Raw genomic sequence first — 115,343 nt, 5'->3', positions numbered from 1 at the left:
GCGCTGTGGCTCGCCGGTGTCGCCGGCCTGGCCGCGCAGTGGCTGGGCGTCGAACAGCCGTGGCTGCGCACGCCGTTACCGGTCGGCCGGTAGCGACCCGCGCCCGCCGCCCCATACGGTGGTGGCGTGGTGGAGGGAAGCGTCGACGACGTCCGGGGACGACTGAAGGGCTGGCGGGACCGGCTGCGCGCACGGCCGACCGCGAACCTGGTGTACCGCTGCGCCGTCGGGATCGTGGGCACCGCGGTGCTGGTGCTGGGTGTGGCGCTCATCCCGTACCCCGGGCCCGGGTGGGCGGTCGTCTTCCTCGGGCTGGGCATCCTCGCGACCGAGTTCGAGTGGGCGCAGCGCGCGCTCGGCTGGGTTCGGGAACGCTACGACCGGTTCATGGCCTGGTTCCACCGCCAGCCCGCCTGGGTGCAGATCACCGGCGGTGTGCTCACCGCGCTGGTGGTGGTGGCGACCCTGTGGCTGCTCGGCGCGCTCGACTGGACCGCGGAACGGCTGGGCATCCACGAGGACTGGCTGAACAGCCCGATCGGCATCGGGAGTTGACGACCCGCCCCGATAGCATGGTCCGCGTTCCGACCGCCCTCGTCGACCGGGAGATTCCGCGATGACCACCGCCGCCAGCACCGCACCCGCAGCACCTTTGAAGGTGCCTGCCGGGACGACCGCGGGCGCGGCGGTCCGCGACGCGGGGCTCCCGTCGCGGGGTGAGGTCGACGCGGTCGTGGTGGTCCGCGACCCGGACGGCCGGCTGCGGGACCTGAGCTGGACACCCGACACCGACGTCGAGGTGGAGCCGGTGGCGGCCAACACCGAGGAGGGCCGCAGCGTCATCCGGCACTCGTGCGCGCACGTGCTCGCCCAGGCGGTGCAGGACCTGTTCCCGGCCGCAAAGCTCGGCATCGGCCCGCCGATCACCGACGGCTTCTACTACGACTTCGACGTCCCGGAGGCCTTCACGCCCGAGGATCTGGAGCGCCTCGAGAAGCGGATGCGCCAGATCGTCAAGGACGGGCAGCTGTTCGCCCGGCGCGTGTACGCGTCGAAGGACGAGGCGCGCCGCGAGCTCGCGACCGAGCCCTACAAGCTGGAGCTGGTCGACGACAAGTCCGGGGATCCCGAGGTGATGGAGGTGGGTGGTGACGAGCTCACCGCCTACGACAATCTCAATCCCCGCACCCGCGAACGGGTCTGGGGAGATCTGTGCCGCGGCCCGCACGTCCCGACCACCCGCCACATCCCGGCGTTCAAGCTGACCCGCAGCTCCGCGGCCTACTGGCGCGGCAATCAGGACAATGCCAGCCTGCAGCGCATCTACGGCACGGCGTGGGAGTCGCAGGAGGCGCTGGACCGCCACCTCGAGCTCATCGCCGAGGCGCAGCGCCGCGACCACCGCAAGCTCGGCGTCGAGCTCGACCTGTTCAGCTTCCCCGACGAGCTCGGCTCCGGGCTGCCGGTCTTCCATCCCAAGGGCGGCATCGTCCGCAACGAGATGGAGGACTACTCGCGGCGCAAGCACATCGAGGCCGGCTACCAGTTCGTCAACACCCCGCACCTGACCAAGGAGCAGCTCTACGTCACCTCCGGCCACCTCGAGTGGTACGCCGAGGGCATGTTCCCGCCGATGCACGTCGACGCCGAACTCGACGAGACCGGCGCGGTGCGCAAGCCGGGGCAGGACTACTACCTCAAGCCGATGAACTGCCCGATGCACCACCTGATCTACCGGTCGCGGGGCCGGTCGTACCGCGAGCTTCCGTTGCGGCTCTTCGAGTTCGGCACGGTGTACCGCTACGAGAAGTCTGGCGTGATCCACGGCCTGACCCGGGCCCGCGGCTTCACGCAGGACGACGCCCACATCTACACCACGCGCGAGCAGCTGCGCGACGAGCTGGCCTCGCTCCTGCGGTTCGTGCTCGACCTGCTCGCCGACTACGGGTTGCACGACTTCTTCCTGGAGCTGTCGACGAAGGACCCGCAGAAGTCGGTGGGCTCCGACGAGCTGTGGGACGAGGCCACCGCCACGCTCGCCGAGGTGGCCGAGGCGTCGGGGCTGGAACTGGTGCCGGACCCGGGCGGCGCGGCGTTCTACGGTCCGAAGATCTCGGTGCAGGTGCGCGACGCGCTGGGCCGCAGCTGGCAGATGTCGACCATTCAGCTGGACTTCAACATGCCCGACCGGTTCGAGCTGGAGTACACGGCCGCCGACGGCACCCGCAAGCGCCCGGTGTTGATCCACCGTGCGCTGTTCGGCTCGATCGAGCGGTTCTTCGGCGTGCTCACCGAGCACTATGCGGGGGCGTTCCCGGCGTGGCTGGCGCCGGTGCAGGCCGTCGGGATCCCGGTGGCCGACGGGCACATCGACCACCTGAACTCCGTTGCCGCGCAACTGCGTTCGCGTGGCGTGCGGGTGGAGGTCGACACCAGCGACGACCGGATGGCGAAGAAGATCGTCAACCACACGAACCAGCGCGTGCCGTTCATGCTGGTCGCCGGCGACCGCGACGTCGAGGCCGGGGCGGTGTCGTTCCGGTTCGGCGACCGCAGCCAGCGCAACGGCGTGCCGGCCGCCGACGCGGTCGCCGCGATCGTCGACTGGGTGCAGCGTCGGGAGAACGCCGCGCCGACCGCCGACCTCGTCGTGCCCGGCGGCGCCCGTTGACCGCGGGGGACACCGGCGACGCCGTCGTCGACCGAGGCGTGGGGCAGGCCGACCACCTGCAGCGGCTGTGGACGCCGTACCGGATGTCCTACATCGTCGAGGGGCCCGGCAAGGGCGACGCGCTGCCGTCGGCCGAATCGGAGCAGCCGTTCACCGACATCCCGACGATGTCCGACGAGGACGGGCTGGTGGTCGCCCGCGGCGAACTGGTCTACGCCGTGCTGAACCTGTACCCGTACAACCCCGGTCACCTGATGGTGGTGCCGTACCGGCGGGTGTCGGAGCTGGAGGACCTCAGCGCCGACGAGGCCGCCGAGCTCATGGCGTTCACCCAGCAGGCGATCCGCGTCATCAAGACGGTGTCGCGGCCGCACGGCTTCAACGTGGGACTCAACCTGGGCAAGTCGGCGGGCGGTTCGCTGGCCGAACACCTGCACATGCACGTCGTTCCGCGCTGGGGCGGCGACGCGAACTTCATCACGATCATCGGCGGGTCGAAGATCATCCCGCAGCTGCTGCGCGACACCCGCGCGCTGCTGGCGGCGGAGTGGGCGCGGCAAGCGGAGGGGGGCGCGCCCGGGCGAGCGGAGCGACGGGGGGATGTGGCCGGGCGAGCGGAGCGACGGGGGAGCAGCGAGTGAGCGACTTCTACCTGATGACGCGGGCGGCGTACGTCAAGCTCTCGACGCCCGTCGCGAGGGCCGCGCTGCGGGCCGGCTTCACCCCCGACAGCATCACGATCATCGGCACGGCGGCGTCGGTGGTCGCGGCGTTGACCCTGTTCCCGGTCGGCGAACTGTGGTGGGGCGCGGTCGCGGTGTTCGTCTTCGTGCTCGCCGACATGCTCGACGGCGCGATGGCGCGGCTGCGGGGCGGCGGGACCAGGTTCGGCGCGGTGCTCGACGCGACCTGTGACCGGGTCAGCGACGGCGCGGTGTTCGCCGGCCTGCTGTGGTGGGCGGCGTTCGGGCTGCAGCAGGCGTCGCTGGTGGTGGCCACGCTGATCTGCCTCATCACCAGCCAGGTGATCTCCTACATCAAGGCCCGCGCCGAGGCGAGCGGCCTGCGCGGCGACGGCGGGCTGATCGAGCGGCCCGAGCGACTCGTCATCGTGCTAGTGGGCGCCGGGTTCTCCGACTTCCCGCCGTTTCCGCTGCCGTGGGCGCTGCCCGTCGCGATGTGGGTGCTCGCGGTGGCGAGCATCGTGACCCTGGGGCAGCGTGTGCACACGGTCCGCAGCTCGCCGGGGGCGGTGGACCGCATCGAGCAGGCGGGGGAGCCGGCGGCGGGCGAGCAGTGACGTCGCTCGTCGGACGGCTCCCGGTCACCGATCAGCTCACCGACTGGGGGTATGCGGCCGGCTGGCGGCTGGTACGCGCGGTCCCGGACGCCGTGGCGCGCAGCGCGTTCGACGCCGGTGCGCGGTTCTCGGCGCGCGGCGGCGGGCCCGAGCAGCTGCGCAAGAACCTGGCGCGGGTGGTCGGCGTCGCGCCGGCCGAGGTGCCGGACGGCTTGCTGCGGGCTTCGCTGGCCTCCTACGCCCGCTACTGGCGGGAGGCGTTCCGGCTGCCGTCGATGGACCACGAGCGGCTCGGGCGCGAGCTGGAGGTCGACCACATCGACCGGCTGTGGGCGGCGCTGGCCGCCGGCCGGGGCGCCGTGCTGGCGCTGCCGCACAGCGGCAACTGGGACATGGCCGGGGTGTGGCTGGTGCAGAACCACGGCCCGTTCACCACGGTCGCGGAGCGGTTGAAGCCGGAGTCGCTGTTCCGCCGGTTCGTGGCCTACCGGGAGAGCCTGGGCTTCGAGGTGATCCCGCTCTCCGGCGGCGAGCGGCCACCGTATGCGTTGCTGCGGGAACGGTTGCGCGACAACGGCGTCGTCTGCCTGCTGGCCGAACGCGACCTCACGCGCCACGGCGTGCAGGTCGACTTCTTCGGCGAGCCCACGCGCATGCCCGCCGGCCCGGCGAAGCTGGCGATCGACACCGGGGCGGCGCTGCTGCCGGTGCACCTGTGGTTCGAGGGCGACGGCTGGGGCATGCGGGTCGACGAGCCGATCGATGTGTCGTCGGGTGATGTCGGCACCGTCACGCAGGCGCTCGCCGACCGGTTCGCCGGCAACATCGCCCAGTACCCGCAGGACTGGCACATGCTGCAGCCGCAGTGGCTGGCCGACCTGTCCGACGCGCGGCGGGCGCGGCTGGCCGGCGGGCAGGAGCCGTCCTGATGCGCATCGGGATGGTGTGCCCGTATTCGTTCGACGTGCCGGGCGGCGTGCAGATCCACGTGCTGCAGCTGGCCGAGGTGATGCGGGCACGCGGCCACGACGTCAGCGTGCTGGCGCCGGCCTCGCCGGGCGCACACCTGCCCGACTATGTCGTCTCGGGCGGTAAAGCCGTGCCGATCCCGTACAACGGGTCGGTGGCGCGGCTGCGCTTCGGGCCGGCGACGCACCGCCTGGTGAAGCGGTGGCTGCAGCAGGGCGACTTCGACGTGCTCCACCTGCACGAACCGAACGCGCCCAGCCTGTCGATGCTGGCGCTGCAGGCCGCCGAGGGGCCGATCGTCGCCACCTTCCACACCTCGACCACCAAGTCGCTGACCCTGAGCGTGTTCCAGGGCATCCTGCGCCCCTACCACGAGAAGATCGTCGGCCGCATCGCCGTCTCCGACCTGGCGCGCCGCTGGCAGATGGAGGCGCTGGGCAGCGACGCCGTCGAGATCCCGAACGGGGTGGACGTCGACGCGATCGCCTCGGCGCCGCTGCTCGACGGCTACCCGCGACCGGGCCGGTCGGTGCTGTTCCTGGGCCGCTACACCGAGCCGCGCAAGGGCATGGCGGTGCTGCTGCGGGCGTTGCCGGCCATCGCCGAGCGGTTCGACGACGTCGAGCTCTTGATCGTCGGGCGCGGCGACCCCGACGAGCTGCGGGAGACCGCCGGCCCGCACGCGCGCCACCTGCGGTTCCTCGGCCAGGTCGACGACACGACCAAGGCGTCGGCGCTGCGCAGCGCCGACGTGTACTGCGCCCCCAACACCGGCGGCGAGAGCTTCGGCATCGTGCTGGTCGAGGCGATGGCGGCGGGGACGGCCGTGGTGGCCAGCGACCTGAGCGCGTTTCGCCGCGTGCTCGAACACGGCGAGGCGGGCCGGCTGGTGCCCGTCGACGACGCCGACGCGCTGGCCGCCGCCGTGGTCGAGCTGCTCGAGGACGACGCCGCGCGGGCCCGCTACGTCGAACGGGCCCGCATCGCGGTGCGCCGCTACGACTGGTCGGTGGTGGCCGAGCAGATCATGCGGGTCTACGAGACGGTCGCCGGCGCGGGCGTGCGGGTGCGGGTGGCCGGCTGATGCTGCTGCTGTGGGTGGCGGTCGCGCTGCTGCTCGTCGTGGTGGCCGCCGTGGCGCTGTGGGCGTACCAGACCGCGCACCGGCTCGACCGGCTGCACGTGCGCTACGACCTGTCGTGGCAGGTGCTCGACGGCGCGCTGGCGCGACGCGCGGTGGTGGCGCGGGCGGTGGCCGGCGAGGCCTACGGCACCGGACCCGAGTGCCGCCGGCTGATCGCGCTGGCCGATGCCGCCGAACGGGCGCCCCGCTCGACCCGGGAGGCCGCCGAGAACGAGCTGTCGGCGGCGCTGGCGACGGTGGACACCGACGGGCTGCGGCCCGCGCTGATCGCCGAGCTGGCCGACGCCGAGGCGCGGGTGATGCTGGCCCGGCGGTTCCACAACGACGCGGTGCGCGACACGCTGGCCCTGCGCGACCGGCGGCCCGTGCGATGGCTGCGACTCGGCGGCACCGCGGCCCGCCCCACCTACTTCGAGATCGCCGAGCGGGGCGAGTCCGCGCCGCTGCCCGCCGCCGCGAGCGTCGTCGACGTGCGCACCTCCGCGCGGGTGGTCCTGCTCGACGAGGCCGGCTGCGTGCTGCTGTTCTGCGGATCGGACCCCGGCCGACCGGCGGGCGAGCCGGCCCCGCGATGGTGGTTCACCGTCGGCGGCGCGGTGCGTCCCGGCGAGGACCTCGCCGAGGCGGCCGCCCGGGAGCTGCGGGAGGAGACCGGGCTCGTCGTCGACGCCGCCGCGCTGATCGGGCCGGTGTGGCAGCGCGACGCCATCTTCGAGTTCAACGGTTCGGTGATCCGCAGCCGCGAACTGTTCTTCGTCCACCGCACGACCCGCTTCGAGCCGTCGACCGCCGGCCACACCGCACTCGAACGCCGCTACCTGCACACGTCCCGCTGGTGTGACGCGGCGACGTTGGCGGCACTGGTCGCCGGCGGGGAGGCCGTCTACCCCGAACAGCTCGCCGAGCTGCTGCCCGAGGCGGCCCGCATCGCCGATGCGCCCGGTGAGCGGTATCACCCGTCGCCGATCCGTTGACGGCGAAAAGCGCTGTTGGCCCACCTCTAGACTGGATCGGTCGAGGAGCAAAGGGACGAGTGATGGCAGTGGACACGGCGGCTAGCAACGGGGCCAGCGGGCAGACCGGGACGGCGCGCGTCAAGCGCGGGATGGCGGAGATGCTCAAGGGCGGCGTCATCATGGACGTCGTCACCCCGGAGCAGGCCCGCATCGCCGAGGGCGCGGGCGCCGTGGCGGTCATGGCGCTGGAACGCGTGCCCGCCGACATCCGGGCGCAAGGCGGGGTCTCGCGGATGAGCGACCCCGACATGATCGAGAGCATCATCTCCGCGGTCACCATCCCGGTGATGGCGAAGGTGCGCATCGGGCACTTCGTCGAGGCGCAGATCCTGCAGAGCCTCGGGGTCGACTACATCGACGAGTCGGAGGTGCTCACACCCGCCGACTACACCCACCACATCGACAAGTGGCGCTTCACCGTGCCGTTCGTGTGCGGCGCCACCAACCTCGGCGAGGCGCTGCGGCGCATCACCGAGGGCGCGGCGATGATCCGGTCGAAGGGCGAGGCCGGCACCGGCGACGTCTCCAACGCCACCACCCACATGCGCGCGATCGGCGGCGAGATCCGCCGGCTCACCTCGCTGTCGGAGGACGAGCTCTACGTCGCCGCCAAGGAGCTGCAGGCGCCGTACGAGCTGGTCGCCGAGGTGGCGCGGGCGGGCAAGCTGCCGGTCACGCTGTTCACCGCGGGCGGCATCGCCACCCCGGCCGACGCGGCGATGATGATGCAGCTCGGCGCCGAGGGAGTGTTCGTCGGCTCGGGCATCTTCAAGTCCGGCAATCCGGCGCAGCGCGCCGCCGCCATCGTCAAGGCCACCACGTTCTACGACGATCCCGACGTACTCGCCAAGGTGTCCCGCGGGCTCGGTGAGGCGATGGTCGGCATCAACGTCGAGGAGATCGCGCAGCCTCACCGGCTCGCCGAGCGCGGCTGGTAGCCGGGGCGACGGGAGACACAGGCGTCCATGGCGATCGAAGAGATCCTCGACCTCGAGCAGCTCGAGGTCAACATCTACCGCGGCCGGGTGTTCTCCGCCGAGTCCAGCGACTGGCAGCGCACGTTCGGCGGTCATGTGGCGGGGCAGTCGCTGGTGTCGGCGGTCCGCACCGTCGACAGCAGGTTCGAGGTGCACTCACTGCACGGCTACTTCCTGCGGCCGGGCGACGCGAAGAACCCCACCATCTACACCGTCGAACGCATCCGTGACGGCGGGTCCTTCGTCACCCGGCGGGTGAGCGCCATCCAGCACGGCGAGACGATCTTCTCGATGTCGGCGTCGTTCCAGACCGACCAGAGCGGCATCGAGCACCAGGACGCGATGCCCGCCGCGCCGCCGCCCGACGACATCCCCGACTTCAGATCCAGCAGCCGGGTCTTCGACGACGCCAGCTTCGCGCAGTTCGCGGAGTGGGACGTGCGGATCGTCCCGCAGGACCGGATCGAGCGGCTGCCCGGCAAGGCGTCGCAGCAGCAGGTGTGGTTCCGCCACCGCGATCCGCTGCCCGACGACCGGGTGCTGCACATCTGCGCGCTGGCCTACATGAGCGACCTGACGCTGCTCGGCTCGGCGCAGGTGCACCACCGCGAGGAACGCAAGCACCTGCAGGTCGCGTCGCTCGACCACGCCATGTGGTTCATGCGCCCGTTCCGTGCCGACGAGTGGCTGCTCTACGACCAGTCGTCGCCGTCGGCGTGCGGCGGGCGCGCACTGACCCAAGGCAAGATCTTCAACCGGTACGGCGAGATGGTGGCCGCGGTCATGCAGGAGGGGCTGACCCGCTACCAGCGGCCGTCGCGGTCGTGACCGTCCGCGTCGGCGTGCTCGCGCTGCAGGGCGACACCCGCGAGCACTGCGCCGCGCTCGAGGCCGCCGGCGCCGAGCCGGTGACCGTGCGCCGGCGCCGCGAGCTCGACAGCGTCGACGGGCTCGTCATCCCCGGCGGCGAATCCACCGCCATGAGCCTGCTGCTGCGCGAATTCGAGCTGGCCGAACCGCTGCGCGCCCGGCTCGCCGACGGCATGCCCGCCTACGGTTCCTGCGCGGGCATGATCCTGCTGGCCTCGGAGATCCTCGACGCCGGCGCCGCCGGCCGGCAGGCCACGCCGCTGCGCGCGATCGACATGACGGTGCGGCGCAACGCCTTCGGGCGCCAGGTCGACTCGTTCGAAGGCGACATCGACTTCGCCGGGCTCGACGAGCCGGTGCACGCGGTGTTCATCCGGGCGCCGTGGGTGGAGCGCGCCGGCCCGGGCGTCGAGGTGCTGGCGAGCGCCCACGACCATGCGGTCGCCGTGCGGCAGGGCGCGCTGCTCGCCACCGCCTTCCACCCGGAGGTGACCGGCGACCGGCGGGTGCACGCCCTGTTCGTCGACATGGTCCGCGAGGCGGGGGAGCGCGGGTAGCAGCGGGCGGCCACCGACCGGTTGCGGCGCCGACGCCGGCCGGAGTTCGCCACGTAGAATCGCCGGGTTGCCACCGAACCGACAGCGACCGACCAGAGCGAGGTAGTGCCCGATGAGCGGCCATTCCAAGTGGGCGACCACGAAGCACAAGAAGGCGATCATCGATGCCCGCCGCGGCAAGAACTTCGCCAAGCTGATCAAGAACGTGGAGGTCGCCGCGCGCGTCGGCGGGGGCGATCCGGCCGGCAACCCGACGCTCTACGACGCCATCCAAAAGGCGAAGAAGAACTCGGTGCCCAACGACAACATCGAGCGGGCGCGCAAGCGCGGCGCCGGTGAGGAGGCCGGCGGCGCCGATTGGCAGACCATCACCTACGAGGGCTATGGCCCCAACGGGGTCGCGGTGCTCATCGAATGCCTCACCGACAACCGCAACCGGGCCGCGGGCGAGGTCCGTGTCGCGATGACCCGCAACGGCGGCAACATGGCCGATCCCGGCTCGGTGTCCTACCTGTTCTCCCGCAAGGGCGTCATCACGCTCGACAAGAACGGCCTCACCGAGGACGACGTGCTCGCCGCGGTGCTCGACGCCGGCGCGGAGGACGTCACCGATCTCGGTGACAGCTTCGAAATCCTCTGCGAGCCCGGCGATCTGGTGGCCGTGCGCACCGCACTGCAGGACGCCGGCATCGACTACGAATCGGCGGAGGCGGGCTTCCAGCCGTCGGTCACCGTGCCGCTCGACGCCGACGGCGCCCGCAAGATCATGAAGCTCGTCGACGCGCTGGAGGACAGCGACGACGTGCAGGACGTCTACACCAACGCCGACATCCCCGACGACGTCCTGGCGCAGCTCGACGCCTGAACCGCGAGACGTCCCGGCGTGTCCGACGGTCCCGGGCGCCCACTGCCGCTAGGCTCTCGAACTGTTGTTCTAGCGCAAAGGAGCTGGGCGTGCGGGTGATGGGCGTCGACCCCGGCTTGACGCGATGCGGTCTCTCCGTCGTCGAGGGCGGCTCCGGCCGCACGGTCGTCGCGCTGGACGTCGACGTGGTGCGCACGCCCGCCGACACCCCGCTCGCGGAGCGGCTGCTGGCCATCAGCGACACCGTCGAGCACTGGCTCGACACCCACGTGCCCGACGTGCTGGCGATCGAGCGGGTGTTCTCCAACCACAACGCGTCCACCGCGATGGGCACCGCGCAGGCCGGCGGCGTGATCGCGCTCGCGGCGGCCCGGCGGCGCATCGACGTCCACTTCCACACGCCCAGCGAGGTCAAGGCGGCGGTGACCGGCAACGGCCGCGCCGGTAAGGCGCAGGTCACCGAGATGGTCACGCGGATCCTCGCGCTGCAGGCCAAGCCGACGCCCGCCGACGCCGCCGACGCGCTGGCGCTGGCGATCTGCCACTGCTGGCGCGCCCCGATGCTGGCCCGCATGGCGGCCGCCGAGGCGCTCGCGGCCGAGCAGCGCCGCACGTTCGCCGCGCGGGTGAGGGCCGCCAGGTGATCGCGGCGGTCCGCGGCGAGGTGATCGACATCGCGCTCGACCACGCCGTCATCGAGGCGGCCGGCGTCGGCTACAAGGTGATGGCCACGCCGGCGACGCTCGCCACACTGAAGCGGGGGAGCGAGGCGCGGCTGATCACCGCGATGATCGTGCGTGAGGACTCGATGACGCTCTACGGCTTCGGCGACGGCGAGGCGCGCGACCTGTTCACCACGCTGCTGTCGGTGTCGGGCATCGGCCCGAAGATCGCACTCGCCACGCTGGCGGTGCACGACGCGCCGACGCTTCGCCAGGCGCTGGCCGACGGTGACGTGACCGCGCTGACACGGGTGCCCGGCATCGGCAAGCGCGGCGCCGAACGGCTGGTGCTGGAGCTGCGCGACAAGATCGGCGCGGTCGCCGCCGCGTCGGGGACACCGGTGACGGGAGCGCCCGCGGTGCGGGGGCCGGTGGTGGAAGCGCTGGTGGGGCTGGGCTTCCCGGTCAAGCAGGCCGAGGAGGCCTGCGACAAGGTGCTGGCCGACGACCCGGCCGCCACCACGTCGACGGCGCTGCGCGCGGCGCTCTCGCTGCTGGGGAAGCGCTAGATGGGGCGCTTCGCCGCCGACGGCGCCGACGAGCCCGACGACCGGGAGATGTCACCCGCGCTCACCGTCGGCGAGGGCGACATCGACGCCAGCCTGCGCCCCCGCTCGCTGGGCGAGTTCATCGGGCAGGCCCGCGTCCGCGAACAGCTCCAACTCGTCATCGAGGGCGCCAAGAACCGCGGCGGCACACCCGATCACATCCTGCTGTCGGGACCGCCCGGGCTGGGCAAGACGTCGCTCGCCATGATCATCGCCGCGGAGCTCGGCTCGTCGCTGCGGTTGACGTCGGGGCCCGCGCTCGAGCGCGCCGGCGACCTGGCCGCGATGCTGTCGAACCTCGTCGAGGGCGACGTGCTGTTCATCGACGAGATCCACCGCATCGCCCGGCCGGCCGAGGAGATGCTCTACCTGGCGATGGAGGACTTCCGCGTCGACGTGGTGGTCGGGAAGGGACCCGGCGCCACCTCGATCCCGCTGGAGGTCGCGCCGTTCACGCTGGTCGGAGCGACGACGCGGTCCGGGGCGCTGACCGGCCCGCTGCGCGACCGCTTCGGGTTCACCGCCCACATGGACTTCTACGAACCCGCCGACCTGGAACGCGTGCTCACCCGCTCGGCGGGCATCCTCGGCATCGCGCTGGGCAGTGACGCGGCCGCGGAGATCGCCCGTCGCTCGCGGGGCACGCCGCGCATCGCGAACCGGCTGCTACGGCGGGTCCGCGACTACGCCGAGGTGCGCGCCGACGGCGTGATCACCCGCGACGTCGCGAAGGCGGCGCTCGAGGTCTACGACGTCGACGAACTCGGCCTGGACCGGCTCGACCGGGCGGTGCTCGGCGCGCTCACCCGCAGCTTCGGCGGCGGACCGGTCGGGGTGTCGACGCTGGCGGTCGCGGTGGGCGAGGAGGCGGCCACCGTGGAGGAGGTCTGCGAGCCGTTCCTGGTGCGCGCCGGCATGATCGCGCGCACACCGCGCGGCCGAGTGGCCACCGCAGCGGCCTGGACGCATCTGGGTATGACGCCGCCCACCGGCATCGGCCAACCCGGGCTGTTCGACTGACGAGACGCGCAGGCCGGGCGTCCCGACGCGTCTAACTGGTTCGGACCCGGGCCGCCCCGGCGTGGCGGATCCGGTTGCCGCCGGCCCGCTTCGCCTCGTACATCGACGCGTCCGCGGCCTCGATGAGCCCGCCGACGAGCGCCTCCCGCTCGCGGAGGCCGGCGGCGGGCAGCGCCGCGGCGGCCACGCCCAGGCTGGCGGTCACCGGCCACACGGCGGCGGCGATCGCGGTGCGCAGCCCCTCGGCCGTGGCGAGCGACGAATCGGTCTCCGACAGCGAGGCGATGCAGAACTCCTCGCCGCCGAACCGCGCGACCACCGCCCGATGGCGGACGTGACGGCGCAGCGTGTCCGCGACCGCGGTCAGCGTGCGATCGCCGCGGGCGTGGCCGTGGGTGTCGTTGACGGTCTTGAAGTCGTCGATGTCGACCATGACCACCGTCAGGTGCGCGGCCGCAGCGGGCGGATCGGCCAAGAGCCGCCGCAGTTCGCGGGTGAACCCGCGCCGGTTGTGCAGCCCGGTCAGCGCGTCGGTGTCCGAGCGCGACGCGTCACGGGTCAGCAGGTGGACGAGCACTTGACCGGCCCAGGGGATGACCAGGACGGCGATGAGTACCACGACCAGCTCGGCGACCGCCGCCACCGCTCCGATCCGGTCGGCGAGCCGTACCGCGCACCCGATGGCCGTCGTCAGGGCCGTCGTCAGCGTCAGCGTCAGCCATGCGCCGGTGTGGAAGAAGCCGACGTAGCCGCACAGCGCCGCGAACGCCGCGCAACCCGCCAAGGCCACCGACGGATCGGGCTGGGCGCAGACCGCCGCGACGATGCACGCGTTCGCGATCAGCAGGTACTGCACCGATTGCCGGTGCGTCGGCCAATAGCGCCACCACAGCAGCGCCATCACCACGCAGGCGCCGGTCACCGCGACCGAGACCACGCGGGCGGCTGGCCCGTGCGGACCGACCGGGCTGAACAGCAGCGCGAACGGCACGACGCCAAGCAGCACGGTCAGCAGGGCGACCGTCCGGCGGGTGAGACGCTGCGCGCCACGGGCGGTCAGGAAGTCGGACAGCCAGCGGTAATGGTCCGGGCGTCGCCACCATCGGCCGATCCACTCCACCCGGCGTTCCTCTCGCGATCGAGTTCGTCGACTCGGCGAAAACCCGGCCGACCACCGGATGCTAACCGCTCGAGGCGTTTGCTGCGATCCTTGGTCTGCGCGATATTGCCCGACCGCGGCGTTACTCGGCCGTCAAATCGGGTATTCCGCGCCACACGTCGACGACAGGAGCGGTCATGGTGAAGACGGATCGGGCAACACCCAGCGGCGGGCGGCTCCGCATCCCCCGCAGCCGGGGCGCCACCAGCGGGCTCCTGCTGATCGTGCTCGGCGTCATCGGCGCACTCGTTCCGTTCGTCGGGCCGTACTTCGACTTCGCGTGGGGCACCGAGGACGCCTGGCGCTGGACGACGGCGCGGGGGTGGCTGGAAGTGCTGCCCGGAGTCGTCACGGTCATCGGTGGGCTGTTGCTGGTCATGTCGCGCAACCGCGCGACGGCCATCCTCGGCGGCTGGCTGGCGGTTGCGGCGGGCGCCTGGTTCGTGATCGGCCGGGATCTGGCCGGCCTGGTCGACATCGGCGATGTCGGCCGCCCGCTGGCCGACTCGAACACCGAGTACGCCGCACTCGACCTCGTCTACTTCTCCGGGCTCGGCGCGCTGATCATCTATCTCGGCGCCACCGCGGTCGGGCGGCTGTCGGTGCGCTCGGTGCGCGACGTGCGCTACGCCGAGCGGCTGGCCGCCGACCAGGCGGTGGACGCCCGCGACCACCAGGACGGCGACCGGCACCTCGGCGATCGGCAAGCCGACCGCCTCGACCGCCCGGTCGGCTCGCCGGAGCCGGTGTCGCAGCCCGTCGCCCACCAGCCCGTCGCCCCCCAGCCCGTCGCGCACCAGCCCGTCGGGCAACCGCCCCAGCAGCCGATCGGACAGCAGCCGCCGGTCGCGCAGCAGCCGATCGGACAGCAGCAGCCGCTCACCCAGCAGCCGGCGGCGACTCAGCCGCGCAAACCCGGCCTGCTCAGCCGCCTGCGCGGCAACCGGTAGGAGGCTGCTGAATCCAAGGCGCCTCGCAGTGGGGTGTGCCATGCGGCGGTCTCAGTGGCGTGGTGCCACGCTGCCCGGTGCCGCGCAACGCGGCAGTGGCACACTGGGGTGCTGACGAAGCCGGGCACCGACGGCTGGCGCCGGTGAGGCGACGGCGTGCCGGCACACCACACACGGAAGACTCACCACCATGGAAATCGTGACCTTTCTGCCGCTGCTGATCATCCTGGCGGCGTTCATGTTCTTCGCGTCGCGCCGCCAGAAGAAGGCCATGCAGGCGACCATCGACCTGCACGAATCGCTGCGCGTGGGCGACCGCGTGCACACCACGTCCGGCCTGGAGGCGACCATCGTCGGGATCACCGACGACAACGTGGACCTGGAGATCGCGCCCGGGGTGGTGACCACCTGGATGAAGCTGGCCGTCCGCGACAAGATCGCACCGGCGGAGCCGGAGGTCGAGGAGTCGGCCGGCACGGAGCTAACCGACACCGACAGCACCCCCGACACGGGCCGCTGACCGCGAGCGTCGCGACCACCCGCGGCACGTACCCTCTGCCGGTGTAGGCGGACAACCCAAGGAGAGATCTCGACCGTGGCATCGTCTTCGGCGCCGGTGCGCCCTGCCCTGAACCTCGCGATCTTCTTGATCCTGCTGATCGTCTCCTACGTGCTGGTCTTCTTCACCGGCGATCACAAGCCCGATCCGAAGCTCGGCATCGACCTGCAGGGCGGCACCCGCGTCACCTTGACCGCGCGCACGCCCGACGGGTCGCCGCCCACCAAAGAGGCGCTCAACCAGGCGCAGCAGATCATCTCCGCCCGTGTCGACGGCCTCGGCGTCTCCGGCTCCGAGGTGGTCGTGGACGGCGACAACCTGGTGATCACCGTGCCGGGCAGCGACGGGAACGAAGCGCGGAACCTCGGCCAGACCGCACGGCTGTACATCAGGCCGGTCGTCTTCGTCGAGACCGTCGACAACATCCTGGCCGCCGCGGCGCAGTTCGGCGGGGCGGGTGCCGGCGCCACGCCGGGGCAGCCCGCGCCCGGCGCCACGCCCGGGCAGCCGCCGGTGGCCGGCGCCGCACCGACCCCGGCCGCGCCCGCCGAGCAACCCGCTCCGCAGCCGCGGCCCTATCCGGCTGAGCCGCCGTCACCGGCACCGCCGTCGCCCCCACCGCCGTCTCCCGCGCCGCAACCGGGAGGCCAGCAGCCCAGCGAGCCGCAGCAACCGACGGGTCCGCCGCCGGTGCCGGGTTCCAAAGAGGCGCAGGCCGCCGAGATCGCCTACGCGAAGGAATGGCGCCAGAACCCCGGTGTCGAGCAGCTCGCGCAGCTGCCGCCGGTCCTCCAGCTCGCCGTGCTGAGCAAGATGGCCGAGGAGTGCAAGTCCGGCAACGACATCCTCGCCGGCAACGACGACCCCAAACTGCCGCTGTTGACCTGCTCGCAGGACCGCACCCAGGTGTATGCGCTCGCCCCGTCGATCATCAGCGGTGAGGACATCGGCGACGCCACCAGCGGTACCAACCAGCAGACCGGCGAGAACATCGTCAGCGTCGAGTTCAAAGGCGCCGCCCGCGACACCTGGAGCGACTTCACCGCCGCCAACGTCGGCACGGCGACGGCGTTCACACTCGACTCGCAGGTGGTCAGCGCCCCGCAGATCGAGGAGCCGATCCCCGGCGGCCAGACCCAGATCAGCGGTAAGTTCACCGCCGGCGAGGCCCGTGAGCTCGCCAACGTGCTGAAGTACGGCTCGCTGCCGTTGTCCTTCGAGTCGTCGGAGGCCGAAACGGTGTCGGCCACCCTGGGGCTGGCGTCCCTCAAGGCCGGCCTGATCGCCGGCGCGGTGGGCCTGGCGCTCGTCTTGGTCTACGCGCTGCTGTACTACCGGGTGCTCGGGATCCTCACCGCGTTGTCGCTGGTGGCGTCCGGGGCGATGGTGTACGCCATCCTGATCCTGCTCGGCCGCTGGATCGGCTACACCCTCGATCTCGCGGGCATCGCGGGCCTCATCATCGGCATCGGCACCACGGCGGACTCGTTCGTGGTGTTCTTCGAGCGCATCAAGGACGAGATTCGCGAGGGCCGGTCGTTCCGGTCGGCCGTGCCCCGCGGCTGGGCGCGGGCCCGCAAGACGATCATGTCGGGCAACGCGGTGAGCTTCCTGGCCGCGGCGGTGCTCTACGTGCTGGCCGTCGGACAGGTGAAGGGTTTCGCGTTCACGCTCGGCCTCACCACCATCCTCGACGTCGTCGTGGTGTTCCTGGTGACCTGGCCGCTGGTGTACCTGGCGTCGAAGTCCGCGCGGATGGCCAAGCCGGCCTTCAACGGTCTGGGTGCGGTGCAGCAGATCGCCCGGGAACGACGCGCCGCCGCCCACGCGACAGGACGGGGATAGCCCATGGCCATCGAGAAGGACACCGCCACCGAGGCGACGACCGACACCAGCGCCGTGGAGCTGGGCGCGGCCGGTCAGCTGCCGAAGCACAGCTTCTTCACCCGGCTCTACACCGGCACCGGCGCGTTCGAGGTCGTCGGCAAGCGGAAGCTGTGGTTCGGCATCAGCGGCCTGATCGTCGCCGTCGCCATCGGCGCCATCCTCATCCGCGGCTTCACGTTCGGCATCGACTTCGAGGGCGGCACCAAGGTGTCGTTCCCGCGCGGGGACGCGTCGACCGCCCAAGTCGAGGAGGTGTTCCGCGACACGCTCGGCAAGGACCCGAGTTCGGTGGTCACCGTCGGCAACGGGCCGTCGGCCACCGTGCAGATCCGGTCCGAGACGCTCGACAACGACCAGATGGCCAAGCTGCGCGACGCGCTCTTCCAGAAGTTCCAGCCCCGCGGCAACGACGGCCGGCCCAGCCCGCAGGCCATCAGCGACTCCGCGGTGTCGTCGACCTGGGGCGACCAGATCACCAAGAAGGCGCTGATCGCCCTCGGTTTCTTCCTGCTGCTGGTCGCGATCTACATCACGATCCGCTACGAGCGGTACATGGCGCTCGCGGCGCTGGCCGCCCTGGTGTTCGACCTCGCCGTCACCGCCGGGGTCTATGCGCTCGTGGGGTTCGAGGTGACCCCCGCGACCGTCATCGGGCTGCTCACCATCCTCGGGTTCTCGCTCTACGACACGGTCATCGTGTTCGACAAGGTGGAGGAGAACATCCACGGGTTCCAGCACACCACCCGGCGCACCTTCGCCGAACAGGCGAACCTGGCGATCAACCAGACCTTCATGCGCTCCATCAACACCAGCCTGATCTCGGTCATCCCGGTGATCTCGCTGATCGTGGTGGCCGTCTGGCTGCTGGGCGTGGGGACGCTGCAGGACCTGGCGCTGGTGCAGCTCGTCGGCATCATCGTCGGCACCTACTCGTCGATCTACTTCGCCACACCGCTGTTGGTGACGCTGCGCGAGCGCACCGAGCTGGTGCGCACCCACACCCGCCGGGTGCAGAAGCGGCGCGAATCGGCCGGCGCCGCCACCGTCGAGGAGGTCGAGGAGCCGGCTACCGAGGAGCAGGCGCCGCAGCCGGAGCCGGTGGCAGCGGCCGCGGGGCCCGCCCCGGGTGCCCGCCCGGCGCGGCCGTCCCCGGCGCGACCCGCCCGACCGTCGGGCAAGCGGAAGCGCTAGCCGTTGACCGGCCGGCGCGGGCCCGGCGCCGTCGCGGCGCTCGTCGCGGCGCTGGCGCTGGTGGCCGGTGGCGTGACCGGGTGCTCGGACACCGCGGCCGAGGCGATCGACTACGCGGTCGACGGCACGCTGGTCACCTACAACACCAACACCGTCGCCGGCGCCGCCTCCGCGGCACCGCAGGCGTTCGGCCGGGTGCTGACGGGCTTCGGCTACCGCGGCCCGGACGGCCAGATCGTCGGCGACTCGGACTTCGGCACGGTGTCGGTGGTCGGCCGGGCGCCGCTGGTGCTGGACTACCAGATCGCCGACCAGGCCGTGTACTCCGACGGCAAGCCGGTGACCTGCGACGACATGGTGCTGGCGTGGGCCGCGCAGGCCGGTCGGCTGCCCGGGTTCGACGCCGCCAGCCGCGCCGGCTACGCCGACATCGCGGCGGTGGACTGCCAGCCCGGTCAGAAGCGGGCGCGGGTGTCGTTTCTGCCCGACCGGGCGGTCACCGACCACGCGCACCTGTTCACCGCCACGTCGCTGATGCCCGCCCACGTGCTGTCCGACCTGCTGGGCTTCGACGTCACGGCGGCCCTGCAGCGCGGTGACCCGGCGCAGGTCCCGCAGATCGCCGAGGCGTGGAACACCGCCTGGAACCTGACCCCCGGCATCGACCTCGCCCGCTTCCCGTCGTCGGGGCCCTACCGCATCGCCTCGGTCACCGACACCGGCGCCGTCCGGCTCGTCGCGAACGACAAGTGGTGGGGTACCGCGCCGGTGACCCGCGAGATCACGGTGTGGCCGCGGGGAATCGACATCCAGGACCGCGTGAACGACGGCTCGTTCGACGTCGTCGACGTGGCCGCCGGCTCGTCGGGGACGCTGACGATTCCCGACGAGTACACCCGCGCGGATTCGCCGTCGGCCGGTGTCCAGCAGCTCATCTTCTCCGGTCAGGGGCCGCTGGCGGCGCCGCCGGCCCGCCGGGCGCTGGCCCTGTGCATCCCGCGGGACGTGATCGCCCGCAACGCGGGGGTGCCGATCGCCGACGCCCGCCTCAACCCCGTCGGCGACGACGCCTTCGGGGCCGCGGAGACACCGCCGGGCCCCGAACGGTTCGCCGTCGCCAACCCGGAGGCGGCCCGCGCCGCGCTCGGCGGTGCGCCGCTGACCGTGCGGATCGGCTACCAGTCGCCCAATCCGCGGCTCGCCGCCGCGGTCGGCGCGATCCGCCAGGCGTGCGCCCCGGCGGGCATCTCGGTGCAGGAGGTGCCCGCCGACACCATCGGGCCGCTGGCGTTGCGCGGCAACGAGATCGACGCCCTGCTGGCCAGCACGGGCGGCGCCACCGGCAGCGGCTCGTCCGGATCGTCGGCCATCGACGCCTACGACCTGCACAGCGGCAACGGCAACAACCTGTCGGGCTACGCCAACCCGCGCGTGGACGCCATCATCGACGCGCTGGCCGCCACCGCCGACGCCAAGGAGCAGGCCCGCCTGCTCACCGAGGGCGCGGCGATCCTGTGGGGTGATCTTCCGACGCTGCCGCTGTACCGCCAGCAGCGGATGCTCATCACCAGTAAGAAGATGTATGCGGTGAGCAGCAATCCGACGCGCTGGGGCGCCGGGTGGAACATGGACCGCTGGGTGCTGGTGCAGTGAGTGGAGCTTGCGGAACGAACCGACAGGCAGTGAGTGGAGCTTGGGTGGGCATGACGGACATCGGGGACATCATCGCGGCGCTGACCCGCGAGGTCGCGGACTTCCCGGAGCCGGGCGTGCAGTTCAAGGACCTCACCCCGGTGCTGGCGGACCCGGTGGGCCTGGCCGTCATCACCGATGCGCTGGCGGAGGCGGCGGCGGGCAGCGACCTGATCGCCGGCATCGACGCGCGGGGCTTCCTGTTGGGCGCAGCGGTCGCCGTGCGCAGGGGCACCGGCGTGCTCGCGGTCCGCAAGGGCGGCAAGCTGCCGCCGCCGGTTCACAGCCGGACCTACGACCTGGAGTACGGCTCCGCCACCCTGGAGATCCCGGCCGACGGAATCGATCTGACCCGCAGCAGCGTTTTCCTGATCGACGACGTGCTCGCCACCGGCGGAACCATGGCCGCCGCCACCGAGCTGCTGCAGGCCGCGGGCGCCACGGTGCTGGGCGCGGGCGTGGTGCTCGAGCTCGGCGCCCTGACCGGGCGCGAGATGGTCGCACCGCTGCCCGTCACCAGCCTGCGCGTCGTGTGAGCGATACTGTCGACATACCGCGCGCGATCAAGGAGGTGACCGTCATGGCCTCCCGGAGCAACACCGACGCCGACGCCGCCGTGCCCGCCGAACCCGAGGCGGCGGCGCCCGAGCCGAAGCCGGCGGACGCGCAGCCCAAGACCAGCAGCAGCGCCTCGCGGCGGGTGCGCGCGCGGTTGGCGCGCCGCATGACGTCGCAGCGCGGCGCCGTGAACCCGGTGCTGGAGCCGCTGGTGGCGGTGCACCGCGAGGTCTACCCGAAGGCCGATCTCACGTTGCTCCAGCGCGCCTTCGAGGTCGCCGAGCAGCGTCACGCCGCCCAGCTGCGCCGCTCCGGCGACCCGTACATCACCCATCCGCTGGCGGTCGCCAACATCCTCGCCGAGCTGGGCATGGACACCACCACGCTCGTCGCCGCGCTGCTGCACGACACCGTCGAGGATACCGGCTACACCTTGGAGGCGCTCACCGCCGAGTTCGGCGAGGAGGTCGGGCACCTGGTCGACGGCGTCACCAAGCTCGACCGCGTGGTGCTCGGCAGCGCCGCGGAGGGCGAGACCATCCGCAAGATGATCATCGCGATGGCGCGCGACCCGCGGGTGCTGGTGATCAAGGTGGCCGACCGGCTGCACAACATGCGGACCATGCGTTTCCTGCCGCCGGAGAAGCAGGCGCGCAAGGCCCGCGAGACGCTGGAGGTCATCGCGCCGCTGGCGCATCGGCTCGGCATGGCCACGGTCAAGTGGGAGCTGGAGGATCTGTCTTTTGCGATCCTGCACCCGAAAAAGTACGAGGAGATCGTGCGGCTGGTCGCCGACCGGGCGCCCTCGCGCGACACCTACCTGGCGAAGGTGCGCGGCGAGATCGCCGCCACGCTCGCGAAGTCGAAGATCGACGCCGTGGTGGAGGGCCGGCCGAAGCACTACTGGTCGATCTACCAGAAGATGATCGTCAAGGGCCGCGACTTCGACGACATTCACGACCTGGTCGGCGTCCGCATCCTGTGCGACGAGATCCGCGACTGCTACGCCGCGGTGGGCGTCGTGCACTCGCTGTGGCAGCCGATGGCGGGCCGGTTCAAGGACTACATCGCCCAGCCCCGCTACGGCGTGTACCAGTCGCTGCACACCACCGTCGTCGGGCCGGAGGGCAAACCGCTGGAGGTGCAGATCCGCACCCGCGAGATGCACCGCACCGCCGAGTACGGCATTGCCGCGCACTGGCGGTACAAGGAGGCCAAGGGCCGCAACGGCGTGCCGGCGGGCCACACCAGCGCCGAGATCGACGACATGGCCTGGATGCGCCAGCTGCTCGACTGGCAGCGGGAAGCCGCGGACCCCGGCGAGTTCCTGGAGTCCCTGCGCTACGACCTGGCCGTGCAGGAGATCTTCGTGTTCACCCCGAAGGGCGATGTGATCACGCTGCCCGCCGGGTCGACGCCGGTCGACTTCGCCTACGCGGTGCACACCGAGGTGGGACACCGTTGTATCGGCGCGCGGGTGAACGGGCGGCTGGTGGCGCTGGAACGCAAGCTCGACAACGGCGAGGTCGTCGAGATCTTCACCTCCAAGGCCCAAGGCGCCGGGCCGTCGCGGGACTGGCAGAGCTTCGTGGTGTCGCCGCGGGCCAAGGCGAAGATCCGGCAGTGGTTCGCCAAGGAGCGCCGCGAGGAAGCGCTCGAAGCCGGCAAGGACGCGATCGCCCGCGAGGTCCGTCGCGGCGGGCTGCCGCTGCAGCGGCTGATGAACGGCGAGTCGATGACCGCGCTGGCCCGCGAGCTGCGCTACACCGACGTGTCGGCGCTCTACACGGCGGTGGGCGAGGGGCACGTGTCGGCACGCCACGTGGTGCAGCGCCTGGTGACGATGCTGGGCGGCACCGAGGACGCCGAGGACGAGCTCGCCGAACGCTCCACCCCGTCCACGGTCCCCAGCCGGCAGCGCAACAACGACGACGTGGGGATCTCGGTGCCGGGCGCGCCGGGCATCCTGACCAAGCTGGCGAAGTGCTGTACGCCGGTGCCGGGCGACAAGATCATGGGCTTCGTCACCCGCGGCGGCGGCGTCAGCGTCCACCGCACCGACTGCACCAACGCCGCATCGCTGCAGCAGCAGTCCGAGCGGCTCATCGACGTGCAGTGGGCACCGTCGCCGAGTTCGGTGTTCCTGGTCGCGATCCAGGTCGAGGCGCTCGACCGGCACCGCCTGCTCTCCGACGTCACGCGGGTGCTCGCCGACGAGAAGGTCAACATCTTGTCCGCGTCGGTGACCACCTCCAACGACCGGGTGGCCGTCAGCCGGTTCACGTTCGAGATGGGCGACCCGAAGCACCTCGGTCACGTGCTGAACGTGGTGCGCAACGTCGAGGGCGTCTACGACGTCTACCGGGTGACGTCCGCGGCCTGACGAGGTTCAGGTCAGCAGCAGCGTCAGACCGATCGTCACCGCCACCAGCCCGAGCGCCACGGTGGTGATCGCGAGCCCGAGCCCGCGGATGGTCAGCACCGCATCGGTGGGGTCGGCGGGGTTGACGTAGACGGTCACGGTGTCGGGGATGGTTGCCAGCGCTTCCTCGGCCGCGGCGCGGGTGTGGGCCTCGGAGGTCACCGCGATCCGGTTGCCGGTGTGCTGCGCTCCCGCCACCGCGTACTCGTAGGTGACGCGCGCTTCGTACCGCCGGCCGCCGGCCTTGTCGGCCGCCGCCACCGGGTCGATGCCGCGCTCCACCACCCGGCCCTTCACCTTGGCGAAGCCGCGGGCCCGCCAGCCGGCGCGACCCAGCACGACGCCCGACGCCACCGCGCAGCCACCGATCAGCAGCACGAAGATCGCCGCAACGAGGTCGGTCATCGATCACTCCAGCCGAATCGACTCGATGGTCACGGGTGCGGCGGGCCGGACGTCATGTCAGTCGAGGCGCACGTTCTCGATCGTCACCGGCTGCGCCGGCGCGCCGTCGGGTCCGCCGCCCTTGATGCCCTGGCCGGCGATCTTGTCCAGCGTCTTCAGGCCGGTCTCGTCGATGGTGCCGAACACCGTGTAGTCGGGCGGCAGCGTCGAGTCCTTGTACACCAGGAAGAACTGGCTGCCGTTGCTGTTGGGCTCCCGGCTGTGGGCCATCGCCAGCGTGCCGCGGGGGTAGGTCACCGGCTGCGTCAGCGCCGGATCGTCGGGGCGGTACTGGTTGGTGGGGTACTCGTTGGCGAACGAGTAGCCGGGTCCACCGGTGCCGTCGCCCTTCGGGTCGCCGCACTGCAGCACGTTGAGTTCGCCGCTGGTCAGCCGGTGGCAGGTGGTCTTGTCGAAGTAGCCGGCCTGCGCCAGGTTGCTGAAGCTGTTGACGGTGCACGGCGCCCGGTCGTTGTTGAGCATCAGCCCGATGTTGCCCTGGTTGGTCGTCATGCTCGCGCTGACCTGTGCGGGCTCCCGGGGCACGGCGCCCTCGCGGGGCTTGCCGACGGGCTTGGCCGGCTGACCGCTGGTGGGGTAGGTGCAGTTCGCGCCGAGGCCGGCCGGCGGCGCGAAGGCGGGCAGCGTGCCGTTTCCGCCGGCGGGGGCCGAAGACGTCTCCGACGACGCCGTTTCCGACGACGCCGTATCCGACGACGCGGTGCTTTGCGTGTCGTCGTCGCGGCGCAGCACCACCACGAGCACGATCGCGACGACGACGGCCACCGCCAGCGCGGACACGCCGCCGATGGTCAGCAGCCGGCGGCGGCGCGCCCGGGCCGCGCGCCGCTCCAGCTGCCGCTCGAGCTTGCGCTTCGCCGTCTCTCGCCGTTGTTTGTTGCTCGGCACTCCCCGCAACCTCCGTGATGTGGGCACTGGTCGGCACCGAGTGTGCCATGCGCCCATCGGCGGACCCGGCGGGCAATGGGAAACTGGAGCCCATGTTGCTCACCGGTTTCCCGGCCGGCGTGCTCGCGTGCAACTGCTACGTGCTCGCCGCGCACCCCGGGGCGGACGCGATCGTCGTCGACCCCGGGCAGCGGGCCTTTGGTCCGCTGCGCCGCATCCTCGACGAGCACCGGCTCACCCCGGCGGCGGTGCTGCTGACCCACGGGCACATCGACCACATGTGGTCGGCGCAGCAGGTCTCCGACACCTACGGCTGCCCGGCGTTCATCCATCCCGAGGACCGGTTCATGCTCACCGACCCCATCAGCGGCATCGGCCCACGACTGGCACAGCGGATGGCCGGCGCCTTCTTCCGAGAACCGCGGCAGGTCGAGGAGTTCGAGCGCACGGGCGGCACGCTCGATTTCACCGACTTCGGGGTGGCCGTCGACCACACCCCCGGGCACACCCGCGGCTCGGTGACGCTGCGGGTCGACGGCGACGACCGCAGCGTCGTGTTCACCGGCGATACGCTGTTCCGCCGGTCGGTCGGCCGGACCGATCTGCCCGGCGGCAGCGGCCGGGACCTGCTGAACTCGATCGTGACCAAGCTGCTGGTGCTCGACGACGACACCGTGGTGCTGCCGGGCCACGGCGAGGCCAGCACCATCGGTGCCGAGCGCCGCTCAAACCCATTCCTCGAAGGGCTCTAGTTCGTGACTGTCTTCCAGGCGCCCAAGGGCGTGCCGGACTACCTTCCGCCGGACTCCGCCGGGTTCGTCGCGGTGCGTGACGGCCTGCTGGCGGCCGCGCGCCGCGCCGGATACGGCCACATCGAGCTGCCGGTGTTCGAGGACACCGCGCTGTTCGCCCGCGGCGTCGGCGAGTCCACCGACGTGGTGTCGAAGGAGATGTACACCTTCGCCGACCGCGGCGCCCGGTCGGTGACGCTGCGGCCCGAGGGCACGGCCGGCGTCATCCGGGCGGTGATCGAGCACGGGCTGGACCGCGGGGCGCTGCCGGTCAAGTTGGCCTACGCCGGACCGTTCTTCCGCTACGAGCGACCGCAGGCCGGGCGCTACCGGCAGTTGCAGCAGGTGGGCGTCGAAGCGGTCGGGGTCGACGACCCGGCGCTGGACGCCGAGGTGATCGCTGTCGCCGACGCCGGCTTCCGGGCACTGGGACTGGCGGACTTCCGGCTGGAGATCACCTCGCTGGGCGACGACACGTGCCGCCCGCAATACCGGGAGTTGTTGCAGGACTTCCTGTTCCGGTTGGACCTGGACGAAGAAACACAGCAGCGCGCCCGCATCAACCCGCTGCGGGTGCTCGACGACAAGCGGCCGCACGTGCGGGAGATGACCGCCGACGCGCCGGTGATGCTCGACCACCTGTCCGAGGCCGCCAGGGCGCACTTTCACACGGTGCTCGCGCACCTCGACGCGCTCGGGGTGCCGTACGTGATCAATCCGCGGATGGTGCGCGGCCTGGACTACTACACCAAGACCACGTTCGAGTTCGTGCACTCTCGCCTCGGCGCCCAATCGGGTATCGGCGGCGGCGGGCGTTACGACGGCCTGATGGCGCAGCTGGGCGGAAAAGACCTGTCCGGCATCGGGTTCGGGCTCGGCGTCGACCGCACGCTGCTGGCGCTGCGCGCCGAGGGCCGGCCGGTGGGCGACACGGCGCGCTGCGACGTCTACTGCGTGCCGCTCGGTGACGCCGCGAAGCTCTCGCTGGCGGTGCTCGCGGCCCGGCTGCGGGCGACCGGCGTCCGGGTGGACGTCTCCTACGGCGACCGGGGCCTCAAGGGCGCCATGCGGGCCGCGGACCGGTCGGGCGCGTCGTTGGCGCTCGTCGCCGGTGACCGCGACATCGAGGCCGGCACCGTCGGCGTCAAGGATCTCGCCACCGGCGAGCAGGTCGACGTGGCCGCTGACGACGTGGCCGCCGAGGTGGTCGCGAGGCTCGCGCGTCGGGCTTGACACCGCTCTCGAACAGGCGTTCGATGGCCGCATGCGGTGGGGCGGCCAGGGCGTCGAGGTCGACGACGGAGCGCTGCCGGGCCTGCAACGCATCGGGCTGGTCCGCAGTGTGCGGACGCCGCAGTTCGAGGGCATCACGTTCCACGAGGTGTTCGCCAAGAGTGCGCTGAACCGGGTGCCGAACGCGGCGATGCTCCCGTTCGGCTGGACGGTGAACGGCTATCGCGGCTGTTCGCATGCCTGCCGGTACTGCTTCGCGCGGCCCACCCACGAGTACCTCGACCTCGACATCGGCGCCGGCTTCGACCGCGAGATCGTCGTCAAGACCAACGTCGCCGACGTGCTGCGACGCGAGCTGCGCCGGCCGTCGTGGCGGCGGGAGACCGTGGCGCTGGGCACCAACACCGATCCGTATCAGCGCGCCGAGGGCCGCTACGCGCTGATGCCCGGCGTCCTCGGCGCGCTCGCCGACGCCGGGACGCCGTTCTCGATCCTCACCAAGGGCACGCTGCTGCGCCGGGACCTGCCGCTCATCGCCGCCGCCGCGGCCGCGCTGCCGGTGTCGGTCGCGGTGTCGCTGGCCGTCGCGGACGACGACCTGCACCGCGACGTCGAGCCCGGCACGCCGTCGCCGCAGGCCCGGCTGGCGCTCATCACCGCAATCCGCGACGCCGGCCTGGACTGCCACGTCATGGTGGCGCCCGTTCTGCCCCACCTCACCGACTCGCCCGAACAGCTCGACGACCTGCTCGGGGCCATCGCAGCGGCCGGCGCCACCAGCGTGACGGTGTTCGGGCTGCACCTGCGCGGCGCCACCCGCGGCTGGTTCATGTCGTGGCTGGCCCGCGCCCACCCGGAGCTGGTGGGACCGTACCGGGAGCTGTACCGCCGAGGCGCCTATCTCCCGCAGGCCTACCGCGACGCGCTGCGCGAGCGGGCGGCGCCGCTGGTGGCCCGCCACGGGCTGGTCCGCGACCACCGCAGCTTCAGCATGTCCTCCGCGGCGCCGGCCGAACCGGCGCCGCCGCTGCAGCCGACGCTGTTCTGACGGAGCTCAGGCCGGCGTGAAGGCACGCGCGGGCGTGGACGCGTCCGTCATCGGCGGGCTCATCCTCCGGGGTGCAGCGCATCGGCGAGGGTGTCCAGGCCGAGGCCGCCGAGGTCGAGCGCCCGGCGGTGGAATTCCTTGAGGTCGGTGCCGCGCGCCAGCGCCTCGTCGCGCAGCCGCTGCCAGATCCGCTGGCCGATCGCGTACGACGGCGCCTGCCCGGGCCAGCCGAGGTAGCGGTCGAGCTCGAAGTGCAGCGTCTCGTCGGACTGCGCGCAGTGGAAGCGGAGGAACTCCCACGCCCGCGCCGGATCCCACGGCCGGCCGTCGGGCGCGTCGAGCTCGCAGTGCAGGCCGATGTCGAGCACCACCCGCGCCGCGCGGAACCGCTGGGCGTCGAGCATGCCCATCCGGTCGCCGGGGTCGTCGAGCCAGCCGAACTCCGCCATCAGCCGCTCGGCGTAGAGCGCCCAGCCCTCGCCGTGCCCGGACACCCAGCACGCCAGCCGGCGCCAGCGGTTCAGCTCGCCGGCCAGCGCGACCGCCCGGCCGATCTGCAGGTGGTGTCCCGGCACGCCCTCGTGGAAGACGGTGGTCGTCTCCCGCCAGGTGTGGAAGACGTCGATCCCGGCCGGCACCGACCACCACATCCGGCCCGGGCGGCTGAAGTCCTCGGACGGCCCGGTGTAGTAGATGCCGCCGGTCTGCGTGGGCGCGATGCAGCACTCCAGCCGCCGCAGCGGATCGGCGATCTCGAAGTGCCGCCCGGCAAGCCAGTCGACCGCCCGGTCGGAGAGCTCCTGCATCCAGCCGGCCAGGGCGTCGGTGCCGTGCACCTGGTAGCGGGGATCGCGGTCGAGCCGTTCGATGGCCTCGCTCACCGACGCGCCCGGATACCGCCGCTGCGCGATCGACTCCTGCTCGGCGACGATGCCGCGAAGCAGGTCGACGCCCCATGCGTAGGTTTCGTCGAGGTCGACGGCCGCGCCCAGGAACGACCGGGAGAACAGCCGGTAGGCGTCGCGGCCGCAGGCGTCGCGGTCGCGGGCGAGCGGCGCGACCTCGTCCCGCAGCACCCCGGCGAGCTCGCGGTAGGCGGCGGCGGCGGACTGTCCGTGCCGGGCGACGTCGCTGCGCAGCGCCGGCGGGGCGTCGGCCGGCATCCGGTCGGCCGTCGCCGCGAACCAGTCCGCGATCCGGCCCGCCTGCTCGATGCCGCGGGCGACCTGGCGGCCGGCGGGCGGTGTCGCCGACGCGGCCGCGACCCGCAGCGCCTCGGCATACCCGGCGGCGGACCCGGGGATCCGCGACAGCCGCCGCGAGATCACCGCCCAGTCGTCGGCGGAGTCGGCGGGCATCAGGTCGAACACGTCGCGCATGGCCTGCAGCGGCGAGTCGAGCACGTTGAGCACCCCGACGTCGAAACCGGCGTCGGCGATCTCGACGGTGACGCCGAGCCGTTCCTGCATCGCGGCCACGGTCACGCGGTCGACGTCGTCGGCCGGATCGGCCGATCCCAGCTCGCGCAGCGCGGCCCGCGCGGCGTCGGCCCGCTCCGCCACGGCGGCGGGGGAGTAGTCGGTGACCTCGTCGTCGTGCCCGGCGATGCCGAAAGCCGTTGCGGCGCAGGGATCGAGGCGGGCGAGCGTGTCGAGGTAGCGGTCGGCGATCTCGTCGACCGCGGTGACCGACCTACCCAAGGTCGCGCGCGGAGAAGGTGTCGCAGCTGTTCGGGTCGCCGGTGCGGTAGCCCTCGGTGAACCAATGCTGCCGCTGTTCGGAGCTGCCGTGCGTCCACGCCTCGGGGTTGACCCGGCCGGTGGCCTGCTGCTGGATGTGGTCGTCGCCGACGGCGGCGGCGGCCGACAGCGCGTCGGCGATGTCGGCGTCGCTCAGCGGCTTGAGGTAGGTGACGTCGGTGCCGGGCTGGGTGGTGACCGCGGCGTGGTGCGCCCACACCCCGGCGTAGCAGTCGGCCTGCAGCTCGGTGCGCACGCCGTTGCCCTGCGCGCCCTGGGCGCCCTGCTGCGCGCGGCCCAGATCGCCGACCAGGTTCTGCACGTGGTGGCCGTACTCGTGGGCCACGACGTACTCCTGCGCCAGCGGGCCGCCGCTGGATCCGAACCTGCTGGTGAGCTCGTCGTAGAAGGCGGTGTCGATGTAGACGGTCTGGTCGACCGGGCAGTAGAACGGGCCGACGCTGGTGTCGGCTGCGCCGCAGCCGGTGTTCACCGCGTTCGTGAACAGGTTCAGGCGGGGCCGGCTGTAGTTCGGCAGCAGCGTCGGCCAGATCCCGTCGAGTGAGTTGCCGGTCGCGATGACCCGGCACTCGAGGATGCGGTTGGCGTCGGCGCCGGTGCGGCACTGGCTGGTGTCGAAACCCGGCTGCTGTTGCTGCGGCGCCTGCTGGGCGCCCGTCACGTCGTCGGGGTTGACGCCGAACAGCAGCGCCACCACCAGCACCAACAGCCCGCCGGCACCGCCGCCGATGGCGAGCCGGCGACCTCCGCCGCCACCGCCGGTCGACGTGGTGCTGGTATCGATCTGCATGCCTTCGTTGAAGGTCACCGCACCATCTCCGCACGTTCGCCGCGGCCGAGGAGTCGGCCGACGTCTGCAGCTTCCCACACTACGAATTCGCCGTGCCGTCGTATGTCGGGGATCCGGCGTCGGTGCGCACCCGGAACTCCGAGGCGCTTCGGGCGGGCCGGCGCCGCCGAACGCCCCTCTAGACTTCATGGGTCCAATCCCCGCATCCCGTCAGGAGCTTTCGTGCTGCGCAGTCACACCGCCGGGTCGTTGCGGTCCACCGACGCCGGCCGGCAGGTCACGCTGGCGGGCTGGGTGGCGCGCCGGCGCGACCACGGCGGTGTCATCTTCATCGACCTGCGTGACGCCTCCGGGGTGGCGCAGGTGGTGTTCCGCGACGCGGGCGTGCTCCAGCAGGCGCACCGGCTGCGCGCGGAGTTCTGCATCGCCGTCACCGGCGTGGTCGAGATCCGGCCCGAAGGCAACGCCAACCCCGACATCCCCACCGGCGAGGTCGAGGTGAACGCGACCTCGCTGACGGTCCTGGGGGAGAGCGCACCGCTGCCCTTCCAGCTCGACGAGGTCGCCGGCGAAGAGGCCCGGCTGAAGTACCGCTACCTCGACCTGCGCCGGGAGGGACCCGGCGCGGCGCTGCGGCTGCGTTCCAAGGTCAACGCCGCCGCGCGCGGCGTGCTGGCCGAACACGAGTTCGTCGAGGTCGAGACGCCGACGATGACGCGCTCGACGCCCGAGGGCGCCCGCGATTTCCTGGTGCCGGCCCGCCTGCAGCCCGGCTCGTTCTACGCGCTGCCGCAGAGCCCGCAGCTGTTCAAGCAGCTGCTCATGGTCGCCGGGATGGAGCGCTACTACCAGATCGCCCGCTGCTACCGCGACGAGGACTTCCGCGCCGACCGCCAGCCGGAGTTCACCCAGCTCGACCTGGAGATGAGCTTCGTCGACGCCGACGACGTCATCGCGGTCTCCGAGCAGGTCCTCGCCGCGGTGTGGGCGCTCGTCGGCCACGACCTGCCGACGCCGCTGCCGCGGATCGGCTACGCCGAGGCGATGCGCCGGTTCGGCTCCGACAAACCGGACCTGCGCTTCGGCGTCGAACTGGTCGAGTGCACCGACTACTTCGCGAACACCCCGTTCCGGGTCTTCCAGGCGCCCTACGTCGGCGCGGTCGTCATGCCCGGCGGCGCGTCGCAGCCCCGGCGCACCCTCGACGGCTGGCAGGAGTGGGCCAAGCAGCGCGGCGCCAGAGGGCTGGCGTACGTGCTCGTCGCCGAGGACGGCACGCTTGCCGGACCCGTCGCCAAGAACCTCACCGACGACGAGCGCGCCGGTCTCGCCGCCCACGTGGGCGCGAGCCCGGGCGACTGCATCTTCTTCGCCGCGGGTGCGGTGAAGTCGTCACGGGCACTGCTCGGGGCGGCCCGCATCGAGATCGCCCGGCGCCTGGACCTGATCGACCCGGCCGCGTGGGCGTTCACCTGGGTGGTGGACTGGCCGCTGTTCGAGCCCGCCGAGGAGGCCACCGCGTCCGGTGACGTGGCCGTGGGGTCGGGGTCGTGGACGGCGGTGCATCATGCGTTCACCGCGCCGCAGCCCGCCTCGGAGGACACCTTCGACACCGATCCGGGCGCCGCGCTGGCCGACGCCTACGACATCGTCTGCAACGGCAACGAGATCGGCGGCGGCTCGATCCGCATCCACCGCCGCGACGTGCAGGAGCGGGTGTTCGCGATGATGGGCATCGACCGCGACCAGGCGCAGGAGAAGTTCGGGTTCCTGTTGGACGCGTTCACCTTCGGCGCGCCGCCGCACGGCGGTATCGCGTTCGGCTGGGACCGCATCGTCGCGCTGCTCGCCGGGGCCGACTCGATCCGCGAGGTCATCGCGTTCCCCAAGTCCGGTGGCGGCGCCGACCCGCTGACCGGCGCTCCCGCGCCGATCACCGCGCAGCAGCGCAAGGAATCGGGAATAGACGTGCAGCCCAAACGGTCGGAGTCGGCATGACGAACGTAGACGACCTCGCGGGGGACGCCGCCGCACTCGACGACTTCAACAGCCGCGTCATCGAGGAGTTCCGCGCCAACGGCGGCAAGGTCGGTGGCCCGTTCGCCGGCGCCGACCTGCTGCTGCTGACGACCGTCGGTGCGAAATCCGGCAAGCCCCGGACCTCGCCGCTGGTCCACTTCGAGATCGACGGCAGGCTGCTCATCGTCGGGTCCTACGCGGGCGCGCCGAAATCGCCGGCGTGGGTGCACAACCTGCGGGCCCATCCCGAGGCGACGGTCGAACTGGGCGCCGACACGTTCCGCGTCACCACCCGCGAGCTGCCCCGCGACGAGCGGGACCGGCTGTATCCGGTGATCGCGCAGCGCTTTCCGGCGTTCGGCGAGTACCAGGCGAAGACGACGCGGGTCATCCCGATCTTCGAGCTGACGCGCGGCTAACGGTCCACCCAGTCGCAGCCGGTCAGCTCCGCCGACAGCGCCCAGAGCCGCCGCGCGGCCTGCGGATCGCGCGCCTTGGGCCGCGGCGTGGTGAGCTTCGGGCGGCCGAACTGGTTGAACCGCGGCGCGAGGTAGCTGCCGCTGGGTGCGTCGGTGGTGACGGCCTGCAGGCTGGCGCGGGCGCCCTGGGCCGGTGTGTGCAGCAGGCGTCGCACGACGGTGTGGTCGCGCTGGGAGTAGGACCGCGTGATCTGCGTGTCGGTGGCGCCCGGGTCGGTGGCGTACGCCCGCCCGCCGCGGCGCGCCAGCTCGGCGACGAACAGCAGGTTGGCGAGCTTCGACTCGCCGTAGGCGGTCATCGCCCGGTAGGGCCGGGTGTGCCAGTTCAGGTCGTCGAGGTGCAGCCGCGCGATCAGGTAGGTGGCGCTGGCGACGCTGATCACGCGGTCGCGGATCTTCCCGCCGAGCAGGCAGGTGAGCGCGAAGTGGCCGAGATGGTTGACGCCCATATGCATCTCGAAGCCGTCGGCGGTGCGCGTCAGCGGCAGCCCCATGACGCCCGCGTTGTTGATGAGCACGTCGACGTCGTCGGTGGCGGCGGCGAACCGGCGCACGCTCGCCAGGTCCGCCAGGTCGAGTTCACCGACCGAGACGTCGCCCGTCATGCGGGCCGCCGCCGCCTCGCCCTTCGCCGTGTCCCGGCAGGCGATGACGACCGAATGCCCCTGCTGCGCCAGCGCCGCCGCCGTCGCCTCGCCGACCCCGCTGTTGGCTCCGGTGACGATGATCCGCACGCCGGCAGACGCTACCCCGCACCCGACAGCGGTTAGTCTCACCGCCGTGCTGCATCTGCGCGTCATCGCGCCCGAGGACCGGCGCGACGACGTGCTCGCGGTGCTGCGCGCCGAGCCCGGCGTGACGCACCTGGTGGTGCACCGCACCGCGGCGCTGGCGCCGGCGGGCGACGAGATCACCGCCGACATCGCCCGCGAGAGCGCCGACGCCGTCGTGGGTGCGCTGAAGGCCCTCGACCTGCAGCGCGACGGGGCCATCACGCTCGATCTGGTCGACACCGTGCTGTCCACGGCCGCGCACCGCGCCGAGCAGGCGGCCGAGGGCGACCCGGCCGACGCGATCGTCTGGGACGAACTCGCCGAACGCACGCGCGAGGAGTCACGGCTCAACATCACCTTCGTGACGTTCCTGTGCCTGGCGTGCCTGCTGTCGGCGGTCGGGGTGGCGACCGACTCGATGGTGACGGTGGTCGGGGCCATGGTGCTCGGCCCGGAGTTCGGGCCGCTGGCGGCACTGGCCGTGGCGGTCGTGCGGCGGCGGCGGAACCTGGCGTGGCGGGCGGCGATCGCGCTCGCGGTCGGATTCCCGATCGCCATGGCGGTGACCGCCGTGGCGACGGTGACGTTCGAGGCGATCGGCTGGATGACGCTGGAGACCGTCGACCAGCTCGAACAGGTCGACTTCATCTTCCAGGTCGGCCCGCTGTCGTTCGTCGTCGCGCTGCTCGCCGGCGCGGCGGGCATGCTGTCGCTGGTGTCCGCCAAGTCGTCGGCGCTGGTGGGGGTCTTCATCTCGGTGACGACGGTGCCCGCGGCCGGTTTCGCGGTGGTCGCCGCGACGGTCGGCGACTGGTCCGTCGCCGCGGAGTCGTCGCTGCAGCTGGTGATCAACCTGGTCGGCATCGTGACCGCGGGTGTGCTGGTGCTGTGGCTGCACACGCGGGGACACCGGTCGCGATCTGCACGCCGCCACCCCGTGTGATGAGATCGGCGCATGGGAGTCGACGGGGCGCTGGGCGTCCCGGCTGACCGACCGGACGAGGCGCTGGTGGCACCGGCGGACGGCGTCGCCCACTCCGACGGGGACCGGCTGCTCGCGGGCTACCGGGCCGCCCGGGCGCAGGAACCGCTCTTCCCGCCCCGCGGCCAGCAAGCCCACACCGGCCACGACGAGTTCATCGACGCCGCCGGTCGCGTGCGGCCGCCCTGGCAGGACTTCGTGGGGTTCGTCGACGACCGCGGCGGCGACGGCCTGCAGCGGTTGCGGGCGGTCGTCGCGGCGCTCGTGGACAACGACGGCATCACCTACACCGACACCGCGGGCGCGGCCGTCCCCGAACCGTGGCGGCTCGACGGGCTGCCGCTGCTGCTGTCGGCGGCGGACTGGGAGACGCTCGAAGCGGGTCTGCTGCAGCGCTCCCGGATTCTCGACGCGGTGCTCGGCGACCTCTACGGCCCGCGCCGGGCCCTCACCAGCGGCGTGCTGCCGCCCGAACTGCTCTTCGGCCATCCCGGCTACCTGCCCGCCGCCCGCGGCATCGCCGTGCCCGGCCGACACCAGTTGCTGCTGCACGGCTGCGACGTCAGCCGGGCCGCCGACGGGCAATTCCTGGCCAACGCCGACTGGACACAAGCCCCGTCCGGCGCTGGATACGCGCTCGCGGGCCGCCGCGTCGTGGCGCACGCCGGCCCCGATCTGTACGAGGAGGTCGCGCCCCGGCCGGTGTCGCCGTTCGCCGCGGCGCTGCGGCTCGCGCTCGTCGACGCCGCCCCGGAGACCGCCGAGGACCCGCTGGTCGTGGTGCTCAGCCCCGGCACGCACTCCGAAACCGCGTTCGACCAGGCCTACCTGGCGAGCCAGCTCGGCTTCCCGCTCGTCGAGAGCGCCGACCTCGTGGTGCGCGACGGCGCGCTGTTCATGCGGTCGCTGGGTGGCGTCACCCGCGTCGACGTGGTGCTCCGCCGGGTGGACGCGGCCTACTGCGACCCGCTGGACCTGCGCCCCGACTCGCGGCTGGGCGTCGCCGGGCTGGTCGAGGCGGCGCGGCGCGGCGCGGTCACGGTGGTCAACACCCTCGGCGCCGGCATCCTCGAGAGCCCCGGGCTGCGCCGCTTCCTGCCCGAGCTGGCGCGCCTGCTGCTCGACGAGGAACCGGAGCTGGCGCAGCCGCCGGCGTACTGGGCGGGCGCGGCGACCGAGCGCCGCCAGCTGCTGAGCCGGCTCGACTCGCTGATCGTGCGCTCGACCGTCGGCGGCCCGACCTTCGTGGGACCGGCGCTCACCGCCGCGCAGCGGGCGACGCTGCGAGCGCGCATCGAGTCAACCCCCGGCCAGTGGGTGGGCCAGGAGCTGCCCCGCTTCTCGACGGCGCCCACCGACCAGCGCGGCGGCACGCTGACGTCCGCGCCCGTCGGGATGCGGCTCTTCACGGTCGCCCAGCGCAGCGGATACACCGCGATGGCGGGCGGGCTGGGGTACGTGCTGGCGCCCGGCGCTGCGGCCTTCGCCATGGAAACCGTGGCGGCCAAGGACGTGTGGATCCGGCCGTCGGCCCGCGGCAGCGCCGAGCCGGCCGTCATCGGCGCGTCCGGCCGGCCCCGCGGCGTCGCCCGCCCGGCGGTCGTGGTCAGCTCGCCCCGCGTGCTCGCCGACCTGTACTGGATCGGCCGCTACGCCGAACGCGCCGAGAGCGTGGCGCGCGCGCTCATCGTGACCCGCGAGCGCCGGCACGAGTACCGGCACCGCATGTCGCTTCCCGGCAGCGCCTGCGTGCCGGTGATGGTCGCGGCACTGCGGGACCTGACGGGCGGCGGGCCGGGCACCGACGAGGACGCGGCGCACACGGTGTGGTCGCTCACCGTCGACGGGCGCCGCGACGGTTCGCTCGCCCACAGCGTCGCGCGGCTCTGCGCATCGACCCAGGCCGTGCGCGACCAGATGTCCAACGACACCTGGCTGGTGCTCGGCGGCGTGGAGCGCGCCCTGGCCGCCGCAGTGCCTCTCCGCACGGGCGACGACACCGCGCTGGCGGCCGCCCAGACCGCCACGCTGGCGGGCATGCTGTCGCTGGCCGGACTGGCGGGGGAGTCGATGGTGCACGACACCGGCTGGGCGGTGATGGACGCCGGCAAGCGCATCGAGCGCGGGCTGGCGGTCACGGCCCTGCTGCGACGCACCCTCACCGACGTGCGCGACCCCGACGCCGAGCGCACCATCACCGAGTCCGTGCTGGTGGCCTGCGAATCGTCGGTGATGTACCGCCGGCGGACACTCGGCGCCGTCAGCGTCGCGGCGGTCGGCGACCTGCTGCTGTTCGACGCCGGCAACCCGCGCTCGCTGGCCTTCCAGCTCGACCGGCTGCGCGACGACCTGCGGGCGGTGCCCGGGCCCACGGGATCGTCGCGGCCGCTGCGCCTCGTCGACGAGATCGGCGCGCGGCTGCGCCGGTCCGATCCCGCGGAGCTCGAGGAGGTCCGCGACGGCCGGCGCGTCGAGCTCGCCGACCTGCTCGACGGCATGCACGCGGCGCTGCGCGGGCTCTCCGACGTCGTCACCGCCGCGCACCTGTCCCTGCCCGGCCAGAGCTGGCCGCTGTGGGGCGCCACGCCCGGACGCACGGCCTCGTGACGCCGCAGCGCTACCGCGTCCGCCACCGCACGACCTACCGGTACTCGAGCGTCGTCACCGGCTCGTACGGCCGCGGCTTCCTGGTGCCGCGCGACACCGGGCAGCAGCGGTGCCTGACCCACCGCATGCACGTCGACCCCGCACCCGCCGACGAGTCCCGCAGCCGCGACGCCCACGGCAACCTCTCCACCTACTTCCACATCACCGCACCGCACACCCAGCTGACCGTGGCCACCGATTCCGTCGTCGAGGTCCGGCCGGCCGCCGGTGACGGCGTGGCAGAGCAGCCGTGGGAAGCGGCGCGGCCCGCCGGCCCCCGGCACGCCCTGCACACCGAGTTCGTCCTCGACCTGCAGCCGCCGGAGATCACCGACGCGGTGCGCGACTACGCGGCGCCCACCTTCACGCCCGGCCGGCCGCTGCACGACGCGGTGACCGAGCTGACCCGCCGGATCCACCGCGACTTCCGGTACCGCTCCGGGACGACGACCGTCTCCACGCGGGTCGCCGAGGTGCTCGCCGCCCGCGCGGGTGTGTGCCAGGACTTCGCCCGGCTGGCGATCGCGTGCCTGCGTGCCCAGGGCCTGGCGGCGAGCTACGTGTCGGGTTACCTCGTCACCGAACCGCCGCCGGGCGCGCCGCGGCTGGTCGGCGCCGACGCCAGCCACGCGTGGGCGGCGGTGTGGTCCCCGGCCGGCCACTGGCTGGCGTTCGACCCGACGAACGACCAGTTCGTCGACCACCGCTATATCGTGCTCGGGTGGGGCCGCGACTATGCGGACATACCGCCCCTGCGAGGTGTCATCTACACCGAATCCCAGCACAGCGCCATCGATGTCGCCGTGGACGTGACGCCCTACGAAGGGGACCTTCCGGATGCGTGACTTCACCTGTCCTGTCTGCGGCCAGCACCTGGCCTTCGAGAACTCGATCAGCCTGCAGTGCGGCAGCCCCGTCGGCTTCTCGCTGCGCGACAAGGCGATGCTGGTGATCGCCGAGGGCGAGGACAGCAGCCACAGCGGCGCCGTCGACGCCAGCCGCTACCGATTGTGCGCGAACCTGCATCTGGCGCAGTGCAATTGGCTCGTCGAGATCACACCGGGCGAGGATTCCGGCGGCACGCTCTGCGAGGCGTGCCGGCTGACCCGCACGCGCCCCAGCGACGACGACCCGGAGGCGCTCGCGGCGTTCGCGGTCGCCGAGGGCGCCAAGCGCCGGCTGATCGCCGAACTGCACGACCTCAACCTGCCGATCGTCGGCCGCGACGTGGATCCGGAGCTCGGCCTGGCGTTCGACCTGCTGTCGAGCCGCCACCAGAAGGTGTTCACCGGGCACGAGAACGGCGTCATCACCCTCGACCTCGCCGAGAGCGACGACGTGCACCGCGAACAGCTGCGGATCTCGATGGCCGAGCCGTACCGCACGCTGCTCGGCCATTTCCGCCACGAGATCGGCCACTACTACTACTTCCGGCTGATCGGCGCCGACGAGCACTACCTGCCGCGCTTCAAGGAGCTCTTCGGCGACCCCAACGCCAGCTACCAGGACGCGCTCGACCGCCACTACAGCGAGGGTGCGCCCGCCGGCTGGGAGGACCACTACGTGTCGTCCTACGCCACGATGCACGCCGCCGAGGACTGGGCCGAGACGTTCGCCCACTACCTGCACATCCGCGACACCCTGGACACCGCCGCCGCCTTCGGCATGGCCCCGGCCGGCGCCACCTTCGAGCGACGGGTGCTGGGCCCCAGCGGATTCGACACGATCATCGACATGTGGCTGCCGCTGGCGTGGGCGCTCAACATGGTGAACCGCTCGATGGGCCGCGACGACCTCTATCCGTTCGTGCTGCCGCCGCCGGTGCTGGAGAAGATGCGCTTCATCCACACCGTGATCGACGAGGTGACCACCGACCCGGCCAAACGCGCGGTCGCCGCCGGCGAGGCGGAGCCACCCGGCGAGGTCTGATCCGGCGCGCCACCCGCCCGTCGGCGGGCCGGCTCCCTACGATCGCCCGGTGGCTGATCGCTATGGCTCCGACATCCTCGCCTCGAACCCGCACGCGGCGCGCCGGCCGCGGTCGACCGAGCGGGCCGCCGACACCGGCCTGGTCGTCGAGGACGCGACCTCCGGCTTCGTCGGCGCGGTGGTGCGGGTGGAGCAGCGCCGCGTCGAGCTGGAGGACCGCCACGGCACGGTGCGGGCGTTCCCGCTCGGCCCGGGCTTCCTGGTCGACGGTCGCCCGGTGATCCTCGCCGCGCCGCGCCGCGCCACCCCGGCCGCCCCAGCGCGCACCGCGTCGGGCTCGGTGGCCGTCCCCACGGCGCGGGCCCGGACCGCGCGCGCCGGCCGCATCTACGTCGAAGGCCGCCACGACGCCGAGCTCGTCGAGCAGGTCTGGGGTGACGACCTGCGCATCGAGGGCGTCGTCGTGGAGTACCTCGGCGGCGTCGACGACCTGCCCGGCATCGTCGCCGAGTTCCGGCCCGGACCGGGACGCCGGCTCGGGGTGCTCGTCGACCACCTGGTGGCCGGCTCGAAGGAGTCGCGTATCGCCAGGGAGGTCGAGCGCGGCCCGCACGGCGCGCACGCGCTGGTGGTCGGCCACCCGTTCATCGACATCTGGCAGGCCGTGAAGCCCGCCCGGCTCGGCATCGCCACGTGGCCGACGGTGCCGCGCGGCACCGACTGGAAGACCGGGATCTGCCGGGCGCTGGGCTGGCCGCACCGCACCCAGGCCGACACCGCCGCCGCCTGGCAGCGCATCCGCGCGCGGGTGCGCGACTGGAACGACCTCGAACCGGCGCTCATCGGGCGGGTCGAAGAGCTGATCGACTTCGTCACCGCACCGGCCTGAGTGGTAAGCCTCATACCATGTCCGAGGGCCTGTTCGACGAGCCCGCCGAGCCGCCTCCCGCCGACCGCCGCGCCGTCCCGCCCGACGCGCCGCTGGCCGTGCGGATGCGGCCCGCGTCGCTCGACGAGGTGGTGGGCCAGGACCACCTGCTCAAGCCGAATTCGCCGCTGCGCCGCCTCGTCGAGGGCACCGGCGCCGCGTCGGTCGTCCTCTACGGGCCGCCGGGCACCGGGAAGACCACGCTCGCGTCGCTGATCTCGCAGGCCACCGGGCGGCGCTTCGAGGCGCTGTCGGCCCTGAGCGCCGGCGTCAAAGAGGTGCGCGCCGTGTTGGAGAAGGCGCGCGAGGCCCTCTTCCGGCACGGGCGGCAGACGGTGCTGTTCATCGACGAGGTGCACCGGTTCTCCAAGACCCAGCAGGACGCACTGCTCGCCGCCGTCGAGAACCGGATCGTGCTGCTGGTGGCGGCGACCACCGAGAACCCGTCGTTCTCCGTCGTCGCGCCGCTGCTGAGCCGGTCGCTGATCCTGCAGCTGCAGCCGCTCACCGCCGATGCGGTGCGCGCCGTCGTGACGCGCGCGATCGACGACCCCCGCGGCCTCGGCGGCGCGGTCACGGTGGCGCCGGAAGCCGTCGAACTGCTGGTCACGCTGGCCGCCGGCGACGCCCGCCGCGCGCTCACCGCGCTGGAGGCGGCGGCCGAGACCGCGCTGGCGGCGGGGGAGCAGGTGAGCGTCGAGACCGTCGAGCAGTCGCTGGACCGGGCGGCGGTGCGCTACGACCGCGACGGCGACCAGCACTACGACGTCATCAGCGCGTTCATCAAATCGGTGCGTGGCAGCGACGTGGACGCCGCGCTGCACTACCTGGCGCGGATGCTGACCGCCGGCGAGGATCCGCGGTTCGTCGCGCGCCGGCTGATGATCCTCGCCAGCGAGGACATCGGCATGGCCGATCCGACGGCGCTGCCGACCGCCGTCGCCGCCGCGCAGACCGTGCAGCTGATCGGCATGCCCGAGGCGCAGCTGACGCTGGCGCATGCCACCGTGCACCTCGCGACCGCCCCGAAGTCCAACGCCGTGACCACCGCGCTCGGCGCGGCGATGGCCGACATCAACGCCGGCAAGGCGGGCCTGGTGCCGCCGCACCTGCGTGACGGCCACTACGCGGGGTCGGCGCGGCTGGGCAGCGGCATCGGCTACCGCTACGCCCACGACGATCCCGACGGCGTGGTCGCCCAGCAGTACCCGCCCGACGAGCTGGTGGGCGTCGACTACTACCGGCCCACCACGCACGGCGCCGAACGCGACATCGGCGCGCGGCTGGAACGGCTGCGCGCCATCGTCCGACGTCGCCGCTGACCCCGTTGACCGGGCGCACACCATGCTCTACCGTGTTAATCAACTTAAGGGTTGATCAAACCAGGGGTTGTTTTGGGTGGTGCGGAGGCGGCGGATGCCGAGCTCGACCGGGCCTTCCTGGCGCTGGCCGACCCGGTGCGCCGCGCGATCGTCGCCCGGCTGTCGCGGGGCCCGGCCACCGTCAACGAGCTGGCCGCGCCGTTCGCGATCACCAAGCAGGCGGTGTCCAAGCACATCGCGGTGCTGGAGACGGCGGGGCTGGTCACCCGCACCCGGGAGGCGCAGCGGCGGCCGGTGCATCTCGACGCCGCCGCGCTCGAGCGCCTCACCGCCTGGATCGACGGCTACCGACTGGCCGCCGAACGCAGCTACCGCCGGCTCGACGCCCTGCTGGCGGAGATGGGAAACGAGGAGGAATCATGACGAACGGCCTGCAACTGCGGGTGCCGGTGGACACGCTGGCCATGGAGTACACCCGCGACTTCGACGCCCCGGCGCACGCGGTGTTCCGCGCCCACGCCGAACCCGACCTGGTGCGGCAATGGCTCGGCCCGCGCGGCCTCGACATGGACATCGAGCGGTGGGACTTCCGCACCGGCGGCGGCTACCGCTACACCCACCGCCGCGATCCCGACGGCGAGTTCGTCTTCAACGGGGTGTTCCACCGCGTCCGCGAGAATCAGCTGATCATCCAGACCTTCGAGTACGAAGGCGTGCCCGACGCGGTCAACATCGAGTTCCTCCGGTTCGCCGACCTCGACGGCCGCTGCCGGCTCCACGGCCGGTCCGTGTGCCCGACGGTCGAAGCGCTCGACGGCCTGGTGTCCTCGGGCGCAGAACACGGCATGCGCGAGAGCTACGAGCGCCTCGAGGACCTGCTCGGCTGACGACAACCTGCACGAGCAACTCGTAGGCTCGCCGCTGTGGACACCACCGTGCTCGACGTCGACACCCGCCGCCGCCGCATCGTCGATCTCACCGACGACGTGCGCTCCTTCTGTGCGTCGCGCGGTGACGGACTGTGCAACGTCTTCGTCCCGCACGCCACGGCCGGCGTCGCCGTCATCGAGACGGGATCGGGCTCCGACGACGACCTGGTGGACACCCTGGAGCGGCTGCTGCCCCGCGACGACCGCTACCGCCACGCCCACGGCTCGTTCGGCCACGGCGCCGACCATGTGCTGCCGGCCATCGTGTCGCCGTCGGTGACGGTGCCGGTGCAGCACGGATCGCCGCTCCTGGGGACCTGGCAGAGCATCGTGCTGGTGGACCTCAACCGCGACAATCCGCAGCGATCGGTGCGGCTCAGCTTCGTCGACGGCTGAGGTTCGCTGCGCCGCCTCGGCTTTCTCGGTCGGTACGGCCGACCGGTACTGTGATGCGTCGGACCAGGTTCCGTCGAGACGATGCGGCGAAGGACAGCGACGAGTGCAGACACACGAGATCAGGAAGCGATTCCTCGATCACTTCGTGAGAGCGGGCCACACCGAGGTGCCCAGCGCCTCGGTGATCCTCGACGACCCGAACCTGCTGTTCGTCAACGCCGGCATGGTGCAGTTCGTGCCGTTCTTCCTGGGGCAGCGGACGCCGCCGTATGCGCGGGCGACCAGCGTCCAGAAGTGCATCCGCACCCCGGACATCGACGAGGTGGGCATCACCACCCGCCACAACACCTTCTTCCAGATGGCCGGCAACTTCTCGTTCGGCGACTACTTCAAGCGCGGCGCCATCGAGCTCGCATGGGAGCTGCTGACGTCGCCGGTCGAGGCGGGTGGCTACGGCATGGATCCCGAAAAGCTGTGGGCCACCGTGTATCTCGACGACGACGAGGCCGCCCAGCTGTGGCAGGACGTCGCCGGTCTGCCGCCGGAGCGCATCCAGCGCCGCGGCATGGCCGACAACTACTGGTCCATGGGCATCCCCGGGCCGTGCGGCCCGTCGTCGGAGATCTACTACGACCGCGGCCCGGCGTACGGCGTCGAGGGCGGCCCGGTGGCCAACGAGGACCGCTACATCGAGATCTGGAATCTCGTGTTCATGCAGAACGAGCGCGGCGCAGGCACCTCGAAGGAAGACTTCGAGATCCTCGGTTCGCTGCCGCGCAAGAACATCGACACCGGCATGGGCATCGAGCGGGTCGCCTGCCTGCTCCAAGGCGTCGACAACGTCTACGAGACCGACCTGCTGCGGCCCGTGATCGACGTCATCGCCGGTGTGGCGCCGCGGGCCTACGGCGCGGGCAACGATCCCGACGACGTCCGCTACCGCGTGATCGCCGACCACAGCCGCACCGCGGCGATCATCATCGCCGACGGCGTCACCCCCGGCAACGAGGGCCGCGGCTATGTGCTGCGCCGGCTGCTGCGCCGCGTCATCCGGTCGGCCAAGCTCCTCGGCGTCGAGCAGCCGGTCATGGCGGACCTGATGGTGACCGTGCGCGACGCGATGGGCCCGTCCTACCCCGAACTGGTCTCCGACTTCGACCGCATCAGCCGCATCGCGGTCGCCGAGGAGACGGCCTTCAACCGCACGCTGTCGGCAGGGTCGCGGCTGTTCGCCGATGCGGTCAGCGCGACGCGCGCGGCCGGTGCCGCCACGCTGTCGGGCAGCGACGCCTTCACGCTGCACGACACCTACGGCTTCCCGATCGAACTCACCCTGGAGATGGCGGCCGAGGCCGGGCTGACGGTCGACGAGGAGGGCTTCCGCGGCCTGATGGCCGAGCAGCGCCGGCGCGCCAAGGCCGATGCCGCCGCGCGGAAACACGCCCACACCGACCTGACCGCCTACCGCGAGCTGGTCGACGCCGGGCCCACCGAATTCACCGGCTTCGACGAGTTGACCTCCGAGGCGCGCATCCTCGGGATCTTCGTCGACGGCGCCCGTGTGCCGGTGGTGGCGCACGACGGCTCCGGGAGGGCCGAACGCATCGAGCTGATCCTCGACCGCACGCCGCTCTACGCCGAATCCGGCGGCCAGCTCGCCGACGCCGGCAGCATCACCGGCACCGGGGCGAGCGCCGCGGCCAAGGCTGCGGTGACCGACGTGCAGAAGATCGCCAAGACGGTCTGGGTGCACCGGGTCACCGTCGAGTCGGGCGAGTTCGTCGAGGGTGACACCGTGGTGGCCGCCGTGGACGCCGGCTGGCGGCGCGGCGCCACGCAGGGCCATTCGGGCACCCACATGGTGCACGCCGCGCTGCGCCAGGTGCTCGGACCCAATGCGGTGCAGGCCGGTTCGCTGAACCGGCCCGGCTACCTGCGGTTCGACTTCAACTGGCAGGGCCCGCTGTCCGACGCGCAGCGCGCCCAGGTCGAGGACGTCGCCAACGAGGCCGTCGTCGCCGATTACGAGGTGCACAGCTTCACCACCGAGCTGGAGAAGGCCAAGGCGATGGGCGCCATGGCGCTGTTCGGCGAGGCCTATCCCGAGCAGGTGCGCGTCGTCGAGATCGGGGGACCGTTCTCGCTGGAAGTGTGCGGCGGCACCCACGTGCACAACTCGGCGCAGATCGGCCCGATCACCGTGATCGGCGAATCGTCGGTCGGATCCGGCGTGCGCCGCGTCGAGGCCTACGTCGGCATGGACTCCTTCCGGCACCTCGCCAAGGAGCGCGCGCTGATGGCGGGCCTGGCGTCGACGCTGAAAGTGCCGTCGGACGAGGTGCCCGCCCGGGTCGCGTCGCTGGTCGACCGGCTCAAGGCCGCCGAGAAGGAACTCGACCGGCTGCGGCTGGCCAACGCGCGGGCGGCCGCCGCGAACGCCGCCGCCGGGGCCGAGCAGGTGGGCAAGGTCCGGCTGGTGGCGCAGCGCATGTCCGGCGGCATGAGCGGCGGCGACCTGCGCAGCCTCGTCGGCGACGTACGCGGCCGGCTCGGCAGCGAGCCCGGCGTGGTCGCCCTGATCGCCGAGGGCCCCGACGCCACCGTGCCGTTCGTCGTCGCCGTCAACCCGGCCGCACAAGACCTCGGGCTGCGGGCCAACGACCTCGTGGCCACGCTGGGCGCGGCGGTCGGCGGTCGCGGCGGCGGCAAGGCCGACCTGGCGCAGGGCTCCGGGAAGGATCCGTCCGGTATCGACCGCGCGCTGGCTGCGCTGCGAGCCGAGGTCGGACGGAGCTAACCGGCGTGAGCGTGGCCGCAGAGCGGCTGCCGGACCGGCCCGGCAGCGACGATCCCGGACGGGGGCCGCGCATCGGCATCGACGTCGGCAGCGTCCGCATCGGCGTCGCGTCGTGCGATCCCGACGGCATCCTCGCCACGCCGGTCGAGACGGTGCGCCGGCAACGCGACGGCTCCCACCTGCGCCGGCTCCGCAACCTGGTGACGCAGGCCGGCGCCGTGGAGGTGGTCGTCGGGTTGCCGCGCACGCTGGCCGACCGGCAGGGCCCCGCCGCCGCCGACGCGATCGAGGTGGCCGACGCGCTGGCCGCGCGGATCGCCCCGGTGCCGGTGCGCATGGCCGACGAGCGGCTGACCACGGTGACGGCACAGCGGGCGCTGCGCGATGCGGGGGTCCGCGCGAAGAACCAGCGCGGCGTGGTCGACCAGGCGGCGGCGGTCGCGATCCTGCAGGGGTGGCTGGACGCGCGACGGGACGTACTCGCGGGGCGGCGAAAGGACCAGGGTGACTGATCGTCGGCGGGCAGAACCGGTCTCCGTCGGGCCCCCGCGGCGCGGCATGTCCCGCGTCGACCGCGTCAAAGCGCAGCGCACCGCGCGCCGCCGGCGCAACGCCAAAGTCCTGACGCTGTTCGCGCTGATCGCCGTGCTGGTCACCGCCGTCTTCCTCGGCTCCAAGCTGTGGCACAGCGTGTTCGGCAGCGGCGGCGGCGAGGACTTCGCCGGCGGCGGCGGCGAGGACGTCGTCGTGCAGGTGCATGCCGGCGACTCGACCAGCGCCATCGCGCAGATGCTGCAGGACCGCCGGGTGGTCGCGACCGCCCGGGCGTTCGTGCGGGCCGCCGACGGCAACGAGTCGATCACCGCCATCCAGCCCGGCTACTACAAGATGCGTACCGAGATCCCCGCCGCCGACGCCGTCGACCGCCTGACCGACCCGCAGAACCGGGTCGGTTCGCTGGTGATCCCGGAGGGGCGTCAGCTCGACGACGTGCAGGACCTCAAGACCGGCGCCGTCACCGAGGGCATCCTGACGCTGATCTCCAAGGCGACCTGCGTCGACCTCGACGGCGCGCAGCGGTGCGTCACCGCCGACGCGCTGCGCGACGCCGCCACCGGCGAATCGCCGGCCGCGCTCGGGGTCCCGGACTGGGCCGTGCAGCCGGTGACGGCGATGCGCACCGACCACCGCCGCCTCGAAGGCCTCATCGCGCCCGGCTCGTGGGACATCGACCCGTCGGCGTCGCCGGCGCAGATCCTCGCGACCCTGATCCGCGGCAGCGCGCTGCAGTACTCGCAGCAGGGGCTGGTCGACGCGGCGGCGCAGATCGGGCAGACCCCGTACCACCTGCTGACCATCGCCTCGCTGGTGCAGCGCGAGGCCACCCCGCAGGATTTCAGCAAGGTGGCGCGGGTGATCCTGAACCGGCTGCGCGAGAACCGGACCCTGGAGTTCGATTCGACCGTCAACTTCGCGCTGGACCGCACCGAGGTCGCCACCACCGACGCCGACCGGGCCCGCCGCACGCCGTGGAACACCTACGTGACGCCCGGGTTGCCCGCGACGCCGATCTGCTCGCCGGGAGCCGACGCGCTCGCCGCCGCCGAGGCGCCCGCGCCGGGCGACTGGCTGTACTTCGTCACCGTCGACATGCAGGGCACCACCCTGTTCACCGTCGACTACCAGCAGCACCTCGCCAACATCGAGCTGGCGCGGCGCAACGGTGTGCTCGATTCGGCCCGGTGAACGGCGCCGGTGGTGAAGGCCGGCGTGCGGCGGTCCTCGGGTCGCCGGTCGCGCACTCCCGGTCGCCGCAGCTCCATCTCGCCGCCTACCGCGCGCTCGGGTTGACCGGCTGGAGCTACGACCGCATCGAGTGCAACGCCGCTGAGTTGCCCGCGCTGGTCGGCGGGTTCGGCCCGGAGTGGGTGGGGGTGTCGGTCACGATGCCGGGGAAGTTCGCGGCGCTGCGGTTCGCCGACGAGCGCACCGAGCGCGCCCGCCTGCTCGGCTCCGCCAACACCCTGGTACGCACGGCCACCGGGTGGCGCGCCGACAACACCGACGTCGACGGCGTGAGCGGAGCGCTGGCCGCGGTGGTCGCCGGCGATGCGGGCGGGCGTGCCGTCGTGCTGGGCGCCGGGGGAACCGCGCCCGCCGCGATCGCCGGGCTGGCGCAGCTCGGCTACACCGACATCACCGTCGTGGCCCGCACCCCGGCCAAGGCGCAACCGCTCGTCGGGCTCGGCGGCCGGCTGGGCGTGGCGGTGCGGGCGACGGACTTCGACGGCGCCTCGGCGGCCGGTGCGACCGTCGTCGTGAGCACCATCCCGGCCGCCGCCGCGGCCGCGCACGCTCGCGCGTTCGCCGGCGCGCCGGTGCTGCTCGATGCGATCTACGAGCCGTGGCCCACGCCGCTGGCCGAGGCGGTGTCGGCCGCGGGCGGCACCGTCGTCAGCGGCCTGCAGATGCTACTGAACCAGGCGTACGCCCAGGTCGAGCAGTTCACCGGCCTTCCGGCGCCCAAATCGGCGATGTCAGCGGCCCTGGGGGACCGTTAGCCTTCGACAGTGGGGGAGATCGTCGCCGGTGTGCTGGTCGCCGGCTGGCTGGCCGCGTTGTCGGCGTTCGACATCCGGGCGCGGCGGTTGCCGAACTGGCTGACGCTGCCGGGCGCCGTCGTCGTCCTCGGCGCGGCCGTGGCGGCGGGCCGGGGCTGGCCGGCCGCGGCCGGTGCCGCCGCACTGGCCGGGCTCTATCTGGTGGTGCACCTCGGGTCGCCCGCCGCGCTGGGCGCCGGCGACGTCAAGCTCGCGATCGGGCTCGGCGCGCTGACCGGCGCTTTCGGCACGCCGGTGTGGACGCTCGCCGCGCTGGCTGCGCCGCTGGGCACCGCGCTGTGGGGGCTCGCCGTGCTGGTGCGTCCGGCCGGTCGCTCGCCCGCCGCCACCGTGCCGCACGGCCCGGCGATGTGCCTGGCGAGCGCGGCGGCCGTCGCGCTGGTGATCGTCTGACGCTCTTTCGCCGGTCGCTGCGACTGGGGACTTTCACTGGCCGGCTTCGACTTTCACACGCCGGCGGTGACTTTCACACCGGGGCGCCGACACGCCGATCCTCGCCGCCCTGGTGTGAGACTCGCCGCCCTGGTGTGGGACTCGACACCCTGGCGCAATAGTGAACGCCTCGCCCTGAAAGCGCCGCCGCCCAGCGGACGATGTGTCGCTCAGAGGCGGGCAACCGCAACGTCGTCCCGGCCGGCGACGGGTGTGACAGATGTGCCGCGTGGGGGCCGCGGCACGGACGATTCACTCGCCGCCGAGCACCCGTGGGAAGATGGGACGCGTGTTGCGATGGACCACAGCAGGCGAATCCCACGGTCGTGCCCTGGTGACCGTCCTGGAGGGGATGGTCGCCGGCGTCGAGGTCACGTCGGCCGACATCGCCGCCCAGCTGGCGCGCCGCCGGCTCGGCTACGGCCGCGGCGCCCGGATGAAGTTCGAGGCGGACCAGGTCACGGTGCTCGCCGGCGTGCGGCACGGGCGGACGCTGGGCGGTCCCATCGCCGTCGAGATCGGCAACACCGAGTGGCCCAAGTGGGAAACCGTGATGGCGCCCGACCCGGTGGCGCCCGAGGAACTCGACGACGTCGCCCGCAACGCCCCGCTCACCCGCCCCCGGCCGGGCCACGCCGATTACGCCGGCATGCTCAAGTACGGCTTCGACGACGCCCGCCCGGTGCTGGAGCGGGCGAGCGCCCGGGAGACCGCGGCGCGGGTCGCGGCGGGCACGGTCGCCCGCGAGTTTCTGCGGCAGGCGCTCGGGGTCGAGGTGCTGTCCCACGTCATCTCCATCGGCGCCTCGCAGCCCTACGACGGCCCGCCGCCCACCGCCGCCCACCTGTCCGCCATCGACGCCAGCCCCGTGCGGGCGTACTCCGGCGAGGCCGAGCGGTCCATGATCGCCGAGATCGAGGCGGCCAAGAAGGACGGCGACACGCTCGGCGGCGTCATCGAGGTGGTGGCCCTGAACCTGCCGATCGGACTCGGCTCCTTCACCAGCGGCGACGCCCGGCTCGACAGCCAGCTGGCCGCCGCGGTCATGGGCATCCAGGCGATCAAGGGCGTCGAGATCGGCGACGGCTTCGCGACGGCCCGCCGCCGCGGCAGCGTCGCCCACGACGAGATCTACCCCGGCCCCGACGGCGTGATCCGCTCCACCAACCGCGCCGGCGGGCTGGAAGGCGGCATGACCAACGGCCAGGCGCTGCGCGTGCGCGCGGCGATGAAGCCGATCTCGACGGTCCCGCGGGCGCTCGCGACGGTCGACATGGCCACCGGCGACGAAGCGGTGGCGATCCACCAGCGATCCGACGTGTGCGCGGTGCCCGCCGCCGGCGTGGTGGTGGAGGCGATGGTCGCGCTGGTGCTGGCGCGTGCGGCGCTGCAGAAGTTCGGCGGCGACTCACTGCGGGAGACCCGCACCAACATCGGCGCCTACCTCGACGCGGTGGCGGCGCGCGAAAAGCATCCGGCCGCGCGGGCCTCGGGCTAGGCCATGGCGCCCAGAGCCGTGCTCGTCGGGCTGCCCGGTGCGGGCAAGTCCACCATCGGCCGGCGGCTGGCGCGGGCCCTCGACACCACCTTCCTCGACACCGACGCCGCGATCGAGCAGCAGACCGGCCGCACCATCGCCGACATCTTCGCCACCGAGGGCGAAGCCGGCTTCCGGCGCATCGAGGAGCAGGTGGTGCGCGAGGCGCTCGCCACCCACGACGGCGTGCTGTCGCTGGGCGGCGGCGCCGTGACCACCCCCGGCGTGCGGGAGGCGCTGTCCGGCCACCCCGTCGTCTACCTGGAGATCACGGCGGCCGAAGGCGTGCGGCGCACCAGCGGCAACGCCAACCGGCCGCTGCTCGCCGGCGTCGACCGGGCCGAAAAGTTCCGGTCACTCATGGCCGAGCGCGCGCCGCTGTACCGCCGCGTGTCGACGATCCGCGTCAACACCAACCGGCGCAACCCCGGTGCGGTGGTGCGGCTGATCGCCGCCAAGCTGGAACAGCCGAACCGACGCCGGCGCCCGCCGTGGCGGCGCGTCGCCACCGCCCCCGCCGCCGACGCGGGACCCCCGTCGCCGGCACTGCTGGCCCGTCGAGCGGAGAAACGCCATGGCTGAACCGGCCGATCCGGTGACGATCGACGTCCGCGTCGACCCGCCCTACCCGGTGATCGTCGGGCACCAGCTGTCCGACGAGCTGCCCCGCTTGCTGGCGGGCGCCCACAAGGTCGCCATCGTCTACCAGCCGACGCTGGCGCAGCGCGCCGAGCGCGTGCGTGCGCAGCTGACCGACCACGGCTTCGACGCGCACCGCATCGAGATCCCGGACGCCGAGGACGGCAAGGACCTGCGCGTCGCCGGCTACCTGTGGGAAGTGCTGGGACGCATCGGGATCGGCCGCAAGGACGCGCTCGTCAGCCTCGGCGGCGGGGCGGCGACGGACGTGGCGGGCTTCGCGGCGGCCACCTGGCTGCGCGGCGTGGCCATCGTCCACATGCCGACCACGCTGCTGGCCATGGTCGACGCCGCCGTCGGCGGCAAGACCGGCATCAACACCGAGGCCGGCAAGAACCTCGTCGGCGCCTTCCACCAGCCCGCCGGTGTGCTCGTCGACCTCGACGTGCTGACCACGCTGCCCGCCAACGAGCTCGTCGCCGGCATGGCGGAGGTGGTCAAGGCCGGGTTCATCGCCGACCCGGTCATCCTCGACCTCATCGAGGCCGATCCGGCCGCCGCCGTCGACCCGGCGAAAGACGTGCTGCCCGAACTCATCCGGCGCTCGATCGCCGTCAAGGCCGAGGTGGTGGCCGCCGACGAGAAGGAGTCCGCGCTGCGCGAGATCCTCAACTACGGGCACACGCTGGGCCACGCGATCGAGCGCCGCGAGCGCTACCAGTGGCGTCACGGCGCGGCGGTGTCGGTGGGGCTGGTGTTCGCCGCGGAGCTGGGGAGACTGTCCGGACGGCTCGACGACGCCACCGCCGAGCGCCACCGCGCGATCCTCACCTCGCTCGGGCTGCCCGTCAGCTACGACGCCGACGCGCTGCCGCAGCTCATCGAGTACATGGCGGGCGACAAGAAGTCCCGCGCCGGCGTGCTGCGCTTCGTGGTGCTCGACGGCCTCGCCAAACCGGGGCGACTGGAAGGGCCCGATCCGGCGCTGCTGGCCGCCGCCTACTCCGAGCTGCGGGAGGCCTCGTGAGCCGCACCGTCACCGTCATCAACGGGCCCAACCTCGGCCGGCTGGGACTGCGGGAGCCCGCCGTCTACGGCCGCACCACGCACGCCGAGCTCGTCGCGCTCATCGAGCGGGAGGCGGCGGAGCTGGGGCTGACGGCGGTCGTGCGCCAGAGCGACAGCGAAGCGCAGCTCTTGCAGTGGATTCACGACGCCGCCGACGCCGGCCAGGCGGTGATCCTCAACGCCGGCGGGCTGACCCACACCTCGGTGGTGCTGCGCGACGCGTGCGCGGAGCTGACGGCACCACTGATCGAGGTGCACATCTCCAACGTGCACGCCCGCGAGGCGTTTCGGCACCACTCTCACCTGAGCGCGGTGGCGACCGGCGTGATCGTCGGGCTCGGCGTACAGGGCTATCTGTTGGCGCTGCGCTACTTGGCCGACTCGCCCGACGACGACGTCGCCGCGGGCTGAGTGGCCGAGTCGTCGTCGCGCACGGCGGCGAACACGTCGGTGTCGGTGTTGTCGCCGCTGTCGTCGCGCGGCTTTCCGCCGCGCCGCACCGACGGCTCGTCGGGCCGGCTCCGGTCGACGAGCCAGCGGCCGACGGCGACCCCGAGGATCGCGGGCAGGAAGACCAGCAGCGCCGTGAACGCCGCGAACGTGCTGATCTCGTTGAGCAGCCCCTCGGCGTACAGCTCGGTGTAGAACTTCGAGATCAGCCACGCGATCAGGCCGCTGAGGATGCCCGCGACCAAGCCCGCGAGCAGCCACGTCATCGCCAGGTCGTCGCGCCGGTCGGGGTCGGGGTTGGCGCGCGCGTCGGCGCGGCCGTCCACGTAACCCCACACGGCGACCACGACCCCGAAGATCACCACCAGCGAGACGCTGATCATCAGGGCCTTCGTCTCGAACATGTTGATGAGGGCCGACTGCACCAGCCGGAGGATCACCATTGCCGCGGCGAAGACCAGCCCGCGCATCAACCACGACTTCATGGGGCCACAGCGTAGCGAGTAGCGTCGGCGGCTGTGACGGAAACCTCTCGTCGGGCCGAACTGCGCACCCGGTTACAGCAGGCCGAGCTGGATGCGCTGCTGGTCAGCGACTTGGTGAACGTGCGCTACCTGTCCGGGTTCACCGGCTCCAACGCCGCGTTGCTCGTCTTCGCCGACGACCGCGAGCCCGTGCTCGCCACCGACGGCCGCTACCGCACGCAGGCCGCCGCCCAGGCGCCCGATCTGCGGGTCGACATCGAGCGGGCCTGCGGCCCGCACCTGGCGGCCGAGGCCGCCCGGGCCGGCGCGGGCCGGTTGGGCTTCGAAAGCCACGTCGTGACCGTCGACGCCTACGACGGGCTGGCCGCCGCGTGCGGTGACGGCGCCTCCCTGGTGCGGGCGTCCGGCCACGTCGAGGCGCTGCGGGAGGTCAAGGAGGACGCCGAGGTCGCGCTGCTGCAGGCGGCCTGCGACGCGGCGGACGCGGCGCTGCGAACGCTGGTGGAGCGGGGCGGCATCCGGCCGGGCCGCACCGAGAAAGAGGTCGGCCGCGACCTGGAGGCGCTGATGTTCGACCACGGCGCCGACGGGGTGTCCTTCGAGACCATCGTCGCGGCCGGTGCGAACTCGGCGGTGCCGCATCACCGGCCGACGGGCGCGGTGCTCGCGGCGGGCGACTTCGTGAAGATCGACTTCGGGGCGCTGGTCGCCGGGTACCACTCCGACATGACCCGCACCTTTGTCCTCGGGCCGCCCGCCGACTGGCAGCGGGAGATCTACGAGCTGGTGGCGCAGGCGCAGCGGGCGGGCCGCGAAGCGCTCGCACCGGGCGCCGCGCTGCGCGACGTCGACGGCGCGGCCCGGCGGGTGATCGCCGACGCCGGCCACGCCGAACGCTTCTCCCACGGCCTGGGTCACGGTGTCGGGCTGCAGATCCACGAAGCGCCCGGAATCGGCGCCACCGCCGTCGGTACACTGCGTACTGGCTCGACGGTCACCGTGGAGCCCGGGGTCTACCTGCCCGGTCGCGGCGGTGTCCGCATCGAGGACACGCTGGTCGTGCGTGGCGGAGATCCGCACCTGCTTACCCGGTTCCCTAAGGAACTGGCCATTCTCTGACCCGAGGAGTTCCCCACCGTGGCATCGACTGCCGATTTCAAGAACGGCCTCGTGCTGGTGATCGACGGCAACCTGCAGCAGATCATCGAGTTCCAGCACGTCAAGCCCGGCAAGGGTCCCGCGTTCGTGCGGACCAAGCTCAAGAACGTGCTGACCGGCAAGGTCGTCGACAAGACGTTCAACGCCGGCGTGAAGGTGGAGACCGCCACCGTCGACCGGCGCGACACCACCTACCTCTACCGCGACGGCTCCGACTTCGTGTTCATGGACAGCCAGGACTACGAGCAGCACGCGCTGCCGGAGTCGCTGGTCGGTGACGCGGCGAAGTTCCTGCTCGAGGGCATGCCGGTGCAGGTGGCCTTCCACGACGGCGCCCCGCTCTACCTCGAGCTCCCGACCACTGTGGAGATGGTGGTGACGCACACCGAGCCGGGTCTGCAGGGCGACCGCTCGAACGCCGGCACCAAGCCCGCCACCGTCGAGACCGGCGCCGAGATCCAGGTGCCGCTGTTCATCAACACCGGCGACAAGCTCAAGGTCGACTCCCGCGACGGCAGTTACCTCGGCCGGGTGAATGGCTGATCGCCCGGACCGGGGACGCCATCAGGCGCGCAAGCGGGCGGTCGACCTGCTGTTCGAGGCCGACCAGCGCGGCCTGACGCCCGCGGAGGTGGCCGAGGGCCGCAACCGGATCGCGGGGCGGCAGGGCGATGTGGCGCCGCTGAACCCCTACACGCTGACAGTCGCGCGCGGCGTCACCGAGCACCAGGCGCACATCGACGACCTGATCGCCTCGCACCTGCAGGGCTGGACGCTCAACCGGCTGCCGGCGGTGGACCGGGCCATCCTGCGGGTGGCGGTGTGGGAGCTGCTGCACGCCGACGACGTGCCCGAACCGGTGGCGGTCGACGAGGCCGTCGAGCTCGCCAAGCAGCTGTCCACCGACGAGTCGCCCGGGTTCGTCAACGGCGTGCTGGGGCAGGTCATGCTGGTGACCCCGCAGATCCGCGCGGCCGCGGCGGCCGTGCGGCGCGGCGAGCCCTAGGCGAGCAGCTCCCGCACCTCGTCGAGCACCTCGTCGGGCGCGATGTCGGCGACGATCGGGACGTCGTGCTCGCAGCGCGGCGTCTCCGGGCGGGTGCAGTCGCGGCCGCACAGCGGGCACTGCGTGGTGAACGACATCAGCACCCGGTGCCGCAGCCGGCCCAGCGGCGCGGCGTTGAACGCGTTGCCGATCCAGTAGATCCCCACGGTGGGCGTGCCGACGGCCTGCGCGAGGTGACGGACGCCGCTGTCGTTGCCGAGCAGCACGTCGCCGGCGTCGAGCACGCCGACGAGCGCCGCCAGGTCCAGGCCGTCGAGCACCGTGACCCGGTGGCGCGCGCCGCCGACCACCATGCCGTCGACCTTGGCGGCGACGTCGCGCATCACGGTCCGCTCGGCGGCGGTGCCCACGATCACCGCGCGGGCGCCGTCGCGCAGGCACGCGGCGGCGACCGCGGCGAAGTGCTCGGGCGGCCACCGGCGCCGCGGATCCCGGGCGCCCGGATGGATGACGAGCGTCGGCCGGTCCGACGGCGGCAGCACCCGCCGTGCTGCGGCGCGATCGGCGTCGGTGACCTCGACGCGCGGATCGAGGGTGACCGGCGGTGCGCCCGCGAGCCCGGCCACCTCCAGCCAGCGCAGCACCGCGTGCTGGTAGGGCCGGTACGGCAACCAGCGCGTCAGCTCGGCCGCATCGGGGGTGCGGGTGCCGACCGTCCACCGCGGCGCCAGCGCCAGCAGGAACGGATTGGACCACCGGCCGCCGCCGTGCAGCTGCACGCCCAGGTCGATCGGCCGCCGGCACACCGCGTCCCGGAACGCCCGCGGATCGTTGCCCTCACCGTTGCCAGCACCCACATCGTGGACGCCGTGGGCGTACGGCAGCGGCACCACCTCGGTCACCGCCGACGGCCGACCGCGATACAGCTGGTCGTTGCCGGGCGCGCACATCAGCACGATCTCGGCGTCCGGGTAGGCGGCGGCCAGCGCGTCGATCGCCGGCCCGGCCAGCAGCACATCGCCCAGCCCGTCACCGCGCAGGACCGCGATGCGGCGGACGTCAGGCCATCGATCCGCTACCGGTCCGACGGCCCGCACGTCACGAGGTCGATCCGCCGAGCGCGTCGGCGTCGCCGAGCGCCGACATCACGGCATTCGGGCCGTCGAAGCTGTCCTTCTTGAGCCCGCGCAGTGCCTCGACCAGCTCCTTGTCGGCGCCGTTGCTCTCGGCGTGCTTGGCAAGGTCCTCCGCCGATCCGGGGTAGTCGAAACCGCCGAGGCTCTTCTGTACTTCGGTCACCTGAAATCCCATGCGGCTGAGCTACCCGCTGCCCGCGGCCAGAAACCGGCCGACGCCGAACCGCCCGGTGACGCGATCCTTACGGACCGGCGTCAGCCCACGAGTTCGGCGTAGGTGCGCCGGACGAATTTCGGCTGCGCGGCCTGCAGCCGCAGCAGCGAGGTGTTGCCGGCGATCGCGGCAGCTGCGTCGGCGCCGAAGTTCGGCATGTTCTGCACGAGGTAGAGCAGGATCAGGTCGTTCTCCGGGTCCGCCTGCCACCAGGTGCCGTATGCGCCCGGCCAGCCGAAGGTGCCCCGACCGCCGGGCCCGAACAGCCGCTGCGCCTGCACCGGGTCGGTGACCACCGAGAGGTTCAACCCGAAGCCCCGGCCCACCCAGAACGGCATGCCGAGGAAGGGGTGGCGCTTCTGGTCGGCGGTGAGCCGGTCGGTGCGCATGGCGGTCACCGAGTCCGGCGTGAGCACCCGAACACCGTCGACCTCGCCGCCGCCCAGCAGCATGCGGGCGAACCGCAGATAGTCGTCGGCGGTGGAGTACAGGTTGGCGCCGCCCATGCAGAACCGCGGCGGCTTGACCGCGGGCGGGCCCATCGCGTCGTCGCGCAGCGTGTCGCCGTCGAGCCGGTACATCGTCGCGACGCGCCCGCGGGCCTGCGGGCTGACGTAGAAGCCGGTGTCGGCCATGCCGAGCGGTTTGAGGATCCGCTCGACGAGGACGTCGTGCAGCGTCGCGCCGGTCAGCCGCTCCACCAGGATGCCGAGCACGTCGGTGGCCACGCTGTAGGTCATCTTCTCGCCCGGCTGATGGTGCAGCGGCAGCTCGGCGACCTCGGCAAGCCAGGCGGCGGGGTCCTGGCGCGCGGAGATGCGGCCGTAGGCGCGCGCCAGCGGCCCGGGGACGGAGAAGAAGTAGGCGAGCCCGCTGCGGTGGGTCATCAGGTCGTCGACCGTGATCGCCCGCTGCGCCGGATGGGTGCGGTCCAGCTCGCCGCCGGGTTCGTCGAGGACCCGCATGTCGGAGAGCTCCGGCAGGTACTCGGTGACGGGATCGGTCAGCGCCAGCCGGCCTTCCTCGACCAGCGTCATCGCGGCGGCGACGGTCACCGGCTTGGTCATCGAGGCGATGCGGAAGATGGTGTCGCGCTGCATCGGTGCGCGCGTGCCGACGTCGCGGTGCCCGATCTCGTTGACCTGCACGACGTTTCCGCGGTGCCATACGAGGGTCACCGCACCGGAGAGCAGGCCGGCGTCGACGACCTGCTCGATGGCGGCGCGGTTGCGGTCGAGCGTCACCGGCTCAGCATCCCGTGCAGCTCGTCGAGGCGGTACGGCGGGGTGTCGTGGGTGACGCCTGATAGGCTGCCCGGCAGTTCGACGTCCTTTAACGATCCGTCCCGTGAGGCGGAGAAGGAGGTCCGGGTCGCGCGTGGGCAATCCTGACAACCCCGACCGGGAGCTGATGACCGCAGCCGACGTCGGCCGCACCATTTCCCGCATCGCGCATCAGATCATCGAGAAGACCGCCCTGGACGGCGGCGCCGACGCCCCGCGCGTCGTCCTGCTCGGCATCCCGACCCGCGGCGTGACGCTGGCGGCCCGGCTGGCGGCGAAGATCGCCGAGTTCGCCGGCGTGACCGTCGCGCACGGCGCCCTCGACATCACGCTGTACCGCGACGATTTGGCCAACAAGCCACCGCGGCCGTTGGCGGACACCGTCATCCCCGCCGGCGGCATCGACAACGCGCTGGTGGTGCTGGTCGACGACGTGCTCTACACCGGACGCTCGGTGCGCGCCGCGCTCGACGCGCTGCGCGACATCGGCCGGCCGAAGGCGGTGCAGTTGGCGGTGCTGGTGGATCGCGGCCACCGCGAGCTCCCGGTGCGCGCCGACTACGTGGGGAAGAACGTGCCGACCTCGCGCAGCGAGAACGTCAAGGTGCGGCTCGCCGAGGACGACGGCGTCGACGGGATCTGGATCGCACCGCACGGAGGGCCGCAGCGATGAGCGCTTGCGCGAAGAGCGGACGGGCTCAGCGATGACTCGTCATCTGCTGGCGGCCGGCGACCTGAGCCGCGACGAGGCGCTGGCGATCCTCGACGACGCCGACCACTTCCGGGAGGCGCTGCTGGGCCGCGAGGTGAAGAAGTTGCCCACGCTGCGCGGCCGCACCGTGATCACGATGTTCTACGAGAATTCCACCCGCACCCGGGTGTCGTTCGAGGTGGCCGGCAAGTGGATGAGCGCCGACGTCATCAACGTCAGCGCGTCGAGCTCGTCGGTGAGCAAGGGCGAGTCGCTGCGCGACACGGCGCTGACGCTGCGGGCCGCCGGCGCCGACGCGCTGATCATCCGGCATCCGGCATCCGGTGCGGCGCAGCAACTTTCGTCCTGGACGGCGGAGCCGGACGGCTCCGGACCCAGTGTGATCAACGCGGGTGACGGCACCCACGAGCACCCGACGCAGGCGCTGCTTGACGCGCTGACGCTGCGGCAGCGGCTCGGCGGCATCGAGGGCCGCCGCGTGGTGATCGTCGGCGACATCCTGCACAGCCGGGTCGCCCGCTCGAATGTGATGCTCCTCGCGACGCTGGGCGCCGAGGTGGTGCTGGTCGCGCCGCCGACGCTGCTGCCGGTGGGGGTGGCCGGCTGGCCGGTGACGGTGTCGCACGACCTCGACGCCGAGCTGCCCGCCGCCGACGCCGTGCTGATGCTGCGCGTGCAGGCCGAGCGGATGAACGGCGGCTTCTTCCCCTCGGCGCGCGAGTACTCGGTGCTCTACGGGCTGTCGGATCGCCGCCAGGCGATGCTGCCGGGCCACGCGGTGGTGCTGCATCCCGGACCGATGCTGCGCGGGATGGAGATCGCCCACTCGGTGGCCGACTCGCCGCAATCGGCGGTGCTGCAACAGGTCTCGAACGGAGTGCATGTGCGGATGGCGGTGCTGTTCCACCTGCTGGTGGGTAGCGATGCGGCGGTCGGCGCATGAGCACGCTGATCACCGGGGTTCGCCCGTACGGCGAGGGCGAGCCGGTCGACGTGCTGGTCGCCGACGGCCAGATCGCCGGGATCGGCGCCGAGCTGTCGATCCCGGACGACGCCGACGTGATCGACGCCCGGGGCCAGGTGTTGCTGCCCGGGTTCATCGACCTGCACACCCACCTGCGCGAACCGGGCCGCGAATACGCCGAGGACATCGAGACCGGTTCGGCCGCCGCGGCGCTCGGCGGGTACACGGCGGTGTTCGCGATGGCCAACACCGAGCCGGTCGCCGACTCCGTCGTCGTCACCGACCACGTGTGGCGGCGCGGCCGGCAGGTCGGGCTGGTCGACGTGCACCCGGTCGGTGCCGTCACGGTCGGGCTCGCCGGTCAGCAGCTCACCGAGATGGGGCTGATGGCCGCCGGCGAAGCGCAGGTGCGGATGTTCTCCGACGACGGCAGCTGCGTGGCCGACCCGCTGGTGATGCGCCGCGCGCTGGAGTACGCGACCGGGCTGGGCGTGCTGGTCGCCCAGCACGCCGAGGAGCCGCGGCTCACCGCCGGCGCCGTCGCCCACGAGGGGCCGAACGCCGCCCGGCTCGGGCTGGCCGGCTGGCCGCGCGCCGCCGAGGAGTCGATCGTCGCCCGCGACGCGCTGCTGGCCCGCGACGCCGGCGCGCGCATCCACATCTGCCACGCCTCGACGGCGGGCACCGTGGAGATCGTCCGGTGGGCCAAGGAGCAGGGCATCGCCATCACCGCCGAGGTGACACCGCACCATCTGCTGCTCGACGACTCGCGGCTCGCCGGCTACGACGGCGTCAACCGCGTGAACCCGCCGCTGCGCGAGGCCGACGACGCGGTCGCGCTGCGCAGGGCGCTCGCCGACGGCGTGATCGACTGCGTGGCCACCGATCACGCGCCGCACGCCGAGCACGAGAAGTGCGTGGAGTTCGCGGCCGCGCGGCCCGGCATGCTCGGGCTGCAGACCGCGCTGTCGGTGGTGGTGCAGACGATGGTGGCGCCCGGGCTGCTCGACTGGCGGGGCGTCGCGCGGGTGATGAGCGAGAACCCGGCCCGCATCGCCGGCCTGCCGGACCAGGGCCGGCCGATCGAGGTCGGGGAGCCGGCCAACCTGACCGTCGTCGACGCCGACGCGACCTGGTCGGTGCGCGGTGCCGCGTTGGCCAGCCGTGCGTCGAACACGCCGTACGAGGCCATGACGCTGCCCGCCGTGGTCACCGCGACGCTGCTGCGCGGCCGGGTGACGGCGCGGAACGGGAAAGCGGAGCCGCTGTGAACACCGGAACGCTCGTCGCGTCGCTGGTCATGGCGGCCGTGCTGGTCCTGGTGATCGGCGTCGTGATCCGGCAGATGCTGCGCGGCTGGATGCGGCGCGCGCAGCGCCAGGTCGAGGCCATCGGCAGCCTGCCCCCGCTGCCCGACACCGTCGGGCCGGCGATCATCGCGCCGACGCGGGGGCTCTACGTCGGCAGCACGCTGGTCGGGTCCACGCCGGGCTCGCCGGCGTGGCTGGACCGGGTCGCGGTCGGCGACCTGGGGTATCGCACCAAGGCGGTGCTCACGCGGTATCCGGAGGGCATCATGGTGCAGCGCAGCGGCGGGACGCCGATCTGGATTCCCGACGAGTCGATCACCGAGATCCGCGCCGAACGCCGGCTCGCGGGCAAGGTGCTCACCCACGACGGCATCTTGGCGATCCGCTGGCGCCTGCCGTCCGGCACCGAGATCGACACCGGCTTCCGCGGCGACGACGAACAGGACTATGCGACATGGCTGGGGGAAGCGGCGTGACCGGAAAAGCGCTCCTCGTTCTGGAGGACGGCCGGGTGTTCACCGGCACCGAGTTCGGTGCGGTGGGCCAGACGCTGGGGGAGGCGGTGTTCTCCACCGGCATGTCCGGCTATCAGGAGACCCTGACCGATCCCAGCTACCACCGGCAGATCGTGGTGGCCACCGCGCCGCAGATCGGCAACACCGGCTGGAACACCGAGGACGCCGAGAGCCGCGGCGACCGCATCTGGGTGGCCGGCTACGCGGTGCGCGACCCGTCGCCGCGGCCGTCGAACTGGCGGTCGACGACCACGCTCGACGAGGAGCTGACGCGGCAGGGCATCGTCGGCATCGCCGGCATCGACACCCGCGCCGCGGTGCGCCATCTGCGCAGCCGCGGCTCGATGAAGGCCGGCATCTTCTCCGGAGCCGCGCTGGCATCCACCGACGAGCTGCTGGAGCGGGTGCGCACGCAGCCGGCGATGCTGGGCGCCGACCTGGCCGGCGAGGTCAGCACCGACAGCGGCTACGTCGTGGATCCCGACGGGCCGCACCGGCTCACGGTCGCCGCGTTCGACCTCGGCATCAAGACCAACACGCCGCGCAACTTCGCCCGCCGCGGCATCCGCTGCCACGTGCTGCCGTCGGGCGCGTCATTCGACGAGGTGGTCGCGCTCAACCCGGACGGCGTGTTCCTGTCCAACGGGCCCGGCGACCCGGCGACCGCCGACCACATCGTCGGCGTCACACAGCAGGTGCTCGACGCCGGCATCCCGCTGTTCGGCATCTGCTTCGGCAACCAGCTGCTGGGGCGGGCGCTCGGCCGTTCGACCTACAAGATGACGTTCGGGCACCGCGGCATCAACGTGCCGGTGATCGACCACGCCACCGGCAGCGTGGCGATCACCGCCCAGAACCACGGCTTCGCGCTGGAGGGCGAGGCGGGCGAGGAGTTCGACACGCCGTTCGGCCGGGCCGTCGTCAGCCACACCTGCGCCAACGACGGGGTGGTCGAGGGGCTGCGGCTGCTCGACGGGCGGGCGTTCTCGGTGCAGTACCACCCGGAGGCCGCCGCCGGCCCGCACGACGCCAACTACCTGTTCGACCAGTTCGTCGACCTGATGGAAGGGGAGAAGTGAGCCCGGTTCCCGCGAGCGTGCGTGTCTGCACCGCGACACGCCGCACATCCCGTACCGCGGCGCACGCTCGCACCGCGGCGGGGGTGCGCTGAATGCCCAGACGCGAGGACCTGCAACACGTGCTGGTGATCGGCTCCGGGCCGATCGTGATCGGGCAGGCCGCCGAATTCGACTACTCCGGCACCCAGGCGTGCCGGGTGCTGCGGGCCGAAGGGCTGCAGGTCACCCTGATCAACTCCAACCCGGCGACGATCATGACCGACCCGGAGTACGCCGACAACACCTACATCGAGCCCATCACGCCGGCGTTCGTCGAGAAGGTGATCGCCCAGCACGCCGAGCGCGGCAACCGCATCGACGGGCTGCTCGCGACCCTCGGCGGGCAGACGGCGCTCAACACCGCCGTCGCGTTGAGCGACAACGGTGTGCTGGAGCGCTACGGCGTCGAGCTGATCGGCGCGGACTTCGAGGCCATCCAGCGCGGCGAGGACCGGCAGCGGTTCAAGGACATCGTCGCCAAGGTCGGCGGGGAGTCGGCGCGCAGCCGGGTGTGCTTCACGATGGCCGAGGTCCGCGAGACCGTCGAGGAGCTCGGCCTGCCGGTCGTCGTCCGGCCGAGCTTCACCATGGGCGGCCTCGGGTCCGGCATGGCCTACGCCGCCGACGACGTGGAACGGATGGCCGGCGACGGCCTGGCCGCCTCGCCGAGCGCGAACGTGCTGATCGAGGAGTCGATCTACGGCTGGAAGGAATACGAGCTCGAGCTCATGCGCGACGGCCACGACAACGTCGTCGTCGTGTGCTCGATCGAGAACTTCGACCCGATGGGGGTGCACACGGGCGACTCGGTGACGGTGGCGCCGGCGATGACGCTGACCGACCGCGAGTACCAGGCCATGCGCGACCTCGGCATCGCGATCCTGCGCGAGGTCGGCGTCGACACCGGCGGCTGCAACATCCAGTTCGCGGTGAACCCGGCGGACGGCCGGCTCATCGTCATCGAGATGAACCCGCGGGTCTCGCGGTCCAGCGCGCTGGCGTCCAAGGCCACCGGGTTCCCGATCGCCAAGATCGCCGCGAAGCTCGCGATCGGCTACACGCTCGACGAGATCGTCAACGACATCACCAAGGAGACGCCGGCCTGCTTCGAGCCGACGCTGGACTACGTGGTCGTCAAGGCGCCGCGGTTCGCGTTCGAGAAGTTCCCCGGCGCCGACGCCACGCTGACCACCACCATGAAGTCGGTCGGCGAGGCGATGGCGCTGGGCCGCAACTTCGCCGAGGCGCTCGGCAAGGTGATGCGCTCGCTGGAGACCACGCGCGCAGGCTTCTGGACCGGCCCGGACCCCGACGGTGACGTCGCGGCGGTGCTGGAACGGCTGCGGACGCCCACCGAGGGCCGGCTCTACGACATCGAGCTGGCGCTGCGGCTCGGTGCGTCGGTCGAGGAGGTCGCGGCCGCGTCCGGGGTGGACCCGTGGTTCGTCGACCAGATCGCCGGGTTGCAGACCCTGCGGACTCAGCTGACCGAGGCGCCGGTCCTCGACGCCGACCTGCTGCGGCGCGCCAAGTACAGCGGGCTTTCGGACCGGCAGATCGCCGCGCTGAGACCGGAACTGGCGGGCGAGACCGGCGTGCGCGCGCTGCGCCAGCGGCTCGGCATCCATCCGGTGTACAAGACGGTCGACACCTGCGCGGCCGAGTTCGAGGCCAAGACCCCCTACCACTACAGCTCCTACGAGCTGGACCCTGCCGCCGAGACCGAGGTCGGGCCGCAGACCGAGCGTCCGAAGGTGCTGATCCTCGGGTCGGGACCCAACCGCATCGGGCAGGGCATCGAGTTCGACTACAGCTGCGTGCACGCCGCCACGACGCTGAGTCAGGCGGGCTTCGAGACCGTGATGGTCAACTGCAACCCCGAGACGGTGTCCACCGACTACGACACCGCTGACCGGCTCTACTTCGAGCCGCTGACCTTCGAGGACGTGCTGGAGGTCTACCACGCCGAACAGGCGTCGGGGGCCGGTGGTCCCGGCGTGGTGGGCGTGATCGTGCAGCTCGGTGGCCAGACGCCGCTGGGGCTCGCGCAGCGACTCGCCGACGCCGGCGTGCCGATCGTCGGCACCCCGCCGGAGGCGATCAACCTGGCCGAGGACCGCGGCGCGTTCGGCGACGTGCTGGCGACCGCCGGACTGCCGGCGCCGCGCTTCGGGCTGGCCACCAGCTTCGAGCAGGCGCGCCGCATCGCCGCCGAGATCGGCTATCCGGTGCTGGTGCGGCCGTCCTACGTGCTCGGCGGGCGCGGCATGGAGATCGTCTACGACGAGGCGACGCTGGAGGGCTACATCACCCGCGCCACCGAGCTGTCACCGGAGCACCCGGTGCTGGTCGACCGCTTCCTGGAGGACGCGATCGAGATCGACGTCGACGCGCTGTGCGACGGCACCGAGGTGTACATCGGCGGGATCATGGAGCACATCGAGGAGGCCGGCATCCACTCCGGCGACTCGGCGTGCGCGCTGCCGCCGGTGACGCTGGGCCGCACCGACATCGACAACGTGCGGCGGGCCACCGCCGCGATCGCGCACGGCATCGGCGTGGTCGGGCTGCTCAACGTGCAATACGCGCTCAAGGACGACGTGCTCTACGTGCTGGAGGCCAACCCCAGGGCGAGCCGTACCGTGCCCTTCGTCTCCAAGGCCACCGCCGTGCCGCTCGCCAAGGCGTGCGCCCGGGTGATGCTCGGCGCCACCATCGCCGAACTGCGCGCCGAGGGCGTGCTGGCCGCCGAGGGCGACGGCGCCACCGCGGCGCCGCACGCCCCGATCGCGGTCAAGGAGGCGGTGCTGCCCTTCAACCGGTTCCGCCGCGCCGACGGAGCCCAGGTCGATTCGCTGCTCGGCCCCGAGATGAAGTCGACCGGCGAGGTCATGGGCATCGACCGCGACTTCGGCACCGCGTTCGCCAAGAGCCAGACCGCCGCGTACGGCTCGCTGCCGATGTCGGGCACGGTGTTCGTGTCGGTCGCCAATCGGGACAAGCGGTCGCTGGTGTTCCCCGTCAAACGCCTCGCCGATCTCGGGTTCCGCGTGCTGGCCACCGAGGGCACCGCGGAGATGTTGCGGCGCAACGGAATCCCGTGCGACGTGGTGCGCAAGCACTATGAGAGTCCAAGTGGAACCGACGACACGCGGCCGTCGGCGGTCGACGTCGTCCGCGCCGGCCAGGTGCAGATGGTGATCAACACCCCGTACGGCAACTCCGGCCCGCGGGTCGACGGGTATGAGATCCGGGCGGCCGCGGTGGCGGCGAGCATTCCGTGTGTCACGACGGTGCAGGGCGCGTCGGCGGCCGTGCAGGGCATCGAGGCGGGGATCCGCGGCGACATCGGCGTGCGGTCGGTGCAGGAGTTGCACAGCGCCCTGGGGCACTGACGTGGCGGGCCGCTTCGGCGTCCGGCTGGCCGGGGCGATGGCGGCCCGCGGCCCGCTGTGTGCGGGCATCGACCCGCATCCGGAGCTGTTGCGGGCGTGGGGCCTGCCGGTGGACGTCGACGGGCTCGCGGCGTTCAGCGACGCCTGCGTCGAGGCGTTCGCCGGCTGCGCCGCCGTGAAGCCGCAGGTCGCCTTCTACGAGGCCTACGGGTCGGCGGGGTACGCGGTGCTGGAGCGCACGATCGCGGCGCTGCGTCACGCCGGGGTGCTGGTGATCGCCGACGCCAAGCGCGGCGACATCGGGTCGACGATGGCCGCCTACGCCGCCGCGTGGGCGGGCGACTCGCCGCTGGCGGCCGACGCCGTCACCGCGTCGCCGTATCTCGGCTTCGGCTCGCTGACACCGCTGCTGGCGGCCGCCGACGCCACCGACCGGGGTGTGTTCGTGCTGGCCGCCACCTCCAACCCCGAGGGCGCCACCGTGCAGCACGCCGCGGTGGGCAACGGCACGGTCGCGCAGTCGATCGTCGATGCCGCCGCGCAGCGCAATGCGGCGGCGGCGCCGGACCCGGGGTCGACGGGCGTCGTCGTCGGTGCGACGGTCGCCGCGCCGCCGCGGCTGGCCCACCTCAACGGGCCCGTGCTGGTTCCCGGCATCGGTGCCCAGGGCGGCGCCGTCGAGCACCTGCGGGCCTGGGAGCTGCCGCCCGGCATGCTGCTGCCGACGGTCTCGCGGGACATCCTGCGCGCGGGGCCGGACGTGTGCGCGCTGCGGGCGGCCGCCGAGAGGGTGCGCGACACGCTGGCGTAGCCGGGGCCACGCCAGCGTGCCGGCGCCGTCACGCCGTGGCGCTCACAACCGGATCCACTGGCCGAGGAACCAGAACCCCCAGCCGTCGCCGTTGCCGGCGGGCAGCGGGACGACCCGCTGACCGTGGTAGTCGAACGGCTGGTGATCGTGGCGGGCCTGTTCGATGCCGCGCTCCGGCCCGGCGGCCGGCGCCGGCTGGCAGGGCGCGCCATGCGGACCGCCGCACGGAGCGCCCGGGTCGGCGGCGGCGGTGGCCACTCCCAGGCCCAGCCCGCCGAGACCCACGGCTCCCAGCACCAGGCCTGCGCTCACGAGGTGTTTCACGGTCATCTGCTCCTTTTCGTCGGTGTGGTGAAGCAGGTGCTTCGGTCGCGACGGTAGGAACCGGGGATGAGCGAATGCTGGGGCGCAGCTGGGGGCGAACTGTGAGCATCGAGTCGCGCGCCCGCGGCCGCCGCGCGCGTTGGGTCTGTGGCCGCGGCGTGGCCTCCTCGACCTTCGCCGCCACGAGCGCCGGGCCGTGGGCTGGCGAAAGTCGGTGCCCGACACCTGCTTCGGGGCGGTTTCGGCGTCGCGGCCGACGCGGGTCCGGCGGCGTCGAGCCGGCGTGGCGGGTCGGCGCGTCACGGCTACACGCTGCGGTTTTGGCACCGGGAACCGGGGGTGCTGTTCGCAATCGTCGGTGGTCGTGGGTACGGTCGTCGTCGCTGGCCGAGAAACATTGGCCAAGGCATCGACATACGACGAGACGGAGGAACCCGTGGCCCTTCCCCAGTTGACCGACGAGCAGCGCGCGGCCGCGTTGGAGAAGGCTGCTGCCGCCCGTCGGGCGCGCGCCGAACTCAAGGACCGGCTCAAGCGCGGCGGCACCAACCTCAAGCAGGTTCTGCAGGACGCCGAGACCGACGAGGTGCTCGGCAAGATGAAGGTGTCGGCGCTCCTGGAGGCCCTGCCCAAGGTGGGCAAGGTCAAGGCGCAGGAGATCATGACCGAGCTGGAGATCGCCCCCACCCGCCGGCTGCGCGGCCTCGGCGACCGCCAACGCAAGGCGCTGCTGGAGAAGTTCGACAACTCCTGACGCTCCCCGTGTCAGCCCCCGGGGGACTGGACAGCCCGCGCGTCGTGGTGCTGTCCGGTCCCTCCGCGGTGGGGAAGTCGTCCGTCGTCCGGTGCCTGCGCGACCGCCTGCCCGATCTGTTCTTCAGTGTGTCGGCGACCACGCGCGCACCGCGGCCGGGCGAGGTCGACGGCGTCGACTACCACTTCGTCGACGCCGAACGCTTCCAGCAGCTCATCGACGCCGGGGAACTGCTCGAGTGGGCCGACATCCACGGTGGGCTGCACCGGTCCGGCACGCCCGCAGAACCGGTCCGGGCTGCGGCCGCCGCCGGCCGGCCGGTGCTCATCGAGGTCGACCTGGCCGGTGCGCGGGCCATCAAGGCCGCACTGCCCAGCGTCGTCACGGTGTTCCTGGCACCGCCGAGCTGGGAGGCGCTGGAGGCGCGGCTGGCCGGCCGCGGCACCGAGACGGCGGAGGTTCGCCGCCGCCGACTCGCCACCGCCCGGGAGGAAATGGCCGCCCAAGCGGACTTCGACACGGTGGTGGTCAATCGCCGATTGGAGGATGCTTGCGCGGAATTGGTATCCTTGCTGGTGGGAACCGCGCCGGAGCAGGCGTGACGTTCCGGTCCTTCCCGACGAAGGCCTCGTTTGCGCCGGTGAGCCGCCCCTCGGCCCGGCCTCAGCTGCCAGGAGACATCTCTACGTGAGCACGCCCGACACCGCCCTCTCCGCCGTACCGGCGACCGATCTGGACTCCCGGATCGACCCCGCCTCGTACGACACGCCGCTGGGCATCACCAATCCGCCGATCGACGAGCTGCTCAACCGCGCGTCGAGCAAGTACGCGCTGGTGATCTACGCCGCCAAGCGCGCGCGCCAGATCAACGACTACTACAACCAGCTCGGCGACGGCATCTTGGAGTACGTCGGCCCGCTCGTCGAGCCGGGTCTGCAGGAAAAGCCGCTGTCCATCGCCCTGCGCGAGATCCACCAGGACCTGCTGGAGCACACCGAGGGCGAGTAGCGGCTCATGGACCGCAAGCGGATCGTCGTCGGCGTCGCCGGCGGGATCGCCGCCTACAAGGCGTGCTCCGTCGTCCGGCAGTTGACCGAGGCGGGCCACTCGGTGCGGGTGGTGCCCACCGAATCGGCGCTCAAGTTCGTCGGCGCCGCCACGTTCGAGGCGCTCTCCGGCCAGCCGGTCGCGACCGGTGTGTTCACCGACGTTCCCGCGGTCCCGCACGTGCAGATCGGCAAGCAGGCCGACCTCGTCGTCGTCGCGCCCGCGACCGCCGACCTGCTGGCGCGCGCCGCGGCCGGCCGCGGTGACGATCTGCTCACCGCCACCCTGCTCACCGCGCGATGCCCGGTGCTGTTCGCACCCGCCATGCACACCGAGATGTGGCAGCACCCGGCGACCGTCGACAACGTGGCGACGCTGCGCCGCCGCGGCGCCGTGGTGCTCGAGCCGGCGTCGGGCCGGCTCACGGGCAGCGACACCGGACCCGGCCGGCTCCCCGAACCCGAGGAGATCGCGGCGCTGGCCGAGCTGCTGCTCGAGCGCAGCGACGCCCTGCCCTACGACCTGGCCGGCTACCAGATGCTCGTCACCGCCGGCGGCACCCGGGAGGCTATCGACCCGGTCCGGTTCATCGGCAACCGCAGCTCCGGCAAGCAGGGCTTTGCGGTGGCCCGGGTCGCCGCACAGCGCGGCGCCGAGGTCACCCTGATCGCCGGCCACACCGTCGGCCTGGCCGATCCGGCCGGCGTGCACGTCGTCCACATCAGCTCCGCCGACCAGCTCAAGGACGCGGTGACCAAGCACCTGCCGGACGCGCACGTGCTGGTGATGTCCGCCGCGGTCGCGGACTTCCGGCCGACGCACGTCGCGACCACCAAGATCAAGAAGGGCGCCGGGGAGCCGTCGGTCATCGAGCTCACCCGCACCGACGACGTGCTCGCCGGAGCCGTCCGCGCGCGTCGCGACGGCCTGCTGCCGCACATGCGCGCCATCGTCGGGTTCGCGGCGGAGACCGGCGACGCGCGGGGCGACGTGCTGTTCCATGCCCGCGCCAAGCTCGCCCGCAAAGGGTGTGACCTGCTGGTCGTGAATGCGGTCGGTGAGGGCCGGGCCTTCGAGGTCGACCACAACGACGGGTGGCTGCTGGGCGCCGACGGCACCGAGACCGCGCTCGAACACGGCACCAAGGCGCTGATGTCGAGCCGCATCGTCGACTCGATCGCCGCGCTGCTGCGAAGCCGGGCCGGCTGACGCGCCCGGAATTGGACGCGATCGGCGTGCGTGGAACACTTGCGCCGCGGTCGGCCACCGTCTTGGGTGTGTCGGGGCGGCAGGCGAGCAACCGATACGATTCGCTCGACTAATCACCTGCCTGCAGGTTCTGCGAAGGGAAGTACACGTGAGCTCGAAGGGTCGGCTGTTCACCAGCGAGTCGGTGACCGAAGGACATCCCGACAAGATCTGTGACGCCATCAGCGACTCCGTGCTCGACTCCCTGCTCGCGCAGGATCCCGGCAGCCGCGTCGCGGTCGAGACACTGGTGACCACGGGCCAGGTGCACGTCGTCGGCGAGGTCACCACCAAGGCGAGGGAAGCGTTCGCCGACATCACCAACACGGTCCGCGCGCGGATCCTCGAGGTCGGCTACGACTCCTCGGACAAGGGCTTCGACGGCACCACCTGTGGCGTGAACATCGGCATCGGCGCACAATCGCCCGACATCGCGCAGGGCGTCGACACCGCCCACGAGACGCGGGTCGAGGGTGCGGGCGACCCGCTTGATGCGCAGGGCGCGGGCGATCAGGGTCTGATGTTCGGCTACGCCATCCGCGACACCCCGGAGCTGATGCCGCTGCCGATCGCGCTGGCGCACCGGCTCGCCCGCCGGCTGACCGAGGTCCGCAAGAACGGCGTCGTCGACTACCTGCGGCCCGACGGCAAGACGCAGGTCACCGTGCAGTACGACGGTGTGACCCCGGTGCGGCTCGACACCGTGGTGCTCTCGACGCAGCACGCCGAGGGCATCGACCTGGAGGGGACGCTGACCCCGGACATCCGGGAGAAGGTGGTCAACACCGTGCTGGCCGACCTCGGCCACGACACCATGGACACCTCCGACTTCCGGCTGCTCGTCAACCCCACCGGCAAGTTCGTGCTCGGCGGCCCGATGGGGGACGCCGGGCTGACCGGCCGCAAGATCATCGTCGACACCTACGGCGGCTGGGCCCGCCACGGCGGCGGCGCGTTCTCCGGCAAGGACCCGTCGAAGGTGGACCGCTCGGCCGCGTACGCGATGCGCTGGGTCGCCAAGAACGTCGTCGCGGCCGGCCTGGCCGACCGCATCGAGGTGCAGGTCGCCTACGCCATCGGCAAGGCCGCGCCGGTCGGGCTGTTCGTCGAGACCTTCGGCAGCGAGACCGTCGACCCGGCCAAGATCGAGAAGGCCATCAGCGAGGTCTTCGACCTGCGGCCGGGCGCCATCGTCCGCGACCTGGACCTGCTGCGGCCCATCTACGCGCCGACCGCCGCGTACGGCCACTTCGGCCGCACCGACATCGACCTGCCGTGGGAGCGGACCGACAAGGCCGAGGCACTCAAGACCGCCGTCGAGGCCGGCTAAGCCGAGTAGCGGTAGTCGTCGAGGTCGAACCGGCGGCTGCGCCAGTCGGCCTCCAACGTCGTCGCCCGCCGCAGCGGCACGTCGCCGTTGGAGTCGAAGTAGTAGCTGTTGGCGAGCGCGCAGCTGCGCTGCCAGAAGATCTGCGTGTGGCGTTTGCGCAGCATCTCGGCGAAGTAGCGGTCGTTGGCCTCGGGGCGCACCTCGACGCGGCGGGCGCCGCGGCGCCGCGCCTCGGCGAGGCACCGGACGATGTGACGGGTCTGCGTCTCGATCAGCGCGAAGTACGACGAGCCGACGTAGCCGTAGGGCCCCATGATCGTGAAGAAGTTCGGGAACCCCGGCACGCTGACGCCCTCGTAGGCCTGCATGCGGTGCTGCTGCCAGTACTCGGCCAGTGACAGCTCGTCACGCCCGTGCACCGGGTAGGGGACGGCATCGACGTCCATGACCTTGAAACCCGTCGCCAGGATCAGCACGTCGATGTCGTAGCGGCCGCCGTCGGTGGTGGCGACCCCGCTGTCGGTCACCTTGTCGATGGGCGTGGTGACGAGCTCGACATTGTCGCGGTTGTAGGTCGCCAGGTAGCTGTTGTGGAAGCCCGGCCGCTTGCAGCCCACGGCGTAGCGCGGCGTCAGCTTGTCGCGGACCTCCGGATCGGTCACCTGCTGTTCGAGGTAGCGCCGGCCGAAGCGCTCGGTGAGCCGGCCGAGCGGGAAGTACGTCGCGTACTGCGCGGTCACCGGGAACGTCAGCTCGACGTAGGCCTGGCTGAGCAGTCGCTGCGCGGTCCGGGCGCCGGGGATACGGGCCGCCCGCCGCGCCGCCGGCGGCAGCGGGACGTCGAACTTCGGAAAGCACCAGATGGGCGTGCGCTGGAACACGGTGAGCTGCGCGACCAGCGGCGCGATCTCCGGGATGACCTGCACCGCCGACGCGCCGGTGCCGATGATCGCGACGCGCTTGCCGGTGAGGTCCTGGCTGTGGTCCCAGCGGGCGGTGTGCATGGTGACCCCGCCGAAGCCCTCGACGCCGTCGATGTCGGGGAACCGCGGCACGTTGAGCGGTCCGCAGCCGTTGACCAGGTAGCGGGCGGTCAGCTGGTCGCCGGAGCTCAGGTCGATGCGCCACAGGTCCGCGTCGGGGTCGTAGGCCGCGCCGGTCACCTCGGTGCCGAACCGGATCCGTGGCCGCAGCCCGTACTTCTCGACGCAGTGGTCGGCATAGGCCTTCAACTCGGCGCCCGGCGCGTAGGTGCGCGTCCAGTTCGGGTTGGGTTCGAAGGAGAACTGGTAGGAGAACGACGGGATGTCGACGCCGATGCCCGGATAGCTGTTCCAGTACCAGGTGCCGCCGGGCTCGGCGCCCGCCTCGACGATCAGGTAGTCGCCGAAGCCGTGGCGGTCGAGTGCGATGCCGGTGCCGATCCCGGAGAACCCGGCCCCGACGATCAGCGTGGTGACATCAGGTGTTGTCCTCATGTCGGCACTGTAGGCGTCGCGGCGGTCAGGACGACAGGGCCGTCCGCAGGGCCGCCAGCCCCCGCTCGGTGGCGGCGGTCGCGGCGGGCACCACCCCGGTGTAGGCGACGTAGCCGTGCACGAGCGTCTCGGCGTTGTGCAGCTCGACCGGAACGCCGGCCGCGGCGAGCAGCTCGGCGTAGCGGATGCCGTCGTCGCGCAGCGGGTCGTGGCCCGCGACCGCGATGTAGGCGGGCGGCAGGTTCGACAGGTCGGCCGCGCGGGCGGGCGCCAGGTAGGGCGGCGGATCCGTCAGGTCGAGGTGCCCGGCATACCAGCGCGAGAACGCCGCGACCGCGCCGGTGGACAGGATCGGCGCCTCGGCGTTCTCGACGAACGACGGCAGGCGCAGGTCCCAGGTGGTGGCCGGGTACCACAGCAGCTGGAAGGCGATCGCCGGTCCGCCCGCATCCCGCGCGCGCAGCGCCATCACGGCGGCGAGGTTGCCGCCCGCCGAGTCGCCCGCCACCGCGAGCCGCGAGGTGTCGGCGGCCAGCTCGGCGGGGTGCGTGGCGACCCACTGCGTCGCCGCCCAGGCGTCGTCGACCGCCGCGGGGAAGGGGTGTTCGGGCGCGAGCCGGTAATCGACCGACACCACGACGGCACCGGCGGCGGCCGCGTGTTCTCGCGCGGTGCCGTCGTGGGTGTCGAGGTCGCCGACCGCGAAGCCGCCGCCGTGGAAGAACAGCACGACGGGCGGATTCTCGGCGCCCGGCGGCCGGTAGATCCGCAGCCTGATGGACCCGGCCGGGCCGTCGATGCTGCGGTCGGACACCGCCAATTCCGGATGGACCGACCGGTGCGGCAGCTCGCGGAAACGCCGGCGCGCCACCTCGACGCCGTCGGCGGCCGACAGCTCGAAGGGCACCGCCTGCAATACCTGCTGCATGATGTCGTCGATGGGCGGCGTGTCGCCGGAACGGGGCATGGCGCCACCGTACGTCCGGTGGCCGACAGGGCGGTGAGCGGCCGCCGGCGTGGTGAGCGCTTCGCCCGGTGAGCCGTCGGTGCGCTCTGCTACACCTGCACAGGTGAGCGCAGCGCGGCAACCCGCGGACCACGAGCCGGTGGCCCGGGTGCTGCCGATGCTCACGGTGCCGCACCTGGACCGCGAGTTCGACTACCTCATCGACGCCGAGCAGTCCGACGACGCGCAGCCAGGGGTGCGGGTGCGGGTGCGGTTCTCGGGCCGGCTGGTCGACGCGTTCATCCTGGAGCGCCGGTCCGACACCGATCACACCGGCCGGCTCGGCTGGCTGGACCGCGTCGTGTCCGCCGAGCCGGTGCTGACCGCCGACATCCGGCGGCTCACCGACGCCGTCGCCGCCCGCTACGCCGGCACCCGCGCCGACGTGCTGCGGCTCGCGGTCCCGCCGCGCCACGCCCGGGTGGAGCGGGAGACACCGACCGGCGCCGGGATCCTGCTGGTCGACGAGGTCGACGCGGCCGCCTGGTCGAGCTACCAGCGCGGCGCGGCGTTCCTCGGCGCGCTGGCCGACGGCCGGGCAGCCCGCGCGGTGTGGCAGGCGCTGCCCGGCGAGGCGTGGGCGGCGCGGCTCGCCGAGTGCGCGGCGGCGACCGTCCGCGCCGGCCGCGGCGCGCTGGCCGTCGTCCCGGACCAGCGCGACGTCGACCGGCTGCACCGGGAGGCCACGGCGCTGCTGGGCGACGGGGCAGTCGTCGCGCTGTCGGCCGGCCTCGGCCCGGCCGAGCGGTACCGGCGGTGGCTTGCGGTGCTGCGCGGCCGCGGCCGGTTCGTGATCGGCACGCGCAGCGCGGTGTTCGCGCCGGTCGCCGACCTCGGGCTGGTCATGGTGTGGGACGACGCGGACGACTCGCTCGCCGAACCGCGGGCGCCGTACCCGCACGCCCGCGAGGTGGCGATGCTGCGGGCGCATCAGTCGCGGTGCGCCGCGCTGATCGGCGGGTACGCGCGCACCGCCGAGGCCCACGCGCTGGTGCGCAGCCGCTGGGCGCACGACCTGGTGGCCGCCCGGCAGGTGGTGCGGAGCCGGGCGCCACGGATCGCCGCCCTGGACGACAGCGGCCACCTCGACGAGCGCGACCCCGCGGCCCGAACCGCGCGGCTGCCGTCGGTGGCGCTGCGGGCCGCGCGGTCGGCGCTGCAGCAGCGGCTGCCGGTGCTCGTGCAGGTGCCCCGCCGCGGCTACATCCCGGCGCTGGCGTGCGCACGCTGCCGGGCGGTGGCCCGGTGCCGCCACTGCACCGGGCCGCTGTCGCTGCCCGGGGCGGAGACCGTCGGCGCGGTGTGCCGCTGGTGTGGCCGCGCCGACCCGACGCTGCGGTGCGGGCGCTGCGGCGCCACCGCGGTGCGCGCCGTGGTGGTGGGGGCGCGCCGCACCGCCGAGGAGTTGGGCCGGGCGTTCCCGGGCACGTCGGTGGTGACCTCCGGCGGCGACACCGTCGTCGACGCCGTCGCCGCCGGTCCGGCGCTGGTGGTCGCCACCCCCGGCGCCGAGCCGGTGGCCGCGGGCGGCTACGGCGCCGGGCTGCTGCTCGACAGCTGGGCGCTGTTGGGACGCCAGGACCTGCGCGCCGCCGAGGACACCCTGCGCCGCTGGCTGGGGGTCGCGACGTTGGTCCGTCCCCGCACCGACGGCGGCACCGTCGTCGCGGTCGCCGACGCGGCGCTGCCCACGGTGCAGGCGCTGATCCGGTGGGATCCGGTGGGGCACGCCGACGCCGAGTTCGAGGCCCGCAGCGAGCTGTGGCTGCCGCCGGCGGCGCACCTGGCGGCGCTCGACGGCGCCGCGGACGCGGTGGCGGCGCTGATCGACGCCGCCGAGCTGCCGCCCGGCGCCGACTGCCTCGGCCCCGTCGACCTGCCGGTCGGCGCGCGGCGGCCCGCCGGCCTCGATCCGACCGCCGAGGTGGTGCGGATGCTGGTGCGGGTGCCGCGCGGCGACGGCCTGGCGCTGGCCGCCGCGCTGCGCCGCGCGACCGCGGTGCAAAGCGCCCGGCAGGCGTCGACACCGGTGCGGGTGCAGATCGACCCGCTGCACGTCGGCTGACCCGCCGAGCGGGCGGACGCACCACCGGCTGCCGGAATCGGGCGCTTCTACACTCGTGCGGTGCGTCTTGTCTTCGCCGGCACCCCCGAGGCCGCGCTGCCGGCCCTGCGGCGGCTGCTCGACTCGCCGCGGCACGACGTGATCGCCGTGTTGAGCCGGCCGGACGCCCCCGTGGGGCGCCGCGGCACGCTCACCCCGTCGCCGGTGTCGCGGCTCGCGCTCGACGCCGGGCTCCCGCTGCTGCGCCCCGCCACACCCAACGCGCCGGACTTCGTGGCGGAGCTGCGTGAGCTGGCGCCCGACTGCTGCCCGGTGGTGGCCTACGGTGCGCTGCTGCGTGAGCCGCTGCTCGCGGTCCCGCCGCACGGCTGGATCAACCTGCACTTCTCGCTGCTGCCGGCATGGCGCGGCGCCGCGCCCGTCCAGGCGGCCATCGCCGCCGGCGACACCGTCACCGGAGCCAGCACGTTCCGCATCGAACCCGCGCTCGACACCGGCCCGGTCTACGGCGTCGTCACCGAGCCCATCCGCCCCACCGACACGGCCGGCACGCTGCTGGCCCGGCTCGCGGAATCCGGTGCGGCGCTGCTGGAGTCGACGCTCGACGGCATCGCCGACGGCACGCTCGTGCCGGTGCCGCAGCCCGCGGACGGGGTGAGCGTAGCGCCGAAGGTGACCGTCGAATCCGCCCGCATCCGCTGGGACCTGCCGGCGCACGTCGTCGAGCGCCGCATCCGCTCGGTCACCCCCAATCCCGGCGCGTGGACCCTGATCGGTGACACCCGCGTCAAGGTCGGTCCGGCCGCCGTCGCGACCGACGCCGAACCGCTGCCCCCCGGTGTGCTGCGGGTCGGCCGCGCCGAGGTGCTGGTCGGCACCGGTTCGGTGCCGTTGCGGCTCGACCAGATCCAGCCGCCGGGCAAGAAGATGATGGACGCCGCGGCCTGGGCGCGCGGCGCGCGGCTCGGCGACCAGGTGCGGGCGACGTGAGCCCGCGGGAGGACCGGCGCCGGCCGCCGCCGCCGAAGGGTCAGCGGCGTCCCGGCCGACCAACGCGGCGCGCTCCGCTCGACCCGGCCCGCCAGGTGGCGTTCGAGGTGTTGCGCGCGGTCAGCGAGCGCGACGCCTACGCCAACCTCGCGCTGCCCGCCCTGCTGCGGGAACGCGGGATGTCCGGCCGTGACGCCGCGTTCGCGACGGAGCTGACCTACGGCACCTGCCGGATGCGCGGGCTGCTCGACGCGGTGATCGCCGCCGCGGCCGGGCGGCCGATCGACCGCATCGACCCGGTGCTGCTGGACCTGCTGCGACTCGGCGCCTACCAGCTGCTGCACACCCGCGTCGAGCAGCACGCCGCGGTGTCGACCACCGTCGAACAGGCCGGAATCGAGTTCGACTCCGTGCGTGCGGGTTTCGTCAACGCGGTGCTGCGCACCATCGCCGGGCGCGACGAAGCGGCCTGGATCGCCGAGCTGGCGCCGCCCGCAACCACCGACCCCGTCGGACACGCCGCGTTCGTCCACGCCCATCCGCGGTGGGTGGCACAGGCCTTCACCGACGCGCTCGGCGCCGACGCCGGCGAGCTGTCGGCGCTGCTGGCCAGCGACGACGACCGGCCGGTCGTGCACCTGGCGGCCCGCCCCGGCGTCACCACCGCCGCGGAGCTCGCCGCCGAGACCGACGGCACCGTCGGCCGGTATTCGCCGTACGCGGTGTATCTCGGCGGCGGGGATCCGGGCCGGCTGGCCGCCGTCCGCGAGCGGCGCGCGCTGGTGCAGGACGAGGGCAGCCAGCTCGTCGCCCGCGCGTTGACCCTCGCCGAGCTCGACGGCGACGACGCCGGCCGCTGGCTGGACCTGTGCTCCGGGCCGGGCGGCAAGACCGCGCTGTTGGCGGCCCTCGGGGCGCCGAGCGGCGCGCGCGTGACCGCCGTGGAACCCAACGACCGCCGCGCCGAGCTGGTCGAGCAGAACACCGCCGGGCTGGACGTCGACGTACTGCGGGTCGACGGCCGCGACCCCGCCCTCGCTCTTCGCGCAAGCGGCTCATCGGCCGGCCTGACCTCCGGCTTCGACCGGGTGCTGGTGGACGCGCCGTGCACCGGGCTCGGGGCGCTGCGCAGGCGGCCCGAGGCCCGCTGGCGGCGGCAGCCCGCCGACGTGCCGCAGCTGAGCCGGTTGCAGCGCGAGCTGCTGGCGGCGGCGATCGCGCTGACCCGGCCCGGCGGGGTGGTGCTGTACGCGACGTGCTCGCCGCACGTCGCGGAGACCGTCGGCGTGGTGGCGGACGCGCTGCGGCGCCACCCGGTGACCGCGCTGGACGCCCGGCCGCTGTTCGCGCCGGCCGACCGGCTCGGCGACGGGCCGCACGTGCAGCTCTGGCCGCACCGGCACGGCACCGACGCGATGTTCGCGGCCGCCCTGCGGGTGCAGCGGTGAGCAGCGGCCGGTCACTAAGCTGACGGCCATGCCGAGCCCGCTGATCGCGCCGTCCATCCTGGCCGCCGACTTCGCCCGGTTGGGCGAGGAGGCCAACGCCGTCGGCGACGCCGACTGGTTGCACGTCGACGTCATGGACGCCCATTTCGTGCCGAACCTCACGCTGGGGCTGCCGGTCGTGGAGAGCCTGCTCAAGGTCACCGACATCCCGATGGACTGCCACCTGATGATCGAGGACCCGGGCCGCTGGGCGCCGCCGTACGCCGAGGCCGGCGCCCACAATGTCACGTTCCACGCCGAGGCCACCGACGACCCGGTGAGCGTCGCCCGCGACATCCGCGCCGCCGGCGCGAAGGCGGGGCTATCGGTGAAGCCCGGTACGCCGCTGGAGCCCTACCTGGAGATCCTCCGCGAGTTCGACACCCTGCTCATCATGTCCGTGGAGCCCGGATTCGGCGGCCAGCAGTTCATCCCCGAGGTGCTGGCGAAGGTGGGGATCGCCCGCCGGCTCGTCGACTCCGGTGAGCTGACCGTGCTGGTCGAGATCGACGGCGGCATCAACGCCGACACCATCGAGCTGGCCGCCGAGGCCGGCGTCGACTGCTTCGTCGCCGGCTCCGCGGTGTACAGCGCCGAGGATCCCGCCGAGGCGGTGGCGGCGCTGCGGCGCCGGGCGGCGGCTGCCGCGCCCCGCCTGCAGTCGTGACGCCCGCCGAGGCGATGGCCGTCGCCGTCGACGAGGCCGAACGCGTCAAGGGCACCACCTACCCCAACCCGCCCGTCGGCGCGGTGATCCTCGACCGCGACGGGCTCGTCGCCGGCGCCGGCGGCACCCGCCCGCCCGGCGGCCCGCACGCCGAGGTGGTCGCGCTGGCCGCGGCCGGGGATCGCGCCGCGGGCGGCACCGCGGTGGTCACGCTGGAACCCTGCAACCACCACGGCCGCACCCCGCCGTGTGTCGACGCGCTGCTGGCGGCCGAAATCGCCCGGGTGGTGTTCGCGGTGGACGACCCCAACCCGCTCGCCGCGGGCGGCGCCGAGCGGTTGCGCGCGGCGGGAGTGGACGTCTGGCCGGGCGTGCTGGCGGCGGAGGTGGCGTCGGGTCCGCTGCGCGAGTGGCTGCACAAGCAGCGCACCGGCCGGCCGCACCTCACCTGGAAGTTCGGCGCCAGCCTCGACGGCCGCAGCGCCGCGGCCGACCGCACCAGCCGCTGGATCACCGGCGACGCCGCCCGCGCCGACGTCCACCGCCGCCGCGCGCGGTGTGACGCCGTGGTCGTGGGCACCGGCACCGTGCTGGCCGACGACCCGCAGCTGACGGCCCGCGCTCCCGACGGCGCGCTCACCGGCCGGCAGCCGCTGCGCGTGGTGGTCGGCACCCGGGAGCTCCCCGCCGGCGTGCGCATCCTCGACGGCGACGCACCGACACTGCAGCTGCGCACCCGCAACCCGCACGAGGTGCTGGCCGCGCTCGCCGAGCACACCGACGTCATCCTCGAAGGCGGGCCCACGCTCGCGGGCGCGTTCCTGCGCGCGGGCGTCGTCGACCGGATCCTGGCCTACGTGGCGCCGGTGCTGCTCGGTGGCCCGGTGACGGTGGTCGACGACGTCGGGGTGGCGACCATCGCCGACGCGTCACGCTGGCGGTATGAGTCGGTCGAGCGGATCGGCGACGACGCCATGCTGACGCTGGTGCCGGCCACCCCCTGAGGCGGCCGACGACGGCTCAGGCCCGGCGCAGCCCCAGCGATGCGCAGCCCCGCTCCAGCTCGTCGAGGCCGAACGCCTCCACCGGGCCGAGCGCGCCGGGACTGCGGGCCGCACCGGCCGCCAGCTGGTCGGCGCCCCAGGCGAGCAGCTCCGCGGTCAGCGGATATACCGCGGGGCCGCGCAGCGTGACGGTCGCGAGTTCGTCGCCGCCGGCCGACCGGGCGACGGCGATGACCCGGCAGCTCGATCGGGCGTTGTACTCGTCGTCGGGACCGCCGCCCGAGCCGGGCAGTTTCGCGATCACCGTGCGCCGCACCGCGTCCCGAGCGCCCGGGATGGTGAGGCCGAGCTGCGCGGCCCGGCTGGCCGCCCACACCGCCGGCGTGGCCGGGCCCATGCCGATGCCGACCCGGACGTCGCGCAGCGACGGATATACCCGCGGCAGCGAGAACTGTTCGGAGGCCGCCAGCGACGTCGCGAACTGCGTCTTGCCGCCGGCGGTGAACTTCAGCAGATCGCGGCCCATCGGCTCGGTGGTCAGCCGGCCGTCGCGGTAGCCGAAGCCGGGGTCGAGCAGGGCCTGCGCCGCCGAGGTGATGGTGCCCTTGCTGGCCTTGGTGGGGCCGACGATGAAGTACCCGACGTCCACGGCGGTCGCCCGGTCGCCGGCCTCGGCGAGCGCCAGGCCCGCCGCGAGGTTGCCCGGCACGTAGTCGTAGCCGAACGCGGTGAGCATGGTGATCTGCGCGGCGCGGGCGGGGCCGTCGAAGTCCTCGAAGACCGTGCGGATGAACACCGGCTCGCCCGTCGAGTCGAGGTAGTGCGCGCCGGCGTCGACCGCGGCCTGTGCGGCGGGCCTGCCGAACCGGCTGAACGGGCCGACGGTGGTGAGCAGCACGTCGCCGCGCTCCACCAGCGCGGCGACCGACGCCGCATCCGAGGCGTCGGCCGTGGCGACCGGCAGGCCGCCGTGGGAGTCGGCGAGCGCGCGCAGCGACTCGGCGTTGCGTCCCGCCAGCACCGGCCGCAGGCCGCGGCGGACCAGCGCCGCCGCGGTCAGCCGGCCGGTGTACCCGGTGGCGCCGTAGAGCACGATCTTCGTCATCGGGTCGGAACCTCCTGGTGGGCCACGGCTCGCGGTTCGGCCGGATCGGTGCGGCGGCTGTTGATGAACAGGGCGAGCACGGCGCCGCCGACGCAGATGAGGGCGGTGATCTGGAAGATCGAGGTGTACTGCTCGGCGTAGGCCAGTTGGGCGTTCAACCGGATGGACGCGGCACGAGCGGCCAGCGTCTCGCCCGTGATGGGCAGCCTGTCGAGGATTTGGTAGAAGCGGTAGAGCCCGAAGGCGCTCAGCGCGGCGACCCCGATGAGCATGCCGACCATGCGGGCGACCACGACCGCCGACGATGCGATGCCGTGTTCGAACGGCGGAACCGACCGCAGTGCGGCCGAGGTCAGCGGGCCGATCACCAGCCCCAACCCGAGGCCCGCGATGACGAGGTCGGTGTCGAGCGCGGGCAGCGTGACGACGCCGAGATCGTGGCGCGCCGACAACAGCTCCACCCCCCAGTGCGAGATCAGCCAGTAGCCGCCGGCGGCGATGAGCAGGCCGGCGAATCCCACGAAGCGATCGCCCACCCGCGTGGCCAGCCAGCCGCCGATGACCGCGCCGATGGGCAAGGCGACGAGGAAGCGGATCAGCACGACGACCGCCTCGTTCTGGTCCTTCTCGAGCACGCCGCGGGCGAACAGCTCGACGTCGACCAGCGTCACCATCAGGGCGGCGCCCGCGGTGAGCGAGGCGCCGAGCGCGCAGAGGAAGGGCCGCCACTGCACGCCGGCCGGCTCGATGAGCCGCGTGCGGGCGAAGCGCTCCCACAGCAGGAATCCGATCGCCGCCACGGCGGCCGCCGCCAGCACCGGCAGCCCCCAGCTCGGCAGGATCTGCTTTCCGTCCGGCGCCGGGTTGTAGAGCCCGAGCACCGTGAGTCCCAGGGCGACGGCGAGCAACAGCCCGCCGACCACGTCGACCTTCGGCGGCGGGTCGTCCTCACGCTGCCGGCCGGGGAGGGCGAGGTGGATCAGCACCATGCCCAGCAGGCCGAGCGGCACGTTGATCCAGAACACCGCCCGCCAGGGCTCGTCGAGGAAGCCGAAGGCGGCCACCACCACGATGCCGTAGACCGGGCCGAGCACGCTGCCGAGTTCCTGGGCGGCGCCGATACCGCCGAGCACTGCGGCGCGGTTGCGTTCGGCCCACAGGTCCGCGGCCAGTGCCAGGGTCACCGGCAGGATGGCGCCGCTCGCGGTGCCCTGCAGGAAGCGGCCGATCACCATGAGCGTGAGGTCGCCCGACAACGCGGTGACGATCGACCCGACGATGAAGCCGGCCAGACTCACCTGCAGCAGCAGCTTGCGCCCGAAGCGATCCGATGCCTTCCCGAGCAGCGGCATCGCGGCGATGTAGCCGAGCAGATACCAGGTGATGATCGGTGTGACCCGCTGGATCTCGTTGATGGCGATGTCGACGCTCGCCATGATGTCGGTGATGATCGTGATGACCACATAGGTGTCGAGCGCGCCCAGCAGCACGGCCAGCCCGCCGGCGGTGATCGCCGTACCGCGGCGGGAAGCGGTCGCCGGGGCCGAACGGTGGCGCATCAGGCGGGCGGCTTGGTGACGGTGACGGGCTTGCCCCACTCCGTCGTCGTCATCTCGATCGAATTGCCGGACGACGGTTCCAGTTTCGCCTGCACCAGCTCGTGGTCGCCGTCCTCGCGGATCCACGCGGTGCCGGGAACCGGCTCGGTGACGCCCAGCGCCGGCGCGATCTTGTTCACCGCGTCGGCGCTCACCTGGCCCGTCACGCGCACGGTCTTCACCCCGGCGACGTCGTCGCGGCCCTCGCTCTTGGGATCGGTGAAGCTGCCGAGCACGTTCGCCAGGCCGGTGTCGGGATTGAGGATCAGGGAGACGTCGTAGATCTCGGCGGCGGGGCCGACCAGCTTGGGTTGGCCGCCGGTGTTGAAGGCGGCGTACAGGTTGCCGTCCGCCACGACGAACGGCAGGTTCTTCGCTCCGGCGAACGAGCCGCCGAGGTCCGCGTTGCCCTGTGCCGCGACCTGCGGGACATTCGTCAGGTCGCCTTCGAGGCGCTCGATGGGCAGCGCGTCCTGGACCTGGGTCCCCGTCGTCCGGAGCAGCAGGTGGACGCTCTGCTGGCCGCGGGTGGTCTCGCTGGACTGCTGCAGCAGGGTGGCGGCGTCGGGCAGGTTTCCGGTGTCCTTCGATCCGCCGTCCTTCGAACACCCGGCGAGCAGGCCGGCGGACAGCAGAGCAGCGGCGAGGACGGCTGACAGGCGGCGCTTCGGCATGCTGTGCATCGTAGAGGGTGCCTCCGACGCCGAGGTGGGACCGCGGTGCGCCGCCCCACTAGCCTGGACGGGTGTTCACGGGCATCGTCGAGGAAGTCGGCCGGGTCGTCGCGACGACCGAACTCCCGGATTCCATCCGGCTGCAGATCCGGGGGCCGCTGGTCACCAGCGACGCCGCGCCCGGCGATTCGATCGCCGTCAACGGCGTGTGCCTGACGGTCGTGGAGCTGCTCGACGACGGCCAGTTCACCACCGACGTGATGGCCGAGACCCTCAACCGCTCGACGCTGCGTCACACCGACGTCCGGCCGCAGGTCAACCTGGAGCGGGCCGTGACGCCGGCGAGCCGGCTGGGCGGCCACATCGTCCAGGGCCACGTCGACGGCACCGGCAGGGTGATTTCGCGCACGCCGTCCCAGCACTGGGAGGTGGTGCGGATCGCGCTGCCGCCGCAGCTCACCCGCTACGTCGTGGAGAAGGGCTCGATCGCGGTCGACGGGGTGGCGCTCACGGTGTCGGCGATCGGGTCGTCGGCCAACCACGACAGCGCCGAAACCGACACGGCGCGAGACTGGTTCGAGGTGTCGCTGATCCCGACCACGCTCGAGGTGACCACGCTGGCCAACGTTCCGGTGGGCGGCGAGGTCAACCTCGAGGTCGACGTCATCGCCAAGTACGTCGAGCGGCTGATGGCGGCGGACGGTTAGCGGTTCGCACCGGGTCGCGCCGCTGCGCCATACTCGTGTCAGGGCCTTGCCCGGCGCGCTGCCGACGCCGCGCCACCGGCCCGCATTGGAGGTAACGACCGGCCATGACGAGGTTGGACAGTGTCGAGCGCGCGGTCGCCGACATCGCGGCGGGCAAGGCCGTGGTCGTCATCGACGACGAGGATCGCGAGAACGAGGGCGACCTGGTGTTCGCCGCGGAGAAGGCGACCCCGGAGCTGGTGGCCTTCATGGTCCGCTACACCTCGGGCTATCTGTGTGTGCCGCTGGCCGGCGAGGTCTGCGACCGGCTGGGGCTGCTGCCGATGTACGCGGTCAACCAGGACAAGCACGGCACCGCCTACACGGTGACGGTGGACGCCAAAGTGGGTGTGGGCACCGGGATCTCGGCGTCCGACCGGGCGACGACGATGCGGCTGCTCGCCGATCCGACCAGCGTCGCCGACGATTTCACCCGGCCCGGGCATGTCGTGCCGCTGCGCGCCAAGGACGGCGGCGTGCTGCGCCGGCCCGGCCACACCGAGGCTGCGGTGGATCTGGCGCGCATGGCCGGCCTGCAGCCCGCCGGGGCCATCTGCGAGATCGTCAGCCAGAAGGACGAGGGCGCGATGGCGAAGACCGACGAGCTGCGGGTCTTCGCCGACGACCACGGCCTGGCCATGATCTCCATCGCCGACCTGATCCAGTGGCGCCGCAAGCACGAGAAGCACGTGCAGCGCATCGCCGAGGCCCGCATCCCCACCCGCCACGGCGAGTTCCGGGCGGTCGGCTACACCAGCATCTACGACGAGGTGGAACACGTCGCGCTGGTCCGCGGTGACATCTCCGGCCCGCGGTCCGACGGCGAGGACGTGCTGGTCCGCGTGCACTCCGAATGCCTGACCGGGGACGTCTTCGGCTCGCGCCGCTGCGACTGCGGCCCGCAACTCGACGCCGCGCTGGCAATGGTCGCCCGGGAGGGCCGCGGCGTCGTGCTGTACATGCGCGGGCACGAGGGCCGGGGGATCGGCCTGATGCACAAGCTGCAGGCCTACCAGTTGCAGGACGCGGGCGCCGACACCGTCGACGCGAACCTGGAGCTCGGGCTGCCCGCCGACGCCCGCGACTACGGCATCGGCGCCCAGATCCTCACCGATCTGGGCGTGAAGTCGATGCGGCTGCTCACCAACAACCCCGCCAAGCGGGTGGGCCTGGACGGCTACGGACTGCACATCCTGGAGCGGGTGCCGCTGCCGGTGCGGGCCAACGCGGAGAACATCCGCTACCTGATGACCAAGCGCGACCGCATGGGGCACGACCTCACCGGCCTCGACGACTACGACGAGGCCGCGACCATGGACCACTACGACGAAGGCGTCTACCTGCTCGGTGACCGGCGCCCGACCGATCTGGGTGGGGCGCTGTGAGTGGCGGGGGCGTCCCCGACCTCCCCGACATCGACGCGTCGGAGCTGCGGCTGGCCATCGTCGCCAGCACCTGGCATGCCACCGTGTGCGACGCGCTGCTCGACGGCGCCCGTCGCGCGGCGGCCCGGCTCGGCGTGACCGCTCCCACCGTCGTGCGGGTGATGGGCGCGGTGGAGATCCCGGTCATCGCGCAGGCACTGTGCCGCGACCACGACGCCGTCGTCGCGCTCGGGGTCGTGATCCGCGGCGAGACACCGCATTTCGACTATGTCTGTGATGCCGTCACCCAGGGCCTGACGCGGGTGGCGCTGGACTCCTCGACCCCGGTGGGCAACGGCGTGCTGACGACCAACAACGAGCGCCAGGCGCTCGACCGGGCCGGGCTGCCGGACTCGGCGGAGGACAAGGGCGCCCAGGCCGCGGCCGCGGCGCTCTCGACGGCGGTGACACTGCGGACGCTGGCTCCAGCCAAGTGACATGGGATCTGGAGGTGCGCCCGCACCGGACGCCGTATTTCGCCTACGCCGGGGCGGTGGTGATCGCCGCGGCGCACATCGCGGTGGGGCTGCTGCTGAAGGTCCGCTCCAGCGGGGTGATCTTCCAGACCGCCGACCAGGTGGCGATCGGGGCGCTCGGCATCATCCTGGCGGGCCTGCTGTTGCTGTTGGCGCGGCCTCGGCTGCGGGTGGGGCCGGTGGGCGTGTCGGTGCGGAACGCGTTCGGCGACAAGCTCATCGAGTGGCCGGACGTGGTGGACATCAGCTTCCCGCGCGGTGCCCGCTGGGCGCGGATCGACCTCGCCGACGACGAGTACGTGCCGGTGCTCGCGATCCAGGCCGTCGACAGGGAGCGGGCGGTGGCGGCGATGGCGGCCGCGCGCGAGCTGATGGCGCGCTACCGGCCCGTCACCCGACCCTGAGGCGCATCGCGACCTCGCCGTCGCCGTCGGCGGCGCCGACGCGGGTGAAGCCGAACGTCTCGTACAGCCCCCGCGCCACGTCGTTGTCGACGGCGACCCGCAGTGTCACCGCCCGCACCTGCTGCTCGCGCGCCCACGTCAGCGCGGCGTCCACCAGGGCGTGGGAGAGGTTGCGCCCGCGGGCCTCCGGCGCCAGCCACAGCGAGTACAGGTAGACCGTGTCGGCGTTCTCCCGGTGTCCGGCGATCAGACCCACCGGGTGGTTGTGCACATACACCACGAATTGGGCGTGTTCGGCGATGCGGCGCCGCCACTGCCCGGCGGTGAACTGTGCCTCGCGCCGGTACAGCGGGTCGTCGAGACCGAAGGCATCCGACAGCGCCCGCAGCCGCAGCCGCGCGAAGGCCTGCCACTCGGCCACGGTGAGCTTGTCGACCCGCACGGTCACCAGCCGACGGTAGCCGAGTCGGCCCGACGGGCCGCTGCCGAACCGGTACTAACCTGGAACAGTGCCTGACCCCGCGAGCTACCGTCCGGCGCCCGGATCCATCCCGGTCGAGCCGGGGGTCTACCGCTTCAGCGACCCGAACGGCCGGGTCATCTACGTCGGCAAGGCGAAAAGCCTCCGCAGCCGGCTGACGTCCTACTTCGCCGACCTGTCGAGCCTGCACCCCCGCACCCGGCAGATGGTGACCACCGCCGCGAAGGTCGAGTGGACCGTGGTGACCACCGAGGTCGAGGCGCTGCAGCTGGAGTACAACTGGATCAAGGAGTTCGACCCGCGGTTCAACGTCCGCTACCGCGACGACAAGTCGTATCCGGCGCTCGCCGTCACGCTGAACGAGGAGTATCCGCGGCTGATGGTGTACCGCGGGCCGCGCCGCAAGGGGGTGCGCTACTTCGGGCCGTATTCGCACGCCTGGGCCATCCGCGAGACGCTCGACCTGCTGACGCGCGTGTTCCCGGCCCGCACCTGCTCGGCGGGGGTGTTCAAGCGGCACCGTCAGATCGACCGCCCCTGCCTGCTCGGCTACATCGACAAGTGCTCGGCGCCGTGCGTCGGCCGGGTGAGCGCCGAGGAGCATCGCGAGATCGTCCTGGACTTCTGCGACTTCCTGTCCGGCAAGACCGACCGGTTCGCCCGCCAGCTCGAGCAGCAGATGAACGCCGCGGCCGAGCAGCTGGACTTCGAGCGGGCGGCGCGGCTGCGCGACGACCTCGGTGCGCTGCGCCGCGCGCTCGAGAAGCAGACCGTGGTGTTCGGCGACGGCACCGACGCCGACGTCGTGGCGTTCGCCGACGACGAGCTGGAAGCCGCGGTGCAGGTGTTCCACGTCCGCGGCGGCCGGGTGCGCGGCCAACGCGGCTGGGTGGTGGAGAAGTCCGGCGAACCCGGCGACGAGTCGGGGCAGGAGCAGCTCGTCGAGCAGTTCGTCACGCAGTTCTACGCCGAGCAGGCCGAGCTGGGCGGTGCGGCCGACGAGGCGACCAACCCGGTGCCCAAGCAGGTGCTGGTGCCCTGCCTGCCCTCCAACGCCGACGAGCTGGCCGCCTGGTTGACCGAGTTGCGCGGATCGCGGGTGTCGCTGCGGGTTCCGCGCCGCGGCGACAAGAAAGCGCTGGCGGAGACCGTGCAACACAATGCCAAACACGCTCTCGCCCAACACAAGTTGAAGCGCGCGGGTGACTTCAACGCCAGATCGGCTGCCTTGCAGAGCATTCAGGAGGCGCTCGGGCTGTCGGAGGCGCCGCTGCGCATCGAGTGCGTGGACGTCAGCCACGTGCAGGGCACCGACGTGGTGGCGTCGCTGGTGGTGTTCGAGGACGGGCTGCCGCGCAAGTCCGACTACCGCCACTTCGCGATCCGGGAGGCGGCCGGCGACGGCCGCTCCGACGATGTCGCGTCGATCGCGGAGGTGACGCGGCGGCGGTTCCTGCGCCACGTGCACGACGCGCAGCGACCGGCCGGTGTGAACGACGACGGCCGGGCGAGGAGATTTGCCTACCCGCCGAACCTGTACATCGTCGACGGCGGTGCACCGCAGGTCAACGCGGCGCAGGCGGTGCTCGACGAGCTGGGCGTCACCGATGTGGCGGTCATCGGGCTGGCGAAGCGGCTGGAGGAGGTGTGGGTGCCGGCCGAACCCGACCCGGTGATCATGCCGCGCAACAGCGAAGGGCTGTACCTGCTGCAGCGGGTGCGCGACGAGGCGCACCGGTTTGCGATCGCCTACCACCGCAGCCGGCGGTCGAAGCGGATGACCGCGTCGGCGCTCGATTCCATCCGGGGGCTCGGTGAGCACCGCCGCAAGGCGTTGGTGACGCACTTCGGGTCGGTGGCCCAGCTCAAGGACGCGACGGTCGAGGAGATCACCGCGGTGCCGGGGATCGGTGAGGCGACGGCGCGGGCCGTCCTGGCGGCTCTGGGGGCGAGCGAAGCGACGGGGGAATCGCCGGGATCGGCGGCGGCGGTCTCGCCGATCGGCGATGATCGATTCGGGGCGGAACCCGACGGCGACGGTGGAGTGCGGTCACAACCGACGGTGGAGCAGGCATCCGGATGACAGACCACGGCACGGGCGAGGGGGGCACGCTGGCCGCACGCGACGCCGACCGCGGAGAACCGGACATCGACGTGGTGCTGGTGACGGGTCTGTCGGGTGCCGGCCGTGGCACCGCGGCGAAGGTGCTGGAGGACCTGGGCTGGTATGTCGCCGACAACCTGCCGCCGGAGCTGATCGCCCGCATGGTGGAGCTGGGGCTGGCGGCGGGTTCGCGGATCACGCAGCTCGCGGTGGTGATGGATGTGCGGTCGCGCGGTTTCACCGGCGACCTGGATTCGGTGCGCGACGAGTTGGCGGCCCGCAACATCACGCCGCGGGTGCTGTTCCTCGAAGCGTCCGACGACATCCTGGTGCGCCGCTACGAGCAGAACCGGCGCAGCCATCCGCTGCAGGGCAGCCAGACGCTCGCGGAGGGCATCGCGGCCGAGCGGGCGATGCTCGCGCAGCTGCGGGCGGCCGCCGACCTCGTCATCGACACCTCGGCGCTGCCGGTGCCCGCGCTGCGCGCGGCGATCGAGCGGGCGTTCGGCGGCGACACCCCGCCGCAGACCCACGTCACCGTCGAGTCGTTCGGGTTCAAGTACGGCCTGCCGATGGACGCCGACACGGTGATGGACGTGCGGTTCCTGCCGAACCCGCACTGGGTCGACGAGCTGCGCGACCACACCGGGCAGCACCCGGCCGTGCGCGACTACGTGCTCGGCCAGCCCGGCGCCGACGAGTTCCTGCGGACCTACCATCGGCTGCTGTCGCTGGTGGTGGAGGGGTATCGGCGGGAGGGGAAGCGCTACATGACGGTCGCGATCGGGTGCACCGGGGGAAAGCACCGCAGCGTGGCCATGGCCGAGGCGCTGGCCGCGCGGCTGGCGCCCAACGAGGCGCTAACGGTGCGGGTGCTGCACCGGGATCTGGGCCGGGAATGACGGCCGGCCCGCCGCCGGGGCCGCCGGGCCCGCTGCGCAGCGATGACCGCACGCCGCCGCGCATCGTCGCGCTCGGCGGCGGACACGGCCTGTATGCCACCTTGTCGGCGGCGCGTCGGCTGTCGCCGCACGTCACCGCCGTCGTCACCGTCGCCGACGACGGCGGCTCCTCGGGCCGGCTGCGCCGTGAACTGAACGTGATCCCGCCCGGCGACCTGCGCATGGCGCTGGCGGCGCTGGCCTCCGACACCCCGCACGGCCGGCTGTGGGCGACGATCATCCAGCACCGCTTCGGCGGCAGCGGCGCGCTCGCCGGCCATCCGATCGGCAACCTGCTGCTGGCGGGGCTCAACGAGGTGCTCGCCGATCCGGTGGCCGCACTCGACGAACTCGGGCGGGTGCTCGGCGTCAAGGGCCGGGTGCTGCCGATGTGCCCGATCGCGCTGGCGATCGAGGCCGACGTGGCCGGGCTGGAGTCCGATCCGCGGATGAGCCGGGTGATCCGCGGGCAGGTGGCGATCGCCACGACCGTCGGGAAGGTCCGCCGGGTGCGGCTGCTGCCCGGTGATCCGCCCGCCACCCGCCAGGCCGTCGACGCCATCCTGGCCGCCGATCTCGTCGTGCTCGGCCCCGGCTCCTGGTTCACCAGCGTCATTCCGCACGTCCTGGTGCCGGGCCTGCTCCAGGCGCTGGGGGCCACGAGCGCCCGTCGCGCGCTGGTGCTGAACCTGGCCGCCGAACCGGGGGAGACGGCCGGATTCTCCGCCGAGCGCCACATCCACGTGCTGTCGCAGCACGCGCCCGGCTTCACCGTCGACGAGATCATCGTGGACGCCGCGCGGGTGCACAGCGACCGCGAGCGCGGGCAGCTGCAACGCACCGCTGCGCTCGTCGGCGCCGCCGTCCGGTTCGCCGACGTCGCCCGGGCGGGTACCCCGCTGCACGATCCGGCGAAGCTGGCGGCGGTCCTGGAGGACGTGCGGTTGCGGGGCCGGATCCCGGCGGCGCAGACGGTGCCCACCCCCGCGGCGGCCCGGGCGGTCGATGGCGACCGTCATCTGCCCGGCGCGGTGAAAGCGACGATCGACGGACCGCAGGGGGACGAGCAGTGGCGATGACGGCCGAGGTCAAGGACGAACTGAGCCGCCTGGTGGTGACTTCCGTCAGCGCCCGGCGGGCCGAGGTGACCGCGCTGCTGCGGTTCGCCGGCGGGCTGCACATCGTGTCCGGCCGGGTGGTGGTCGAGGCGGAGGTCGATCTCGGCGTCATCGCGCGCCGGCTCCGCAAGGACATCTTCGACCTCTACGGCTACACCGCGGAGGTGCACGTGCTGTCGGCCGGCGGTATCCGCAAGAGCACGCGCTACGTGGTGCGCGTCGTGAAGGACGGGGAGGCGCTCGCCCGCCAGACCGGCCTGCTGGATCTGCGGGGGCGACCGGTGCGCGGGCTGCCCGCACACGTGGTCGGCGGCAGCGTCGCCGACGCCGAAGCCGCCTGGCGCGGTGCGTTCCTCGCGCACGGGTCGCTCACCGAGCCGGGCCGCTCGTCGGCGCTGGAGGTCAGCTGCCCCGGGCCGGAGGCCGCGCTGGCGCTCGTCGGCGCGGCGCGGCGGCTCGGGGTGTCGGCAAAGGCGCGCGAGGTGCGCGGCGCCGACCGGGTGGTGGTCCGTGACGGTGACGCCATCGGCGCGTTGCTGACCCGCATGGGTGCACACGATTCGCTGAAGGTGTGGGACGAGCGCCGGATGCGCCGCGAGGTCCGTGCGACGGCGAACCGGTTGGCCAACTTCGACGATGCGAACCTGCGCCGCTCGGCGCGGGCGGCCGTGGCGGCGGCGGCCCGGGTGGAGCGGGCGCTGGAGATCCTCGGCGACTCGGTGCCCGATCACCTGGCGACCGCCGGCAAGCTGCGCGTCGAGCACCGGCAGGCGTCGCTGGAGGAGCTCGGCCGGCTCGCCGATCCGCCGATGACCAAGGACGCCGTCGCCGGGCGCATCCGGCGGCTGCTGTCGATGGCCGACCGGAAGGCGAAACAGGACGGCATCCCCGACACCGAGTCGGCCGTCACCGACGACATGCTCGACGACGAGGACGATTAGCTGCGGCCGCGGTGCCGCAGATAGTCCTGCTTGGTGTAGGTTCGGCCGGCTTGGCGGTAGCTCTCGGCCTCCCGGAAGGCCGCGACGACGTCCTCGGGTGCTTTGGTGCGCGACAGTTCGTGGTGCAGCAGGACGTCCATCGCGTAGACCCCGCGGATCGGCGACCGGAGGTGTCTGCGGTGCACGCCGGCGGTGTAGTCGGACATGTATTCGCCGTAGCGGTCCCCGGCGCGCAGTCGCCGGTCCAGCTCGTCGCGCAGTGCGCGCAGCGCCTCGTCCTCACTGGCCGCCGACACCGACCACGTCGCGCCGGGATACCAGGCCACCCAGTCGTCGCCGCGTTTCTCGACCTGTGTCTCGATCCGGAACGCCCAGCGGGCGTACGGGTCCGATGACGATCCGGCATTCGATGGCCTGTTCACGGATCACCTCCACTGCAGTCACCGCGGGCTTCGAACCTAACCCGGCTGCGGCCGCCCGACGTGCGGCAATTCGCCGTCCCGTTGCACATCGGCCTTGGCGTCGAACCCGGCGCCGCGGCGCCGGCGCGACCCGATGGTCATGAAGCAGTGGTCGGCTGCGCGGTCACCGAGCCGAACGACATACCACCAGTGTGCCGTCGTTTTCGGGCACTGCCGACCGGGCTGAGCAGCCGTCGGTGCCCCGCACTAGGCTGCTCGACGAGTAGCTCATCGGTGACAAAGGAGACTTTCAGGTGACGATCCGGGTAGGCGTCAACGGTTTCGGCCGCATCGGGCGCAACTTCTTCCGTGCGCTGGACGCGCAGAAGCGGGAAGGCAAGAACACCGACGTCGAGATCGTGGCCGTCAACGACCTCACCGACAACGCCACCCTGGCGCATCTGTTGAAGTTCGACTCGATCCTGGGGCGGCTGCCCTACGACGTGGAGGTCGACGGCGAGGAGATCATCGTCGGCGGCCACAAGCTCAAGGGGTTGTCCATCAAGGAGGGCCCGTCGGCGCTGCCGTGGGGCGACCTCGGCGTCGATGTCGTCGTGGAGTCGACGGGCATCTTCACCGCCCGCGCCAAGGCGCAGGGGCACCTGGACGCCGGGGCGAAGAAGGTGATCATCTCCGCGCCGGCCAGCGACGAGGACATCACCATCGTGCTGGGCGTCAACGACGACAAGTACGACGGCAGCCAGCACATCATCTCCAACGCCTCGTGCACCACGAACTGCCTCGGCCCGCTGGCGAAGGTGCTCAACGACGAGTTCGGCATCGTCAAGGGCCTGATGACCACCATCCACGCCTACACCCAGGACCAGAACCTGCAGGACGGCCCGCACAAGGACCTGCGCCGCGCCCGGGCCGCCGCCATCAACATCGTGCCCACCTCGACGGGCGCCGCGAAGGCCATCGGCCTGGTGCTGCCCGAGCTGAAGGGCAAGCTCGACGGCTACGCGCTGCGGGTGCCCATCCCCACGGGTTCGGTCACCGATCTGACCGCCGAGTTGAGCAGGTCGGCCACCGTCGACGAGATCAACGCCGCGTTCTCCGCGGCGGCCGACGGACCGCTGAAGGGCATCCTCAAGTACTACGACGCGCCGATTGTCTCCAGCGACATCGTGACCGATTCGCACAGCTCGCTGTACGACGCCGGGCTGACCAAGGTCATCGACAACCAGGCCAAGGTCGTCTCCTGGTACGACAACGAGTGGGGCTACTCGAACCGGCTCGTCGACCTGACCGCGCTGGTCGGCAAGTCGCTGTAACACCAGTGTCGATACAGACCCTCGACGACCTGCTCGCGGGCGGGGTGTCGGGCCGCGGCGTGCTGGTGCGGTCCGATCTCAACGTGCCGCTGGAGTACCAGGACGGCGCCGTCGCCCGAATCTCGGATCCGGGCCGGATCATCGCGTCGGTGCCCACGCTGCAGCGGCTGGCTGACGCCGGCGCCAAGGTGGTCGTCACCGCCCACCTGGGCCGCCCGAAGGGCGGACCGGACCCGAAGCTCTCGCTGAAGCCGGTCGCGGCGGCGCTCTCGGAGCGGCTCGGCCGGCACGTCCAGCTCGCGGGTGACGTGGTGGGCGCCGACGCGCTGGCCCGCGCCGAGGGCCTGACCGACGGCGACGTGCTGCTGCTGGAGAACGTCCGCTTCGACCCGCGCGAGACCAGCAAAGACGACGCCGAGCGGCGCGCGCTGGCCCAGGCGCTCGCCGACCTGGTCGGCGGCCTCGACGGATCGGGCGGGGCGTTCGTGTCCGACGGCTTCGGGGTGGTGCACCGCAAGCAGGCGTCGGTGTACGACGTCGCGAAGCTGCTGCCGCACTACGCGGGCACGCTCGTCGCGGCCGAGGTGAAGGTGCTCGAGCAGCTCACCAGCTCGTCGGACCGGCCGTACGCGGTGGTGCTCGGCGGCTCCAAGGTCTCCGACAAGTTGGCGGTCATCGAGAACCTCGCGACGCGGGCCGACAGCCTGGTGATCGGCGGCGGCATGTGCTTCACCTTCCTGGCCGCCCAAGGGCTGTCGGTGGGGTCGTCGCTGCTGCAGGAAGAGATGCTGGAAACCTGTAGCCGCCTGCTCGACGAATACGGCGATGTGATCCACCTGCCGGTCGACGTCGTGGTCGCCGAGCGGTTCGCCGCCGACGCGACCCCGGACACCGTTGCCGTCGACCGCATCCCCGCCGACAAGATGGGCCTGGACATCGGCCCGGAGTCGGTGAAGCGGTTCGCCGGCCTGCTGTCGAACGCCAAGACGGTGTTCTGGAACGGCCCGATGGGGGTGTTCGAGTTCCCGGCGTTCGCGGCGGGCACCCGCGGGGTCGCCGAAGCGATCATCGCCGCCACCCGCAAGGGCGCGTTCAGTGTCGTCGGCGGCGGTGATTCCGCGGCGGCGGTGCGCCAGCTCGGCCTGGCCGAGGACGGGTTCTCGCACATCTCGACCGGCGGCGGTGCGTCGCTGGAGTTCCTCGAAGGCAAGACGTTGCCGGGTATCGACGTGCTGGGAGGTAGTTCGTGAGCCGCACACCGCTGATCGCCGGCAACTGGAAGATGAACCTCAACCACCTCGAGGCCATCGCGCTGGTGCAGAAGATCGCGTTCTCGCTGCCGGAGAAGTACTTCGACAAGGTCGACGTGACGGTGCTGCCGCCGTTCACCGACCTGCGGAGCGTGCAGACGCTGGTGGACGGCGACAAGCTGCGGCTGACCTACGGCGCGCAGGACCTCTCGCAGCACGACTCCGGCGCCTACACCGGGGAGATCAGCGGTGCGTTCCTGGCGAAGTTGGGCTGCAGCTTCGTCGTCGTCGGGCACTCCGAGCGGCGCACCTACCACGGGGAGGACGACGCCCTGGTGGCGGCGAAGGCCACGGCGGCGCTGCGGCACGGGATCACCCCGATCGTGTGCATCGGCGAGGGACTGCAGGTCCGCGAGGCGGGCGACCACGTCGCCTACAACGTCGACCAGTTGCGCGGATCGCTCGCCGGGCTGTCGAAGGACCAGATCGCCAAAGTCGTCATCGCCTACGAGCCGGTGTGGGCCATCGGCACCGGCCGGGTGGCCAGTGCGTCCGACGCGCAGGAGGTGTGCGCGGCCATCCGCGCCGAACTGGTGGCGCTGGCGCACCCGGACGTGGCGACGACGGTGCGGGTGCTCTACGGCGGTTCGGTGAACGCCAAGAACGTCGGCGAGCTGATCGCCCAGGACGACGTCGACGGTGCGCTGGTCGGCGGCGCCTCGCTGGACGGTGAGCAGTTCGCCACGCTGGCGGCCATCGCCGCGGGCGGGCCCCTGCCCTGACGGCTCGGCCGTGACCCGATTCGGCCGTCCGCGCCACCACCGGTAACCTGGCACGCATGGAGTTCGCGCTGCAGATCGTGCTGCTGGTGACCAGCGTGCTGGTGGTCCTGCTGGTGCTGCTGCACCGCGCCAAGGGCGGCGGTCTGTCGACACTGTTCGGTGGCGGCGTGCAGTCCAGCCTGTCGGGCTCGACGGTCGTGGAGAAGAACCTCGACCGGTTGACGCTGTTCGTGACGGCGATCTGGATCATCTCCATCGTCGGCATCGGCCTGGAGATCAAGTACGGCGGCTGATCCCGCGCCGGCTCGCTCTGCGCGGCCCGCCGACCCGGCCGATACTTGACCAATGGCTGAGGCTTCCGATCTCGCGCTGGCACCGATCGGTTCCGTGCGTCGCACGCAGGTGGGGCGGGAGGCCACCGAACCGATGCGCGACGACATCCGGCTGCTCGGTGCGATCCTCGGCGACACCGTGCGGGAGCAGAGCGGCGACGAGATCTTCGGCCTCGTGGAGCGGGCGCGGGTGGCGTCGTTCCGGGTCCGCCGCTCCGAGATCGACCGCTCCGAGCTGGCCGCCATGTTCGACGGGATCGACGTGCGTCGCGCGATCCCGGTGATCCGGGCGTTCACGCATTTCGCCCTGCTGGCCAACGTCGCCGAGGACATCCACCGCGAGCGCCGGCGCGCCGTTCACGTGGCGGCGGGGGAGCCGCCGCAGCGCAGCAGCTTGGCAGCCACCTACCTCAAGCTCGACGCGGCCGACCTGGACGCCGACACCGTCGCCGAAGCGCTCGCCGGTGCGCTGGTGGCGCCGGTGATCACCGCACACCCGACCGAGACGCGTCGCCGGACCGTGTTCGACACCCAGCGGCGCATCACCGAGCTGCTCCGGATGCGGGCGTTCGGCAGTCCCGACGCCGGCGACGGCTCCACCGTCGAGTTGGAATTGCGCCGGCAGATCCTCATGCTGTGGCAGACGGCGCTGATCCGGTTGTCGCGGTTGAAGATCCAGGACGAGATCGAAGTGGGACTCCGGTACTACCCGGCTGCGCTGTTCGAGGTGATCCCCCGGGTCAACGCCGAGGTGCGGGCGGCGCTGCAGGCCCGCTGGCCCGACGCCGCGGGCGCACCTGGCGGGGGACTGCTCGCCGAACCCATCCTGCGGCCCGGCTCCTGGATCGGCGGCGACCGCGACGGCAATCCGAACGTGACCGCCGACGTGGTGCGGCTCGCCACGTCGAGCGCCGCGTACACCGCGCTGGCGCACTACTTCGCCGAGCTCACGGCGCTCGAGCAGGAGCTGTCGATGTCGGCGCGGCTGGTCGTCGTCACCGGCGAGCTCGCCGCCCTCGGGCAGGCGTGCGACGAGCCGGCCCGCGCCGACGAACCGTACCGGCGGGCGCTGCGGGTCGTCCGCGGGCGGCTCACCGCGACAGCGCTGCGCATCCTCGACCGCCAACCCGAGCGCGAGCTCGATCTCGGCCTGACGCCCTACGCGGGTCCCGGCGACCTGCTTACCGACCTCGACGTCGTCGACGCGTCGTTGCGCGGTCGCGGCAGCGCGCTGCTGGCCGACGACCGCCTCGCCCGGCTGCGGGAAGCCGTGCGCACCTTCGGCTTCCACCTCTGCGGGCTCGACATGCGGCAGAACTCCGACGTCCACGAGGAGGTCGTGGCGGAACTGCTGGCGTGGGCGGGTGTCTGCGACGACTACGGCGCGCTGCCGGAGGACCGGCGCGTCGAGCTGCTCACCGCCGAACTGACGACCCGGCGGCCGTTGACCCGGCCGGACGCCCAGCTCTCCGAGTTGGCCCGCAAGGAGCTCGACATCGTCGCGGCCGCCGCCCGGGCCGTCGAGGTCTTCGGCGCCGGCGCCGTGCCGAACTACGTCATCTCGATGTGCGAATCGGTGTCGGACATGCTCGAAGCGGCGCTGCTCCTCAAGGAGGCCGGGCTGCTGGACGGCGCCGGGGACACGCCGAGCTGTCCGGTCGGCATCGTGCCGCTGTTCGAGACCATCGACGATCTGCAGCGCAGCGCGACGATTCTCGAAGCGGCGCTGGACAACCCGCTGTATCGCGCGCTGGTGGCCGCGCGCGGCGACAGCCAGGAGGTCATGCTCGGCTACTCCGACTCCAACAAGGACGGCGGATACCTGGCCGCGAACTGGGCGCTGTACCGCGCCGAGCTCGACCTCGTCGACACCGCCCGCCGGACCGGGATCCGCCTGCGGCTCTTCCACGGACGCGGCGGGACGGTGGGCCGCGGCGGCGGCCCGAGCTACGACGCCATCCTGGCGCAGCCGCCCGGCGCGGTGAACGGCGCGCTACGCCTCACCGAGCAGGGTGAGGTGATCGCCGCCAAGTACGCCGAGCCGAAGCTCGCGCACCGCAACCTCGAGACGCTGGTGGCGGCGACGCTGGAGGCGACCCTGCTCGACACCGAAGGGCTGGGTGAGGACGCCGATTCCGCCTACCAGGTGCTCGACGACCTCGCCGGCCGGGCGCAGCGGGCCTACGCCGAACTCGTGCACGAGACACCGGGCTTCGTCGAGTACTTCAAGGCGTCCACCCCCGTCAGCGAGATCGGCGCGCTCAACATCGGGAGCCGGCCGGCGTCACGCAAGCCCACCGAGTCCATCTCGGACCTGCGGGCTATTCCCTGGGTGCTGTCCTGGAGCCAGTCGCGGGTGATGCTGCCCGGGTGGTACGGCACCGGTTCGGCGTTCCGGTCGTGGCTCGACGAGGACCCGGAGCGGCTGGAGGTGCTGCGCGACCTGTACCGGCGCTGGCCGTTCTTCCGCACCGTGCTCTCCAACATGGCGCAGGTGCTGGCGAAGTCCGACATGGGGCTGGCCGCCCGCTACGCCGAGCTGGTGGACGATGCGGACCTGCGCTCACGGGTGTTCGACAAGATCGTCGCCGAGCACGACCGGACCATTGCGATGCACGAGCTCATCACCGGCGAGGACGACCTGCTGGCCGACAACCCGGCCCTCGCCCGCTCGGTGTTCAACCGGTTCCCGTACCTGGAGCCGCTGAACCACCTGCAAGTTGAGCTCCTGCGCCGCTACCGCGCCGGCGACGAGGACGAGCTGGTGCAGCGAGGCATCCTGCTCACCATGAACGGGCTGGCCACGGCGCTGCGCAACAGCGGCTGACGTCCGGCCGGGCGGAACCCTGCCGCGCCGCGCGCCGTCGAACGGATGACACGACATCCGAGAGGTTCGCCTTGACCTTGCACGTAGAACCGACGGCCGCGGCAGCGCTGGGGCGGCTGTGCGCCGACACCGCCACCGACCTCGCGGAGCAGCTGCGCCACATCCGGTCACTGCCGGAGCCGGGGCTGTGGCTGGGGGACTGTGCGGAGGGCCGCGGCTGGGGTCGCCTGCTGTCGGAGCGGACCGCCGACCTCACCGCGCTGCTCGACGCTCACATCGGCGTCCTGTCGGCCGCCACGGCCACCCTGCGCGCGCAGCGTCACCGGTACGCGGCCGCCGATCACGCCGCCGCCGACCGTGCGAGCCGCCCGTGGCCGCAGTAGTCCATCCCGACACCTGGACCGCCGCCAGGTGGACACACCCCGAGGTGATGCAGCTGCAGAGCCGGCTCGACCCCGGCGTCATGCAGCGCTACGCCGACCAGTGGCATGCCGTCGTGCAGGCCGCGGTCGCTGCGCTCGATCGACTCGCGGCGGGTCTGCAGGCCGGCGACGGGTGGCAGGGACGTGGCGCCGACGCGGCGAGGCACGCGATGACCGACTGGGTCGCTGCGGCGAAAGCCGGCCTGCTGCAGGGTGATCCGGTCGGCGAGCGGCTCACCGCGCTGGCGCGGGCGGCCGCCGAGCTACGGGCCGTCATCACCCCGCCGGCGACGGAGACCGACGGCCTGGCGCCCGACGCCGCCGTCGCCCGGGCGCGGCTCGACGACGCGTTGCACCAGGTTCGGTCGCGGTTCAGCGAGCCCGCCGTGGCCGCCGCCGCCGCGGTGCCCGACATCCCGCCGCCACCACCCGCGCCGACGCCTGCGGGTGCAGCGGACCCGCCGGGGTCGCCGGCGACCGGCGCGGCCGCTACGGCACCGCTGCCGGTGGCCGCCACGGCACCGCTGCCGGTGGCCGCCACGGCACCGCTGCCGGTGGCCGCCACGGCACCGCTGCCGGTGGCCGCTGCGGCCTACCAGCCCGGCGCGCCGCCACCGATGCCGGCGGGCAGCGCCTTCGCCCCCGGTCCGGCGGTCACTGCGCCACCCGCGCCGGGCCCCGTCACGGCGCCGTCGCCGCTCCTGCCGCCGCCGTCCAGCATCCCGCCGACCGCGCCGCAGCGCCGGTGGCCGGCCGAACCCGACACGGTCGCGGGTCGGGCGCCGTCCCCGGGCCCGGCATCAGCGCCGCGCTGGGCACCCGGTGCGGCCGCCGCCGAGCCCGCCGCGGTGCCGGCCGCCGGCCCGTCACCACCACCGCCGCAGCCGGCGACGGGGCCGATGCTGGGCGGCCTCTATCCCGGCGCGGTGGGGTCGGGCGCCCACAACGGCTCGGGCCGGTCGATCCCCCGGTACCTCATCAGCAGGGCCCACTGCAACGAGCTGATCGGCCCGCTGCCCGAGGTGGCGCCGCCGGTGATCGGCGAGCGCGGCAACGCCGCGGCGCGGCACTGGTAGCCGGCTACAGCGCGGCAGCGGCGGCCTCGTCGAGCAGCCAGACGGTGCGCTCGGTGCCCACGGCGCCGGCGGCCGGCACGTCGTCGGGATCGGCGCCGCCCAGCGCGGCGGCCACCGCGTCGGCCTTGCCCTCGCCGGAGACGACGAGCCACACCTCGCGGGAGCGCTGCACCGCCGGCAGCGTCAAGGTGATGCGGCGCGGCGGCGGCTTCGGGCAGTCCTCGACACCGACCACCAGCCTCGTGCGCTCCCGGACCGCCGGGGTGTGCGGGAACAGCGAGTTGACGTGCCCTTCCGGACCCATGCCCAGCAGATGGACGTCGAAGCGCGGGGACGGCGCCCCGTCCTCGGCGGCCGTCGCCAGCTCCTGCTCGTAGGCCCGCGCGGCGGCGTCGATGTCGTCGCCGAACGCGCCGTCGGTGGCGGCGATGGGGTGCACGTTGGCGGCTGGTATGTCGATCCGGTCCAGCAGCGCCGACCGTGCCTGCTTGTCGTTGCGCTCGTCGTCGTCGGCGGGCACGAACCGCTCGTCGCCCCAGAACAGCTGGACCTTCGACCAATCGATGCCGCCGCCGCGCGACGCCGCCCGCTCGAGCAGTCCCACACCGGTGCCGCCGCCCGTCAGGGCGACAACGGCCCGTCCCCGCTCGGCGATCGCGGCCGCGATGGCGTCGACCAACCGGTCGCCGGCCGCCGCCACCAGCGCGTCCTTGTCCGGGTAACGCTCGACCGTCGCCGTCATAGGTAGTGCACCTTCTCCAGTCCGATCAGGGCGTCGTGGTAGATCTCGTCGGCGTCGAGTCGGCGCAGGTCCTCGGCGAGGCAATCCCGCGTCTCGCGCCGGGCCAGCGGAAGCATCGCCTCGGGCCGCGCGGTGCGCCGCAGCGTGGCGGTGACGCCGTTCTGCGGCCGCGACAGCGTCACCGTCTCGCTCGCCCGGGTCAGCTCCACCTTGAGCTCGCCGACAGCGCGCTGCACCGGGCCGTCGATGCGGCTGGCCAGCCAACCGGCCAGCAGATCGAGCGCCGGCTCCTCCCGCAGCCCCGACACCAGCGCCGATTGCACCGCTTCGTGCGGCGGCTGGTCGAGCGCCGAGGTCAGCAGCGCCCGCCAGTAGGTGATGCGGCTCCACGCCAGGTCCGTGTCACCGCCCGTATAGCCCGCGAGGCGGCCCTTGATCGACGCGAGCGGGTCCGGCGCGTTCGTGGCGTCGGTGATCCGCCGGATGGCCAGCCTCCCCAGCGGATCCTGCGCCGGCACGTCGGGCGCGGTCGCCGGCCACCACGCCACCACCGGTGTGTCCGGCAGCAGGAACGGCACCACCACGCTGGCGGCGTGGTCGGCGAGCGGACCCGTGAGCCGCAGCACCACCACCTCGCCCGCGCCGGCGTCGTGACCCACCCGCAGCTCGGCGTCCAGCCGCGGACCCGCCGCGGCCCGGTCTCCCGGCACCAGCGCGATGATCCGTGACGGATGCTCCCGGCTGGCCGCCGTGGCCGCGTCGACGGCGGCTTCCATCACCGCGTCGTCGTCGGCGGCGATCACCAGCGTGAGCACCCGGCTCAGCGTCAGCGCACCACCCTCCTCGCGAAGGCTGCTGATCCGCTTGTTGACGTCGTTCGTCGTGGTGGCCTCGAGCTGCACTTTCATCGGATTCGGTTCCTCGCGCCAGCGCTGGTCGGTGTCCGATGGTTCCTCGCGCAAGCGCTCGTCACGGCCGCCGCCATTCCCGGCCGGTGCGCCGCAGCATCTCGAACGCGGACTGCGGCCCCCAGGTACCCGCCTCGTACGGGTCCGGCGTACCTCCCGCCGCCCAGTGCTCGAGCACGGGATCGAGGATGCGCCAAGACAATTCGACCTCGTCGTTCACCGGGAACAGCGACGGTTCGCCCAGCAGCACGTCGAGGATGAGCCGCTCGTAGGCTTCGGGGGACTCCTCGGCGAACGCCGACCCGTACGAGAAGTCCATGTTGACGTCACGCACTTCCATGTTGTTGCCGGGCACCTTCGACCCGAACCGCAGCGTGATGCCCTCGTCGGGCTGGATGCGCAGCACGAGCGCGTTCTGGCCGAGCTCCTCGGTCATCGTCGCGTCGAACGGCAGGTGCGGCGCCCGCTTGAACACCAGGGCGATCTCGGTGACCCGGCGACCCAGCCGCTTCCCGGTGCGCAGGTAGAACGGCACCCCCGCCCAGCGCCGGGTGTCCACTTCGAGCTCGATCGCCGCGAACGTCTCGGTGGTCGAGGTCTTCGAGAAGCCCTCCTCCTCCAGCAGCCCGACGACCTGCTCGCTGCCCTGCCAGCCCGCGGTGTACTGCCCGCGGGCGGTGGTCTCGCGCAACGGCTCGGCGAGCCGCGTCGCCGACAGCACCTTGATCTTCTCGGCCTGCAGCTCGTCGGGGTGGAAGCTGACCGGCTCCTCCATCGCGGTGAGCGCCAACAGCTGCAGCAGGTGGTTCTGGATGACGTCGCGGGCCGCGCCGATGCCGTCGTAGTAGCCGCCGCGGCCGCCGAGGCCGATGTCCTCGGCCATCGTGATCTGGACGTGGTCGACGTAGTGGGCGTTCCAGATCGGCTCGTACAGCTCGTTCGCGAACCGCAGCGCCAGGATGTTCTGGACCGTCTCCTTGCCGAGGTAGTGGTCGATGCGGAACACCGTCTCCTCGGGGAAGACGCTGTTCACGACGGCGTTGAGCTCCTGGGCGCTCGCCAGGTCGTGCCCGAACGGCTTTTCGATGACCACCCGGCTCCAGCGGTCGCCCTGCGGCCGGGCGAGCCCGGATTTCGACAGCTGCTCGCACACCACCGGGAACGCCTTCGGCGGGATCGACAGGTAGAACGCGTGGTTGCCGCCGGTCCCGCGTTCGGCGTCCAGCTTTTCCAGCGTCTCGGCGAGCCGCGCGAACGCCGCGTCGTCGTCAAAGGTCCCCTGCACGAACCGCACGCCCTCGGCGAGCCGGTCCCACACCTCCTGCCGGAACGGTGTGCGCGCGTGCGCCTTCACGGCCTCGTAGACGACTTGGCCGAAGTCCTCGTCCTCCCAGTCCCGGCGGGCGAAGCCGATGAGCGAGAACGACGCCGGCAGCAGGCCGCGGTTGGCGAGGTCGTAGATCGCCGGCATCAGCTTCTTGCGCGACAGGTCGCCGGTGACGCCGAAGATCACGACACCGCAGGGGCCCGCGATGCGGGGCATGCGCTTGTCGCGCTTGTCCCGCAGCGGGTTCTGCCACTCCGCCATCTCGGGGCTCAGGATTTCTTGTCGTCGAGCTGATCCCGGGTGGCCTCCAGCAATTCTTGCCAGGCCTTCTCGAATTTTTCGATGCCCTCGTTCTCCAGCACGATGAACGCGTCGGTCAGGTCGATGCTGAGCCCGTCGAGCTTGTCGAAGACCTCCTGCGCGGCCTCGGCGGTGCCGGTGACGGTGTCGCCGGTGATGACACCGTGGTCCGCGACCGCCTCGATGGTCTTGGCGGGCATCGTGTTCACGGTGTTCGGCGCGACGAGCTCGGTGACGTACAGCGTGTCGGAGTACTCCGGGTTCTTCACGCCGGTCGACGCCCACAGCGGCCGCTGCACGCGGGCGCCGGCCTGCTTGAGCGCCGCGAACCGCTCGCCGCCCTCGAACACCTCCTGGTAGGCGGCGTACGCCAGCCGTGCGTTCGCGACGCCGGCTTGCCCGCGCAGGGCCAGCGCCTCCTCGTCGCCGTGCTGCTCCAGCCGCTTGTCGATCTCGGTGTCCACGCGCGAGACGAAGAACGACGCGACCGAATGGATGGTCGACAGGTCGTGTCCGGCTTCCTTCGCCTTCTCCAGGCCGGCGAGGTAGGCGTCCATCACCAGCCGGTGGCGCTCCACCGAGAAGATCAGCGTGACGTTGACGGAGATGCCCTCGGCCAAGGTCGCCGTGATGGCCGGAATGCCCGCCTTCGTCGCCGGGATCTTGATGAAGAGGTTCGGCCGGTCGACGATCTTCCACAGCTCGACGGCCTGGGCGACGGTCTTGTCGGCGTCGTGGGCGAGCCGCGGGTCCACCTCGATGGACACCCGGCCGTCGACGCCGTCGGTCGCCGTGAACACGTCGGCGAACACGTCGCAGGCGTCGCGGACGTCGTCGGTGGTGACGGTGCGGATGGCGGCGTCGACGTCGGCGCCGCGCTCGGCGAGCTCACGCAGCTGGTCGTCGTAGGCGTTGCCCGACGACAGCGCCGCCTGGAAGATCGACGGGTTGGTGGTGACGCCGACGACGCTGCGGGTCTCGATCAGTTCCTTGAGGTTGCCGGACTTGATGCGGTCCCTCGACAGGTCGTCGAGCCATACGGACACCCCTGCGGCCGACAGCGCCGCGAGGTTGGGGTTCTGCGACATGAGGAGCTCCTTCGAAGGTGAAAAGTCGTCAGTTGTCGATGGACCGTTCCGCGGCCGCGGCCACCGCCTCGGGCGTGAAGCCGAACTCGCGGAACAGGGTCTTGTCGTCGGCGGATTCGCCGTAGTGCTCGATCGAGACGATCTCGCCGGTGTCGCCGACGAGCTTGTGCCAACTCTGCGCCACCGCGGCCTCGACCGCGACCCGTGCCGACACATCGGGCGGCAGCACCGCGTCCCGGTACTCCTTGGGCTGCGACTCGAACCACTCGACGCAGGGCATCGACACCACGTAGGCGGTGATGTCCTGCTGTGCGAGCAGCTTCTTCGCCTCGACCGCGAGCTGCAGTTCCGAGCCGGTCGCGATGATGATGACGTCGGCGTCGTCGGCGGGATTGCCGCCACCGAGCACGTAACCGCCCTTGGCGACGCCCTCGGCGCTGGTGCCCTCGAGCACCGGGATGGGCTGGCGCGTCAGGATGAAGCCGACGGGCCCGCTGCCGTTGCCGCGCGCCAGGATGGTCCGCCACGCGTAGGCGGTCTCGTTCGGGTCGCCCGGCCGCACCACCGACAGGTTCGGGATGGCCCGCAGCGCCGCCAGGTGCTCGATCGGCTGGTGCGTCGGGCCGTCCTCGCCCAGGCCGATCGAGTCGTGGGTCCAGATGTAGATGGTGTCGATGTCCATCAGCGACGCCAGCCGCACCGCTGGGCGCATGTAGTCGGAGAACTGCAAGAAGGTGCCGCCGAACGCGCGCGTGGGGCCGTGCAGCACGATGCCGCTCAGGATCGCCCCCATCGCATGCTCGCGGACGCCGAAGTGCAGCACCCGCCCATACGGGTCGGCCGTGAACTGGTCGGTGGAGATGCTCGGCGGGCCGAACGAGGGCACGCCCTTGATGGTGGTGTTGTTGCTACCGGCGAGGTCGGCGGAGCCGCCCCACAGCTCCGGCAGGTGCGGCGCCACGTCGTTGAGGACCTGGCCGAACGCCGCCCGGGTGGCCACCGGCTTGTCCCCGGGCTGCCAGGTGCTGATGTCGGCGTCCCAGCCGTCGGGCAGCTGCTCGGCGGTGAGCCGGTCCAGCAGCGCCTTGCGCTCCGGCTCGCGCTCGGCCCACGCGTCGAAGTCGGTCTGCCACTTGTCGTGCGCTTCGCGGCCGCGCTCGACGAGCTTGCGGGTGTGCTCGATGACCTCGTCGCGCACCTCGAAGGTCTTCTCCGGGTCGAAGCCGAGGATCTTCTTGACCGCGGCGACCTCCTCGTCACCGAGCGCGGCGCCGTGCGCCTTACCGGTGTTCATGAGGTTGGGCGCCGGATAGCCGATGACGGTGCGCACCTCGATGAAGGACGGCTTGTCGGTCACCTTCTTCGCCTCGGCGATCGCCCGCTCGATGCCGGTGACGTTCTCGCCGCCGACGACGGTCTGCACGTGCCAGCCGTACGCCCGGTAGCGCGCCGCGACGTCCTCCGAGAGGGCGATGTCGGTGTCGTCCTCGATCGAGATCTTGTTGCGGTCGTAGAACACGATGAGGTTGCCCAGCTGCTGCGTGCCGGCCAGCGACGACGCCTCGCTCGTGACGCCCTCCTCGATGTCGCCGTCGGAGGCGATGACGTAGATGTGGTGGTCGAAGGGGCTGGTGCCCGGCGCGGCGTCGGGATCGAACAGCCCGCGCTCGTAGCGGGCGGCCATCGCCATGCCGACCGACGACGCGAGGCCCTGGCCCAGCGGGCCGGTGGTGATCTCCACGCCCTTGGTGTGCCGGAACTCGGGGTGGCCCGGCGTCTTGGACTTGTAGGTGCGCAGCGCCTCGATGTCGGAGAGCTCCAAGCCGAAACCGCCCAGGTACAGCTGCAGGTAGAGCGTCAGGCTGCTGTGGCCGGCCGACAGGATGAACCGGTCGCGTCCCAGCCAGTGCACGTCGCTGGGATCGTGGCGCATGACGCGCTGGAACAGCGTGTAGGCCAGTGGCGCGAGGCTCATCGCGGTGCCCGGATGTCCGTTGCCCACCTTCTGCACCGCGTCCGCGGCGAGCACCCGCACGGTGTCGACGGCGGCGCTGTCCAGCTCCGTCCAGTCGTCGGGGTGATCCGGCCGGGTCAGTGCTGAGATGTCGGCATCCGTCGTCACGAACTCGCTCCTCGCTTCGGTGGGCAGGCCCATCCTCACCCTAGTTGGGTGCCCGGGGCTGGTCGATCGGTAGGACGGCGACGTAGCCGATGTCACCTGGTGTTACCCCGAAAGCCGGGCGGCCGAACGACCCTGCGGTCACGCCCGAGCCGCCGACGGGTCTACCATCGCCTGTAGTAGAAGTCGCGTCCGCGCGGTAGATCCTGCCGTGATCGCAAGGAGAACAGGTGAGCATTCGCGAGCGCGCGCAGCGGTCCGTGCTCGGCCGCGTTCGCGACACCACGCTGGCCTACATCGCGCTCACCAAACCGCGCGTCATCGAGTTGCTGCTGGTCACCGCCATCCCGGCGATGCTGCTGGCCGACCGCGGCACGGTGGCGCCGCTGCTGATCGTCAACACGCTGATCGGCGGGATGCTGGCCGCGGCGGGCGCCAACACGCTGAACTGCGTGGCCGACGCCGACATCGACAAGGTGATGAAGCGCACCGCCCGGCGGCCGCTGGCCCGGGCGACGGTGCCCCGCACGCACGCGCTGGTCTTCGGCCTGCTGCTCACCGCCGGATCGTTCGGCTGGCTGTGGTGGACCAGCAACCTGCTGTCGGGCCTGTTGGCGCTGGCGACCATTGCGTTCTACCTGTTCGTCTACACCCTGCTGCTCAAACGCCGGACATCGCAGAACGTGGTGTGGGGCGGCGCGGCCGGCTGCATGCCGGTGATGATCGGCTGGTCGGCGGTCACCGGCACCATCCAGTGGCCCGCGCTGGTGATGTTCGCGGTCATCTTCTTCTGGACGCCGCCGCACACCTGGGCGCTGGCGATGCGCTACAAGGACGACTACCGCGCGGCGGGCGTGCCGATGTTGCCGGCCGTGGCCACCGAGCAGCAGGTCACCTGCCACATCGTGGTCTACACCTGGTTGACGGTGGCGGCCACGCTGGCGCTGACGCCCGCCGCGGGCTGGCTGTACACCGCGGTCGCCGTGCTCGCCGGCGTGTGGTTCCTCGCGATGGCCCACCAGCTGTATGCCGGCGTGCGCCGCGGGGAGCCGGTCAAGCCGCTGCGGCTGTTCCTGCAGTCGAACAACTACCTGGCGGTGGTGTTCTGCGCACTGGCCGTCGACTCGGCGCTCGCCCTGCCGACGGTGTTCTAGGGCACCAGCACGATCGACCCGACCGTTCGGCGGCCCTGCAGGTCGTCGTGCGCGCGGGCGGCCTGCGCCAGCGGGTAGCGCTCGCTCACCGTCACCGACAGCGAGCCGTCCGCGATGGCGCTGAGCAGTTCCCCGGCGCGCCACGAGAACTCGTCGGGGGTGCGGGTGAAGTGGGCGAGCGACGGGCGGGTCAGGTAGACCGATCCGGCGGCGTTGAGCCGCTGCGGGTCGAACGGCGGCACCGGGCCGCTCGACGCCCCGAACAGCGCGAGCGTGCCTCGCACCGCGAGGCTGGCGAGGCTGGCCTCGAACGTGCTGGCGCCGACACCGTCGTACACCGCGGCGACGCCGGTGGCGTCGGTCAGGTCGCGGATGCGGGCGGCGAACTCCGCGGCGCCCCGGTCATCGTGGGAGGGATAGTCGAGCACCTCGACGGCGCCGGCAGCCCGGGACAGCTCGGCCTTCTCCTTGGTCGACGCCGTCGTGATCACCTTGGCGCCCACGCTGGTGGCCCACTGCGTCAGCAGCAGCCCGACGCCGCCGGCCCCGGCGTGCACCAGCACGGTGTCGCGCGGCGCCAACTCGTAGACCGACTTGATGAGGTAATGCGCCGTCATCCCCTTGAGCAGCGCCGACGCGGCGACGTCGGAGGCGACGCCGTCGGGCACGTAGGCGACGTAATCGGCCGGCGCCGTGCACAGCTGCGCGTACGCGCCGTCGGCGGCGGCCGTCACCACCCGGTCGCCCACCGCGAGTGCGGCAACGTCGTCGCCGACCGCCGCGATCGTGCCGCATACCTCGGCGCCCACGACGAACGGCACCTCGCGGTGGTAGAGACCCGACCGGAAATAGGTGTCGATGAAGTTGACGCCGATGGCGTCGGCGCGGATCACCACCTGTCCGGCGGCTGGTGTCGGCTCCGGCCGATCCACCATGCGCAGGACGTCGGGACCGCCGTGTTCGGAAACTTCGATGGCTCGCACGCCTCTACTATTCCCTCTCGTGAGGTGGTCATGAACCTGTTGCGGCCCGACGTGTTCCATCCGCGGATCGTGCTGGCGGGCTGCCCGCAACTGGTCAGCGGCGACGGCGACGACGCCGGCCTGGTGCCCGCGCTGCGTCACCGCGGGCTGCACGCGCGCTGGCTGTCCTGGGACGACCCCGACACCACGGCGGCCGACCTGGTGATCCTGCGTGCGACATGGGATTACATCGACCGGCTCGACGAGTTCACCGCCTGGGCCAACAGCGTGCCGGCGCTGCTCAACCCCGCGCCGGTGGTCACGTGGAACACCGACAAGCGCTATCTGCTCGACCTTGCGGCCGCCGGGGTGCCCACGATTCCCACGGCGGTGTTCGGACCCGACGACGCGCTGCGGTTCGAGGCGCCGGGGGAGGTGGTGGTCAAGCCCGCCGTCGGCGCCGGATCCGTCGGGGCGCGCCGGCTCACCGACCAGGGCGCGGCCGCCGCGCACGCCGCCGCGCTGCAGCAGCAGGGCCGCGCGGTCGTCGTGCAGCCGTACGACGCCCGCGTCGACAGCGACGGCGAGACGGCGCTGGTGTTCCTGGGCGGCGAGGCGTCGCACGCGTTCGGCAAGGCCGCGATCCTGCCGCCGGGGGGCGCGGCGCCCGATGTCGACCCGTCGGGCACCTTTGCGGCGGAAAGCCTCTCGGCGGCCGAACCGGACTTCGCGGCGTGGGACGTCGGGCACGCGGCGCTGCAGGCGGCCGCCGACCACCTGGGCATCGCCGTCACGGACTTGCTCTACGCGCGGGTCGACGTCATCGGTGGCGCGGCCGACGTCCGGGTACTCGAGCTCGAGCTCGTGGAGCCGTCGCTGGGGTGGTCGCAGCTCGACGAGACCACGCGGCTACGGCAGGAGGGCCGATTCGCGCGGTGCGTCGAGTCCGCGCTCGACCGCCTCGGGCTCGGTCCGCTGTCGCATCGCCGCCCATAGCGCCGCGGTGGCGCCGGTGCAGATCGCCGCGCCCGCCACATGCAGGGCGACCAGCGTTGCCGGGACGTCGTTGACGTACTGCGCGACGCCGACCAGCGCCTGGGCGACCACCGCGACGACCAGCACGACGAGCCGCCGCAGCACGGGCCGGGGGGCGCGCACGGCCACCAGCGCGAAGCCGAGGCCCACCAACAGCGCCAGGTAGCCGACCAGCAGCGTCGAGTGCGCGTGCACCAGCGTCGGGATGTCGATCTGCAGCCGGGGCACGGTCCGATCGGGGCTCTTGTCGCCGGCGTGGGGGCCGGCGGCGGTCACGAGCGTGCCGGCGGTCAGCACGGCGGCCAGGCCCACCCCCGCGAGGGCGGTCAACCAGCGCAGCGGTGCCGGCACCGCCCGGACCCGGACCCCGTCGTCGGGCTCACCGACCTTGACGAACAGCAGCACGGCGAGCCACACCATCAGCATCGACGCCAGCAGGTGGATCGCGACGGTCCACCACAGCAGCCCGGTCAGCACGGTGATGCCGCCGATCACCGCCTGCACCACCGTCGAGGCCGGCATCAGCCAGGCGTAGACGAGCACCTCGCGCCGGCGCCGGGCGCGGATGACCGCCAGCACGGCCAGCGCGGCGGTGATCACGACGGCGAAGGTGATGAGCCGGTTGCCGAATTCGACGGCCTGGTGGACGACGGGCACCTCGGCGTGTGGCACGGGGGTGAAGCTGCCCGGGAAGCACTGCGGCCAGGTGGGGCAGCCCAGGCCCGACGCGGTGACCCGCACGATCGCGCCGGTGACCGCGATGCCGCCCTGCGTCAGCACCACGGCCGCCGCGATCAGGCGCTGCACCCGCAGGCTGGGCAGCGGCAGCAGGTCCACCAGCCGGAGGAAAAGCCGCACCACACCCACGGCCCGATCGTAGAGCACACTCCACTACGCGCCGTAGTACCGATCGCCCGGGTGCCCGCGTCAGGACGTGAAACGGAACCAGCGCAACGCGCACAGCGCGGCCGCCGCGCCCCACACCGCCAGCACCGCCAGGCCGAACCAGTCGACCGACAGCGCCATGGCCTGCGACAGCGCTTCGGTCAGCGCGCCCGACGGGGTCAGCCGGGCGATGAACGCGACCGGACCGGGCACCGAGGCGGTCTCGACGGTCAGCGCGCCGAGGCCGGCGAAGACGAACCACAGCAGGTTGGCGACGGCCAGCACGATCTCCGCCCGCAGCGTGCCGCCCAGCAGCAGGCCCAGGGCGGCGAACCCGGCCGTGCCGAGCGCGATGACCGCCGCGCCGAGCAGCAGCCCGCCGACGGCCGGCCGCCAGCCGAGCGCCGCGCCGATCGCGCCGAGCACCATCGCCTGCAGGAACACCACGGTGACCACGGCCATCGACTTGCCGGCGATGATGCCCCACACCGGCAGCGCCGTGGCGCCCAGCCGTTTCAGCGCGCCGTAGCGGCGATCGAACGCCACCGCGATGGCCTGGCCGGTGAAGGCCGTCGAGATCACCGCCAGCGCCATGATCGCGGGGACGAAGACGGCCGCTCGGTCGTCCCCGACGTCGCCGAGGGGCAGCAGCGTCAGGCCGACGAGCAGCGTCACCGGGATGAACAGCGTGAGCAGCAGCTGCTCACCGTTGCGCAGCAGCAGCCGCAGCTCCAGCGAGAACTGCGCGGCCAGCATGCGCGCGACGGTGTTCGGGCGCGGATCGGGCGCGAAGGTGCCCGGCGCGAACAGCGCGGTCGGCCGCTGCGGTCGGGTCATCGCATCTCCCTGCCGGTGAGGTCGAGGAAGACGTCCTCGAGGCTGCGCTGCTCCACCCGCAGGTCGGTGGCGAGCACGTCGAGCCGGGCGCACCACGCGGTGACGGTGGCCAGCACCTGCGGGTCGACGTGGCCCTCGATCAGGTACTGCCCGGGGGTGGGCTCGGTGGCGCGGTAACCCTCGGGCAGGGCGGACGCCAGCAGCGACAGGTCGAGCCGCGGCGGTGCGCTGAACCGCAGCTGGTTCTCGGCGCCGTTGCGGGTCAGCTCGGCGGGTGTGCCGGCCGCGACGGTCCTGCCGTGGTCGATGATGACGAGGCGGTCGGCGAGCTCCTCGGCTTCGGCGAGGTAGTGCGTGGTGAGGACCACCGACACCCCGTCGCGGCGCAGCCCGTCGATCAGCTCCCACACCACCAGCCGCGCCTGGGCGTCCATGCCGGCTGTCGGCTCGTCGAGAAACACCAGCTCCGGGCGGCCCACCAGCGCGCACGCCAGCGCCAGCCGCTGCTGCTGGCCGCCGGAGAGCCGGCGGTAGGTGGTGCGGGCGACGTCGGCGAGCCCGAGCGTGTCGAGCAGCCACTGCGGGTCGAGCGGGTTGGCCGCATAGGCCGCCACCAGCGTGAGCATCTCGCCGGCGCGGGCGGCCGGATAGCCGCCGCCGCCCTGCAGCATCACCCCGATGCGGGACCGGACGCGGGCGTTGTCGGCGACCGGGTCGAGCCCGAGCACCTCGATGGTCCCGGCGTCGGGCCGCACGAAGCCCTCGCACATTTCGACGGTGGTGGTCTTGCCCGCGCCGTTGGGTCCCAGCAGCGCGAGCACCTCGGCGCGGTGCACCTCCAGGTCGAGGTCTTCGACGGCGGTGATCCGGCCGTAGCGCTTGCTCACGCCGCGCATCCGCACGGGGAGGGTCTCGACCGGGCTCACGGAGTGTCAGCGTAGGCGCTGGTGGCCGTGCCCCGGCTCGACGGCTGCGGTGACGGATCCGGGCCGGTGCCCGCCGGCGGCGCCGAGGGCAGGTGGGCGCCGCCGGACGCCGCGTCGGGCAGCGACCGCCAGGGCAGGCGGCGCCACGTCGCGGCCATCAGGATGGCGACCGCCACGGTGCTCGCGAGCGTGGCGAACGCGATCTGGAACAGCGCGAATCGGTCGCCGTTGGCGGTCGGCCCGAACACCCCGATGATGATGGTGACGACGATGGTCGCCGAGCGGAACGCCGGCCGGGTCGCCCAGGCGGCCAGCGGAATGATCGCCCACAGCAGGTACCACGGCTGCACCACCGGGAACAGCATGATGGTGACGGCGAGCGCGACACCGAGCCCGCCGACCGGATGCAGCCGGCCGCGCAGCACCACCAGCAGCAGCCAGCCCACCAGCACCGCGATGATCAGCACGCCGACCGCGCGGGTCAGCGACAACACGGCGGTGGTGTGGTCGCCGAGGCCGAGCAGGATGCCGACCTGGCCCGTCGCCAGCGCCAGCAGCGTGGGCGGCGACATCCAGCTCCGCACGGCGTTGGCCGTGCCGAGCGTGAAGAGCCATCCGAAGCCCAGGCCGCTGGCCCAGCCGATCACCGCCATCACCGCCAGCGACACCGCCGACAGCAGCGTGCCCGCGGCGAGGAATCCCAGGATTCCGGCCCCCCAGCGGCGTGCCAGCGCCATCGCCACGAACCCGAGCGCCAGCAGCCCTGGCAGTTTGACCTGCGAGGACATCGCGATCAGCACGGTCCCGGCCAGCAGCATCGCCAGCGGCGCGCCGGCGGCCAGCCGTGGCGACCAGCCCGCGGGCCGGCGCAGCGGCAGCGGCAGCAGCGATCCGGGTGCGGCGATGCCGCGCAGCGCGAACTCGGTCCCGGCGAGCATCAACCCCAACATCAGCGCCTCGTTGTGGATGCCGGCGACCAGATGCATGATCAGCAGCGGGTTGGCCGCACCGAGCCACAGCGCGCTCACCTCGGCCACGCCGCAGCGGCGCGCCAGCCGCGGCACCGCCCACACGATCAACCCGACCCCGAGCAGCACGACCAGCCGGTGACACAGCACCGCCGCCACCACGTTGTCGCCGGTGATCGCGGAGATGCCCTCGCCGATCCACAGGAACAGCGGGCCGTACGGCGCGGGCGTCTCGCGCCACATGCTCGGCACGGATGCGGTGAACACGCTGTCGAGCCCGAGGCCCGGCGCGGGGCCGACGACGTACGGGTCGAGCCCGAGATGGGCGATCTGGCTCTGCGCCAGGTAGGAATAGACGTCCTTGCTGTACATCGGCGGGGCGACGAGCAGCGGGATGACCCACAGCAGCAGCGTCCGGTCGAGTTGGCTGCGTGACATGCGCCGGTCGCCGAGCGCGAAGCGGCCCAGCATCAGCCACGCCAGCGCCATCATCACGGCGCCGGTGGTGGTCATGGTCAGCGACACGGTCTGGATGCGCGACGGCAGGTTGAGCAGCCGGACCCCGAAGGTCGGGTCCTGCACCACCGGCCGGGCGCCGGCGCCGAGCGCGCCGATGGCCATCAGCACCGTCCCGGCGCCGCCGAACAGCCGGGTGCGGCGCAGCGCCACCACCTCGGCGTCGTCGAGCGGCGAGCCCACGGCTCGCTCGTCGGCGTGCCAGCGGGCGATGGCCGTGTCCACAGACCAGCGCCGGGCAGCCATTCCAGCAGCGTAATGGCAGCGCTGTTCCCCGCCGGCCGGGGAGAAGACCGACACCGCGGTGAGGGTGCCCTTGGTGGACCGGCCTACCGAATTGCGTCACACTGGTGTTGTGAAAATCCGTCCGGCCGACGACACCGCTGTGCGCAGCGGTGCTCCGGCTGCCCAGGACGGCGACACCCGGCGCGCCATCGTGCGGCTGCTCGTCGAGGACGGACCCGTCACCGCCGGCCGGATCGGCGAGCGACTGGGCTTGTCGGCGGCCGGGGTGCGCCGCCATCTCGACGCGCTGCTCGACGCGGGCGACGCCGAGGCCAGCGCACCGGCGTCGTGGCAGCAGAGCGGACGCGGCCGACCGGCCAAACGCTATCGGCTGACCTCCCGCGGCCGTGCGAAGCTGGAACACGCCTACGACGACCTCGCCGCCGCGGCGATACGGCAGTTGCGCGAGATCGGTGGCGAGGAGGCGGTGCGCACCTTCGCCCGCCGCCGCGTCGAGGGCATCCTCACCGGCGTGACCCCGCCGGCCGGTGACGGCGACGTGGAGGCCGCGGCCGACCAGGTCGCCGCGGCGTTCTCGCGGGCCGGATACGTCACCACCACCACCCGGGTCGGCGGTCCGGTCTCCGGTGTCCAGATCTGCCAGCACCACTGTCCGGTCTCGCACGTCGCCGAGGAATTTCCCGAGCTCTGCGACGCTGAGAAAGAAGCGATGGGTGAGCTGCTCGGCACGCACGTGCAGCGGCTCGCAACGTTGGTCAACGGTGACCCCGTCTGCACCACCCACGTGCCGTTGAGCCCGCCGACAACGTCGGACCGATGAGCCCCGCCCGCCGGCGCCGCAGCCCGCACCCGGCCCGTTACGACATGCCAGAAGGAGCGTCGACATGACGACCACCCCCGAGGTTCACCAGCTCGGCGAACCGCTCAGCCAGGAAGAGACCATCGCGTCGCTGGGCCGCTACGGCTACGGCTGGGTCGACTCCGACGTCGCGGGCGCCAGCGCGCGGCGCGGCCTGTCCGAGGCGGTGGTGCGCGACATCTCGGCGAAGAAGAACGAGCCGGAATGGATGCTGCAGACCCGCCTCAAGGCGCTGCGCACCTTCGACAAGAAGCCGATGCCGAACTGGGGCTCCAACCTCGAGGGCATCGACTTCGACAACATCAAGTACTTCGTGCGCTCGAGTGAGAAGCAGGCCGCCACCTGGGACGATCTGCCCGCCGACATCAAGAACACCTACGACAAGCTGGGTATCCCGGAGGCCGAGAAGCAGCGGCTGGTGTCCGGTGTCGCCGCGCAGTACGAGTCCGAGGTCGTCTACCACTCCATCCGCGAGGATCTCGAGGCCCAGGGCGTCATCTTCCTCGACACCGACACCGCGCTCAAGGAG

112 protein-coding genes (2 of these 112 running past the window's edge) are annotated in these 115,343 nt (G+C 72.5%); 84 read left to right on the top strand and 28 right to left on the bottom strand.

Going from position 1 to position 115,343, the window contains the following annotated elements; genetic code table 11:
• From LV457_RS15480 to ruvB, 15 genes are all read left to right on the top strand, one after another.
• On the top strand, nt 1-93 hold the 3' portion of the coding sequence (locus LV457_RS15480; RefSeq protein WP_232172089.1) for a PGPGW domain-containing protein. 300 nt of this gene lie to the left of the window's left edge; the window shows 93 of its 393 coding nt (coding positions 301-393); its start codon lies off the left edge, out of view; it ends in the stop codon at nt 91-93.
• A 33-nt stretch (nt 94-126) separates the two neighbouring features.
• The gene (locus tag LV457_RS15475) at nt 127-555 is read left to right on the top strand and encodes a TIGR02611 family protein (protein ID WP_232172087.1); all 429 of its coding nucleotides are present in this window, start codon (nt 127-129) and stop codon (nt 553-555) included.
• A 61-nt stretch (nt 556-616) separates the two neighbouring features.
• A complete protein-coding gene (gene thrS / locus LV457_RS15470; protein WP_232172085.1) occupies nt 617-2,671 on the top strand; it encodes a threonine--tRNA ligase in 2,055 nt (684 codons plus the stop codon).
• A complete protein-coding gene (locus LV457_RS15465) occupies nt 2,668-3,312 on the top strand; it encodes an HIT domain-containing protein (protein ID WP_374198865.1) in 645 nt (214 codons plus the stop codon). Before thrS ends, LV457_RS15465 begins: the two co-directional genes overlap by 4 nt.
• Nucleotides 3,309-3,971 carry a phosphatidylinositol phosphate synthase gene (gene pgsA / locus LV457_RS15460; protein WP_308192206.1) on the top strand — a complete coding sequence of 221 codons (663 nt, stop codon included), beginning with the start codon at nt 3,309-3,311 and terminating at the stop codon, nt 3,969-3,971. The genes LV457_RS15465 and pgsA overlap by 4 nt, the downstream gene beginning before the upstream one ends.
• On the top strand, nt 3,968-4,900 hold the full coding sequence (locus LV457_RS15455; RefSeq protein WP_232172083.1) for a phosphatidylinositol mannoside acyltransferase: 933 nt from the start codon (nt 3,968-3,970) through the stop codon (nt 4,898-4,900). Before pgsA ends, LV457_RS15455 begins: the two co-directional genes overlap by 4 nt.
• Complete coding sequence (locus tag LV457_RS15450; RefSeq protein WP_232172081.1) at nt 4,900-6,024, top strand: glycosyltransferase family 4 protein; 1,125 nt, start codon at nt 4,900-4,902, stop codon at nt 6,022-6,024. Before LV457_RS15455 ends, LV457_RS15450 begins: the two co-directional genes overlap by 1 nt.
• Nucleotides 6,024-7,058, top strand: coding sequence for an NUDIX domain-containing protein (locus tag LV457_RS15445; RefSeq protein WP_232172079.1), 1,035 nt, complete (start codon nt 6,024-6,026; stop codon nt 7,056-7,058). The genes LV457_RS15450 and LV457_RS15445 overlap by 1 nt, the downstream gene beginning before the upstream one ends.
• A gap of 62 nt (nt 7,059-7,120) precedes the next feature.
• A complete protein-coding gene (pdxS, locus tag LV457_RS15440; protein WP_232172076.1) occupies nt 7,121-8,038 on the top strand; it encodes a pyridoxal 5'-phosphate synthase lyase subunit PdxS in 918 nt (305 codons plus the stop codon).
• Between the two features lie 27 nt (nt 8,039-8,065).
• On the top strand, nt 8,066-8,905 hold the full coding sequence (gene tesB / locus LV457_RS15435) for an acyl-CoA thioesterase II (RefSeq protein ID WP_232172075.1): 840 nt from the start codon (nt 8,066-8,068) through the stop codon (nt 8,903-8,905).
• Nucleotides 8,902-9,504, top strand: coding sequence for a pyridoxal 5'-phosphate synthase glutaminase subunit PdxT (pdxT, locus tag LV457_RS15430; protein WP_232172074.1), 603 nt, complete (start codon nt 8,902-8,904; stop codon nt 9,502-9,504). Before tesB ends, pdxT begins: the two co-directional genes overlap by 4 nt.
• Before the next feature lie 112 nt (nt 9,505-9,616).
• Nucleotides 9,617-10,369: a YebC/PmpR family DNA-binding transcriptional regulator gene (locus LV457_RS15425; protein ID WP_232172073.1), complete on the top strand. Its 753-nt coding sequence runs from the start codon at nt 9,617-9,619 to the stop codon at nt 10,367-10,369.
• Between the two features lie 89 nt (nt 10,370-10,458).
• Complete coding sequence (gene ruvC / locus LV457_RS15420) at nt 10,459-11,013, top strand: crossover junction endodeoxyribonuclease RuvC (protein WP_232172072.1); 555 nt, start codon at nt 10,459-10,461, stop codon at nt 11,011-11,013.
• Entirely contained in the window at nt 11,010-11,600 is a 591-nt protein-coding gene (gene ruvA, locus LV457_RS15415; RefSeq protein WP_232172071.1) for a Holliday junction branch migration protein RuvA, read from the top strand. Before ruvC ends, ruvA begins: the two co-directional genes overlap by 4 nt.
• Complete coding sequence (gene ruvB / locus LV457_RS15410; RefSeq protein WP_232172070.1) at nt 11,601-12,659, top strand: Holliday junction branch migration DNA helicase RuvB; 1,059 nt, start codon at nt 11,601-11,603, stop codon at nt 12,657-12,659.
• Between the two features lie 31 nt (nt 12,660-12,690).
• Here ruvB and LV457_RS15405 read toward each other — a convergent pair whose 3' ends face one another.
• Nucleotides 12,691-13,779, bottom strand: coding sequence for a GGDEF domain-containing protein (locus LV457_RS15405; RefSeq protein WP_232172069.1), 1,089 nt, complete (start codon nt 13,777-13,779; stop codon nt 12,691-12,693).
• A gap of 176 nt (nt 13,780-13,955) precedes the next feature.
• Here LV457_RS15405 and LV457_RS20290 point away from each other — a divergent pair, with 176 nt between their 5' ends.
• From LV457_RS20290 to LV457_RS15370, 7 genes are all read left to right on the top strand, one after another.
• A complete protein-coding gene (locus tag LV457_RS20290) occupies nt 13,956-14,768 on the top strand; it encodes a hypothetical protein (protein ID WP_374198863.1) in 813 nt (270 codons plus the stop codon).
• A 190-nt stretch (nt 14,769-14,958) separates the two neighbouring features.
• Nucleotides 14,959-15,288, top strand: a complete 330-nt coding sequence (yajC, locus tag LV457_RS15395; RefSeq protein WP_232172068.1) for a preprotein translocase subunit YajC — start codon at nt 14,959-14,961, stop codon at nt 15,286-15,288.
• A gap of 75 nt (nt 15,289-15,363) precedes the next feature.
• Nucleotides 15,364-17,172 (top strand): protein translocase subunit SecD, encoded by a 1,809-nt coding sequence (gene secD / locus LV457_RS15390; RefSeq protein ID WP_232172067.1) that lies wholly within the window; start codon nt 15,364-15,366, stop codon nt 17,170-17,172.
• A 3-nt stretch (nt 17,173-17,175) separates the two neighbouring features.
• A complete protein-coding gene (gene secF / locus LV457_RS15385) occupies nt 17,176-18,405 on the top strand; it encodes a protein translocase subunit SecF (protein ID WP_232172066.1) in 1,230 nt (409 codons plus the stop codon).
• A gap of 3 nt (nt 18,406-18,408) precedes the next feature.
• On the top strand, nt 18,409-20,058 hold the full coding sequence (locus tag LV457_RS15380) for an ABC transporter substrate-binding protein (protein ID WP_232172065.1): 1,650 nt from the start codon (nt 18,409-18,411) through the stop codon (nt 20,056-20,058).
• Between the two features lie 50 nt (nt 20,059-20,108).
• Nucleotides 20,109-20,633: an adenine phosphoribosyltransferase gene (locus LV457_RS15375; protein WP_232172064.1), complete on the top strand. Its 525-nt coding sequence runs from the start codon at nt 20,109-20,111 to the stop codon at nt 20,631-20,633.
• 44 nt (nt 20,634-20,677) lie between these two features.
• On the top strand, nt 20,678-23,038 hold the full coding sequence (locus LV457_RS15370) for a bifunctional (p)ppGpp synthetase/guanosine-3',5'-bis(diphosphate) 3'-pyrophosphohydrolase (RefSeq protein ID WP_232172063.1): 2,361 nt from the start codon (nt 20,678-20,680) through the stop codon (nt 23,036-23,038).
• Between the two features lie 6 nt (nt 23,039-23,044).
• On the opposite strand, the gene LV457_RS15365 is transcribed toward LV457_RS15370, so the two are convergent.
• On the bottom strand, nt 23,045-23,482 hold the full coding sequence (locus LV457_RS15365) for a DUF3592 domain-containing protein (protein ID WP_232172062.1): 438 nt from the start codon (nt 23,480-23,482) through the stop codon (nt 23,045-23,047).
• A 57-nt stretch (nt 23,483-23,539) separates the two neighbouring features.
• Nucleotides 23,540-24,430: a peptidylprolyl isomerase gene (locus tag LV457_RS15360; protein ID WP_232172061.1), complete on the bottom strand. Its 891-nt coding sequence runs from the start codon at nt 24,428-24,430 to the stop codon at nt 23,540-23,542.
• Nucleotides 24,431-24,522: 92 nt separating this feature from the next.
• Between LV457_RS15360 and LV457_RS15355 the strand changes: the two genes are divergently transcribed.
• From LV457_RS15355 to LV457_RS15345, 3 genes are read left to right on the top strand one after another with little or no spacing between them, the layout of a single operon-like run.
• The gene (locus LV457_RS15355) at nt 24,523-25,182 is read left to right on the top strand and encodes an MBL fold metallo-hydrolase (RefSeq protein ID WP_232172060.1); all 660 of its coding nucleotides are present in this window, start codon (nt 24,523-24,525) and stop codon (nt 25,180-25,182) included.
• A 3-nt stretch (nt 25,183-25,185) separates the two neighbouring features.
• Nucleotides 25,186-26,454 (top strand): histidine--tRNA ligase, encoded by a 1,269-nt coding sequence (hisS, locus tag LV457_RS15350; protein WP_232172059.1) that lies wholly within the window; start codon nt 25,186-25,188, stop codon nt 26,452-26,454.
• A gap of 31 nt (nt 26,455-26,485) precedes the next feature.
• A complete protein-coding gene (locus LV457_RS15345; protein ID WP_232172058.1) occupies nt 26,486-27,502 on the top strand; it encodes an Rv2578c family radical SAM protein in 1,017 nt (338 codons plus the stop codon).
• Nucleotides 27,503-27,561: 59 nt separating this feature from the next.
• On the opposite strand, the gene LV457_RS15340 is transcribed toward LV457_RS15345, so the two are convergent.
• Both LV457_RS15340 and LV457_RS15335 read right to left on the bottom strand, forming a co-directional pair.
• Nucleotides 27,562-29,202, bottom strand: coding sequence for a DUF885 domain-containing protein (locus tag LV457_RS15340; protein ID WP_232172057.1), 1,641 nt, complete (start codon nt 29,200-29,202; stop codon nt 27,562-27,564).
• Entirely contained in the window at nt 29,195-30,070 is an 876-nt protein-coding gene (locus LV457_RS15335) for a neutral zinc metallopeptidase (RefSeq protein WP_232172056.1), read from the bottom strand. The genes LV457_RS15340 and LV457_RS15335 overlap by 8 nt, the downstream gene beginning before the upstream one ends.
• Nucleotides 30,071-30,274: 204 nt before the next feature.
• Here LV457_RS15335 and aspS point away from each other — a divergent pair, with 204 nt between their 5' ends.
• The gene (gene aspS / locus LV457_RS15330) at nt 30,275-32,050 is read left to right on the top strand and encodes an aspartate--tRNA ligase (RefSeq protein ID WP_232172055.1); all 1,776 of its coding nucleotides are present in this window, start codon (nt 30,275-30,277) and stop codon (nt 32,048-32,050) included.
• Nucleotides 32,047-32,490 (top strand): nitroreductase family deazaflavin-dependent oxidoreductase, encoded by a 444-nt coding sequence (locus tag LV457_RS15325; protein WP_232172054.1) that lies wholly within the window; start codon nt 32,047-32,049, stop codon nt 32,488-32,490. The genes aspS and LV457_RS15325 overlap by 4 nt, the downstream gene beginning before the upstream one ends.
• On the opposite strand, the gene LV457_RS15320 is transcribed toward LV457_RS15325, so the two are convergent.
• Nucleotides 32,487-33,284 (bottom strand): SDR family NAD(P)-dependent oxidoreductase, encoded by a 798-nt coding sequence (locus LV457_RS15320; RefSeq protein ID WP_232172053.1) that lies wholly within the window; start codon nt 33,282-33,284, stop codon nt 32,487-32,489. The genes LV457_RS15325 and LV457_RS15320 overlap by 4 nt on opposite strands.
• Nucleotides 33,285-33,330: 46 nt before the next feature.
• On the opposite strand from LV457_RS15320, the gene LV457_RS15315 reads away from it, so the two are divergent.
• From LV457_RS15315 to aroQ, 18 genes are all read left to right on the top strand, one after another.
• The gene (locus tag LV457_RS15315; RefSeq protein ID WP_232172052.1) at nt 33,331-34,266 is read left to right on the top strand and encodes a DUF389 domain-containing protein; all 936 of its coding nucleotides are present in this window, start codon (nt 33,331-33,333) and stop codon (nt 34,264-34,266) included.
• Nucleotides 34,267-34,278: 12 nt separating this feature from the next.
• Complete coding sequence (locus LV457_RS15310) at nt 34,279-36,912, top strand: circularly permuted type 2 ATP-grasp protein (protein WP_232172051.1); 2,634 nt, start codon at nt 34,279-34,281, stop codon at nt 36,910-36,912.
• Entirely contained in the window at nt 36,870-37,796 is a 927-nt protein-coding gene (locus LV457_RS15305) for a transglutaminase N-terminal domain-containing protein (protein ID WP_374198867.1), read from the top strand. The genes LV457_RS15310 and LV457_RS15305 overlap by 43 nt, the downstream gene beginning before the upstream one ends.
• On the top strand, nt 37,789-38,880 hold the full coding sequence (locus LV457_RS15300) for a putative zinc-binding metallopeptidase (RefSeq protein WP_232172049.1): 1,092 nt from the start codon (nt 37,789-37,791) through the stop codon (nt 38,878-38,880). Before LV457_RS15305 ends, LV457_RS15300 begins: the two co-directional genes overlap by 8 nt.
• 49 nt (nt 38,881-38,929) lie before the next feature.
• Nucleotides 38,930-39,769 (top strand): DUF3097 domain-containing protein, encoded by an 840-nt coding sequence (locus LV457_RS15295; protein ID WP_232172048.1) that lies wholly within the window; start codon nt 38,930-38,932, stop codon nt 39,767-39,769.
• Between the two features lie 17 nt (nt 39,770-39,786).
• Nucleotides 39,787-41,130, top strand: a complete 1,344-nt coding sequence (locus LV457_RS15290) for a replication-associated recombination protein A (protein ID WP_232172047.1) — start codon at nt 39,787-39,789, stop codon at nt 41,128-41,130.
• 72 nt (nt 41,131-41,202) lie between these two features.
• Nucleotides 41,203-41,553: a helix-turn-helix transcriptional regulator gene (locus tag LV457_RS15285; protein ID WP_232172046.1), complete on the top strand. Its 351-nt coding sequence runs from the start codon at nt 41,203-41,205 to the stop codon at nt 41,551-41,553.
• Nucleotides 41,550-42,017: an SRPBCC family protein gene (locus LV457_RS15280; RefSeq protein WP_232172045.1), complete on the top strand. Its 468-nt coding sequence runs from the start codon at nt 41,550-41,552 to the stop codon at nt 42,015-42,017. Before LV457_RS15285 ends, LV457_RS15280 begins: the two co-directional genes overlap by 4 nt.
• Before the next feature lie 48 nt (nt 42,018-42,065).
• Complete coding sequence (locus LV457_RS15275; protein WP_232172152.1) at nt 42,066-42,455, top strand: secondary thiamine-phosphate synthase enzyme YjbQ; 390 nt, start codon at nt 42,066-42,068, stop codon at nt 42,453-42,455.
• A gap of 103 nt (nt 42,456-42,558) precedes the next feature.
• The gene (gene alaS / locus LV457_RS15270) at nt 42,559-45,252 is read left to right on the top strand and encodes an alanine--tRNA ligase (protein WP_232172044.1); all 2,694 of its coding nucleotides are present in this window, start codon (nt 42,559-42,561) and stop codon (nt 45,250-45,252) included.
• A gap of 5 nt (nt 45,253-45,257) precedes the next feature.
• Nucleotides 45,258-45,764, top strand: a complete 507-nt coding sequence (gene ruvX / locus LV457_RS15265; RefSeq protein WP_232172043.1) for a Holliday junction resolvase RuvX — start codon at nt 45,258-45,260, stop codon at nt 45,762-45,764.
• Between the two features lie 46 nt (nt 45,765-45,810).
• The gene (mltG, locus tag LV457_RS15260) at nt 45,811-46,998 is read left to right on the top strand and encodes an endolytic transglycosylase MltG (RefSeq protein WP_232172150.1); all 1,188 of its coding nucleotides are present in this window, start codon (nt 45,811-45,813) and stop codon (nt 46,996-46,998) included.
• Entirely contained in the window at nt 46,995-47,813 is an 819-nt protein-coding gene (locus LV457_RS15255; protein ID WP_232172042.1) for a shikimate dehydrogenase, read from the top strand. Before mltG ends, LV457_RS15255 begins: the two co-directional genes overlap by 4 nt.
• Nucleotides 47,814-47,822: 9 nt before the next feature.
• Nucleotides 47,823-48,266 (top strand): A24 family peptidase, encoded by a 444-nt coding sequence (locus tag LV457_RS15250; protein WP_232172041.1) that lies wholly within the window; start codon nt 47,823-47,825, stop codon nt 48,264-48,266.
• Between the two features lie 328 nt (nt 48,267-48,594).
• Nucleotides 48,595-49,803: a chorismate synthase gene (gene aroC, locus LV457_RS15245; RefSeq protein ID WP_232172040.1), complete on the top strand. Its 1,209-nt coding sequence runs from the start codon at nt 48,595-48,597 to the stop codon at nt 49,801-49,803.
• Between the two features lie 3 nt (nt 49,804-49,806).
• The gene (locus LV457_RS15240) at nt 49,807-50,424 is read left to right on the top strand and encodes a shikimate kinase (RefSeq protein WP_232172039.1); all 618 of its coding nucleotides are present in this window, start codon (nt 49,807-49,809) and stop codon (nt 50,422-50,424) included.
• Nucleotides 50,417-51,508 (top strand): 3-dehydroquinate synthase, encoded by a 1,092-nt coding sequence (gene aroB, locus LV457_RS15235; RefSeq protein WP_232172038.1) that lies wholly within the window; start codon nt 50,417-50,419, stop codon nt 51,506-51,508. The genes LV457_RS15240 and aroB overlap by 8 nt, the downstream gene beginning before the upstream one ends.
• Nucleotides 51,505-51,960 carry a type II 3-dehydroquinate dehydratase gene (aroQ, locus tag LV457_RS15230; protein ID WP_232172037.1) on the top strand — a complete coding sequence of 152 codons (456 nt, stop codon included), beginning with the start codon at nt 51,505-51,507 and terminating at the stop codon, nt 51,958-51,960. The genes aroB and aroQ overlap by 4 nt, the downstream gene beginning before the upstream one ends.
• Here aroQ and LV457_RS15225 read toward each other — a convergent pair.
• Nucleotides 51,918-52,484, bottom strand: a complete 567-nt coding sequence (locus LV457_RS15225) for a B-4DMT family transporter (RefSeq protein ID WP_232172036.1) — start codon at nt 52,482-52,484, stop codon at nt 51,918-51,920. The genes aroQ and LV457_RS15225 overlap by 43 nt on opposite strands.
• 33 nt (nt 52,485-52,517) lie before the next feature.
• Here LV457_RS15225 and LV457_RS15220 point away from each other — a divergent pair, with 33 nt between their 5' ends.
• From LV457_RS15220 to nusB, 3 genes are read left to right on the top strand one after another with little or no spacing between them, the layout of a single operon-like run.
• Nucleotides 52,518-53,603 carry a Xaa-Pro peptidase family protein gene (locus LV457_RS15220; protein ID WP_232172035.1) on the top strand — a complete coding sequence of 362 codons (1,086 nt, stop codon included), beginning with the start codon at nt 52,518-52,520 and terminating at the stop codon, nt 53,601-53,603.
• An 18-nt stretch (nt 53,604-53,621) separates the two neighbouring features.
• Nucleotides 53,622-54,185 (top strand): elongation factor P, encoded by a 564-nt coding sequence (efp, locus tag LV457_RS15215; protein WP_232172034.1) that lies wholly within the window; start codon nt 53,622-53,624, stop codon nt 54,183-54,185.
• On the top strand, nt 54,178-54,648 hold the full coding sequence (gene nusB / locus LV457_RS15210; protein WP_232172033.1) for a transcription antitermination factor NusB: 471 nt from the start codon (nt 54,178-54,180) through the stop codon (nt 54,646-54,648). The genes efp and nusB overlap by 8 nt, the downstream gene beginning before the upstream one ends.
• Here the strand turns inward: nusB and LV457_RS15205 are convergent.
• From LV457_RS15205 to LV457_RS15195, 3 genes are all read right to left on the bottom strand, one after another.
• Entirely contained in the window at nt 54,645-55,745 is a 1,101-nt protein-coding gene (locus LV457_RS15205) for a glycosyltransferase family 9 protein (RefSeq protein WP_232172032.1), read from the bottom strand. The two genes, nusB and LV457_RS15205, sit on opposite strands and share 4 nt — an antisense overlap.
• Before the next feature lies 1 nt (nt 55,746).
• A complete protein-coding gene (locus LV457_RS15200; protein WP_232172031.1) occupies nt 55,747-55,947 on the bottom strand; it encodes a DUF2795 domain-containing protein in 201 nt (66 codons plus the stop codon).
• Nucleotides 55,948-56,039: 92 nt separating this feature from the next.
• Nucleotides 56,040-57,242 (bottom strand): serine hydrolase, encoded by a 1,203-nt coding sequence (locus LV457_RS15195; protein ID WP_232172030.1) that lies wholly within the window; start codon nt 57,240-57,242, stop codon nt 56,040-56,042.
• 133 nt (nt 57,243-57,375) lie between these two features.
• Between LV457_RS15195 and pyrR the strand changes: the two genes are divergently transcribed.
• From pyrR to pyrF, 7 genes are all read left to right on the top strand, one after another.
• On the top strand, nt 57,376-57,954 hold the full coding sequence (pyrR, locus tag LV457_RS15190) for a bifunctional pyr operon transcriptional regulator/uracil phosphoribosyltransferase PyrR (RefSeq protein ID WP_308192205.1): 579 nt from the start codon (nt 57,376-57,378) through the stop codon (nt 57,952-57,954).
• 31 nt (nt 57,955-57,985) lie between these two features.
• Nucleotides 57,986-58,936, top strand: coding sequence for an aspartate carbamoyltransferase catalytic subunit (locus LV457_RS15185; RefSeq protein ID WP_232172029.1), 951 nt, complete (start codon nt 57,986-57,988; stop codon nt 58,934-58,936).
• Nucleotides 58,933-60,228, top strand: coding sequence for a dihydroorotase (locus LV457_RS15180; protein ID WP_232172028.1), 1,296 nt, complete (start codon nt 58,933-58,935; stop codon nt 60,226-60,228). Before LV457_RS15185 ends, LV457_RS15180 begins: the two co-directional genes overlap by 4 nt.
• Nucleotides 60,225-60,743, top strand: coding sequence for a transporter (locus LV457_RS15175; protein ID WP_232172027.1), 519 nt, complete (start codon nt 60,225-60,227; stop codon nt 60,741-60,743). Before LV457_RS15180 ends, LV457_RS15175 begins: the two co-directional genes overlap by 4 nt.
• Nucleotides 60,722-61,861: a glutamine-hydrolyzing carbamoyl-phosphate synthase small subunit gene (carA, locus tag LV457_RS15170; RefSeq protein WP_374198862.1), complete on the top strand. Its 1,140-nt coding sequence runs from the start codon at nt 60,722-60,724 to the stop codon at nt 61,859-61,861. The genes LV457_RS15175 and carA overlap by 22 nt, the downstream gene beginning before the upstream one ends.
• Before the next feature lie 92 nt (nt 61,862-61,953).
• Complete coding sequence (gene carB / locus LV457_RS15165) at nt 61,954-65,295, top strand: carbamoyl-phosphate synthase large subunit (RefSeq protein WP_232172025.1); 3,342 nt, start codon at nt 61,954-61,956, stop codon at nt 65,293-65,295.
• Between the two features lies 1 nt (nt 65,296).
• Entirely contained in the window at nt 65,297-66,106 is an 810-nt protein-coding gene (gene pyrF / locus LV457_RS15160) for an orotidine-5'-phosphate decarboxylase (protein WP_232172024.1), read from the top strand.
• A gap of 42 nt (nt 66,107-66,148) precedes the next feature.
• Here the strand turns inward: pyrF and LV457_RS15155 are convergent, their stop codons facing one another.
• Nucleotides 66,149-66,436, bottom strand: a complete 288-nt coding sequence (locus LV457_RS15155; protein ID WP_232172023.1) for a hypothetical protein — start codon at nt 66,434-66,436, stop codon at nt 66,149-66,151.
• A gap of 430 nt (nt 66,437-66,866) precedes the next feature.
• Between LV457_RS15155 and mihF the strand changes: the two genes are divergently transcribed.
• From mihF to metK, 5 genes are all read left to right on the top strand, one after another.
• Nucleotides 66,867-67,184: an integration host factor, actinobacterial type gene (gene mihF / locus LV457_RS15150; protein ID WP_232172022.1), complete on the top strand. Its 318-nt coding sequence runs from the start codon at nt 66,867-66,869 to the stop codon at nt 67,182-67,184.
• A gap of 8 nt (nt 67,185-67,192) precedes the next feature.
• Nucleotides 67,193-67,786 carry a guanylate kinase gene (gmk, locus tag LV457_RS15145; RefSeq protein ID WP_374198861.1) on the top strand — a complete coding sequence of 198 codons (594 nt, stop codon included), beginning with the start codon at nt 67,193-67,195 and terminating at the stop codon, nt 67,784-67,786.
• 85 nt (nt 67,787-67,871) lie between these two features.
• Nucleotides 67,872-68,192 (top strand): DNA-directed RNA polymerase subunit omega, encoded by a 321-nt coding sequence (rpoZ, locus tag LV457_RS15140; RefSeq protein WP_232172021.1) that lies wholly within the window; start codon nt 67,872-67,874, stop codon nt 68,190-68,192.
• 6 nt (nt 68,193-68,198) lie between these two features.
• Nucleotides 68,199-69,440, top strand: a complete 1,242-nt coding sequence (coaBC, locus tag LV457_RS15135; RefSeq protein ID WP_232172020.1) for a bifunctional phosphopantothenoylcysteine decarboxylase/phosphopantothenate--cysteine ligase CoaBC — start codon at nt 68,199-68,201, stop codon at nt 69,438-69,440.
• A 148-nt stretch (nt 69,441-69,588) separates the two neighbouring features.
• The gene (gene metK, locus LV457_RS15130) at nt 69,589-70,809 is read left to right on the top strand and encodes a methionine adenosyltransferase (RefSeq protein ID WP_232172019.1); all 1,221 of its coding nucleotides are present in this window, start codon (nt 69,589-69,591) and stop codon (nt 70,807-70,809) included.
• Here the strand turns inward: metK and LV457_RS15125 are convergent.
• Together LV457_RS15125 and LV457_RS15120 are read right to left on the bottom strand one after the other, a co-directional pair.
• The gene (locus LV457_RS15125) at nt 70,806-72,287 is read right to left on the bottom strand and encodes an NAD(P)/FAD-dependent oxidoreductase (protein WP_232172018.1); all 1,482 of its coding nucleotides are present in this window, start codon (nt 72,285-72,287) and stop codon (nt 70,806-70,808) included. The genes metK and LV457_RS15125 overlap by 4 nt on opposite strands.
• Nucleotides 72,288-72,312: 25 nt before the next feature.
• Nucleotides 72,313-73,254, bottom strand: coding sequence for an alpha/beta hydrolase (locus tag LV457_RS15120; RefSeq protein ID WP_232172017.1), 942 nt, complete (start codon nt 73,252-73,254; stop codon nt 72,313-72,315).
• A gap of 157 nt (nt 73,255-73,411) precedes the next feature.
• Between LV457_RS15120 and LV457_RS15115 the strand changes: the two genes are divergently transcribed.
• The 5 genes from LV457_RS15115 to ribD are packed head-to-tail and all read left to right on the top strand — an operon-like array spanning nt 73,412 to nt 79,506.
• A complete protein-coding gene (locus LV457_RS15115) occupies nt 73,412-75,358 on the top strand; it encodes a primosomal protein N' (protein ID WP_239030858.1) in 1,947 nt (648 codons plus the stop codon).
• A 60-nt stretch (nt 75,359-75,418) separates the two neighbouring features.
• Entirely contained in the window at nt 75,419-76,348 is a 930-nt protein-coding gene (gene fmt / locus LV457_RS15110) for a methionyl-tRNA formyltransferase (RefSeq protein ID WP_232172015.1), read from the top strand.
• Nucleotides 76,345-77,796, top strand: a complete 1,452-nt coding sequence (locus LV457_RS15105) for an RsmB/NOP family class I SAM-dependent RNA methyltransferase (RefSeq protein ID WP_374198860.1) — start codon at nt 76,345-76,347, stop codon at nt 77,794-77,796. The genes fmt and LV457_RS15105 overlap by 4 nt, the downstream gene beginning before the upstream one ends.
• A 28-nt stretch (nt 77,797-77,824) precedes the next feature.
• Nucleotides 77,825-78,502 (top strand): ribulose-phosphate 3-epimerase, encoded by a 678-nt coding sequence (rpe, locus tag LV457_RS15100; RefSeq protein ID WP_232172014.1) that lies wholly within the window; start codon nt 77,825-77,827, stop codon nt 78,500-78,502.
• A gap of 14 nt (nt 78,503-78,516) precedes the next feature.
• Nucleotides 78,517-79,506 carry a bifunctional diaminohydroxyphosphoribosylaminopyrimidine deaminase/5-amino-6-(5-phosphoribosylamino)uracil reductase RibD gene (ribD, locus tag LV457_RS15095; protein ID WP_232172142.1) on the top strand — a complete coding sequence of 330 codons (990 nt, stop codon included), beginning with the start codon at nt 78,517-78,519 and terminating at the stop codon, nt 79,504-79,506.
• Between the two features lie 16 nt (nt 79,507-79,522).
• On the opposite strand, the gene LV457_RS15090 is transcribed toward ribD, so the two are convergent.
• From LV457_RS15090 to LV457_RS15080, 3 genes are read right to left on the bottom strand one after another with little or no spacing between them, the layout of a single operon-like run.
• On the bottom strand, nt 79,523-80,611 hold the full coding sequence (locus LV457_RS15090) for a trans-acting enoyl reductase family protein (protein ID WP_232172013.1): 1,089 nt from the start codon (nt 80,609-80,611) through the stop codon (nt 79,523-79,525).
• The gene (locus LV457_RS15085) at nt 80,608-82,170 is read right to left on the bottom strand and encodes an MFS transporter (protein ID WP_232172012.1); all 1,563 of its coding nucleotides are present in this window, start codon (nt 82,168-82,170) and stop codon (nt 80,608-80,610) included. Before LV457_RS15085 ends, LV457_RS15090 begins: the two co-directional genes overlap by 4 nt.
• On the bottom strand, nt 82,170-82,892 hold the full coding sequence (locus tag LV457_RS15080) for an LppX_LprAFG lipoprotein (protein ID WP_232172011.1): 723 nt from the start codon (nt 82,890-82,892) through the stop codon (nt 82,170-82,172). The genes LV457_RS15085 and LV457_RS15080 overlap by 1 nt, the downstream gene beginning before the upstream one ends.
• A gap of 62 nt (nt 82,893-82,954) precedes the next feature.
• Here LV457_RS15080 and LV457_RS15075 point away from each other — a divergent pair, with 62 nt between their 5' ends.
• The 4 genes from LV457_RS15075 to LV457_RS15060 all read left to right on the top strand — a co-directional run bounded on the left by LV457_RS15075 (nt 82,955) and on the right by LV457_RS15060 (nt 85,933).
• Entirely contained in the window at nt 82,955-83,590 is a 636-nt protein-coding gene (locus tag LV457_RS15075) for a riboflavin synthase (RefSeq protein WP_232172010.1), read from the top strand.
• A gap of 104 nt (nt 83,591-83,694) precedes the next feature.
• Nucleotides 83,695-85,014, top strand: a complete 1,320-nt coding sequence (locus LV457_RS15070) for a bifunctional 3,4-dihydroxy-2-butanone-4-phosphate synthase/GTP cyclohydrolase II (protein ID WP_232172009.1) — start codon at nt 83,695-83,697, stop codon at nt 85,012-85,014.
• The gene (ribH, locus tag LV457_RS15065) at nt 85,011-85,490 is read left to right on the top strand and encodes a 6,7-dimethyl-8-ribityllumazine synthase (RefSeq protein ID WP_232172008.1); all 480 of its coding nucleotides are present in this window, start codon (nt 85,011-85,013) and stop codon (nt 85,488-85,490) included. Before LV457_RS15070 ends, ribH begins: the two co-directional genes overlap by 4 nt.
• The gene (locus LV457_RS15060) at nt 85,487-85,933 is read left to right on the top strand and encodes a PH domain-containing protein (protein ID WP_232172007.1); all 447 of its coding nucleotides are present in this window, start codon (nt 85,487-85,489) and stop codon (nt 85,931-85,933) included. Before ribH ends, LV457_RS15060 begins: the two co-directional genes overlap by 4 nt.
• On the opposite strand, the gene LV457_RS15055 is transcribed toward LV457_RS15060, so the two are convergent.
• The gene (locus LV457_RS15055; RefSeq protein ID WP_232172006.1) at nt 85,920-86,381 is read right to left on the bottom strand and encodes a GNAT family N-acetyltransferase; all 462 of its coding nucleotides are present in this window, start codon (nt 86,379-86,381) and stop codon (nt 85,920-85,922) included. The genes LV457_RS15060 and LV457_RS15055 overlap by 14 nt on opposite strands.
• Before the next feature lie 61 nt (nt 86,382-86,442).
• On the opposite strand from LV457_RS15055, the gene uvrC reads away from it, so the two are divergent.
• The 4 genes from uvrC to whiA are packed head-to-tail and all read left to right on the top strand — an operon-like array spanning nt 86,443 to nt 91,518.
• Nucleotides 86,443-88,497 (top strand): excinuclease ABC subunit UvrC, encoded by a 2,055-nt coding sequence (uvrC, locus tag LV457_RS15050; RefSeq protein ID WP_232172005.1) that lies wholly within the window; start codon nt 86,443-86,445, stop codon nt 88,495-88,497.
• Nucleotides 88,494-89,420, top strand: coding sequence for an RNase adapter RapZ (gene rapZ / locus LV457_RS15045; protein ID WP_232172004.1), 927 nt, complete (start codon nt 88,494-88,496; stop codon nt 89,418-89,420). The genes uvrC and rapZ overlap by 4 nt, the downstream gene beginning before the upstream one ends.
• Nucleotides 89,417-90,538: a uridine diphosphate-N-acetylglucosamine-binding protein YvcK gene (gene yvcK / locus LV457_RS15040; RefSeq protein ID WP_232172003.1), complete on the top strand. Its 1,122-nt coding sequence runs from the start codon at nt 89,417-89,419 to the stop codon at nt 90,536-90,538. The genes rapZ and yvcK overlap by 4 nt, the downstream gene beginning before the upstream one ends.
• Nucleotides 90,535-91,518: a DNA-binding protein WhiA gene (whiA, locus tag LV457_RS15035; RefSeq protein WP_232172002.1), complete on the top strand. Its 984-nt coding sequence runs from the start codon at nt 90,535-90,537 to the stop codon at nt 91,516-91,518. The genes yvcK and whiA overlap by 4 nt, the downstream gene beginning before the upstream one ends.
• On the opposite strand, the gene LV457_RS15030 is transcribed toward whiA, so the two are convergent.
• Nucleotides 91,515-91,940 (bottom strand): hypothetical protein, encoded by a 426-nt coding sequence (locus LV457_RS15030; RefSeq protein WP_232172001.1) that lies wholly within the window; start codon nt 91,938-91,940, stop codon nt 91,515-91,517. The genes whiA and LV457_RS15030 overlap by 4 nt on opposite strands.
• A gap of 293 nt (nt 91,941-92,233) precedes the next feature.
• Between LV457_RS15030 and gap the strand changes: the two genes are divergently transcribed.
• The 7 genes from gap to LV457_RS20135 all read left to right on the top strand — a co-directional run bounded on the left by gap (nt 92,234) and on the right by LV457_RS20135 (nt 99,942).
• On the top strand, nt 92,234-93,253 hold the full coding sequence (gene gap, locus LV457_RS15025) for a type I glyceraldehyde-3-phosphate dehydrogenase (protein WP_232172000.1): 1,020 nt from the start codon (nt 92,234-92,236) through the stop codon (nt 93,251-93,253).
• Nucleotides 93,254-93,258: 5 nt separating this feature from the next.
• Nucleotides 93,259-94,503: a phosphoglycerate kinase gene (gene pgk, locus LV457_RS15020; protein ID WP_232171999.1), complete on the top strand. Its 1,245-nt coding sequence runs from the start codon at nt 93,259-93,261 to the stop codon at nt 94,501-94,503.
• Nucleotides 94,500-95,285: a triose-phosphate isomerase gene (gene tpiA / locus LV457_RS15015; RefSeq protein WP_232171998.1), complete on the top strand. Its 786-nt coding sequence runs from the start codon at nt 94,500-94,502 to the stop codon at nt 95,283-95,285. The genes pgk and tpiA overlap by 4 nt, the downstream gene beginning before the upstream one ends.
• 56 nt (nt 95,286-95,341) lie before the next feature.
• On the top strand, nt 95,342-95,578 hold the full coding sequence (gene secG / locus LV457_RS15010; protein WP_232171997.1) for a preprotein translocase subunit SecG: 237 nt from the start codon (nt 95,342-95,344) through the stop codon (nt 95,576-95,578).
• A gap of 52 nt (nt 95,579-95,630) precedes the next feature.
• The gene (ppc, locus tag LV457_RS15005) at nt 95,631-98,444 is read left to right on the top strand and encodes a phosphoenolpyruvate carboxylase (protein WP_232171996.1); all 2,814 of its coding nucleotides are present in this window, start codon (nt 95,631-95,633) and stop codon (nt 98,442-98,444) included.
• 71 nt (nt 98,445-98,515) lie between these two features.
• A complete protein-coding gene (locus LV457_RS15000) occupies nt 98,516-98,827 on the top strand; it encodes a hypothetical protein (RefSeq protein ID WP_232171995.1) in 312 nt (103 codons plus the stop codon).
• Nucleotides 98,815-99,942 carry a WXG100 family type VII secretion target gene (locus tag LV457_RS20135; RefSeq protein WP_305071249.1) on the top strand — a complete coding sequence of 376 codons (1,128 nt, stop codon included), beginning with the start codon at nt 98,815-98,817 and terminating at the stop codon, nt 99,940-99,942. Before LV457_RS15000 ends, LV457_RS20135 begins: the two co-directional genes overlap by 13 nt.
• Nucleotides 99,943-99,946: 4 nt before the next feature.
• Here the strand turns inward: LV457_RS20135 and pgl are convergent, their stop codons facing one another.
• From pgl to tkt, 5 genes are all read right to left on the bottom strand, one after another.
• Nucleotides 99,947-100,684 (bottom strand): 6-phosphogluconolactonase, encoded by a 738-nt coding sequence (gene pgl, locus LV457_RS14990; protein ID WP_232171994.1) that lies wholly within the window; start codon nt 100,682-100,684, stop codon nt 99,947-99,949.
• The gene (gene opcA / locus LV457_RS14985; RefSeq protein WP_232171993.1) at nt 100,681-101,592 is read right to left on the bottom strand and encodes a glucose-6-phosphate dehydrogenase assembly protein OpcA; all 912 of its coding nucleotides are present in this window, start codon (nt 101,590-101,592) and stop codon (nt 100,681-100,683) included. The genes pgl and opcA overlap by 4 nt, the downstream gene beginning before the upstream one ends.
• Before the next feature lie 61 nt (nt 101,593-101,653).
• A complete protein-coding gene (gene zwf, locus LV457_RS14980; RefSeq protein WP_232171992.1) occupies nt 101,654-103,180 on the bottom strand; it encodes a glucose-6-phosphate dehydrogenase in 1,527 nt (508 codons plus the stop codon).
• An 8-nt stretch (nt 103,181-103,188) separates the two neighbouring features.
• Nucleotides 103,189-104,307, bottom strand: coding sequence for a transaldolase (tal, locus tag LV457_RS14975; protein WP_232171991.1), 1,119 nt, complete (start codon nt 104,305-104,307; stop codon nt 103,189-103,191).
• A gap of 28 nt (nt 104,308-104,335) precedes the next feature.
• Entirely contained in the window at nt 104,336-106,429 is a 2,094-nt protein-coding gene (gene tkt / locus LV457_RS14970) for a transketolase (RefSeq protein ID WP_232171990.1), read from the bottom strand.
• A 227-nt stretch (nt 106,430-106,656) separates the two neighbouring features.
• Here tkt and LV457_RS14965 point away from each other — a divergent pair, with 227 nt between their 5' ends.
• Nucleotides 106,657-107,580 (top strand): heme o synthase, encoded by a 924-nt coding sequence (locus LV457_RS14965; protein WP_232171989.1) that lies wholly within the window; start codon nt 106,657-106,659, stop codon nt 107,578-107,580.
• Here LV457_RS14965 and LV457_RS14960 read toward each other — a convergent pair.
• A complete protein-coding gene (locus LV457_RS14960; protein ID WP_232171988.1) occupies nt 107,577-108,563 on the bottom strand; it encodes a quinone oxidoreductase in 987 nt (328 codons plus the stop codon). The two genes, LV457_RS14965 and LV457_RS14960, sit on opposite strands and share 4 nt — an antisense overlap.
• A gap of 30 nt (nt 108,564-108,593) precedes the next feature.
• Here LV457_RS14960 and LV457_RS14955 point away from each other — a divergent pair, with 30 nt between their 5' ends.
• Complete coding sequence (locus tag LV457_RS14955; RefSeq protein ID WP_232171987.1) at nt 108,594-109,538, top strand: RimK family alpha-L-glutamate ligase; 945 nt, start codon at nt 108,594-108,596, stop codon at nt 109,536-109,538.
• On the opposite strand, the gene LV457_RS14950 is transcribed toward LV457_RS14955, so the two are convergent.
• The 4 genes from LV457_RS14950 to mptB are packed head-to-tail and all read right to left on the bottom strand — an operon-like array spanning nt 109,452 to nt 113,955.
• Nucleotides 109,452-110,444 carry a heme A synthase gene (locus LV457_RS14950; protein ID WP_232171986.1) on the bottom strand — a complete coding sequence of 331 codons (993 nt, stop codon included), beginning with the start codon at nt 110,442-110,444 and terminating at the stop codon, nt 109,452-109,454. The two genes, LV457_RS14955 and LV457_RS14950, sit on opposite strands and share 87 nt — an antisense overlap.
• 60 nt (nt 110,445-110,504) lie before the next feature.
• Nucleotides 110,505-111,299, bottom strand: coding sequence for an ABC transporter permease (locus tag LV457_RS14945; RefSeq protein ID WP_232171985.1), 795 nt, complete (start codon nt 111,297-111,299; stop codon nt 110,505-110,507).
• On the bottom strand, nt 111,296-112,195 hold the full coding sequence (locus LV457_RS14940; RefSeq protein ID WP_232172140.1) for an ABC transporter ATP-binding protein: 900 nt from the start codon (nt 112,193-112,195) through the stop codon (nt 111,296-111,298). Before LV457_RS14940 ends, LV457_RS14945 begins: the two co-directional genes overlap by 4 nt.
• Nucleotides 112,196-112,221: 26 nt before the next feature.
• Nucleotides 112,222-113,955 (bottom strand): polyprenol phosphomannose-dependent alpha 1,6 mannosyltransferase MptB, encoded by a 1,734-nt coding sequence (gene mptB / locus LV457_RS14935; RefSeq protein WP_232171984.1) that lies wholly within the window; start codon nt 113,953-113,955, stop codon nt 112,222-112,224.
• A 109-nt stretch (nt 113,956-114,064) separates the two neighbouring features.
• Here mptB and LV457_RS14930 point away from each other — a divergent pair, with 109 nt between their 5' ends.
• Together LV457_RS14930 and sufB are read left to right on the top strand one after the other, a co-directional pair.
• Entirely contained in the window at nt 114,065-114,775 is a 711-nt protein-coding gene (locus tag LV457_RS14930; protein ID WP_374198859.1) for a helix-turn-helix transcriptional regulator, read from the top strand.
• 64 nt (nt 114,776-114,839) lie between these two features.
• Nucleotides 114,840-115,343, top strand: the start of a protein-coding gene (gene sufB, locus LV457_RS14925; protein WP_232171982.1) for a Fe-S cluster assembly protein SufB. 942 nt of this gene lie beyond the right edge of the window; 504 of the gene's 1,446 nt are visible here — the first part of the coding sequence; it begins with the start codon at nt 114,840-114,842; the stop codon falls past the right edge of the window.

The sequence above is a fragment of the Mycobacterium sp. MYCO198283 genome (genome assembly GCF_021213805.1).
Classification (GTDB): domain Bacteria; phylum Actinomycetota; class Actinomycetes; order Mycobacteriales; family Mycobacteriaceae; genus Mycobacterium.
The sequence above is the reverse complement of the archived record's forward strand: the minus strand, read 5'-3'. Positions and strand labels throughout refer to the sequence as shown.

Coding starts and splice junctions, on each gene's coding strand:
- LV457_RS15185 (WP_232172029.1), top strand. CDS start 57,986: ATGACTCGTCATCTGCTGGCGGCCGGCGACCTGAGCCGCGACGAGGCG.
- secG (WP_232171997.1), top strand. CDS start 95,342: ATGGAGTTCGCGCTGCAGATCGTGCTGCTGGTGACCAGCGTGCTGGTG.
- LV457_RS15180 (WP_232172028.1), top strand. CDS start 58,933: ATGAGCACGCTGATCACCGGGGTTCGCCCGTACGGCGAGGGCGAGCCG.
- LV457_RS15080 (WP_232172011.1), bottom strand. CDS start 82,892: ATGCACAGCATGCCGAAGCGCCGCCTGTCAGCCGTCCTCGCCGCTGCT.
- ribD (WP_232172142.1), top strand. CDS start 78,517: ATGGCCGTCGCCGTCGACGAGGCCGAACGCGTCAAGGGCACCACCTAC.
- tal (WP_232171991.1), bottom strand. CDS start 104,307: ATGTCGCAGAACCCCAACCTCGCGGCGCTGTCGGCCGCAGGGGTGTCC.
- carB (WP_232172025.1), top strand. CDS start 61,954: ATGCCCAGACGCGAGGACCTGCAACACGTGCTGGTGATCGGCTCCGGG.
- LV457_RS15155 (WP_232172023.1), bottom strand. CDS start 66,436: ATGACCGTGAAACACCTCGTGAGCGCAGGCCTGGTGCTGGGAGCCGTG.
- opcA (WP_232171993.1), bottom strand. CDS start 101,592: ATGAAAGTGCAGCTCGAGGCCACCACGACGAACGACGTCAACAAGCGG.
- LV457_RS14955 (WP_232171987.1), top strand. CDS start 108,594: ATGAACCTGTTGCGGCCCGACGTGTTCCATCCGCGGATCGTGCTGGCG.
- nusB (WP_232172033.1), top strand. CDS start 54,178: ATGGCTGATCGCCCGGACCGGGGACGCCATCAGGCGCGCAAGCGGGCG.
- LV457_RS15240 (WP_232172039.1), top strand. CDS start 49,807: ATGGCGCCCAGAGCCGTGCTCGTCGGGCTGCCCGGTGCGGGCAAGTCC.
- LV457_RS15450 (WP_232172081.1), top strand. CDS start 4,900: ATGCGCATCGGGATGGTGTGCCCGTATTCGTTCGACGTGCCGGGCGGC.
- LV457_RS15300 (WP_232172049.1), top strand. CDS start 37,789: ATGCGTGACTTCACCTGTCCTGTCTGCGGCCAGCACCTGGCCTTCGAG.
- LV457_RS15280 (WP_232172045.1), top strand. CDS start 41,550: ATGACGAACGGCCTGCAACTGCGGGTGCCGGTGGACACGCTGGCCATG.
- LV457_RS20290 (WP_374198863.1), top strand. CDS start 13,956: ATGGTGAAGACGGATCGGGCAACACCCAGCGGCGGGCGGCTCCGCATC.
- LV457_RS15445 (WP_232172079.1), top strand. CDS start 6,024: ATGCTGCTGCTGTGGGTGGCGGTCGCGCTGCTGCTCGTCGTGGTGGCC.
- tesB (WP_232172075.1), top strand. CDS start 8,066: ATGGCGATCGAAGAGATCCTCGACCTCGAGCAGCTCGAGGTCAACATC.
- mptB (WP_232171984.1), bottom strand. CDS start 113,955: ATGGCTGCCCGGCGCTGGTCTGTGGACACGGCCATCGCCCGCTGGCAC.
- yajC (WP_232172068.1), top strand. CDS start 14,959: ATGGAAATCGTGACCTTTCTGCCGCTGCTGATCATCCTGGCGGCGTTC.
- LV457_RS15085 (WP_232172012.1), bottom strand. CDS start 82,170: ATGCGCCACCGTTCGGCCCCGGCGACCGCTTCCCGCCGCGGTACGGCG.
- secF (WP_232172066.1), top strand. CDS start 17,176: ATGGCCATCGAGAAGGACACCGCCACCGAGGCGACGACCGACACCAGC.
- thrS (WP_232172085.1), top strand. CDS start 617: ATGACCACCGCCGCCAGCACCGCACCCGCAGCACCTTTGAAGGTGCCT.
- LV457_RS15070 (WP_232172009.1), top strand. CDS start 83,695: ATGACGAGGTTGGACAGTGTCGAGCGCGCGGTCGCCGACATCGCGGCG.
- LV457_RS15290 (WP_232172047.1), top strand. CDS start 39,787: ATGTCCGAGGGCCTGTTCGACGAGCCCGCCGAGCCGCCTCCCGCCGAC.
- LV457_RS15355 (WP_232172060.1), top strand. CDS start 24,523: ATGTTGCTCACCGGTTTCCCGGCCGGCGTGCTCGCGTGCAACTGCTAC.
- LV457_RS15365 (WP_232172062.1), bottom strand. CDS start 23,482: ATGACCGACCTCGTTGCGGCGATCTTCGTGCTGCTGATCGGTGGCTGC.
- LV457_RS15325 (WP_232172054.1), top strand. CDS start 32,047: ATGACGAACGTAGACGACCTCGCGGGGGACGCCGCCGCACTCGACGAC.
- whiA (WP_232172002.1), top strand. CDS start 90,535: ATGACGGCCGAGGTCAAGGACGAACTGAGCCGCCTGGTGGTGACTTCC.
- LV457_RS15115 (WP_239030858.1), top strand. CDS start 73,412: ATGCTCACGGTGCCGCACCTGGACCGCGAGTTCGACTACCTCATCGAC.
- yvcK (WP_232172003.1), top strand. CDS start 89,417: ATGACGGCCGGCCCGCCGCCGGGGCCGCCGGGCCCGCTGCGCAGCGAT.
- zwf (WP_232171992.1), bottom strand. CDS start 103,180: ATGGCGGAGTGGCAGAACCCGCTGCGGGACAAGCGCGACAAGCGCATG.
- LV457_RS15125 (WP_232172018.1), bottom strand. CDS start 72,287: ATGAGGACAACACCTGATGTCACCACGCTGATCGTCGGGGCCGGGTTC.
- LV457_RS15090 (WP_232172013.1), bottom strand. CDS start 80,611: ATGACGAAGATCGTGCTCTACGGCGCCACCGGGTACACCGGCCGGCTG.
- pgl (WP_232171994.1), bottom strand. CDS start 100,684: ATGACGGCGACGGTCGAGCGTTACCCGGACAAGGACGCGCTGGTGGCG.
- rpe (WP_232172014.1), top strand. CDS start 77,825: ATGCCGAGCCCGCTGATCGCGCCGTCCATCCTGGCCGCCGACTTCGCC.
- LV457_RS14945 (WP_232171985.1), bottom strand. CDS start 111,299: ATGACCCGACCGCAGCGGCCGACCGCGCTGTTCGCGCCGGGCACCTTC.
- ruvB (WP_232172070.1), top strand. CDS start 11,601: ATGGGGCGCTTCGCCGCCGACGGCGCCGACGAGCCCGACGACCGGGAG.
- coaBC (WP_232172020.1), top strand. CDS start 68,199: ATGGACCGCAAGCGGATCGTCGTCGGCGTCGCCGGCGGGATCGCCGCC.
- mltG (WP_232172150.1), top strand. CDS start 45,811: ATGTCCCGCGTCGACCGCGTCAAAGCGCAGCGCACCGCGCGCCGCCGG.
- LV457_RS15310 (WP_232172051.1), top strand. CDS start 34,279: ATGGGAGTCGACGGGGCGCTGGGCGTCCCGGCTGACCGACCGGACGAG.
- carA (WP_374198862.1), top strand. CDS start 60,722: ATGGCTGGGGGAAGCGGCGTGACCGGAAAAGCGCTCCTCGTTCTGGAG.
- LV457_RS15120 (WP_232172017.1), bottom strand. CDS start 73,254: ATGCCCCGTTCCGGCGACACGCCGCCCATCGACGACATCATGCAGCAG.
- ppc (WP_232171996.1), top strand. CDS start 95,631: ATGGCTGAGGCTTCCGATCTCGCGCTGGCACCGATCGGTTCCGTGCGT.
- LV457_RS15225 (WP_232172036.1), bottom strand. CDS start 52,484: ATGAAGTCGTGGTTGATGCGCGGGCTGGTCTTCGCCGCGGCAATGGTG.
- LV457_RS15375 (WP_232172064.1), top strand. CDS start 20,109: ATGACGGACATCGGGGACATCATCGCGGCGCTGACCCGCGAGGTCGCG.
- rapZ (WP_232172004.1), top strand. CDS start 88,494: ATGACAGACCACGGCACGGGCGAGGGGGGCACGCTGGCCGCACGCGAC.
- LV457_RS14940 (WP_232172140.1), bottom strand. CDS start 112,195: ATGCGCGGCGTGAGCAAGCGCTACGGCCGGATCACCGCCGTCGAAGAC.
- pdxS (WP_232172076.1), top strand. CDS start 7,121: ATGGCAGTGGACACGGCGGCTAGCAACGGGGCCAGCGGGCAGACCGGG.
- aroB (WP_232172038.1), top strand. CDS start 50,417: ATGGCTGAACCGGCCGATCCGGTGACGATCGACGTCCGCGTCGACCCG.
- LV457_RS15425 (WP_232172073.1), top strand. CDS start 9,617: ATGAGCGGCCATTCCAAGTGGGCGACCACGAAGCACAAGAAGGCGATC.
- LV457_RS15345 (WP_232172058.1), top strand. CDS start 26,486: ATGCGGTGGGGCGGCCAGGGCGTCGAGGTCGACGACGGAGCGCTGCCG.
- LV457_RS15370 (WP_232172063.1), top strand. CDS start 20,678: ATGGCCTCCCGGAGCAACACCGACGCCGACGCCGCCGTGCCCGCCGAA.